This window comes from Desulfovibrio desulfuricans (assembly GCF_004801255.1).
Taxonomy (GTDB): domain Bacteria; phylum Desulfobacterota; class Desulfovibrionia; order Desulfovibrionales; family Desulfovibrionaceae; genus Desulfovibrio; species Desulfovibrio desulfuricans_C.
Genome location: NZ_CP036295.1, coordinates 343,394 through 458,244 on the forward strand (window position 1 = coordinate 343,394; position 114,851 = coordinate 458,244).

At 61.2% G+C, this 114,851-nt stretch carries 94 protein-coding genes and 1 tRNA gene (2 of these 95 running past the window's edge); 43 read left to right on the top strand and 52 right to left on the bottom strand.

Annotated features, from left to right (window positions below):
- Together alaS and recA are read right to left on the bottom strand one after the other, a co-directional pair.
- Window positions 1-828: the 5' end (the start) of an alanine--tRNA ligase gene (gene alaS, locus DDIC_RS01340; RefSeq protein WP_136398783.1), read on the bottom strand. It extends 1,848 nt beyond the left edge of the window; the window shows 828 of its 2,676 coding nt (coding positions 1-828); its start codon is at window positions 826-828; its stop codon lies beyond the left edge, outside the window.
- Window positions 829-906: 78 nt separating this feature from the next.
- Window positions 907-1,989 (bottom strand): recombinase RecA, encoded by a 1,083-nt coding sequence (gene recA, locus DDIC_RS01345; protein WP_136398784.1) that lies wholly within the window; start codon window positions 1,987-1,989, stop codon window positions 907-909.
- A 212-nt stretch (window positions 1,990-2,201) separates the two neighbouring features.
- On the opposite strand from recA, the gene DDIC_RS01350 reads away from it, so the two are divergent.
- The 4 genes from DDIC_RS01350 (at window position 2,202) to DDIC_RS01365 (ending at window position 6,864) form a co-directional block, all read left to right on the top strand.
- Window positions 2,202-3,356, top strand: coding sequence for a DUF814 domain-containing protein (locus DDIC_RS01350; RefSeq protein ID WP_136398785.1), 1,155 nt, complete (start codon window positions 2,202-2,204; stop codon window positions 3,354-3,356).
- Window positions 3,357-3,675: 319 nt separating this feature from the next.
- The gene (dksA, locus tag DDIC_RS01355; protein ID WP_136398786.1) at window positions 3,676-4,038 is read left to right on the top strand and encodes an RNA polymerase-binding protein DksA; all 363 of its coding nucleotides are present in this window, start codon (window positions 3,676-3,678) and stop codon (window positions 4,036-4,038) included.
- Window positions 4,039-4,449: 411 nt separating this feature from the next.
- Complete coding sequence (locus DDIC_RS01360; protein WP_136398787.1) at window positions 4,450-6,111, top strand: NFACT RNA binding domain-containing protein; 1,662 nt, start codon at window positions 4,450-4,452, stop codon at window positions 6,109-6,111.
- A gap of 39 nt (window positions 6,112-6,150) precedes the next feature.
- Entirely contained in the window at window positions 6,151-6,864 is a 714-nt protein-coding gene (locus tag DDIC_RS01365; RefSeq protein WP_136398788.1) for a hypothetical protein, read from the top strand.
- An 85-nt stretch (window positions 6,865-6,949) separates the two neighbouring features.
- Here DDIC_RS01365 and DDIC_RS01370 read toward each other — a convergent pair whose 3' ends face one another.
- From DDIC_RS01370 to DDIC_RS01415, 10 genes are all read right to left on the bottom strand, one after another.
- Window positions 6,950-8,161 (bottom strand): acetate kinase, encoded by a 1,212-nt coding sequence (locus DDIC_RS01370; protein WP_136398789.1) that lies wholly within the window; start codon window positions 8,159-8,161, stop codon window positions 6,950-6,952.
- A gap of 165 nt (window positions 8,162-8,326) precedes the next feature.
- On the bottom strand, window positions 8,327-10,441 hold the full coding sequence (gene pta / locus DDIC_RS01375; RefSeq protein WP_136398790.1) for a phosphate acetyltransferase: 2,115 nt from the start codon (window positions 10,439-10,441) through the stop codon (window positions 8,327-8,329).
- A 192-nt stretch (window positions 10,442-10,633) separates the two neighbouring features.
- Window positions 10,634-14,167 carry a pyruvate:ferredoxin (flavodoxin) oxidoreductase gene (gene nifJ, locus DDIC_RS01380; protein ID WP_136398791.1) on the bottom strand — a complete coding sequence of 1,178 codons (3,534 nt, stop codon included), beginning with the start codon at window positions 14,165-14,167 and terminating at the stop codon, window positions 10,634-10,636.
- 685 nt (window positions 14,168-14,852) lie between these two features.
- A complete protein-coding gene (locus tag DDIC_RS01385) occupies window positions 14,853-16,562 on the bottom strand; it encodes an FAD-dependent oxidoreductase (RefSeq protein WP_136398792.1) in 1,710 nt (569 codons plus the stop codon).
- A gap of 99 nt (window positions 16,563-16,661) precedes the next feature.
- Entirely contained in the window at window positions 16,662-18,635 is a 1,974-nt protein-coding gene (gene selB, locus DDIC_RS01390) for a selenocysteine-specific translation elongation factor (RefSeq protein ID WP_136398793.1), read from the bottom strand.
- A 131-nt stretch (window positions 18,636-18,766) separates the two neighbouring features.
- Window positions 18,767-19,771: a chemotaxis protein gene (locus tag DDIC_RS01395; RefSeq protein WP_136398794.1), complete on the bottom strand. Its 1,005-nt coding sequence runs from the start codon at window positions 19,769-19,771 to the stop codon at window positions 18,767-18,769.
- A gap of 39 nt (window positions 19,772-19,810) precedes the next feature.
- Window positions 19,811-20,668 carry a 4-hydroxy-3-methylbut-2-enyl diphosphate reductase gene (gene ispH / locus DDIC_RS01400; protein WP_136398795.1) on the bottom strand — a complete coding sequence of 286 codons (858 nt, stop codon included), beginning with the start codon at window positions 20,666-20,668 and terminating at the stop codon, window positions 19,811-19,813.
- Window positions 20,669-20,774: 106 nt separating this feature from the next.
- Window positions 20,775-21,788: a tRNA dihydrouridine synthase gene (locus tag DDIC_RS01405; RefSeq protein WP_136398796.1), complete on the bottom strand. Its 1,014-nt coding sequence runs from the start codon at window positions 21,786-21,788 to the stop codon at window positions 20,775-20,777.
- A complete protein-coding gene (locus tag DDIC_RS01410; RefSeq protein WP_136398797.1) occupies window positions 21,785-23,731 on the bottom strand; it encodes a SulP family inorganic anion transporter in 1,947 nt (648 codons plus the stop codon). Before DDIC_RS01410 ends, DDIC_RS01405 begins: the two co-directional genes overlap by 4 nt.
- 2 nt (window positions 23,732-23,733) lie before the next feature.
- On the bottom strand, window positions 23,734-24,867 hold the full coding sequence (locus DDIC_RS01415) for a hypothetical protein (RefSeq protein WP_247647511.1): 1,134 nt from the start codon (window positions 24,865-24,867) through the stop codon (window positions 23,734-23,736).
- A 446-nt stretch (window positions 24,868-25,313) separates the two neighbouring features.
- Here DDIC_RS01415 and DDIC_RS01420 point away from each other — a divergent pair, with 446 nt between their 5' ends.
- From DDIC_RS01420 to DDIC_RS01430, 3 genes are all read left to right on the top strand, one after another.
- Entirely contained in the window at window positions 25,314-26,492 is a 1,179-nt protein-coding gene (locus DDIC_RS01420) for a transglycosylase SLT domain-containing protein (protein ID WP_136398798.1), read from the top strand.
- Between the two features lie 156 nt (window positions 26,493-26,648).
- Complete coding sequence (locus tag DDIC_RS01425) at window positions 26,649-27,218, top strand: OmpH family outer membrane protein (protein WP_136398799.1); 570 nt, start codon at window positions 26,649-26,651, stop codon at window positions 27,216-27,218.
- A 301-nt stretch (window positions 27,219-27,519) separates the two neighbouring features.
- A complete protein-coding gene (locus DDIC_RS01430) occupies window positions 27,520-28,503 on the top strand; it encodes an AEC family transporter (RefSeq protein ID WP_136398800.1) in 984 nt (327 codons plus the stop codon).
- Window positions 28,504-28,593: 90 nt separating this feature from the next.
- On the opposite strand, the gene lipA is transcribed toward DDIC_RS01430, so the two are convergent.
- From lipA to DDIC_RS01445, 3 genes are all read right to left on the bottom strand, one after another.
- A complete protein-coding gene (lipA, locus tag DDIC_RS01435; RefSeq protein WP_136398801.1) occupies window positions 28,594-29,475 on the bottom strand; it encodes a lipoyl synthase in 882 nt (293 codons plus the stop codon).
- Window positions 29,476-29,509: 34 nt separating this feature from the next.
- The gene (gene lipB, locus DDIC_RS01440; protein ID WP_136398802.1) at window positions 29,510-30,223 is read right to left on the bottom strand and encodes a lipoyl(octanoyl) transferase LipB; all 714 of its coding nucleotides are present in this window, start codon (window positions 30,221-30,223) and stop codon (window positions 29,510-29,512) included.
- A gap of 114 nt (window positions 30,224-30,337) precedes the next feature.
- Complete coding sequence (locus DDIC_RS01445) at window positions 30,338-31,723, bottom strand: BPL-N domain-containing protein (protein WP_348769733.1); 1,386 nt, start codon at window positions 31,721-31,723, stop codon at window positions 30,338-30,340.
- Window positions 31,724-31,818: 95 nt separating this feature from the next.
- On the opposite strand from DDIC_RS01445, the gene DDIC_RS01450 reads away from it, so the two are divergent.
- From DDIC_RS01450 to argJ, 6 genes are all read left to right on the top strand, one after another.
- Window positions 31,819-34,482, top strand: coding sequence for a valine--tRNA ligase (locus tag DDIC_RS01450; protein ID WP_136398804.1), 2,664 nt, complete (start codon window positions 31,819-31,821; stop codon window positions 34,480-34,482).
- A 118-nt stretch (window positions 34,483-34,600) separates the two neighbouring features.
- Window positions 34,601-34,945 (top strand): SMR family transporter, encoded by a 345-nt coding sequence (locus DDIC_RS01455; protein ID WP_136398805.1) that lies wholly within the window; start codon window positions 34,601-34,603, stop codon window positions 34,943-34,945.
- A 186-nt stretch (window positions 34,946-35,131) separates the two neighbouring features.
- On the top strand, window positions 35,132-35,503 hold the full coding sequence (gene rpsL, locus DDIC_RS01460) for a 30S ribosomal protein S12 (protein ID WP_008683436.1): 372 nt from the start codon (window positions 35,132-35,134) through the stop codon (window positions 35,501-35,503).
- A 110-nt stretch (window positions 35,504-35,613) separates the two neighbouring features.
- On the top strand, window positions 35,614-36,084 hold the full coding sequence (gene rpsG, locus DDIC_RS01465) for a 30S ribosomal protein S7 (protein ID WP_136398806.1): 471 nt from the start codon (window positions 35,614-35,616) through the stop codon (window positions 36,082-36,084).
- Between the two features lie 102 nt (window positions 36,085-36,186).
- A complete protein-coding gene (fusA, locus tag DDIC_RS01470; RefSeq protein ID WP_136398807.1) occupies window positions 36,187-38,265 on the top strand; it encodes an elongation factor G in 2,079 nt (692 codons plus the stop codon).
- 221 nt (window positions 38,266-38,486) lie between these two features.
- On the top strand, window positions 38,487-39,674 hold the full coding sequence (argJ, locus tag DDIC_RS01475; protein WP_136398808.1) for a bifunctional glutamate N-acetyltransferase/amino-acid acetyltransferase ArgJ: 1,188 nt from the start codon (window positions 38,487-38,489) through the stop codon (window positions 39,672-39,674).
- 153 nt (window positions 39,675-39,827) lie between these two features.
- Here argJ and DDIC_RS01480 read toward each other — a convergent pair whose 3' ends face one another.
- Both DDIC_RS01480 and DDIC_RS13910 read right to left on the bottom strand, forming a co-directional pair.
- The gene (locus tag DDIC_RS01480) at window positions 39,828-40,631 is read right to left on the bottom strand and encodes a zinc-binding alcohol dehydrogenase family protein (RefSeq protein WP_247647512.1); all 804 of its coding nucleotides are present in this window, start codon (window positions 40,629-40,631) and stop codon (window positions 39,828-39,830) included.
- Window positions 40,604-40,822: a hypothetical protein gene (locus DDIC_RS13910; RefSeq protein WP_247647513.1), complete on the bottom strand. Its 219-nt coding sequence runs from the start codon at window positions 40,820-40,822 to the stop codon at window positions 40,604-40,606. Before DDIC_RS13910 ends, DDIC_RS01480 begins: the two co-directional genes overlap by 28 nt.
- A gap of 307 nt (window positions 40,823-41,129) precedes the next feature.
- Between DDIC_RS13910 and DDIC_RS01485 the strand changes: the two genes are divergently transcribed.
- Window positions 41,130-42,056 carry a LysR substrate-binding domain-containing protein gene (locus DDIC_RS01485; protein ID WP_136398809.1) on the top strand — a complete coding sequence of 309 codons (927 nt, stop codon included), beginning with the start codon at window positions 41,130-41,132 and terminating at the stop codon, window positions 42,054-42,056.
- An 81-nt stretch (window positions 42,057-42,137) separates the two neighbouring features.
- A complete protein-coding gene (locus DDIC_RS01490; RefSeq protein WP_136398810.1) occupies window positions 42,138-43,016 on the top strand; it encodes a class I SAM-dependent methyltransferase in 879 nt (292 codons plus the stop codon).
- A 55-nt stretch (window positions 43,017-43,071) separates the two neighbouring features.
- Here DDIC_RS01490 and DDIC_RS01495 read toward each other — a convergent pair whose 3' ends face one another.
- From DDIC_RS01495 to DDIC_RS01525, 7 genes are all read right to left on the bottom strand, one after another.
- Window positions 43,072-43,464: a DVU_2496 family lipoprotein gene (locus tag DDIC_RS01495; RefSeq protein WP_136398811.1), complete on the bottom strand. Its 393-nt coding sequence runs from the start codon at window positions 43,462-43,464 to the stop codon at window positions 43,072-43,074.
- A gap of 22 nt (window positions 43,465-43,486) precedes the next feature.
- Window positions 43,487-44,347: a zinc metalloprotease HtpX gene (locus tag DDIC_RS01500; protein WP_136398812.1), complete on the bottom strand. Its 861-nt coding sequence runs from the start codon at window positions 44,345-44,347 to the stop codon at window positions 43,487-43,489.
- Between the two features lie 91 nt (window positions 44,348-44,438).
- Complete coding sequence (gene asnB, locus DDIC_RS01505) at window positions 44,439-46,355, bottom strand: asparagine synthase (glutamine-hydrolyzing) (RefSeq protein WP_136398813.1); 1,917 nt, start codon at window positions 46,353-46,355, stop codon at window positions 44,439-44,441.
- Entirely contained in the window at window positions 46,343-47,689 is a 1,347-nt protein-coding gene (locus tag DDIC_RS01510) for a glycosyltransferase family 4 protein (protein WP_136398814.1), read from the bottom strand. Before DDIC_RS01510 ends, asnB begins: the two co-directional genes overlap by 13 nt.
- 117 nt (window positions 47,690-47,806) lie before the next feature.
- Window positions 47,807-48,826, bottom strand: a complete 1,020-nt coding sequence (locus DDIC_RS01515) for a glycosyl transferase family 1 (RefSeq protein WP_136398815.1) — start codon at window positions 48,824-48,826, stop codon at window positions 47,807-47,809.
- Complete coding sequence (locus DDIC_RS01520; protein ID WP_136398816.1) at window positions 48,823-50,196, bottom strand: glycosyltransferase; 1,374 nt, start codon at window positions 50,194-50,196, stop codon at window positions 48,823-48,825. Before DDIC_RS01520 ends, DDIC_RS01515 begins: the two co-directional genes overlap by 4 nt.
- Before the next feature lie 173 nt (window positions 50,197-50,369).
- Window positions 50,370-51,689, bottom strand: a complete 1,320-nt coding sequence (locus tag DDIC_RS01525; protein WP_136398817.1) for an aminotransferase class I/II-fold pyridoxal phosphate-dependent enzyme — start codon at window positions 51,687-51,689, stop codon at window positions 50,370-50,372.
- 325 nt (window positions 51,690-52,014) lie between these two features.
- On the opposite strand from DDIC_RS01525, the gene DDIC_RS01530 reads away from it, so the two are divergent.
- From DDIC_RS01530 to DDIC_RS01555, 6 genes are all read left to right on the top strand, one after another.
- Window positions 52,015-55,503: an acyltransferase domain-containing protein gene (locus DDIC_RS01530; RefSeq protein ID WP_136398818.1), complete on the top strand. Its 3,489-nt coding sequence runs from the start codon at window positions 52,015-52,017 to the stop codon at window positions 55,501-55,503.
- Window positions 55,504-55,554: 51 nt separating this feature from the next.
- Window positions 55,555-57,015 (top strand): TolC family protein, encoded by a 1,461-nt coding sequence (locus tag DDIC_RS01535; RefSeq protein WP_136398819.1) that lies wholly within the window; start codon window positions 55,555-55,557, stop codon window positions 57,013-57,015.
- Entirely contained in the window at window positions 57,015-57,977 is a 963-nt protein-coding gene (locus DDIC_RS01540) for an HlyD family secretion protein (protein WP_136398820.1), read from the top strand. The genes DDIC_RS01535 and DDIC_RS01540 overlap by 1 nt, the downstream gene beginning before the upstream one ends.
- 9 nt (window positions 57,978-57,986) lie before the next feature.
- Entirely contained in the window at window positions 57,987-59,396 is a 1,410-nt protein-coding gene (locus DDIC_RS01545) for an oligosaccharide flippase family protein (RefSeq protein ID WP_136398821.1), read from the top strand.
- A gap of 145 nt (window positions 59,397-59,541) precedes the next feature.
- Window positions 59,542-60,531, top strand: coding sequence for a 4Fe-4S dicluster domain-containing protein (locus tag DDIC_RS01550; protein WP_136398822.1), 990 nt, complete (start codon window positions 59,542-59,544; stop codon window positions 60,529-60,531).
- Window positions 60,528-61,040, top strand: a complete 513-nt coding sequence (locus tag DDIC_RS01555) for a FeS-binding protein (protein ID WP_136398823.1) — start codon at window positions 60,528-60,530, stop codon at window positions 61,038-61,040. Before DDIC_RS01550 ends, DDIC_RS01555 begins: the two co-directional genes overlap by 4 nt.
- Before the next feature lie 87 nt (window positions 61,041-61,127).
- On the opposite strand, the gene rlmN is transcribed toward DDIC_RS01555, so the two are convergent.
- The 15 genes from rlmN to DDIC_RS01630 form a co-directional block, all read right to left on the bottom strand.
- Window positions 61,128-62,180, bottom strand: coding sequence for a 23S rRNA (adenine(2503)-C(2))-methyltransferase RlmN (gene rlmN / locus DDIC_RS01560; RefSeq protein ID WP_136398824.1), 1,053 nt, complete (start codon window positions 62,178-62,180; stop codon window positions 61,128-61,130).
- A 178-nt stretch (window positions 62,181-62,358) separates the two neighbouring features.
- Window positions 62,359-63,690 carry an HD domain-containing protein gene (locus DDIC_RS01565; RefSeq protein ID WP_136398825.1) on the bottom strand — a complete coding sequence of 444 codons (1,332 nt, stop codon included), beginning with the start codon at window positions 63,688-63,690 and terminating at the stop codon, window positions 62,359-62,361.
- A gap of 211 nt (window positions 63,691-63,901) precedes the next feature.
- Window positions 63,902-65,071, bottom strand: coding sequence for a sulfate reduction electron transfer complex DsrMKJOP subunit DsrP (gene dsrP, locus DDIC_RS01570; protein WP_136398826.1), 1,170 nt, complete (start codon window positions 65,069-65,071; stop codon window positions 63,902-63,904).
- A gap of 12 nt (window positions 65,072-65,083) precedes the next feature.
- Window positions 65,084-65,875: a sulfate reduction electron transfer complex DsrMKJOP subunit DsrO gene (gene dsrO / locus DDIC_RS01575; RefSeq protein WP_136398827.1), complete on the bottom strand. Its 792-nt coding sequence runs from the start codon at window positions 65,873-65,875 to the stop codon at window positions 65,084-65,086.
- Window positions 65,875-66,255 carry a sulfate reduction electron transfer complex DsrMKJOP subunit DsrJ gene (gene dsrJ, locus DDIC_RS01580; protein WP_136398828.1) on the bottom strand — a complete coding sequence of 127 codons (381 nt, stop codon included), beginning with the start codon at window positions 66,253-66,255 and terminating at the stop codon, window positions 65,875-65,877. The genes dsrO and dsrJ overlap by 1 nt, the downstream gene beginning before the upstream one ends.
- Window positions 66,256-67,899, bottom strand: coding sequence for a sulfate reduction electron transfer complex DsrMKJOP subunit DsrK (dsrK, locus tag DDIC_RS01585; RefSeq protein WP_136398829.1), 1,644 nt, complete (start codon window positions 67,897-67,899; stop codon window positions 66,256-66,258). It abuts the gene before it with no gap.
- Between the two features lie 12 nt (window positions 67,900-67,911).
- Window positions 67,912-68,931 carry a sulfate reduction electron transfer complex DsrMKJOP subunit DsrM gene (dsrM, locus tag DDIC_RS01590; protein WP_136398830.1) on the bottom strand — a complete coding sequence of 340 codons (1,020 nt, stop codon included), beginning with the start codon at window positions 68,929-68,931 and terminating at the stop codon, window positions 67,912-67,914.
- 118 nt (window positions 68,932-69,049) lie between these two features.
- On the bottom strand, window positions 69,050-69,583 hold the full coding sequence (locus DDIC_RS01595; protein WP_136398831.1) for an RsbRD N-terminal domain-containing protein: 534 nt from the start codon (window positions 69,581-69,583) through the stop codon (window positions 69,050-69,052).
- Window positions 69,584-69,712: 129 nt separating this feature from the next.
- Window positions 69,713-70,690 (bottom strand): hypothetical protein, encoded by a 978-nt coding sequence (locus tag DDIC_RS01600; RefSeq protein ID WP_136398832.1) that lies wholly within the window; start codon window positions 70,688-70,690, stop codon window positions 69,713-69,715.
- A 432-nt stretch (window positions 70,691-71,122) separates the two neighbouring features.
- On the bottom strand, window positions 71,123-72,394 hold the full coding sequence (sat, locus tag DDIC_RS01605; RefSeq protein WP_136398833.1) for a sulfate adenylyltransferase: 1,272 nt from the start codon (window positions 72,392-72,394) through the stop codon (window positions 71,123-71,125).
- A gap of 488 nt (window positions 72,395-72,882) precedes the next feature.
- Window positions 72,883-73,443 (bottom strand): single-stranded DNA-binding protein, encoded by a 561-nt coding sequence (locus DDIC_RS01610; protein WP_136398834.1) that lies wholly within the window; start codon window positions 73,441-73,443, stop codon window positions 72,883-72,885.
- 34 nt (window positions 73,444-73,477) lie between these two features.
- Window positions 73,478-73,816: a hypothetical protein gene (locus DDIC_RS01615; RefSeq protein WP_136398835.1), complete on the bottom strand. Its 339-nt coding sequence runs from the start codon at window positions 73,814-73,816 to the stop codon at window positions 73,478-73,480.
- A 97-nt stretch (window positions 73,817-73,913) separates the two neighbouring features.
- A complete protein-coding gene (locus tag DDIC_RS01620; RefSeq protein WP_136398836.1) occupies window positions 73,914-74,564 on the bottom strand; it encodes a biotin attachment protein in 651 nt (216 codons plus the stop codon).
- A 146-nt stretch (window positions 74,565-74,710) separates the two neighbouring features.
- Complete coding sequence (locus DDIC_RS01625; RefSeq protein ID WP_136398837.1) at window positions 74,711-76,966, bottom strand: acetyl-CoA carboxylase carboxyl transferase subunit alpha/beta; 2,256 nt, start codon at window positions 76,964-76,966, stop codon at window positions 74,711-74,713.
- 204 nt (window positions 76,967-77,170) lie between these two features.
- Window positions 77,171-78,610 carry a biotin carboxylase N-terminal domain-containing protein gene (locus tag DDIC_RS01630; RefSeq protein ID WP_432612323.1) on the bottom strand — a complete coding sequence of 480 codons (1,440 nt, stop codon included), beginning with the start codon at window positions 78,608-78,610 and terminating at the stop codon, window positions 77,171-77,173.
- A 325-nt stretch (window positions 78,611-78,935) separates the two neighbouring features.
- Between DDIC_RS01630 and DDIC_RS01635 the strand changes: the two genes are divergently transcribed.
- From DDIC_RS01635 to DDIC_RS01645, 3 genes are all read left to right on the top strand, one after another.
- Complete coding sequence (locus tag DDIC_RS01635; protein ID WP_136398838.1) at window positions 78,936-79,847, top strand: purine-nucleoside phosphorylase; 912 nt, start codon at window positions 78,936-78,938, stop codon at window positions 79,845-79,847.
- Window positions 79,848-80,028: 181 nt separating this feature from the next.
- Complete coding sequence (gene typA / locus DDIC_RS01640) at window positions 80,029-81,858, top strand: translational GTPase TypA (protein WP_136398839.1); 1,830 nt, start codon at window positions 80,029-80,031, stop codon at window positions 81,856-81,858.
- Between the two features lie 519 nt (window positions 81,859-82,377).
- Entirely contained in the window at window positions 82,378-84,435 is a 2,058-nt protein-coding gene (locus DDIC_RS01645; protein ID WP_136398840.1) for a cache domain-containing protein, read from the top strand.
- 116 nt (window positions 84,436-84,551) lie between these two features.
- Here DDIC_RS01645 and thiM read toward each other — a convergent pair whose 3' ends face one another.
- Both thiM and DDIC_RS01655 read right to left on the bottom strand, forming a co-directional pair.
- The gene (gene thiM, locus DDIC_RS01650; protein ID WP_136398841.1) at window positions 84,552-85,385 is read right to left on the bottom strand and encodes a hydroxyethylthiazole kinase; all 834 of its coding nucleotides are present in this window, start codon (window positions 85,383-85,385) and stop codon (window positions 84,552-84,554) included.
- Window positions 85,386-85,469: 84 nt separating this feature from the next.
- A complete protein-coding gene (locus DDIC_RS01655) occupies window positions 85,470-85,817 on the bottom strand; it encodes a DsrE family protein (RefSeq protein WP_136398842.1) in 348 nt (115 codons plus the stop codon).
- Window positions 85,818-85,950: 133 nt separating this feature from the next.
- Here DDIC_RS01655 and DDIC_RS01660 point away from each other — a divergent pair, with 133 nt between their 5' ends.
- The 5 genes from DDIC_RS01660 to DDIC_RS13845 all read left to right on the top strand — a co-directional run bounded on the left by DDIC_RS01660 (window position 85,951) and on the right by DDIC_RS13845 (window position 93,729).
- A complete protein-coding gene (locus DDIC_RS01660) occupies window positions 85,951-87,936 on the top strand; it encodes an autotransporter assembly complex protein TamA (protein WP_136398843.1) in 1,986 nt (661 codons plus the stop codon).
- Window positions 87,936-92,204 (top strand): translocation/assembly module TamB domain-containing protein, encoded by a 4,269-nt coding sequence (locus DDIC_RS01665; protein ID WP_136398844.1) that lies wholly within the window; start codon window positions 87,936-87,938, stop codon window positions 92,202-92,204. Before DDIC_RS01660 ends, DDIC_RS01665 begins: the two co-directional genes overlap by 1 nt.
- A 257-nt stretch (window positions 92,205-92,461) precedes the next feature.
- A complete protein-coding gene (locus tag DDIC_RS01670; RefSeq protein ID WP_136398845.1) occupies window positions 92,462-92,908 on the top strand; it encodes an MOSC domain-containing protein in 447 nt (148 codons plus the stop codon).
- Between the two features lies 1 nt (window position 92,909).
- Window positions 92,910-93,206 (top strand): hypothetical protein, encoded by a 297-nt coding sequence (locus DDIC_RS01675; RefSeq protein ID WP_136398846.1) that lies wholly within the window; start codon window positions 92,910-92,912, stop codon window positions 93,204-93,206.
- Window positions 93,207-93,369: 163 nt separating this feature from the next.
- Window positions 93,370-93,729, top strand: coding sequence for a GNAT family N-acetyltransferase (locus DDIC_RS13845; RefSeq protein ID WP_247647514.1), 360 nt, complete (start codon window positions 93,370-93,372; stop codon window positions 93,727-93,729).
- A 59-nt stretch (window positions 93,730-93,788) separates the two neighbouring features.
- Here the strand turns inward: DDIC_RS13845 and uvsE are convergent, their stop codons facing one another.
- Window positions 93,789-95,042 (bottom strand): UV DNA damage repair endonuclease UvsE, encoded by a 1,254-nt coding sequence (gene uvsE, locus DDIC_RS01685; RefSeq protein ID WP_136398847.1) that lies wholly within the window; start codon window positions 95,040-95,042, stop codon window positions 93,789-93,791.
- A 269-nt stretch (window positions 95,043-95,311) separates the two neighbouring features.
- On the opposite strand from uvsE, the gene DDIC_RS01690 reads away from it, so the two are divergent.
- The gene (locus DDIC_RS01690) at window positions 95,312-95,614 is read left to right on the top strand and encodes a hypothetical protein (protein ID WP_136398848.1); all 303 of its coding nucleotides are present in this window, start codon (window positions 95,312-95,314) and stop codon (window positions 95,612-95,614) included.
- Between the two features lie 229 nt (window positions 95,615-95,843).
- On the opposite strand, the gene DDIC_RS14015 is transcribed toward DDIC_RS01690, so the two are convergent.
- A complete protein-coding gene (locus DDIC_RS14015) occupies window positions 95,844-95,972 on the bottom strand; it encodes a hypothetical protein (protein ID WP_282097271.1) in 129 nt (42 codons plus the stop codon).
- Between DDIC_RS14015 and DDIC_RS01695 the strand changes: the two genes are divergently transcribed.
- The 6 genes from DDIC_RS01695 to DDIC_RS01720 all read left to right on the top strand — a co-directional run bounded on the left by DDIC_RS01695 (window position 95,971) and on the right by DDIC_RS01720 (window position 101,137).
- Complete coding sequence (locus tag DDIC_RS01695) at window positions 95,971-96,543, top strand: cytochrome c3 family protein (protein WP_136398849.1); 573 nt, start codon at window positions 95,971-95,973, stop codon at window positions 96,541-96,543. The two genes, DDIC_RS14015 and DDIC_RS01695, sit on opposite strands and share 2 nt — an antisense overlap.
- Window positions 96,540-96,986, top strand: a complete 447-nt coding sequence (locus DDIC_RS01700; RefSeq protein ID WP_136398850.1) for a hypothetical protein — start codon at window positions 96,540-96,542, stop codon at window positions 96,984-96,986. The genes DDIC_RS01695 and DDIC_RS01700 overlap by 4 nt, the downstream gene beginning before the upstream one ends.
- A 114-nt stretch (window positions 96,987-97,100) precedes the next feature.
- The gene (locus DDIC_RS01705) at window positions 97,101-99,371 is read left to right on the top strand and encodes a nitrate reductase (protein ID WP_136398851.1); all 2,271 of its coding nucleotides are present in this window, start codon (window positions 97,101-97,103) and stop codon (window positions 99,369-99,371) included.
- A gap of 97 nt (window positions 99,372-99,468) precedes the next feature.
- A complete protein-coding gene (locus DDIC_RS01710) occupies window positions 99,469-99,804 on the top strand; it encodes a hypothetical protein (protein WP_136398852.1) in 336 nt (111 codons plus the stop codon).
- A complete protein-coding gene (locus DDIC_RS01715; protein WP_136398853.1) occupies window positions 99,801-100,325 on the top strand; it encodes a 4Fe-4S dicluster domain-containing protein in 525 nt (174 codons plus the stop codon). Before DDIC_RS01710 ends, DDIC_RS01715 begins: the two co-directional genes overlap by 4 nt.
- On the top strand, window positions 100,322-101,137 hold the full coding sequence (locus DDIC_RS01720; RefSeq protein ID WP_136398854.1) for a 4Fe-4S binding protein: 816 nt from the start codon (window positions 100,322-100,324) through the stop codon (window positions 101,135-101,137). Before DDIC_RS01715 ends, DDIC_RS01720 begins: the two co-directional genes overlap by 4 nt.
- A gap of 21 nt (window positions 101,138-101,158) precedes the next feature.
- Here the strand turns inward: DDIC_RS01720 and DDIC_RS01725 are convergent, their stop codons facing one another.
- The 3 genes from DDIC_RS01725 to DDIC_RS01735 form a co-directional block, all read right to left on the bottom strand.
- Window positions 101,159-102,295, bottom strand: a complete 1,137-nt coding sequence (locus DDIC_RS01725) for a Fic family protein (protein WP_136398855.1) — start codon at window positions 102,293-102,295, stop codon at window positions 101,159-101,161.
- A gap of 179 nt (window positions 102,296-102,474) precedes the next feature.
- Window positions 102,475-102,560 (bottom strand) — tRNA-Leu (locus DDIC_RS01730).
- Window positions 102,561-102,721: 161 nt separating this feature from the next.
- On the bottom strand, window positions 102,722-103,165 hold the full coding sequence (locus tag DDIC_RS01735; protein WP_136398856.1) for a hypothetical protein: 444 nt from the start codon (window positions 103,163-103,165) through the stop codon (window positions 102,722-102,724).
- Between the two features lie 122 nt (window positions 103,166-103,287).
- Here DDIC_RS01735 and DDIC_RS01740 point away from each other — a divergent pair, with 122 nt between their 5' ends.
- Window positions 103,288-103,758, top strand: coding sequence for a phosphatidylglycerophosphatase A family protein (locus DDIC_RS01740; protein WP_136398857.1), 471 nt, complete (start codon window positions 103,288-103,290; stop codon window positions 103,756-103,758).
- Window positions 103,759-103,860: 102 nt separating this feature from the next.
- Here DDIC_RS01740 and infA read toward each other — a convergent pair whose 3' ends face one another.
- The 5 genes from infA to DDIC_RS01765 form a co-directional block, all read right to left on the bottom strand.
- Window positions 103,861-104,079: a translation initiation factor IF-1 gene (gene infA / locus DDIC_RS01745; RefSeq protein WP_006008898.1), complete on the bottom strand. Its 219-nt coding sequence runs from the start codon at window positions 104,077-104,079 to the stop codon at window positions 103,861-103,863.
- 136 nt (window positions 104,080-104,215) lie between these two features.
- Window positions 104,216-105,061 carry a prolipoprotein diacylglyceryl transferase gene (gene lgt / locus DDIC_RS01750; protein ID WP_136398858.1) on the bottom strand — a complete coding sequence of 282 codons (846 nt, stop codon included), beginning with the start codon at window positions 105,059-105,061 and terminating at the stop codon, window positions 104,216-104,218.
- Window positions 105,058-105,549 carry a cyclic pyranopterin monophosphate synthase MoaC gene (gene moaC / locus DDIC_RS01755; RefSeq protein WP_136398859.1) on the bottom strand — a complete coding sequence of 164 codons (492 nt, stop codon included), beginning with the start codon at window positions 105,547-105,549 and terminating at the stop codon, window positions 105,058-105,060. Before moaC ends, lgt begins: the two co-directional genes overlap by 4 nt.
- Before the next feature lie 173 nt (window positions 105,550-105,722).
- Entirely contained in the window at window positions 105,723-106,925 is a 1,203-nt protein-coding gene (locus DDIC_RS01760; protein ID WP_136398860.1) for a metal-dependent hydrolase, read from the bottom strand.
- A gap of 4 nt (window positions 106,926-106,929) precedes the next feature.
- Window positions 106,930-107,268: a chemotaxis protein gene (locus tag DDIC_RS01765; protein ID WP_136398861.1), complete on the bottom strand. Its 339-nt coding sequence runs from the start codon at window positions 107,266-107,268 to the stop codon at window positions 106,930-106,932.
- A 258-nt stretch (window positions 107,269-107,526) separates the two neighbouring features.
- On the opposite strand from DDIC_RS01765, the gene DDIC_RS01770 reads away from it, so the two are divergent.
- The 6 genes from DDIC_RS01770 (at window position 107,527) to leuB (ending at window position 113,937) form a co-directional block, all read left to right on the top strand.
- Window positions 107,527-108,168 carry a phosphatidylserine decarboxylase family protein gene (locus DDIC_RS01770; RefSeq protein WP_136398862.1) on the top strand — a complete coding sequence of 214 codons (642 nt, stop codon included), beginning with the start codon at window positions 107,527-107,529 and terminating at the stop codon, window positions 108,166-108,168.
- Window positions 108,169-108,219: 51 nt separating this feature from the next.
- Complete coding sequence (gene pssA / locus DDIC_RS01775; RefSeq protein WP_136398863.1) at window positions 108,220-108,981, top strand: CDP-diacylglycerol--serine O-phosphatidyltransferase; 762 nt, start codon at window positions 108,220-108,222, stop codon at window positions 108,979-108,981.
- A gap of 116 nt (window positions 108,982-109,097) precedes the next feature.
- The gene (locus DDIC_RS01780) at window positions 109,098-110,645 is read left to right on the top strand and encodes a 2-isopropylmalate synthase (protein ID WP_136398864.1); all 1,548 of its coding nucleotides are present in this window, start codon (window positions 109,098-109,100) and stop codon (window positions 110,643-110,645) included.
- Between the two features lie 209 nt (window positions 110,646-110,854).
- Entirely contained in the window at window positions 110,855-112,117 is a 1,263-nt protein-coding gene (gene leuC / locus DDIC_RS01785) for a 3-isopropylmalate dehydratase large subunit (RefSeq protein ID WP_136398865.1), read from the top strand.
- 63 nt (window positions 112,118-112,180) lie between these two features.
- The gene (locus DDIC_RS01790) at window positions 112,181-112,672 is read left to right on the top strand and encodes a 3-isopropylmalate dehydratase small subunit (protein WP_136398866.1); all 492 of its coding nucleotides are present in this window, start codon (window positions 112,181-112,183) and stop codon (window positions 112,670-112,672) included.
- A gap of 191 nt (window positions 112,673-112,863) precedes the next feature.
- Complete coding sequence (gene leuB / locus DDIC_RS01795; protein WP_136398867.1) at window positions 112,864-113,937, top strand: 3-isopropylmalate dehydrogenase; 1,074 nt, start codon at window positions 112,864-112,866, stop codon at window positions 113,935-113,937.
- Between the two features lie 352 nt (window positions 113,938-114,289).
- On the opposite strand, the gene DDIC_RS01800 is transcribed toward leuB, so the two are convergent.
- Window positions 114,290-114,851: the 3' portion of a DMT family transporter gene (locus DDIC_RS01800; RefSeq protein ID WP_136398868.1), read on the bottom strand. It continues 344 nt past the right edge of the window; 562 of the gene's 906 nt are visible here — the last part of the coding sequence; its start codon lies off the right edge, out of view; its stop codon occupies window positions 114,290-114,292.

The following is a 114,851-nucleotide window of genomic DNA, read 5'->3' on the forward strand; positions in this document are numbered from 1 at the left end:
CACGTCGTTGGCGTCGGGCGCGCTGAAGCTGTAGCTGACGCCCGCCAGAGAGGCCGCGTACTGAATGATTTCCTGAAACAGGTCGCAGTCGAAGTTTGAACGTTTGCCCTGGGCGACGGCGGCCATGCGCTCAAGCCCCATGCCCGTATCAATGTTGGGGTTGGCCAGCGCCACGCGCGTGCCGTCGGCGGACTGGTCAAACTGGGTGAACACGAGGTTCCAGATTTCAAGGAAACGGTCGCAGTCGCAGTTGCCGATGCCGCAGTCGGGTCCGCAGGACATGTCTTCGCCCTGGTCGACGTAGATTTCGGAACAGGGGCCGCAGGGGCCGGTATCGCCCATGGTCCAGAAGTTGTCCTTTTCGCCCATGCGCACGATGCGCTCGGCGGGCAGACCGGCAACCTCGGCCCAGATGTCGGCGGCCTCGTCGTCCTCGCGAAACACCGTAACCCAGAGCTTTTCCTTGGGCAGTTCAAGCTCTTTGGTCACAAATTCCCAGGCCCAGGTGATGGCCTCGCGCTTGAAATAGTCGCCAAACGAAAAGTTGCCCAGCATTTCAAAAAACGTGTGGTGGCGCGCGGTGCGGCCCACGTTTTCGAGGTCGTTGTGCTTGCCCGAAACTCGCAGGCATTTCTGACAGGTGGTGGCCCGGCTGTAGGCGCGTTTTTCTTCACCCAGAAACAGCTTTTTAAACTGCACCATGCCCGCGTTGGTAAACAGCAGGGTGGGGTCGTTGGGTGGGATGATGGGGCCTGATTCGACGATGGCATGCTGATGGCGATGGAAAAATTCGAGATAGCGGCGACGTATTTCTTTGGCAGTGAGCATTTACTGGCTCCGTAATGGGGTCTGCGCGGGCAAAGACCGCGCACCATCGGGGCGCGCGGTCACATGCAAAACTTGGCCTTATTCGTAATTGGGTGCGGGGGCTTCGCCCTCGTCTGCGTCTTCAACGGTGGGCGTAAATTCCTTGGGGTGCAGGCCCAGGAATTCCACAACCTTGGCTTCGATCTGGTTGCGCAGATCAAGGTTTTCGTCCAGCAGGGCACGTACTTTTTCGCGTCCCTGGCCGAGCTTTTCCGCGCCAAAGGCAAACCACGAGCCGCTCTGGTCGATGATTTTGGCTTCAATGCCAAGGTCGAGCAGCTCGCCGGAGCGCGAGATGCCCTGACCATACAGAATATCAAAGATGGCGCTGCGGAAGGGCGGTGCGACTTTGTTTTTGACTACCTTTACCCGGGTGCGCGAGCCAAAGGATTCTTCCTTGTCCTTGAGGGTCTGGATGCGCCGGATGTCCAGGCGCACGGAAGAATAAAACTTGAGCGCGTTGCCGCCGGTGGTGGTCTCGGGGCTGCCGTAGCCCGTCACGCCTATCTTCATGCGGATCTGGTTGATGAAGATGACCGACGTGCGCGATTTGTGGATCGTGCCCGTGAGGCGGCGCATGGCGTGCGACATGAGGCGTGCGTGACCGCCCACCTGCAACTCGCCCATGTCGCCCTCAAGCTCGGCCTGAGGAATAAGGGCGGCCACAGAGTCGACCACCACAAGGTCGATAGCGCCGGAGCGCACAAGCATGTCGGCAATGTCGAGGGCCTGTTCGCCGTAGTCGGGCTGCGAGATGAGCAGCTCGTCGGTATTTACGCCGAGATGCTTGGCGTACGAAACGTCAAGGGCGTGCTCCGCGTCCACAAAGGCGCAGGTGCCGCCCTGTTTTTGGCACTCGGCGATAATGTGCAGGGTGAGCGTGGTCTTGCCCGAAGATTCCGGGCCAAAAATTTCGCTGATGCGCCCGCGTGGTATGCCGCCCACCCCAAGGGCCAGGTCAAGGCCAATGGAACCAGTCGGGATAACAGGGATATTAACATGGGCTTCGTCGGAAAGCTTCATCACCGCGCCCTTGCCGTACTTGCGTTCAATGGTGGCAAGTGCGGTGCCCAAGGCCTCGGCGCGCGCGTTTTCCTGACTCATGGCCGGTTTTTTCGCCATAGCTCACTGCTCCGGGTAAAAATATCTTCAAGCGCATTAATGTAGCAGACCAAGGCAAGCAAGGCAAATGCTGGATGCCCATCTGACCTGCCGTATTCGCTGCCTGTTTAATAATTATAATTCTCAATAGCTCACAAATCAAGTAGGAGAATGGCACGGCCACCCGCCGCTACTCCCTTGCGTACGGGCCCGTGCTGTCGTACAAGCGCGGCATGAGCGATTCTCCACAAATCATAGTGTTGTTTTCTGGCGGGCTCGACAGTCTGCTGACGGCCAAGCTGCTGGAGCGGCAGGGCCTCAGGGTGCGCTGCCTGCATTTTTATTCGCCCTTTTTTGGCGGCGAGGCCCTGGCGGCGCACTGGAGCAAGGTTCACGGGCTGGATGTCGTCAGCCGGGACGTTGGGCCGCAGTTTGCGGCCATGCTGCGCCAAAGGCCGGAACACGGCTTTGGCAAGGTGCTGAACCCTTGCGTGGACTGCAAAATTCTGCTGTTGCGCGAGGCCCGCGCATATATGGAAAGCGTGGGTGCGCAGGCCCTTGCCACGGGCGAGGTGCTGGGACAGCGCCCCATGTCGCAGCGGCGCGACACGCTGAATGTTATTCTGCGCGATGCGGGCGTGAGCAATTTTTTGCTGCGGCCCTTGTGCGCGCACCATCTGCAGCCCACCCCCGTCGAAGAAAGCGGGCTTGTGGACCGCTCGCGTCTTTTGGGCATCTGGGGCCGGGGGCGCACCGAGCAGCTGGCCCTGGCCAAGGAATACGGCATTACGGAAATCCCCACTCCGGGCGGCGGCTGCCGCCTGACAGAGCGCGAAAACGCCCGTCGGTACTGGTTGGTGCTCACCCGCCTGCCGCAGCCCACAGCGGGCGACTTTACGCTTGCCAACCTTGGTCGTCAGTTTTGGCACAGCGAGGGACAAAGCCACTACTGGCTGTGCGTGGGGCGCAACAGCGCCGACAATGACCTGCTGGCCGCCGCTGCTGGGCCGGACGACCTTGTCCTGCGCATGCGCGACATGCCGGGGCCGCTGGCGCTGGCGCGCAACGGAGCCTTGTGGCCCGAGGATGTGTTGGGCACGGCCTGTCAGATGGCGGCCTCTTACGCGCCCAAGGCTGTAGCCACCGGGGGGCCGGTATTTGTACGCGCCCGCAGGGGAGAGGAATTCAAGGATATTCTGGTGCCGACCCAGCGCTGCGAAGCACTGTGGAACGAGCCAGCCTGGGACGAGATCAAGGGCGTCATCCGCGCGGAGGCCAGAGAACGGCAGGCTGTTCAGGACGCCGCCAGAGCGGCGGCGCGCGAAGCCCGCTATGAGGCGGAGCGGCTCGAAGCCGGACTGCACGCCGACGACGGCCCGCAAGCCTGATTGTAACGCAAATGTAATCAGCTTCAGCCCGTTGCCCGCATGGCCCCGGTTACTCCAGGGCGAGCTGTTTGCGGGCGGATCTCACAACAGCACGCTTTACAGATTCTTGAGTGCGCTGCTTTACAAAGGTTGCACATGCAGCTATAGGAATCCATTGCATCAAAAGAGCATTTTCACTGCGAGGTGCTCTGAGCGGGCCATGCCGCAGCATGGCTGGCCAACGCGGGGCAAGCGGCGCAAATTGCTTGCGTCACGCCCGTACCGGCTAACTCAGTAGACCGTTCATGCGCCCCCCAGCGGCGTCCGCCGGAGGATTTAAATGGATCACAAGGATTTGGAATATTTTCGCAAGCTTCTTTCTGGCATGCTTGAAGAAGCTAAGCAAAAGGGCGACAGCACCCTTGAAGAACTGACGGATAGCAACGAAGTGTTCGCCGACCCGGCTGACCGCGCCACTGCAGAATCCGACAGGGCTTTTACCCTGCGTATCCGTGACCGTGAGCGCCGCCTGATCCGCAAGATTCAGGCAGCCCTCACCCGCATAGATGATGGAACCTACGGGATTTGCGAAGAGTGCGGCGACGACATCAGCGTCCCCCGCCTCAAGGCCCGGCCTGTTACGCGGTTGTGCATCAACTGCAAGGCCAAGCAGGAAGAAGACGAACACCTTCGCGGCGATTAGCGTCAGCTTTTGTTGCTATAGCGGTACTGTTTCTTTGCTGATTGGTCAGGCGGCTTGCTGGGCAACGCACCGCCCGCTTGAGTTTGCTTGCGTGCGAAAAGCGCGGCAGGGCAGAGGCATGCCGTCAGGGCCCCGCGCAGTCTGTAAGGGGCTAGCCCCTTGCGGTCTTGTTGCGGCCTAACAGCATGCGGGCGGGCAGGCTTGAGCCCTTGCCTTACTCCGCAGCCCGTGCGTCTGCGCCGTCAGCATGAATCGTCATGGTTGACGGGCAACGGCTGAAGTATCGCACCTGTTTTCAGTATGGCGGTCATGGTCGTCAGGACCGGGCCGCTGTAATGGTTTTTTGCGGCTTTGTTTTGGACGGGCCGTCGCTCCAGATTCCCCACCCCTTCCCGCAAGCCGGGTTTTTCTATGGATGCCCATCTTTTTCGCCGTTTTTGTGAAGACCTGGCCCCTCTGCTCGTGGGCGCGCGGGTCGAAAAAATTCAGGAACCCGCCGAGGGCCTTCTGGCACTTATGATTTACAGCCGAGGGCGCAAACGGCAACTTTGCCTGCGCTTTGGCCGCAAGGATTCTTTCTGCTTTGTCACCACGCAGCGCATCAGCGTGGGGCGGGCGCCCTCAGCCCCTGTCATGCGCCTGCGCAAGTATGCGGCCGGGCGGCGCATTGCGGCCTGCGTGCCGCAGTGGAGCGAGCGCCGTCTGTGGCTGCTGCTTGGCGGCGGTGCGGATGCGGCGTCACCTCAGGCCGACGGCGAGACATCCGCGCGGCAACCTTGCCTGACTTGGCTGCTGCTTGACCTGCGCGAAGGCCCCTCGCTGCGTTTTATTGGCGAGGGCGAAACGCCGGAGGAGGATCAGCCCCCGTGGCCGAGGCCTGACCAGTTGGGCACGGCCTTGCCAAACTGGCGCGAGTGGGCTGTGCTTACGCCCGCGCTGCGTCGCACCCTTGCCTGCCTGGACGAGCCGGAACAGTGGGCACTGCTCGAAGACCTGCGCCTTGGCGGCGGCGACCTGTTTTGTTACGGGCAACGCGGCGAGGCTACGGATGCCGTGCCCGGCCTGCCCCCGCGCCCCGTGCTGGCCGTCAGCGCCTGGCCCTTGCCAGAGGCCCAGCGGCAGACCCTGCGGGGCAAGGATGCCGACGCTCCCGCCATTGAGGAATTTTGCGGCGCGGATGCTCTGGCGCTGACCGAGCTGGCGGGGCAGGATATGGTGCTCTCGCGTCTTGCCGTGGAGCAGGCGCGTGAAGCTGCTCAACCTTTGGATCGGCGCGTGCGCAAACTTATGCGGCTGCTGGACAAACTGCGCGAGGAGGAATCGCGCCTCGGCGGCATGATGGCTTGCCAGGCCGACGCTTTGGCGCTTCAGGCGGAGTTGTGGCGCTGGCCTGCCGAGTTTCGCGCCGCATCCGTCAGTGTGGGGGAAGGGCCGCACGGCCCCGCCCGTGAAATAGCGCTGGATTTGCGCCGCGCTGTGCGCGAAGAAATGGCCCGCCTGTTCCATACGGCCCGGCGCGGTCAGCGCGGCATGGAGCATCTGGCCGATCGCCGCGCCGCTCTGGAGGCGGAGCTGGCCGCCCTGAGGCAGGCTCGCCACGACAGCCTGCTTGGCGTAACCGCTGGCGGCGGCGAGGAAGGCGCGCCCGAGGGCCGTGCAGCGGGCATGGGGCTGGCGACTGCCCTGCCCAAGAATGTGCAGATGTTTATAAGCTCCGACGGTTTTGTGCTGCTGCGCGGGCGCGACGCCAAGGGCAACCTGGCCGCCCGCAAACTGGCTGCCCCGCATGATATCTGGCTGCATGCGGAAAACGGCCCCGGCTCGCACGTGATCATACGCCGCGCCCACGGCGGGCAGGAGGTGCCGCCCCGCACCCTGGATCAGGCCGGGGCGCTGGCCGCCTGCAAAAGCTGGCAAAGGGAAGCCGCACGGGCGCGCATTCAATATGCGGAGGTGCGGCACGTCAAACCCATGCGCAACGCTCCTGCGGGCACGGTGCGCATAGACAAGTCGCTGCCCTCTCGCGAGGTTGCCGTGGATATGTCCCTTGAAGAAACACTGCTGCCCCGATAGGACGGCTGCGGTTGACAGACCCTGTATGGGGGAGGTTGCATGGATTTTACGGTTGAAGGCAAGATTTTTCGGGCCATGAGCCTGCAGGCTGAGGTGCTGTCTACGGCAGCCGGTGCGCCCGCGCAGGAAACCGTTGTTTCGCTGGGCGACCCGGCGGGCACGGAACTGCGCCTGCCGCGCGGCAAAAAGGACTGGCAGGCCGTTGCGCTGCGGCTCGCGCTGGGCGTGGAAGTGCTGCTGCCCCTGCCGCAATCATTTGCGCTGGCCCCGGGCGACGTTGTGACCCTGGGCTGTCTTGGCCCGGCGGATGGGACAGAGCAGGGCTTTGGCGACCAAGGCGCGGTGCTTGATGTCTATGCGGTGGGCAATGCCGCCACGGGCACGACGCACGAATTTGCGGACGCGGTCACGCTGATGAAGCGCTGCGGCCTGACCCGCGCCACAGAATATGAAGTGGAAAAATACCCGCTGAAAAAAGTCTGCAAGGTCAGCGCCATTGTCTTTCTCGTGGGGCTGGTGTGCTTTGGCTTTTTAATGCACCTGTTCACGGAAAGTACGGACGAACTGATGCAGCGGCTGTCCGACGTCCTGCTCATGACCGCCAAATTCGGCGGCGTGTCTGCCCTTGTGGTGGCTGCTGGCGGCGGCCTGTTTGTAAAAAGCTCCAACGACTACAACAGCAGAAAGAAATTTGAGACCTACGTGCGGCAGTTTGAGCAGGCCATGGCAGCGACCCTTGGCATTGCCAAATAGCTGACGCCCGCGCCATATAACCGCTAAAAGGCCGCCTTCACGAAGAAGACGGCCTTTTGCTTTGACATGACTCCCGCAGGCGGGCTTATTTTTTCAGCACTTCCACCGTGGCCAGAGCGATCTGCAGCTCTTCGTTGGTGGGGATGATGATCACGGGAATTTTGCTGTCCGGCGTAGAGATGATGCGCGCGCCGGGCTTGCGGGTGCTGTTTTCTTGCTTGTTGAGCTTGATGCCAAAGGCTTCCAGGCCTTCGCACACCATGGCGCGCACGATGTCGTCGTTTTCGCCGATGCCGGCGGTAAAGACCATGGCGTCCACATTGCCCTCAAGCAGGAAGAAGTAGGAACCAAGGGTCTTTTTGATGCTGCGCACGAGCAGGTTGAGGGCCAGCTCGGCGCGGTCGTTGCCCTTATCCACCTGGGCATGCACGTCGCGCATGTCGGTGTAGCCGCAGATGCCCAGCAGACCGGACTTTTTATTCATCAGCGTGTCGGCTTCGGCGGGGCTCAATCCCTTCTTTTCCATAACAAAAGGCACGATGGCCGGGTCGATGGTGCCGCAGCGGGTACCCATCACAAGGCCTTCCAGCGGGGTGAGGCCCATGCTGGTGTCGAAGCACTTGCCGTTTTTGACGCAGCTCATGGAAGAACCGTTGCCGAGGTGCATGGTGATGGAGCGCAGCTCGGAAAGGGGCTTGCCGAGGAACTGGGCCGTGGCGTTGGCGATGTACTTGTGCGAGGTGCCGTGGAAGCCGTAGCGGCGGATGCGCAGTTCTTCATACAGCTCGTAGGGCAGAGCGTACATGAAGGCTTCCTTGGGCATGCCCATGCCGAACTCGGTGTCGAACACGGCCACGTTGGGAACGCCGGGGAAGAGTTTTTCCGCCACTTCAATGCCCATGAGGTTGGCGGGGTTGTGCAAGGGGCCAAGCACGGCGCATTCTTCTACAATCTGCTTCACGCGTTCGTTCACCAGTACCGGGTCGCTCACGGCTTCGCCGCCGTGCAGCACGCGGTGGCCGATGGCGTAGATTTCGCTCTTGTCCTTGATGACGCCCTTTTCGGGGTCGGTCAAAAGGGCGATCACCAGCTCCATGGCTTCCACATGGGTGGGGAAGAAGGACTCGCGGACCAGTTTTTCTTCCTTGTCGGTATCAGGGGCGATTTTGTGGGTCAGGCGTCCGCCTTCCTGCCCGATGCGTTCGGCAAGGCCGGAGCAGAGTACGCTGCGCGTGTCCATTTCCAGCAGCTGATACTTGCAGGATGAAGAACCCGCGTTGATCACCAGAATTTTCATAACTATCCCTTTCCTTGAGCGTGTTAATGTCTGATCGCGGGCCGCAGTGTGTGGCGCATGCCTTGCGTCAGCGTTTATTTTTTTGGCGGCGGGTTTACGGCTTGCTGCGGCGGTTTGCCTTGAGGGCAAACCGCCGCAAGCGCGTAAGTGTCGGGCCTGCCCGGTTTATTGCTGCTTGGCTGCGGCCTTTTCGGCTGCGGCCTGAACGGCGGTGATGGCTACGGTATTGACGATGTCGGGCACGGTGCAGCCGCGCGACAGGTCGTTGACAGGCTTGTTAAGGCCCTGCAGCACCGGGCCGATGGCAATGGCCCCGGCAGCGCGTTGCACGGCCTTGTAGGTATTGTTGCCGGTGTTGAGGTCGGGGAAGATAAACACCGTGGCCCTGCCGGCGACCTTGCTGTCGGGCATCTTGGTTTTTGCCACCGAGGGGTCGATGGCGGCGTCGTACTGCAAGGGGCCTTCGAGAGCAAGATCGGGAGCCATTTCCTGTGCGATCTTGGTGGCTTCGACCACCACATCGACGTCGGCGCCCTTGCCGGACGTGCCGGTGGAGTAAGACAGCATGGCCACGCGGGGTTCAATGCCAAAAACCTTGGCCGTATGGGCCGAGGCAATGGCTATTTCGGCCAGCTGCTGCGCGGTGGGGTTGGGGTTGACCGCGCAGTCGCCAAAGGCCAGCACGCGGTCCTTGAGGCACATGAGAAAGACCGACGAAACCACGGAAAAGCCGGGTTTGGTCTTAACAAACTCAAAGGCCGGGCGGATGGTGTGGGCGGTGGTGTTGACCGAGCCGGAGACCATGCCGTCGGCGTCGTCCTTCTTGACCATCATGGTGGCAAAGTAGGTAGAGTCGGTCATGGTGTCGCGGGCCTGCTCGGGGGTGATGCCCTTCTTTTTGCGCAGCTCGTAGTAGGTATTGGCGTAGTCGTCAAACAGCTCGGATTTGACCGGGTCGATGAGCCGCGCCTTGGCGATGTCCAGGCCAAAGGCGCTGGCCTTGGAGCGGATTTCTTCCACATTGCCAAGCAGGATGATTTCGGCCACATCGCGGCGCAGCAGAATATCGGTTGCGCGCAGGATGCGCTCTTCGGTGCCTTCGGCCAGCACGATGCGCATCTTGTTGGCCTTGGCGCGCTGGATGAGTTCGAATTCAAACATCATGGGCGTGATGCGGCTGCTGCGCTCGCTGCCGATGCGGTTTTCGATTTCCTTGCCGTTGACGTGCTGCTCAAAGAGGCCAAGCACGCTGTTGATCTTGCGCAGGTCGGTGGGTTCGATGGGCGCAATGATGCTCTGCAGGGCCATAAAAGCCTTGTAGGTATGGTGCGGCGTCAGCAGTATGGGCAGGGGCGAGCCTGTCCAGCCTTCGATAAATTTGCACACCTGATCAGAGGGGCGAATGCCGCCGGTAAGCAGCACGCCAGCGATGTCGGGCGTCGAGGAGGACAGCCGCGAGGCGATGGCGGCCAGCAGCACGTCGGCGCGGTCGCCGGGGGTGACGATAAGCTGGTCCTTGGCAATGTAGCCGAGCACGTGGTCCACGTGCATGGCGGCGATGAGATAGTCGCCCACGAGCGCATCGAGGCGGTTTTCACCAAAGAGGATTTCCGCGTCCAGGCCTTTTTTTACGTCAGCCATGGTAGGCTGGCCGATGGTGGGGTCGTTGGGCACGGAGAAAATAAGGGCGCGGCGATCCTGCGTGCTGAAATGCGCGCGCAGCTCGTCCAGCTCTGTCTGCGTAAGGTTGCGGCGGTTCACAATGGTGGCAACCACATCCAGCGCGTAGGGCTCGAGGCTGTCCATGGTGATCTGGAGCGAATCACGAATGTCTTCGGCGCTCACATTGTAGCCGCTGGTGACCAGAATGACCGGGCAGCCCAGGTTGGCAGCTATTTCGGCATTGAGTTCAAACTCAAAAACCGGGTCTTTGGCGAGAAAATCAGTGCCGACGCACAGGACGAAATCGTAGGTCTCCAGCAGTTTTTTGTACTTCTGGATGATGTTTTCGATCAGCAGATTGCGCGACCCCTGATTGATGATCTGACGGGCCTCGCGCTGGGTGTAGGCAAAGGTGTCAGCGTAGTCCATGTTGAGCTTGAAGTATTCAAGCATCAGATGGATGTAGGGGTCGCGGTCGTCCCACAGCGGTTCGTTGATGATGGGACGAAAAAAAGCCACTTTGCGCATGCTGCGGCTGAGCAGCTGCATGGCCCCAAGGGCGATGGCGCTCTTGCCCGTCATGGGCCCTGTGGCGGTGATGTATAGACCGTTGTGCATAGTGCCTCCCCTGCTGTGCCGGCAGGCTGGCGGTGTTAACCCGAAAAAAAGGGCGCGAGGGCTTTCCTCGCGCCCAGGCCTTTAACCTCTGATCCTAAGCGTGCTGCGTAGCCCGCGCCCGCAGCAACGTGCCGCCCCCCGGAGGGGAAGCGTGTGCTGTCGGGCGCGGGTCGTCATAACGTCAGACCTCTGCTATTCGGCGCTGGCGTCGGGGTAAGGCAGATTAGCCATCTGCTTGAGCATGGCGTAGCGCTCGGCGTAGGCATCGGCCAGTTCCGCGCGCAGTTTTTTGGAGGCTTCGGGGTTCATCTTTTCCAGAGAGGCGAAGCGGGTTTCGCCGCCCAGGAATTCCTGGATGTTGGCCGAAGGAGCCTTGCTGTCGAGCTGGAAGGGATTTTTCTTTTCCTTGGCCAGTTCGGGATTGTAGCGGTACAGGGGCCAGTAACCGGAAAGCACGGCCATCTTGGCTTCTTCCTGGCTCTTGCCCATGCCCTTGCGCAGACCCTGGTTGATGCAGGGCGCGTAAGCGATGATGAGCGAGGGTCCCTTGTAGGCTTCAGCTTCGCGGAAGGCCTTGAGCACCTGCTGCTTGTCCGCGCCCATGGACACGGAGGCAACGTACACGTAGCCGTAGGTCATGGCCATGCGGCCAAGATCCTTTTTGCCGGTGCGCTTGCCAGCGGCGGCAAACTGGGCCACTGCGCCAAGCGGGGTGGCCTTGGAGGACTGACCGCCGGTGTTGGAGTACACTTCGGTATCCATCAGCAGCACGTTGATGTCGTCGCCGCTGGCGAGGACGTGGTCAAGGCCGCCGTAACCGATGTCGTAGCCCCAGCCGTCGCCGCCGAAGATCCACACGCTCTTCTTGGTGAAGAGGTCGTCCATGTGCCACAGTTCATGGGCCAGGGGGCTGTCAAAGCCTTCCAGGTTGTCCATGATCATTTCGCCGTACTTGCGGGAGCCGTCGGCGTCTTCCTTGTTGTCCAGCCAGCCCTTGAGGGCTTCTTTCAGCTCGGGAGAAGCGGCTTCGTCCTTCAAGGCTTCTTCAACCTTCATGGACAGAAGCGCGCGGCGCTGCTGATAGGCAATGCCCATGCCGCAGCCGTATTCGGCGGCGTCTTCAAACAGCGAGTTGCCCCATGCCGGGCCAAAGCCGTCCTTGTTGGTGCAATAAGGCGTGGTGGGCGAGGAAGCGCCCCAGATGGACGAGCAGCCGGTGGCGTTGGCAACCAGCATGCGTTCGCCGAACATCTGGGTGAGCACCTTGACGTAAGGCGTTTCGCCGCAACCGGCGCAGGCGCCGGAGAACTCGTGCAGGGGCTGCTGCAGCTGCGAACCCTTGACGGTGTCGCGCGACATGAGCTGGTCCTTGAGAGTGATGTTGGCTTCGGCAAACTCGAGGTTTTCCTTCTGGGCAGCCAGCTGGGTTTCCAGGGGCTTCATGACCAGAGCCTTGACCTTGGCGGGGCACACGTCGGCGCACGAGCCGCAGCCCAGGCAGTCTTCAGCGTACACCTGGATGCGGAACTTCATGCCCTTGAGTTCCTTGCCGATGGCGTCCTTGGTGGCAAAGGAGGCGGGAGCGCCAGCCAGTTCTTCTTCAGTGGCAAGCACCGGGCGAATGGCGGCGTGGGGGCACACAAACGAGCACTGGCAGCACTGGATGCAGTTTTCGACCTGCCATTCGGGCACGTCGATGGCGCAGCCGCGCTTTTCGCAGGCGGCGGTGCCAAGGGGCATGAAGCCAGCCGGATCCATGGCGGACACGGGCAGCTTGTCGCCCTGCTGGGCCAGAATGGGACGCACAACGGCGCTGATGTATTCATCCTCGTCGCAGTGGCAGGCGGCGGCGCCTTCGGTGGCTTTGGCCCAGGAAGCGGGGTATTTCACTTCTTCCAGAGCGTCCATGCCCTTGTCCACGGCGGCGATGTTCATGTTGACGATCTTGTCGCCCTTGCTGCCGTAGGTTTTTTTGATGGATTCCTTAAGCAGGTTCACGGCCTTTTCGAAGTCAAGCACGTTGGCCAGCTTGAAGAAGGCGGTCTGCATGATCATGTTGATGCGGCCGCCGAGGCCCACTTCCTGGGCGACCTTGACGGCGTCCACGTTGTAGAACTTCAGCTTTTTGCGGGCGATCACGCGCTTCATGGAGGCGGGCAGGTGCTTTTCCATGTCGGCCAGCGACCAGTTGGAGTTCAGCACAAAAGTGCCGCCGTCCTTGATGCCTTCAAGGATGTCGTACTGGGTCACGTAGGCGGCCTTGTGGCAGGCGACGTAGTCGGCCTTGGTGATCAGGTAGGAAGAAGTGATGGGCTCCTTGCCGAAACGCAGGTGCGAAACGGTGAAACCGCCGGACTTCTTGGAGTCGTAAGCAAAGTAGGCCTGGGCGTAGAGATCGGTGTTGTCGCCGATGATCTTGATGGCCTGCTTGTTGGCGCCCACGGTGCCGTCGGCGCCGAGGCCGAAGAACTTGCACTGCACGGTGCCGGCGGGCACGGTGTCGATTTCCTCTTCCACATCAAGGGAGAGGTAGGTGATGTCGTCGTTGATGCCCACGGTGAAGTGGTTTTTGGGCTGCAGGGCCATCATGTTGTCGAACACGGCCTTGGCCATGCCGGGCGTGAAGTCCTTGGAACCCAGGCCGTAACGGCCGCCCACCAGGGTGGGAGCTTCGCCCTTTTCGAGGAAGGCGGTGCACACGTCCTGATACAGGGGTTCGCCAAGAGCGCCACTTTCCTTGGTGCGGTCAAGCACGGTGATGGTGGTCACGCTGGCGGGCAGGGCGCGCAGCATGTGCTCGGTGGAGAAAGGACGGAACAGGTGAACCTTCACGAGGCCCACGCGCTGGCCCAGGGCGTTGAGGTACTTGACCGTTTCTTCGATGACTTCACAGGAGGAACCCATGGACACGATAACGCGGTCGGCTTCGGGGTGACCCACGTAGTCGAACAGGCGGTACTTGCGGCCGGTGATGGATTCGACCTTCTTCATGTTGTCAAGCACGATGCCGGGAACGGCGTCGTAATAAAGGTTGGAAGCTTCACGGTTCTGGAAGTAGATGTCGGGGTTCTGGGCGGTGCCGCGAATGTGCGGGTGCTCGGGGTTCATGGCGGTGGCGCGGAATTCGGCCACCTTTTCCCAGTTCACCAGGGGACGGATGTCTTCGTAATCAATGGTTTCGATCTTCTGCACTTCGTGCGAGGTGCGGAATCCGTCGAAAAAGTGGCAGAAGGGCAGGCTGGCGTCGATGGCCGAAAGATGCGCCACCAGGGCCAGGTCCATGCATTCCTGCACGGAGGAGGAAGCAAGAAAGCAGAAACCGGTCTGGCGGGCAGCCATCACGTCCTGATGGTCGCCAAAGATGGACAGTGCATGGGAGGCCAGGGCGCGAGCCGAAACATGAAAAACGCCGGGAAGAAGTTCGCCGGCGATTTTGTACATGTTGGGGATCATGAGCAGCAGACCCTGCGATGCCGTGTAGGTGGAGGTAAGCGTACCGGCGGAAAGCATGCCGTGCACTGCGCCAGCGGCGCCTGCTTCGGACTGCATTTCACGCACGTTAACGGTCTGGCCGAGCAGGTTTTTGGTGCCCTTGGTGGCCAGCTGGTCCATGACTTCGCCCATCACGGACGAGGGAGTAATGGGGTAAATGGCTGCCGTTTCCGACAGAGCGTAGGCAATGTGCGCAGTGGCGTTGTTGCCGTCCATAGTTTTCATATGAGCCATCTGTTCCTCCTTGGCGCCCATTGGCGCGCAATGTTTTTACAAAATCGGCTGGGCCGGCTGGGCCCCAAAGATAGTTCCCGCCTGCGGCGGGGACGGGCAACGGCCAATGCCGTGAGGTGAACACAAAATGGAGGCTTGAAGTGGAATCTGTGGTAGGGAAACAGTACCCAATCCGCCCCGGCGCGTCCACCAAAAAAGCTTGGTATCACTGGTTTTGAGGCCTAATGACGCGTTCCGGATTGCCCCGCGGAAGCACGCGTTTTTGCGCTTAACATATAATTGTTTGTTTGAACAGTTTAATAGAGGCTGGAACAAAAAAAAATATGACAATCGCAAGGCACGGAAAATAGTGACAATTTATAAACCAATGCAGGGCGGACAGCGGAGTGTTGATAGGAATGCTGTGTGATTATGAGTGATTATCAAATATGACAGGGGTCAAAAAAATGTTGCAATTTTGTGACCGGACGTTTGTCCGGCGCTGGCGCACATGTATACGCGCGGTATCCGGGCGCGTGCCTGCCGGGCATATCTTGCGCGTCCAAACCGCTGTTGGCGGCAGGGCGCTGCCCTGGCTCCAGGCATGGCGCATGCTGCGTGAGCCAGCCTTGTTGCAGGCGCGCATTGCAGGCAGAAAACGCGGGGGCGGCCAAGGCCGCCCCCGCGCCAGACTGTTGCCTGGGCGCTAAACGGAAAGCCCCATTTTGATGGCCGCCTGCATGCCGCCTGTGGAGTTTACCACATCTGTTATGCCGTTGCGGGCAAGAACCAGCAGGCCGTCATACGCCCGCAGACCCGTGTTGCAGATAATGGCCACGGGGCGGTCCCTGGGAACCTCGCCCACCCTGGCGGCTATTTCTTCAAGCGGCATGGCGTGCCAGTCGGGGTGCTTTTCCTGCACCGACTTGCCTGCCGCCGCCGGGCGGGCATCTATAAAGAACACGTGGTTTTCTTTACGATGCTGCCATAGCTGCATGAACTTGTCGGCGGTAACAGGGGTAAAGCGCCCGGCCAGGGCGTTGTCGGCCACGTTGGCGACCACGTTGACCACGTCCATGGCCGAGGCAAAGGGCGGGGCGTAGGCGACCTCAAGGTTGGAGATGTCCTCCACAGTGGGCTTGGAGTATTGCAGGGCTGCGGCCACAGCATCAATGCGGGCCTTGAGCGAATCGGGATCCACGCAGGCCCCCTGGATGCCAAGCACGCGCCTGGTGGCCTTGTCCACAACCAGCTCGAGGCTCATCATGGATTTTTCGGGGAAAAAGTGGGCGTGGTCCAGCTGCTCCACGCTGACGCTCATGGCGTCAAAGCCTTCCTTGCGGGCGCGGTCAATGGTAAGGCCCACGCCGCAGAAGGCGAGGTCGAAGAGTTTGACCGCCCACGATCCCACAAAGCCGGGGAAGCTGGCATTGCCGCCAGCCAGGTTGGTGCCGATGACGCGCCCCTGGCGGTTGGCCATGCTGCCCAGAGGCAGATAGCCCATCTTGCCGGTGATGATGTTTTTGATGGCAACGCAGTCGCCGCCCGCATAGATGGCGGGGTCGGTGGTGCGCATGTGCTCGTCCACCACTACAGCGCCAAAGGGCGCAACTTCGAGTCCGGCGTCCTTGGCGATCTGTCCGTTGGGGATAAAGCCCGCAGCAAAAATCACCAGCTGGGCGGGTATTTCGCGCTTGTCCGTGACCACCTTGGCAACCGTGCCGTTTGCGCCCTCAAGACGCAGCACTTTTTCAGAGGTGAAAACGTCGACCTTGTGGGCCTTGCAGTCGTTGGCCGCCATGAATGACAGGGGCTGCGACAGTACGCCGGGCAGAATCTGGTCCATCATTTCCACCACGCTGACCTTGACGCCCCACATGTCGGCCAGCGCCACCGCAGCTTCCAGCCCGATAAAGCCGCCGCCCACAATGACAGCCTCGCTCACCTTGCCCTCCTGGCAGGCGGCGCGTATGGCCCCGGCCGCTTCCAGCCGGGTGAGGGACAGCACGTTTTTAAGCTCCTTGCCCTCAATGGGAGGCACGCGGGGGCTTGCGCCGGTGGCGAGCACCAGCTTGTCGTACGGCAGCTTTTCTTCCTTGCCGGAGACGACATCTTTGACCAGCAGGGTTTTGGCCGCCCGGTCAATGGCCATGGCGCGGGTTTGGGTGCGAACGGTAATGCCCTTCATGTCGCGGAAAAAATCCGGGTCGCGCACGGTGTGGTATGGCGTGGAGCGCAGATCGTCGAGGTTCTGTATTTCACCGGATACATAGTAGGGGATGCCGCAGCCGCCGTAGGAAATGAAGACGTTTTCGTCCACGAGCGTCACTTCCGCATCGGGCATGAGGCGCTTGCAGCGGCACGCCGCCTTGGGCCCCAGGGCAACACCGCCTACTACCAGAATTTTTTCAGACATATCCGGACTCCTTAGTGAAGAGTTATGAGCAAATGAGCATTACAGATATATTTGAGCATTATTATCAAGATGGCAAGAAAAATTGTACCCCCGGCCCCCTCAGCGGCCGCGATACCGGCGCTGGTCGCCGACGCGCACCGTTATACGCTCGTTGTCCATGTATTCAAGCAGTGCGATGAGGAACTTGCGCGAAAGGCCCAGCAATTCCTTGAGGCCCGCCACATCCAGATTGTCGTGGCTGGCAAACCAGCCGCGCACGCGGTCGAGAATATCGGTCAGGACCGGGCCGTGATAGTACAGGCCGTCCTTGATCTTGACGAGATCGCCCGATTCGCAGAGCAGGTGCAGTACCGGGGCGGCCTCCTTGGGCGTGACCCCCAGCGCCTCGAGCACATCTTTGGCGTTGGGCGGCGTAAGGCCCGCCGAGGCGTGCGCGTCCAGCAGCTTTTGCCGCAGCCCGGCCTGGTCGGCCGCAAGGCTTACAATGTGGGACTGCAGGCGCAGGCCTTCGCCCTCAGTAACCAGCAGCCCCTGCTTCATGGCCTGGTCCAGAACCTTTTGCACCAGCTTGGGCGGCAGGTTGCGGCTCCAGCCCGTGCACAGCGCGCCACGGGTAAAGCCAGGCTTGAGCGGTTCGCGGCGGTGCAGTTCCGCCCCCCTTTCGAGGCAGGCCGCCAGCAGTTTTTCAAAGGGAATTTTGGCAATCCAGCAGCGGCTTTCCTTGTCCCAGCACAGGGCCTCGCCACGGGTGGAGAGCATCTGCAGGGCAGCCTCCACAGCCGGTCGGGCAAGGCCTGTCAGGGCGCGCAGGCGCGCCTCGTCGGCGCCGCCTGCCCCGCACAGGGTCAGCGCGCCGCCAAGCATCTGGGCGCGGGCCTCGTCGCGCGCCTTGGCCTCGGCCTTGCCGCCGCCCATGGCCTCTGCCGCGTTGTGCAGCTCGGGCAGGGCCTGCAGCTGGCGCAGCTTGTCGGCCAGTTCAGGATCTTTTGCCCGCAGCTCGGGCGGCAGCGGGCTGACCAGCAGGCCGCCCGCCACAGTGCGCAGTGGCGAGTAGGCGCGCAGCACGCAGTGGTCGCCAAACACGCCCACCATGGGCTCCTTGAAGCGCAGCTCCGCCAGAGCTGTTTCGCCGGGGGCCAGCTTGTCCCTGTCGCGAAAGACCACCCGCGCCGCGCATTCGCGCGTGCCGTGGTGAAAATGTATCTCAACCCTCTGGCGCAGGGCCCTGGGGGCAGATGAAAGGCAGGTAAGACGCACCAGCCATCGGCTGGAGGGAAACAGCTCGCCTGGCCGCGCCAGCACAAAGCCCCGGTCGATGTCGTCCACGTCAAGGCCCTGTACGTTGACGGCGCAGCGCTGCCCCGGCTGTACCGAGTCCGCAGGCTTGCCGTGGCGTTGCAGCCCACGGGCGCGTGTGGGCAGGTCGGCTGGCATAAAGCGCAGCTCGTCGCCCAGATTGCACACGCCGGAGATGACCGTGCCGGTCACCACCGTGCCATGGCCCTTCATGCTGAAAACACGGTCCACCGGCAGGCGAAAAATATCGCTGCGGCGCTGGGCTGGCAGGTCGGCCGCCGTGCGTACAAGGTAGTCGCGCAGGGCGTCTATGCCCTCGCCGGTGGTAGCAGAAACGGGAAAAATCGGTGCGCCGTCAAGAAATGTGCCCGCCAGAAAGCCGCGCACTTCTTCCTGCACCATTTCAAGCCAGTCGGCATCCACCATGTCGGTCTTGGTAAGGGCCACAAGGCCGGTGCGGATGCCAAGCAGGGAGCATATTTCAAGGTGCTCGCGGGTTTGCGGCATGATGCCCTCGTCGGCGGCAATGACCAGCATGACCATGTCAACGCCCGCCGCCCCGGCCACCATGTTTTTGACAAAGCGCTCGTGGCCCGGCACGTCCACAATGCCCATCCGTTCGCCGCCAGGCAGATCCACCCAGGCAAAGCCCAGCTCAATAGTGATGCCCCGGCGTTTCTCCTCCTGCAGGCGGTCGCAGTCGATGCCCGTAAGCGCCCTTACAAGCGATGTCTTGCCGTGGTCGATGTGCCCCGCCGTGCCTAGCACTACTGCCATAAAAGCTCCTTGGTGGTCTTGGGCCAAGTTTACACTCTGGCAGGGGCCTTTGCAAACTGCAACAAACTCAAAAAGAAAGGGAGGCCCCTGCAAAGGAACCTCCCCCAAAATACCTGCGCGCCCAATGTTTTTTAGGCCTGCTCCTGCGCTCTGGCCTTGATGAGGGCCATGGCCCTGTGGGCCAACTGGGTAACCTCGGGCTTGGAAATCTGGTCGTCCGCGCCCACGCTGACGCCCTTGTGACGCAGCTTGTCAGTAATGAGCGAAGAAAAGAGCAGCACCGGCAGTTTTTTGAGCAGGGAATCTTCCTTGATGCGCAGGGTAAGATTAAGCCCGTCCATGACCGGCATTTCGATGTCTGAAACAACCACATGCACATAATCGGTGATGGGGCGGTTGCTTTCTTCTGCGCTTTTCTTGAAGTCCAGCAGCCGTTCCCAGGCCGCGCGGCCATTGGAAACCACCTCAACGGTAAAGCCCGCCTTTTCAAGCAGGTCGCGCTGCATTTCGCGTATCAGGGCCGAGTCGTCGGCCACCAGGGCGCGGTAGCCTTCGTTGGTCCAGTCTTCGCCAAGGTCGTCGAGCCTGAGCCCCAGTTTGGGGTTGAGGTTGGCAACTACCTTTTCGAGGTCGAGCAGAAAGATAATGCGGTCTTCAAGCTTGACCACGCCGATGACCGTATTGTTGGAAACAGCGGCCACGTATTTGTTCGGCGGCTCCACCTGTTCCCAGCTGATGCGGTGGATGCGGTTGACGCCTGAAACCATAAAGGCCGTGGTGACGTTGTTGAACTCCGTCACAATGGTCTTGGGCTGTTCTTCGTTTTCCGGGTGGGTTTTGCCCAGCCACATGGCCAGGTCCACCAGTGGAATGATGCGCGAGCGCAGGTTAAACGCACCCAGCACGCTGGGGTGCTGCACTTCGGGCAGCGACGTAACCTTGGGCATGCGAATGATTTCAAGCACTTTGGCTACGTTTACACCATAGTAGCCACGATAGGGTCTGGTCGGAACGGGTTCGCCGTTTTCGTCCAGCTGGGGCGCGTCTTCAGAGGGAGGGGTGAATTCTTCAAGATAGAATTCAACCACTTCCAGCTCATTGGTGCCGGCTTCCAGCAGAATATTGGTCTGGGCCATGCTGCCTCCAGAAAAGTACCGCTTCAGGGGCAAACGGGATTAAAGCGACTGCAACCACAGATGGGCGGCGTCAATAAGACTTTTCGGCGTAGATGCGCCAGCCGTTAGACCTGCACGATTTTTTTGCAAAAAATTTTCTGCGGCAAGTTCTTCAACACGTTCCACAAGAAAGGTGTCAATGCCGTTCAGGGCCGCCACATCGGCCAGCCTGCGGGTATTGCCGCTTTGTCTTCCGCCTATGATTACCATGACATCCACAGAAGAAGCAATGTTGCGCGCCTCCTCCTGCCGCTCGCGGGTAGCGTCGCAAATGGTGGAAAGCACCACAAGATCAGCAAAGCGCCTACGCAGATCCGCTACGATCTCTTCAAAGATCTTGCGGTCCTGCGTGGTTTGCGAGGCCAGCACGTAGGGCTGGTTTTCTGCAAGGTGCAGCGAGGCCAGCTCGGCGGCGCTGCCAAAAACGTGCGCCGGGCCGCATGCGTAAGAAACAAGGCCCCGCACCTCCGGATGATCGGCCTCGCCAAAGAGCAGCAGGGTTGCGCCGGACGCTGTGGCCCTGCCAATGGAAAGCTGGGCTTTTTTGACCTTGGGGCAGGTGGCGTCCACAATGTCCGCGCCGCTGTTCTTCACCTGCTCCTCAACCTGGCGCGTAATGCCGTGCGCGCGGATAACGGCCACATCTTTCTGCGCCAGCAGGGTGGCGTCGTTGACGCAGACGACCCCGCGCGATTCGTATTCGGCCAGCACCTGCGGGTTATGGATGATGGGGCCAAGGGTGCAGATGCGATTCGCCTCGGCATTTGTTCCCTTGCGCTCAAGGGCCGTATTCAGTTTTTGCAGCGCCAGGCTTACACCCATGCAAAAGCCCGCTGTTTTGGCGCGGTAGACGTCCATCAATGCGCTCCTTGCGCGGGCGGCGGCAACAGTACGGGCAGTGCGCCCGGCCCCGTCCCCCGGCATGCTGTAAATATGCGCGGTGCGCCGCAGTGGGCGCAGGCGTTTATGCGTTTTGTTGCGTCTGGCCGCCCAAAAAAATATCCAGCAGCCTGTCAAGCTCTTCCCAATCACTACAGCGGCAAAGCTCCTGACGCAAGGCCCGCGCGCCAGGCAGGGTGCGCACGTAGCGCGGAACCACCGAGCGCATCTTCCACAGGGCGGCCTTGCCGGGGCAATGGGCGCGGGCAAGCTGCAAATGTCGCGAGATCATGGCCCTGAGCTGCGGGGCGTCGGCCGGCACCGGGGCGCTGCAAGCCAGCAAGGCCGCGTGGTCGGCAAATATGGCGGGGTTGTGCATGGCGCCGCGCGCGTACATGACGCCCGTGGCGCCGGTGCTTTTAAGGCAGGCCACACCATCGGCGGCGCAAAAAAGATCGCCGCTGGCCAGCAGGGGAATGCTGAGCCGCCGGGCAAGGCCGGCAATGGCATCCCACTGCGCGGTGCCGCCAAAACCCTGACGGGCGGTGCGCGGGTGCAGAGTCAGCCAGCCCGCGCCCGCGTCTTCAAGGCGCAGGGCAAGGTCGGGCAGCACCGGGCGGGCGTCGTCGATCCCCAGACGCAGTTTAAAGCCCACGCGTCCAGGGCCTGCGGCAGCCAGCATGGCGCGGGCCACGGCGAGCACGTTGTCGGTGTCGCCCAGCATGGCCGCGCCCGCGCTTTGACGCAGCACCTTTGAAACAGAGCAGCCCATGTTGAGGTCAAACCAGCCAAAACCAGACTGCCGCAGCAGTTCCACCGCGCGTCCCAAGAACGCAGCCTCGGCGCCAAACAGCTGCACCACAAGCGGTTGGTCTTCGGGCAGGGTCATGAGCAGTTCATTGGTGCCGGGGCTTTCGTACACAAGGCCCTTGGCGCTGACCATCTCGGTAACGCATACGGCTGCCCCGTATTCGCGGCAGAGCAGCCGGAAGGGCAGGTCGCTGTATCCGGCAAGGGGGGCCAGCCAGGGATGCTCCGGCCCGAAGGGCAGTGAAGCGGGGTTTGAGGGACAGGTCGGAAGCTGAAAAACCTTGGTCACGGGCGCTCCTTGGTTGCGCACGGCTTTTTTGCAGAATCTCCGCCCGTTGCGGGCGCGTCCGGCGTCTGCTCCGCCGTGGGCACGACATTGCCGTGGGCATCCAGCGCCACGCGAGCAGACTGGGTCATGTATTCCGGGGCTGCATGCACAGCAGCTCCCGCAGCCACGGCACTGGCATCATCGCCAGTGTCGGCGGCGTTGGCCGCGTCGGGCGTGGATGCGGCGTCCGTAGACGGCACGGCGCACTGTCCTTCGCGGCAGACAACGCGGTTGAGCAGGGCTGCCGCCAGCCGCAGCCCTTCGCCGGTGGTTTCGGCCACAAAGCCGTTGCTGAGATACTCCAGCAGGCCGGTTCGCCGCAAGATGTCGCGCACGCTGGGGCAGCCCACCACAAGAATGACCGGCAGGCTGCGGGCATAGCAGCGCTCGATGAATTGCGAAAGGGCGTGCGCCCCCGAGGCGTCTATCCAGAAGACGCGCGACAGGTGCAGCACCACAAGGCGTGTGGGTTCGCTGTCTTCGGCATACAGCAGACGTTCGAGTTCGTGTATGGCCCCAAAAAACAGCGTGCCTTCAATCATGTACACGGTAATGCCCGGCGGCAGCTCGGCAGGGCCCTCGCGCAGCAGCGGGTCGCCCTGATGCAGTCTGTTTACGCGCGGGTGGGCGGTTTTGTAGATAAACAGGGTGAGCGACAACAGCACGCCGATAAAAATGGCTTTTTCGAGGTCAAAAAGCAGGGTGGAAAGAAATGTGATGGAGAGCACCGCCCTGTCCACGCGGGTGGCCACGACGCACAGCCGTATGGCTTCCACGTCGATCATCTTGAACGAAATGAGCAGCAGTATGCCGCTCAGCGCGGGCAGCGGCAGCCAGCTGATCAGCGGGGCCAGCGCAAACAGCAGGGGCAGGGCCAGAATGCCCGAAAACACCGTGCCCATTCGGGTTCTGCCGCCAGAGGTAACCACAAGGGCGCTGCGGGTAAACGACCCGCAGCCGGGTATGCCCGAGGTGAGGCCGGCCGCGATGTTGCCGAGCCCCTGACCGATGAGCTCCTGGCTGCCGTCAAAGGCGTCGCGCTTGATGCTGGCCAGCTGCTTGCCGATGGCCAGCGATTCCACTGTTCCCAGCAGGGCTATGGCCAGAGCGGGCATAAACAGATCGCGCACAGCGTCGAGATCAAACGACGGGGGCAGCGAAAAAGGCGGCACAACGCTAGGTATGACGCCCACCACCGGCACGCCCCGCTGGCCTACGTCAAAAATGGCGGCAAACAGCGTTACGACGCCAAGAGCGGCCAGCGAAGCGGGAAAGCGCGGTGAAACGCGTTTGAAGGCGAGGGTGATGGCAATAGTGCCCACGGCAATGCCGAAGCTCCAGTAATTGACAAAGGGCAGCCCGTGCAACGCGCCGAATATCTGGCTGAAAAAGCCCGAGGGCTTTGGGCCGGTAAGGCCCATGGCCGTATGCAGCTGGCCTGCGGCGATGAGCAGCGCCGCCCCTGCGGTAAAGGCCACCATGACCGAATGCGAGATAAAATTGACAAGGTCGCCCAGCCGGGCAAGCCCCATGCCCACCTGAATGAGCCCGCACAACAGCGCCATGCCAAAAATATAGGCCATGCGCGATTCTTCGGGCATGTTGATGATCAGCTCGCCCCCCACGCTGACGGTGGCCAGGGTGGAAAAGATGATCATGGAGATGGCGTTGGTGGGGCCTGCGGCCATAAAGCGCGACGAACCCCACAGGGCGGCCAGCACCACGGGCAGCATGCAGGCGTAGATGCCGTACTGGGGGTGCACCCCCGCAATAATGGCATAGGCCATGGCCTGCGGCACGGCCATGGGGGTGACGGTGAGGGCGGCCGTAAGGTCCGCCTTCAGGTCCTGGGCGGTATAGCGCCTGATGGTTTCCAAAAAGGGAAAAAGCCCTGCGGCTCGCATGACTAATCCTCGCGGGTTGCGTCGTCCTCAAGGCGTATAACATCGTGCCCAAGCGCATAGTGCATCAGTCGGGGGCGGTCTGCGGATTTTTTGAGCGAATTGATGATGCGCGTCATACGGCGAGTGCCTTCAAGCACGCCGCCAAGGTGCCCGGCCATCTCGGTAAGGTCGTTGCGGGCCAGGGCTTTTTCGAGCTCAACGGCGAGCATGCGCCCGCGTGAATTTTCTGGAAACTCGGCCAGCAGTTCGCGCGCAAGACGCAGGCTGCGGGCCTGGTTGGCGTCCAGGTCTTCCACCAGTTCGCCGCAGTATTCCGCCTGGTTGCGCATGACGTTGAGGGCATTGTTGCCGTAATGGGCCATTGCTCCGGCGGCCTTTTCCAGCGTATCACGAGCTACTGCCACACGGCGTCCCACAGTGAGCGAAACAATGCTGGCGCACTTGGAAAGAAAGCGCTCGTCAAAGCTTTCAAAGCCGTATTCGCGCTTGGTGTACAGCATGACCAGGCCGAAAGGCGGCCTGTTGCTGCGTTCGCGCAGCACAAAGGCCAGCCGCGAGCGGTAGCCTTCCTTGTAGATGATGCAGTCAAACGATTCGCCGCCCATGGCCAGGGCCTGCAGGTTGTTGGAAACCACGTAGCGGGTGTGTCCCTCAAGGATGGCGCGCATGACAGGGTGCTCGCGCAGCCCTTCCTCAAGCATGGGGGCCACGATGGGTATGCTGTTGCCGTCTATCTGATTGGCGGACCGGGCCACCCATTCGCCGTTGGCGTTGCGCAGGCGGCACACGTACATGTCGGCGTACAGGGCGTGGACGAGAATTTCGGCGCTCTGGCGCAGCACTTCGCCAGGGGGGGCCATGCGGTCGGCAATGGCCAGCAGGTCGTTGGAAACGCGCAGCAGCATTTCCGTGTCGTTTTGCATGGCGGCTATGGAGGTAAGCAGCATGAGCAGGCAACGCCAGCTGCGCATGGGCACGCCCCGCAGGGAGGGGTGATAGCCGGTGTTGAGAGTGCGTTTGGCGGCGGGCAACAGGGCAATGGCGGCCGCGCGCATCTCCGGCGGCGCATATTTAAGAAGACGTTTGATTTCTTCGCGGATATATTCGGGCGAATGCTGGGCCACTGTGTGCTCCATGTTCCCTCCGGCCAACGCGGCCAGCGCTGGCTGGCCATTGCAGGGAAACCGGCGCGGCTGCGCGCTTGTAAGAAGTTGTCGCCCTGGCTAACCCATCTTGTTCATTGGTGAAAACCGCAATGGGGTTCGTTGGAACCCCTGCGCGGCGTCCATCTCCATGGCGCGCAAACCTTTTTTCACAGAAAAAAGTATAGGTGGGAAAAAAGGTCTGGTCAACGGTAGCTCATAAAAGGGGCCGTCCTTTCTGAATTAAAGTACACAGTTTGTAAAGTGGTTTGTCAGGAACAAATGGAGATTTGGCAAAGGAATTGCAAGGAGGCTTGTGGAAGATTCTCGACTGTCGAAATTCCGACACGGCGTCCGTCTGCGGGCGGAGGCACCGAGGTCAGCCATACAACCGTAACGGCGGCTGGACGCAGGTCTTGCCGTTGCCCACGGGGATGCCCATGAAGCGACGTAACACTCTTTTGCTCATATCTCTTGGTCTGGCGGCCGCACTGCTGGTGCTGGGCCTGCTGGCCGGTTTTGTGCCGCAGAGCGAAGGGCCGGAGCTGCGCCGCCGTGCAAGCGGCATGGTGGCGCGTCTGCGCCCCGAAGACATGCCCGTGCCCATTCTGGCTCAGGGCGACGGCGCCAGGCTGTGGGCGGTGCGGGGGCCGGTGGCCTCTGACGTTGGCCCGCAAACCGGCGGGTCCAAGGCGCTGCGCGCGGCTGCGCGCACCGAACAGAAACCCGGCAAAGCAACCGTTGCGGATAATGCGGCCGCGCGGCGTATAGTTTCGTTTGGCGCAGGTGGCGTAAGTCTTGATACGGGCGAACCCGCCATAGTCTTTTCGGGCGACGCCCAGGGCGATTTTGCGCCGCTGCTGACGCTTGACGGCGCTTCCGCGCCCCTGCTGGTCAGCAATCAGCCGCGCGACTACGGCGACCCCCTTGACGCCTCTGGCCGCCCCCTGCGCTGGGTGACGCCCAAGTCCATGATGGCGGGCTATTCCCCCAGGGTTGTGCGCAGGGCCGTCATTGAAGTGCTGCGCCACGGGGCCGCGTTTGGCGACTTTGGCGGGGATATTGACGACAACGACATGGAAAAGCTGCAGGCCAGGGCGCGCCGCTACCAGAGCCTGGTTGAAAGTTTTTCGCGCCGCTACAACCTGAACACCGATCTGATCTACGCCATCATTCACAGCGAAAGCGATTTTTCACCCACGCTTGTAAGCAACAAGTCGGCCATGGGCCTCATGCAGGTGGTGCCTGACACGGCAAACGACGAGGTGCACCGCTACCTGTACGGACATATGGGCGACGTGGGTTTTGAAGACCTGCGCGTGCCCGAGACCAACATACGTTACGGCACAACCTATCTGCACATACTGTTTACGCGTTATTTCGCCGGGGTGCGCGACCCCCGCGCCAGGGAGTTCTGCACGGTGGCGGCGTACAACATGGGGCCCAACCGCTTTTTGCGCCTGTACGGCAAAACCATGGAAGAAGCCGTGGATTATATCAATTCCATGAGCGTCGAGGCTTTTTATCAGGATCTTGCCACGCGTCTGCCCGCCCGCGAAACGCGCTACTACGTCGCCAGGGTGCAAAGGATGAAGGCGCAATACGCCTCGTTGCGCTAAACCAGCCGCGCACCGGGGGCAGCCGTCAAATCGGCCTTTGGTGAGGAAATTTGCGCGAAAAATGGTTGTAGTGCCTATAAAAACAAAGTACATGTTCATCAACGCCGAGCCCCCGACACGTTGCCCGGCCATATTTTGAGAGGAGTGGTTACAACCATGCGAATTCGTTTTATTATGCCGCTGGCATTGTTGCTGAGCATGATGCTTTTTGCCTGCCAACAGGCCGACAATACTGCACAGCCCAAGGTGGCGGTAGTGGATATGGCCCGAGTTATGCGCGACAGCGAACCCGGCAAGAGCGGAGTGAAGTTCCTTGAAAGCCTGCAGGGCGACATGCAGACCAAGCTCAACGACATCCAGCATCGTCTGGAAGCCAACCCCAAGGACGCCGACGCGCAGAAAGAACTGCAGGCAGTCTATATGTCGGCCCAGCAGCGCATGCAGGTGGAACAGCAGAACGTGGTCAACATGCTGTATGACACCATTCAGCGCGTCATCAATACCTACCGCGCCGAAAAGGGCTACACCGTCATCATCAGCACCGAAGCCGCCGCCGCCTTTGATTCCAAGAGCGACGTGACCAACGAAGTGCTGGAGCTTGTGAACAAGCAGAAGGTCGAGTTCAAGCCCGTGGCCCCCGAAGCCGGAAAGGCCCCTGAGGCCGCGCCCGCCCCCAAGGCCGAAACGCCCAAGGACGACGCCAAGGCTCCCAAGGCCAAGAAGTAGTCCGGATTAGCCCGGCTGCTTTTTAGCGGATTGTTTGCACAGGCCCTCCGTCAAAATGACGGAGGGCTTTTTTTATGGTGCGCAGAGGGGTGTGTCGTCCCTTTGCAGCGCATGCTCAAGCGCGGCACAAGTGGACGAACTGATGACAACTGGTATATATGACAGGTGAAATTGTTGTCCAGCAAAAACTGTTTGAATAACCAAACAGTTTTTGCTGGACAACCACAACCGCCCGCGCCATAGTTCCTTTGCCCGGCGGCCCTGCCGACGGACGAAACTACCGAGGATAAAAAGGTGCCCCATGTTTCAAGCGCTGTTTGCCGTTTTGCCGGTTTTTTTGATCATTGGCGCGGGCGTATTGCTGCGCAGCCGCGACGTGCTGCCTGAAAACGCCGGGCCGGTGCTGGGTATCTATGTGCTCAAACTGGCGCTGCCGCTGCTGATTCTGCATCTGCTGGCGGGCGCAAACGTGAAAGATCTGGCGCACTGGGCCTTTTGGGGCGGTATTTTGGGTTCACAGCTTGTCATGTATTGCGTAGGCAACCTTGGCGACAAAATTTTTTGCAGGCGCGGCGTGGGCCCCAGCGTGGTTGCGGGGTTGTCGTGCTCTGCCTGCAACGCGGCCTTTGTGGGTCTGCCCATCGTTTCCAACCTGTTTCCCGGCAATGCCTCGGCCATGCTCATCGCGGGCCTTTGCACCCTTACGCCCAACGTGGTGATGATCATTGGACAGTCGCGGCTGGACGCTCTGGCAGGCTCTCTGGCCTGGGACGGCGGCAATCCGCTTAAATTTTTTGGCAAGCTTGTGCGGGTTTTTATCCTCGGCAATCCCATCCTGCTTTCCACGCTGGCCGGTATTGCGCTTTCCGCCTCCGGTCTTGGTCTGTGGGAGCCCATCGACCGCGCTGTAAGTCTTGTGGGCTATACGGCGGCTCCCTGCATGCTGCTGTCGCTGGGGCTTGATCTGCGGCAAAAGCTGGTGGTGGCCACACGTCAGGCGCATGGTCACGCGGTTGTGCGCCAGTGCTGGTTCATCCTCTGCAAGCTGGTGCTGCATCCGCTGCTGTGCTGGGGCATGCTGGCGGCCCTTGGCGTGTCCGGCCTCTGGCTTGTCATCAGCGTGATCATCAGCGCCACGGCCACGGCCCTGGTGGTGACCGTCATCGCCGAGGTGTACAGTACGGTGCCGGAAGAAGCGGCTTTGACGGCGGTGGTTGCAAACGGGCTGAGTATTTTTACCCTGACAGGTTTTGTTTGGGGGTTCCACGCCCTGGGCATGATCTGACCGGGGCTGCAAGGCAGACTGAAAACGGGTGCTGGTTACCGCTTGGTAACCGACACCCGTTTTTTGCATGCGGCGGCACGCCCGTCCGCATCAGGCAAAGTTGGCGGCGTGGTAGCTGCTGCGTACCAGCGGGCCGGAAAAAACGTGGCGCAGGCCCAGCGACCTGCCGTAGGCGGCATATTCATCAAACTGTTCGGGCGTCACATAGCGGTCAAGTCTGTGGTGCTGGCTCGTGGGCGGCAGGTATTGGCCGATGGTTACAATGGAACAGCCAGCGGCGTGCAGGTCGGCCATGACTTGCCGCACCTGCTCGTCGGTTTCGCTCAGCCCGACCATAAGGCCGCTCTTGGCCGTCATGCCGCCGTCGCTGACGCGGCGCAGCAGCTCGAGGCTCTGGACGTAGTCCGCCTGAGGGCGCACCTGGGTATAGAGGTCGGGGTGGGTCTCCACATTGTGGTTGATGATGTCGGGCTTGGCGTCCATGACCGTGCGCAGGGCGGAGGCGTCGCCCTGAAAGTCGGGAATGAGCACCTCGACGCTGCTCTGCGGCAGGGCCTGCCTGAGTTCCCGTATCACTGCGGCAAACTGCGCCGAACCGCCGTCGTCCAGATCGTCGCGCGTCACGGAAGTGACAACCACATGCTTGAGGCCCAGCGTTACGGCGGCCTGTGCCACACGCTGCGGTTCGGTGGGGTCCGGGGCGCTGGTCTGGCCGGGGTGGATGTTGCAAAACCGGCAGTTGCGCGTGCAGGTTTCGCCCAGAATCAAAAACGTGGCCGTGCCGGACGAAAAGCATTCCTGCCGGTTGGGGCAGTTGGCCTCTTTGCAGACGGTGGACAGCCCCTGCTCGTTGAGCAGGGCGGAGGTGGTAAAAAAGCGCCGGTCGGAGGCCAGGGGGCGGCGCAGCCATGCGGGCTTGCGCAGGGGGGCGTTGGCCTCGCCCTGCGGGACGGTGGAATCGGGTTGGGTCATGTAGGGTATCCTGCCGGCAGAGGGCTGCCGTAGATTATCGTGGTCTGATGGAGTTGGGATCTGCCTGGTCATGTCCCGCAAGCAGGGCCGCGCAGGCCTCGGCCTGTTGCAGCGGCGGCTGCGGCTGCGCAAAAACTTCGCAAAAGGCTTCAAGAAAGCGGCTTTTCACCGTGGGCATGGTCGCCAGAGGCCCGGTCTGCTCGCGCTGCACCGATGTGGCGGTTACGCCCTCAAGACCGCATGGCGTGATGATGTTGAACAACGAGAGATCCCTGTCCACATTCATGGCCAGACCGTGCAGGGTAACATGCCGGTGCACGGCAATGCCCAGCGAGGCTATTTTGCTGCCGCCCACCCATACGCCGGGAAAGCCCTGCCTGCGTCCCGCCTCAATGCCGAAGCGCCGTACAGCGCGGATGGCGGTTTCTTCCACATCCTGCACATAGGCCCTGATGCCGCCCGTGCGTTTTTTCAGGTTGACGATGGGGTAGGCCACCAGCTGGCCGGGAAAGTGGCAGGTAATATTGCCGCCGCGCGTGCTGTGCACCACGTCCACCGACGCCCCCCACAGGGTCGCGAGGTTTTGGGGCAGGTTTTCCTGCCCGGAATTTTTGCCCATGGTCACGGTCGGGGGGTGCTCAAGCAGCAGCAATATGTCGTCGCCGCCCTGCAGCACAAAGGCCTGAGCCTGTTGCTGTATTTCAAAGGCCCGTTGGTAGGCTGTGCAGCCAAGATCAAATGCGTACATGTGAACCGGGGGAGTTGGGGTTGATGGGGCAAAACCCCTCATACCGGCATGAGCCGTCGCCGTCCAGCGTTCTGCAGCCCCGGCGGTGGTTCAAGCGTCAGCTCCGGGGCTGGCTCAGGCCAGGTCGCAGGGCATGGACGTCTGGGAAAGATAGATGAGCTCTTCAACCATGCCCAGCAGTTCGGCAAGAATGCCCCCGCCAGTCATGGGATGACCAAAAAGTTCTTCCCTCTGCTGGTCCAGGCCGCGTTTGTCCACGGCGTCGGGCATGGTGGGCGAGAGCGTCTCCGCCAGGCGGCAGGCCAGAAAATAATCCTCCGCCCCGGCGGCAAACAGGCTTTCAAGCTTGGCAAAGCGCGGCGCGGTCTGCTGCCAGTAGGCCAGGGCCGCCGCTGACGGCTCAAGGCTGGCCGCCGTGCACAGGGCGGCGTGCAGGTTGTTGCACGATGCGCCGGGCAGGCCCGTGCGCCAGCCCCACAGCCAGTGGGTGCGGGCAAAAAAGAGGTGGTGGGCCACGGCCAGATCAAGCAGCTCGCGCATGTGGCGCAGGGCGTCCAGCAGGGGGCCGCCCGTGCCTTCGGGCCATGCGGCGCAGGGGTGACGCAACTGCCACAGGGGCACGTCTACGCGGCTGGGCTCAAGGCCGGTCATACTGCGCAGCAGCTGGGCCAGCCATGCGTTGGCGTCGTGGCTGTGCGGCGTTTCAAGATGCGAATAGCTGAGCACATACCGGCCCTGACCATACTGGCCGGTCACGGCCATGGGCTGGCCCTCCAGAAAATCCGCCGAAAGATTGACCCCGTACAGGTCGCGCCACTGCAAAAAGACCCTGGACGGAATGCTCTGCAGGGTAAGATCCGCCAGCCAGAAATCCTTGTCAGGAAATCCATAGGACGCCAGCACCGTGACGCGGTCGTCCTGCGCGGGGGCAAAGCGGCCTGGCCACCATACCGGCAGGGACGGCAAAAAGGCGCACTCCCGGGCTTCGTTCTGCGGCTGGCGGATGGCGGCACGGCGAGCGCCGATGCAGCCTGACGTGATGCCGGCAGTGAGGTGGTCGGACCTGGGCGGGCCGTCTGGCTGATCCAGCCTTTGCGGTGATAATTCATGCCCCTGGGTAACGTGCGTCCGCACGTGGCCCGAAATAAGGTGGTACAGGCGCTCAGGATAGGCCGCCCGCGTCCACGGGCAAAGGTTGAGCCCGTGATCTGGGTTGGGGTGGGTGAGGGCAAGCCCCGCACCGCCGCAAAAACCCAGATAGTTGCCGCCTCGTTCCACCCACTGGCGTATGGCCTCGCGCCCCGCAGGGGCGAGGGCGGCTGCCTTGAGCCGCGCGTTGCCGCCGGGAACCAGCAGCAGCGATACGCCTGATTCCCCCTGGCATTGGCCGTTGCCGGGGCCTTTGCCGCCCGGCTTGCCTAAATACGCGCCTTCGGCTATTTCTTGTCCCTTAACCAGGCGGCAGGGCAGTCCCAGTGCGCGAACAGCGCGCCAGGCCATGAGGCCCCAGATGTGGGACGCATCCCATAATATGCAGATTGGCTGTGCGGCAAACATAATACCGCAGTATCGCCGCCTTTTACGGAGAAAGCAAGATGGCGGATACGCTACCCAAGGGCTATGAGCCCCATGACGTTGAAGCCCGGTGGCGCAAGCACTGGGAGGATGACAAAACCTTTACGCCCGACCCGGACGCTCCCGGCGAGCCGTACTCCATTGTCATTCCGCCGCCCAACGTCACGGGCGCGCTGCATATAGGGCACGCGCTCAACCATACCCTTATCGACGTGCTTTGCCGTCATGCCCGCCAGAAGGGCAAAAATGTTCTGTGGGTTCCCGGTACCGACCATGCGGGCATTGCCACCCAGAACGTGGTGGAGCGCGCCCTCGCGAAGGAAGGCAAAAGCCGCAAGGATCTTGGACGCGAGGCCTTTATCGACCGGGTGTGGGAATGGCGCGACGAATACGGCCACCGCATCCTCGATCAGGCGCGCGCCCTGGGCGATTCCGTAGACTGGACGCGCCTGCGCTTTACCATGGACGAAGGCCTTTCCGCCGCCGTGCGCAAGGTTTTTGTGCAGCTGTACAACGAGGGCCTGATCTACAAGGGCGACTACATCATCAACTGGTGCTCGCGTTGCCACACGGCCCTGGCCGACGACGAAGTCGAACACGAGCAGAGCCGGGGCAAACTGTGGAAGGTGCGCTATTTGCTGGCCGACGGCAGCGGGCACATCACCATTGCCACCACGCGGCCCGAGACCATCCCCGGTGATACGGCCATCTGCGTGCATCCCGAAGACGAGCGCTACGCGGGCCTCATCGGCAAAACCGCCGTGGTGCCCGTGCTGGGGCGCGAGATCCCCATTATCGCCGACGCCTATGTTGACCGCGAGTTCGGCACGGGGGCGCTCAAGGTTACCCCCTGCCACGACCACAACGACTGGATGCTGGGCAAAAAGCACAACCTCGTGTTTCTCAAGGCCATTGACGAAAACGGCGTCATGACCGCCGAGGCCGGGGTCTATCAGGGCCTTGCCAAGGACGAATGCCGCACCCGCATCGTGGCCGACATCGAAGCCGCCGGGCAGCTTGAGGGCATTGAAGAAATCGATCATGCCGTGGGCCATTGCTACCGTTGCCATACGGTGGTCGAGCCGCACGTCTCCACGCAGTGGTTTGTGGCCGCCACCAAGATGGCCCCCGCCGCGCGCGACGCCGTGCCCGGCATGACCAAAATTTTTCCCGAAACGTGGCTCAAGACATACTATCACTGGCTCGACAACATCCGTGACTGGTGCATCAGCCGCCAGATATGGTGGGGCCACCGCATCCCTGCCTGGAATTGCGAATCGTGCGGCGAAATGGTGGTGGCCGAAGAAGCCCCCGCCGTCTGCCCCAAGTGCGGCGGCGCGCTCAAGCAGGAAGAAGACGTGCTCGACACATGGTTTTCGTCCGCTCTGTGGCCTTTTTCCACCATGGGCTGGCCCGAAGACACCAAGGACCTGCGCCGCTGGTACCCCACCTCGGTACTGGTGACGGGTTTTGACATCCTGTTTTTCTGGGTGGCCCGCATGATGATGATGGGCATCCACTTTATGGGCGAGGTGCCCTTTAAGGACGTGTACCTGCACGCGCTGGTGCGCGACGCCTCGGGCCGCAAGATGTCCAAATCCACGGGCAACGTCATTGACCCGCTGGCGATGATCGACAAATACGGCTGCGACGCCCTGCGCTTTACCCTGACGGCCTTTGCCGCCATGGGGCGCGACATCCGCCTGTCTGAAGAGCGCATTGAGGGCTACCGCCACTTTGTCAACAAGCTGTGGAACGCGGCCCGCTTCGCCCTTATGAACCTGCCGGAAGAAGCCCCTGCCCCGGTGGCCCCGGAATCCGTGCCCGGTCTGCACCACCAGTGGCTGCTGCACCGGCTTGAAGTGGTCAAGCAGGACATGGACAAGGCCCTGGCCGATTACCGCTTCAACGATGCGGCCCAGCTGGGCTACAAGTTTTTGTGGAACGAATTCTGCGACTGGTATCTCGAGCTCATCAAGCCCGATATGCAGTCAGAGGACCCCAAACGCAAGGCCGAGGCCCAGTATGTGCTGTGGCTCGCCCTGCGCGAGCTGCTGGTGTTGCTGCACCCCATCGTGCCCTTTGTGACCGCCGAAATATGGGCGGCCCTGCCCGTTGCGGCCGGGGCAAAGGCCACCGACATCGCCCGCGAGCTTTACCCTGCGGCGCGGCCCGCCTGCGTGCGGCCTGAAGAGGCCGGCCGCATGGAGCTGATTCAGGGCATCATTGTGGCGGTGCGCACCATCAAGGCCGAGCTTGGCATCAGCCCCAGCCACAAGGTCAGCCTTATGCTGCACCCTGTGAACGCGGCGCAGGCCGCGCTGCTTGAGGCCAACAGCCACTGCATGGCCACGCTGGCGCGGCTTGAAAACCTCACCATCGGCGCTGACGTGCATGCGCCCAAGGCGTCGGCCTCCGCCGTGGTTGAGGGCTGCCAGGTCATCGTGCCGCTCAAGGGCGCTGTGGATCTTAACGGCGAGCTGGCCCGCCTGGACAAGGAAATAGCCAAGCTCGAAAAAGACGTGGTGGGCGTAAACATGAAGCTGAGCAACGAAAGCTTTGTGAGCCGCGCCCCTGCGGATGTGGTGGCCCGCGAGCGCGAACGCGCCGAAAAGCTGCTGGACGCCAAGGAAAAAATGCAGGCCCTGCGCGCACGCTTTGCCGAGGCTCTTACTGAAGAATAACGCCAGTAACCCTTCAGGGGTACTGGTTTGCTGCGCGACGCGGACGACAGGCTGATGTCTGTCGTCCGCGTCGCGGTTCATGTGGCGGGCTATCCCCGCGCAACGTAGTGAGGTTCGTATGAGTGCTGCCGCTGTAGCCTATCTGCAACTGGGCGCCGCCATTCTGGTAGAGGTGGGCGCCACGGCCTTTCTCAAACAGTCGGATGGCATGAGCCGGCTGTTTCCGACCATAGCATCCCTGCTCGGATACGGCGTTTCGTTTTATCTGCTGTCACAGGTGCTCAAGATCGTGCCCATGGGCATATCGTACGGCATCTGGAGCGGCATCGGCATCGTGCTGGTGTCGCTGCTGGGGCTGCTGTTTTTTGGGCAAAAGCTCGACCTTGCCGCCTGCCTTGGCCTTGGTCTCATTGTGCTGGGCGTACTTGTCATACATTTTTTTTCGGGCTCCATGCCGCGTTAAAACGGGGTTAGTCCCTGCTGTTGCGTGCTAACAGGCTGTTATTACGCAATGGTTTTGTGCCATAGGTATATTTTTGCCTGTGTATTCCACAGGGGGATGCCTATTGACAGCCTTTGACAGACACGCTATGTCCTGTTGTTCGAAAAAGCTCTTTTTTGAGCGCAATATCCCACATGGAGGGAAATAATGCCCACGATTAACCAGCTTATCCGCATCGAGCGGAAGGCCGTGGTGAAGCGCAAGAAGACCCCCGCCCTGCAGGCTTGCCCGCAGCGCCGCGGCGTTTGCACCCGCGTTTACACCACCACCCCGAAAAAGCCTAACTCGGCTCTGCGTAAGGTCGCCCGTGTGCGCCTGACCAACGGCATCGAAGTTACGGCTTACATCCCCGGCGAAGGTCACAACCTGCAGGAACACTCCGTGGTGATCATCCGCGGCGGTCGTGTAAAAGACTTGCCCGGTGTCCGTTACCACATCGTGCGCGGTACCCTTGATACGTCCGGCGTGGCCGATCGTCGCAAGAGCCGTTCCAAGTACGGCGCCAAGCGTCCCAAGTAGTTTTTTTTCTTTCGGCGCGCGCCATGCGGCCCGCCTGGCTGCTTCCACCGTGAAGCGCCGGTCGCCGCGGGGTTTGGTGCCGCCGCCAACATGCATGAAGGAGAAACCCCATGCCCCGTAAAGGTCCTATTCCCAAGAGGGAAGTGCTGCCCGATCCGTTGTACGCCAGCCGCCTTGTCACCAAGTTTGTGAACAGGCTCATGTTCGACGGCAAAAAGGGTGCAGCCGAAAAGATTTTCTACAGCTCCCTTGAGACCCTGGCTGAAAAGACGGGCGAAGAACCCATGCGCGCCTTTGAAAAGGCCCTGGACAACGTGAAGCCCCACATGGAAGTCAAGGCCCGCCGCGTAGGCGGCGCCACCTACCAGGTTCCCATGGAAGTGCGCCCGGAACGCCAGGTTTCCCTGTCCATCCGTTGGCTTATCAACTACGCCCGTTCGCGCGGTGAAAAAGGCATGACTGCCAAGCTTTCCGCCGAACTGCTGGATGCTTTCAACGGACGCGGCGGCGCGGTGAAAAAGCGTGAAGACACGCACCGCATGGCCGACGCGAACAAGGCTTTCGCTCATTACCGCTGGTAAGAGGGCCTTCCGCTTTATATCTGAATTCAGCCCGACGCCGCGTCCGCAAGGAAGCGGCGTCGGCTTTGCACCACACCGCATCCGCAGTATGGAGGAAACACCGTGTCCCGCACCGTTGCTGTAAACAAACAGCGCAATATCGGCATTATGGCCCATATTGACGCAGGCAAGACTACCACCACCGAGCGTATTCTTTTTTATACCGGCGTAAACCACAAGATCGGCGAAACGCACGACGGCGCCTCCACCATGGACTGGATGGAGCAGGAACAGGAGCGCGGCATCACCATTACCTCCGCCGCGACCACCTGCTTCTGGAAAGACTGCCGTATCAACATCATCGACACCCCCGGCCACGTTGACTTCACCATCGAAGTCGAACGTTCGCTGCGTGTGCTCGACGGTGCCGTGTGCGTGTTTGACGCCGTTGCCGGTGTCGAGCCCCAGTCTGAAACCGTGTGGCGTCAGGCTGACCGTTACCATGTTCCGCGCATCTGCTTTGTGAACAAGATGGACCGTATCGGCGCCAACTTCTTCCGCTGCGTGAGCATGATTCACGAACGCCTTGGCGCCAAGGCCGTTCCGTTGCAGCTGCCCATCGGCAACGAAGACAAATTTGAAGGCGTGGTGGATCTGGTGCGCGGGCACGCCATCCGTTTTGACAAGAGCTCCAAGGGCGCGGAATTCTCCATCGAAGACGTGCCTGCCGACATGAAGGCTCTCTTCGACGAAAAGCATCACGAAATGCTTGAAGCCGTAGCCGAGGAAGACGAAGCCCTGCTCGAAAAGTACCTGGGCGGCGAGACCCTCACCGAAGAAGAAATCATCACCTGCATCCGCAAGGCCACCATCTCCCGCAACATCGTGCCGGTGCTGCTGGGCTCGGCCTTCCGCAACATGGGCGTGCAGCCCCTGTTGGACGCCGTGGTGGACTACCTGCCTTCTCCGGTGGACATCCCGGCCATGCCCGGCCATCTCGCTGGCAAGCCAGAAGAAATCATCGAATGCCATTGCGACGACAAGGAACCCCTTGCCGGTCTGGTGTTCAAGCTCTTCTCCGACCCCTTCATTGGTCACCTGTCGTTTTTCCGCATTTATTCCGGCTTCCTCGAATCCGGCATGACCGTGTACAATTCCAAAACCGGCAAGCGCGAGCGCATCGGCCGCATCCTCAAGATGCACGCCAACAAGCGTGAAGACGTGAAATGGGCTGGCGCTGGCGACATCGTTGCCCTCGTGGGCCTCAAGAACGCCTCCACCGGCGATACCCTGTGCGACGAAAAGCGCGAAGTCATCCTGGAATCGCTGAACATCCCGGATCCGGTTATCGAAGTGGCCATCGAGCCCAAGACCAAGGCCGACCGCGACGCTCTTTCCGCCGCTCTTAACAAGCTGGCCAAGGAAGACCCGTCCTTCCGCGTGAAGGGCGACGACGAAACCAACCAGACCCTGATCGCCGGTATGGGCGAACTGCATCTGGAAATCATCGTTGACCGCCTCACCCGTGAATTCAACGTGAACGCCAACGTGGGTAAACCCCAGGTTGCCTACCGCGAAACCATCTCCAAGCCTGCCAAGTCGGACCTCAAGTACGCCAAGCAGTCCGGTGGCCGCGGTCAGTACGGTCACGTCGTGATCGAGGTCGAACCCAACCCCGGCAAGGGCTATGAGTTCGTCAACTCCATCACCGGCGGCGTTATCCCCAAGGAATACATCCCCGCAGTCGACAAGGGCATCAACGACGCCCTCAAGGCTGGCGTGCTGGCTGGTTTCCCTGTGGTGGACGTGAAGGTCAACCTGGTTTTCGGTTCGTACCACGAAGTGGACTCCTCCGAACAGGCTTTCTACGTGGCTGGCTCCATGGCGATCAAGGACGGCATGCGCAAGGCCACCCCTGTGCTGCTCGAACCCATCATGGACGTGGAAGTGGTCACCCCTGAAGAATACCTCGGCGACGTCATGGGCGACATGAACGGCCGTCGCGGTCGCGTGCAGAGCATGGAAGCCCGCGCTGGCGGCGCACAGAGCGTGCGCGCTCAGGTGCCGCTTTCCGCCATGTTCGGCTACGCCACCGACCTGCGTTCGCGCACTCAGGGCCGTGCGACCTTCACCATGCAGTTCGACCACTACGAACGCGTGCCCCAGGCCATTGCCGAAGAAATCCAGAAGAGCCGCACATAATTTGTGCTGTGCGGCATAGCCGCTCAAGTGCTTGATACGGCGGGGGAGGAAGCGGCGGTTTCCTCCCTCGCTTTGTTTTACCGCAGGCGCAAAATAGCTGTTGTTGACCGGGCGGGAAAAGTGCATCCTGCCAAAACGGACATGTATTGGGTTTATTGCGCTATGCTTCGGCAATTGCCGATGTTTTTGCGGGCACAGTCAACGATGTTACGGAGAGGGCGATGCAGGACGATCTGCCAAAAGGGTTCAGGGCCGGTGCGGCGGCGGCCAGTTTTAAAAAGCCTGGCCGCGATGACCTTGGCATTATAGTTTCAGACACTACCGCAGTGCTGGCGGGCATGTTTACCCAGAACCTTTTCAAGGCCGCCCCCGTACTGGTGTGCCAGGAGATTCTGGCGACGCGCGGCACTGCCCGCGCTGTGCTTGCCAACTCGGGTCAGGCCAATGCCTGCACCGGCGACGAGGGGCTGGCCAACTGTCGCGCCACTCAGGCCATGGTTTCCGGCCTGACAGGGCTTGAGGCCAACGAAATTTTGCCCCTATCCACAGGCGTTGTGGGCGCGCACCTCAAGATGGATCTGTGGCTTGAGGCTGTGCCCAAACTGGCCAAAAACATCGGTACCCGCGATGCGGAGGGCTTTACCCGCGCCTTTATGACTACCGATGCCTTTCCCAAGTTTTCCATGCGCGAGGTGACGCTTTCGGGCGGCGTGGTGCGCCTGACGGTCATGGCCAAGGGCGCGGGCATGATCTGCCCCAACATGGCCACCATGCTCTGCGTGGCCCTCACCGACGCCAAGGTGGCCCGCGAACCGTGGCAGGCCATGTTTGGCCACGCGGTGGAAAAGACCTTTAACCGCGTGAGCGTTGACGGCGACACCTCCACCAACGACACCATCCTCGGGCTGGCCAACGGCGCTTCTGGCGTGCCCGCCGAAAGCGCGGCCGATCTGGCCCTGCTGGGGGAAGCCCTTACGGGGATTCTCGGTACGGTATCGCATATGCTGGTCATGGACGGCGAGGGAGCCAGCAAGGTCATCCACATCACCGTCACCGGCGCAGCCAGCGACGACGACGCCCGCACCGTGGCCCGCAGCGTGGGGCATTCGCAGCTGGTAAAAACCGCCATCTACGGAGGCGACGCCAACTGGGGCCGCATTGTGACGGCGGTTGGCTACAGCGGCGCAAAGTTTGACCCCGCCAAGGTCAGCATGAAGCTGTGCGGCATAGAGCGCTTCCGCCTGGGCTGCCCTGTCAACGAGGACAAGGAAGACGCCCTTGCAGAGCTGCTCAAGGCCAAGGACGTACAGGTTGAGATTGACCTGGGCGGCGGCACGGGTTTTTACAACTTCCAGGCTTCTGACCTGGGGCACGAATACGTGAGCCTCAATTCCGACTACCGCTCTTAAGCGGCGCGGGCCGCCAAGGCTCGTGACTGCCAAAGGCCCGCAACGCGCAGCAGGTTTGTATGCCTGCCGTAGCGTTGCGGGCCTTTGGCGTATATTTTCTGCGTCGCGTCGCTGACCTCCAGAGCAGGCTTGCCGCAGGCCGGCAAGCACCGCCTAAAAGATAATGACCTGCTTGCCCACCATTGCCTCCGAGGCTTGCCTCAGGTGCGCCTGGCGAACAGTATCAGCGGAGAGACCGTGCAGAGTGTCTGCCAGGGTCGTGCGCAGGGTTCCGGCTTCCACCATGCGGGCCACTGCGTCAAGTATTTCGCCCTGCCGCCCCATGTCCGCAGTCTGAAACAGCGAACGGGCGAACATGAATTCCCAGCAGATGCGGGCGCACTTGGGCTTGAACACTGTGATGTCCAGGGGAACCGCCGGGTCGTCGATAAGGCAAACGCCGCCCTGCGGCGCAATTACTTCGGCCATGGCGGCCCAATGGTCGGCGGCGTGGGTGGTGCAGAATATGGCGTCCACCTGCGGCATGCCGGCCTCCTTGAGTCTGGCGGGGATGTTGTCCCTGCCCACCACGACGGAAGCGCCCAGATCCCTGCACCACTGGGCCGAGCTGGGTCTGCCCGCCGTGGCCGCCACCGTTATGCCTGCCCAGACGGCAAGCTGAATGATCATGGACCCCACGCCGCCCGCGCCGCCAATCAGCAGCAGGCTGCGGCCCCGGTTGGGCCCGGCCTCGGCAATAAAGCCAAGTCGGTCAAATATACCCTCCCATGCCGTAATGCTGGTCAGCGGCATGACCGCCGCCTCGGCATCGCTGAGGTTGGCTGGCGCATTGGCCGCAAGGCGGGCATCCACAAGCTGATACTCGGCATTGCTGCCGTCGCGGGTAAGGTCGCCAGCATAAAAGACGCGTTGCCCCGGGGCAAACTGGTTCACCTGATCGCCAATGGCCGCGACCATACCCACCCCAGCACGCGCCGGTCGCCCGCATCAAGGCGGGAAAAAACCTTGGTGTCCACCGGGTTCATGCCTGCTGCGGCGACTTTTACCAAAATGTCATGGTCCTGTACCTCTGGAATGGGCCGATCCTGATTGCTGAATGCCTGCGGCGCCTCTGGCCCAAAGCCGCCGGTGGCAATAATTGCGTTCATGGGATATCCTCGGGGTATGTGGCTGTTTTGAGTGAAGCCGGGCAGGCAGGGCCTGACAATCCCGCCTGCCGCGGCTCTACCCAGAGAGAGCGACGGATAAGGCCGTTGAGGGTTTGCCGTCGCCGGTAATGAAGTCTGGGTGCCTGTAGGAACTACCGACAGGGCCGACTTCATATCTGCAGGTGCGCCTGGAGCGGTAAAGCGCATGGAATTTTTATGCCCGGCCTAAGTAAAAATATTGATAGCTACCAAAGAAGTAAAATTAATAGTTCTTGTGGTATTGAGTAGCGTTTGTTATCGATTTGACATGAAGCAACAAGATCTGGCCATTGACCTGCTGCGCGCCTTCACCACAGTGGCGGAGACAGGCAGCTTTACCACCGCAGGGGATATCCTGGGCCGTACGCAGTCAGCCATAAGCCAGCAGATTCGCAAGCTTGAAGACATTGTGGGCAAAAATCTTTTTAACCGCACAAGCCGCGCCGTAGTGCTCAGCACCGACGGCGAGCTGCTGCTGGCCCACGCCTACGCCATCATAGCCCGCAATGACGAAGCCCTGCGCCGTCTGACCGCGCCCCCTATCGAAGGCCGCCTGCGGCTGGGCGTAACGGAAGATTTTATTCCACGGCAGCTGCCAGTGTTGCTCTCGCGTTTTGGCAAGACACACCCGCAGGTGCAGCTTGAGCTCATGACGGGGCTTTCAACCATGCTGGTCGAAAAACTCAACGCCGGAGACCTCGACCTTGTCATCGCCAAACGCGACGCCCAGCCCCAGGCGGGGCGGGTGATCTGGCGCGAAAAACTGGTCTGGATAGCCTCGCCGGAGTACAAACCGGACAGCAACGGCACGCTGCCGCTGGTGGCCCTGCCTCCCCCCTGCTCATACCGGCGCGTCATGCTCGACGTGCTGAGGGCGGCGCAGCGCTCATGGCGCATCACATGCACGGCGCACAGCATCATGGGGCTGCAGGCGGCCGTTGTCGGCAATCTGGGCCTGTCGGTGCTCGGGCGTTCGTTTTTAGGACCTGACCTTGTCGAAGCGCCAGCTTCGCTGGGGCTGCCGGACATGCCGGATACCGAAATAGCGGTTTTTGGCGAAGAATCGGCCAGAGTCGAACTGGCCGACTGCCTGGTGACTTTTGTGACAGACGCGCTGGAAGGGCTGACCGTCAACGGGCGACACCTGCCCATGGAAATTGTGGGTCAGATATGCGCGTGCAAGACCTTGCTGTGAGCAACGCTGCGACTGCAAAGCCGCAAAATGGTTCGCCAGACAGCGGGACGTGAAATTTAGGGTTTGGCAGCGGAGGACGCCATGGAAAAAGACTTTTTTGCCCAGCGGTACCTGGAGGACGTTGTTTCGTGCCCTGTCTGCGGAGGGCGGCACAGTCAGGTTGCCTACGAAGCGGGCAAAGGGATACTGGCGCAAAAGTGCGACTGCGGCGCATACTATTGCGACCACCGGCTCAACCCGGATGGGCTGGCCGCCTACTGGACAGACTACCAGAACCGCGAACACAGCGCAGTTGCCGAAGAATGCGCCCTGCGTCAGCGCATGTACGCGGTCGATTACGCCTTTATTGCCCAGTTTTTGCGCCCGGCGTCGCGGGTGCTTGACGTGGGCTGTGCCGACGGGTTGTTTCTGGATATGTTTGCCGCTGCGGGGCATCAGTGCGCCGGAGTGGAGTTCGGCCATGAGGCGGCGCTAAAGGCGGCAAAAAAGTATGACGTCTGGGAGGGGTATTTTCCCGAGCTGGCCATAGACCCCGGCTATGATCTGATCATTTTTCGCGGCGTGCTGCAGTACGTGCAGTCGCCGCGTCGTTTTTTTGGCAAGGCGGCCGAGTTGCTGCGCCCCGGCGGGCATGTCTTTGTAACGGCCCAGCCCAATATGGAGGCCTTTTGCCATCAGGTGTACCGCCGCAAATTTCGTTTTAGTCTCACGCCCTGCGATTGCGTGGGCTACACGCCGCAATCGCTGGTGGCGGAGTTTGCGGCACGCGGCTGTACCACCGTGGGGCAGACGTTTTTTTATGAAGAAACCCCGTACGCTGACCCGGCAAACGACATACAGGCCGTAAGCCGCGCTGTGGAAGCCCAAAAAAGGGGCGAGGAACCTGTGGAGCTTTCTCCGCCGTTTTGGGGCAATATGATGACCATGGTCTTTCGCAAGGGCGAGGCCCGCTGCCAGTAGCAAAAAAAATCCCGGCGTGATGCCGGGATTTTTGCTTGCGAGCGTCAAATTGATTTTAGAGGTTCTCGGCCACCCAGTCCACAATCTGGGTCATGCGCGAAAGCGTATGCTGGTTGGCCCGCTGGCGCTGGCCGATTTCTTCCATGGAGCCGTCAAGGCGGTAAATGCGCCAGTCGCCTTGGGGCAGTACGCCCAGATGCACCGCTTCGTTGACTGCGGCTCTGGCCTCGCCGGGTGAGCAGAACAGGTCAAATTCCTGCACGCCGGGATCGAGGATTACCTCTGAACCGCTGGCAATATCAACAATGTAGTTGCCAGGGGCGTAGGTATACACAAAGGGGCAGGGTTCCACGTGAGCAGCTGGCGCAGGTTCCTGCGCGGGCTGCGTCCGGGTACAGGCCACAAGCGCCAGGCCCAGCAGGGCGGTGCAAATAAGGCGAGCGTCCATTATCAACCTCATGTGCTATGGTTCAGCGCCCGGAAACGGCCATTTCGCGCAGACGGCGGATGCGTTCTTCCAGAGGCGGATGGGTGCTGAAAAGGTTTGCCATGCTGCCGTGGGCGAACATGGGGGCAACAATAAACATCTGTTCCGTGCTGGGGTTGCCCTCCTGCATGGGTATCTGCCCGCTGGCTATGCCCAGCTTGTTCAGCGCGCCAGCAAGGGCCAGCGGCTGGCCGCACAGGGCCGCGCCGGTGTCGTCAGCCAGATACTCGCGCGAGCGCGATATGGCCATCTGGATAAGCCCGGCAGCCATGGGGGCCAGCAGGGCCATGGCGATGGCTGCGATGGGGTTTACGCCGCCTTCTTCGTCCCTGTTGCCCCCGCCAAAAAAGGCCGTGAACTGAAAAATATTGGCCAGCGTCACAATGGCTGAGGCCATGACGCCCGCAATGGTCTGGATGAGAATGTCGCGATTGACGATGTGCCCCACCTCGTGCGCCAGAACGCCGCGCAGCTCTTCGGGCGAGAGCAGACGCATGATGCCTTCGGTAACGGCAACAACGGCGTTTTCGGGGTTGCGCCCCGTGGCAAAGGCGTTGGGCGCTTCTTCGGGTATCACGCAGATGCGCGGCTTGGGTATGCCCGCATTGTGCGCCAGTTCTTCAACAATCTTGTGCAGGTATGGGGCTTCTTCGGGCGCTAGTTCACGGGCCCGGTACATGGAGAGCACTATTTTGTCAGAGTACCAATAGCTGCCCACATTCATGAGCAGGGCGAGCCCAAAGGCGAAGATAACGCCTGTGCGTCCGCCCATCAGGCCACCGAGCATGATTATGATGGCGGAAAGCAGGGCGAGCAGAAGAACAGTCTTGATCTGGCTGGTCATGCATTTTCCTCTCAGGCAAATTTTTGCGGCGGTTCTGTCGCACGCTGCTTGTAATATAAGCACTCTGGCGCTGGTGGCAAGAAGTCCCGCATCAGGGATGGCGTGCCCGCCACCACAGCTGGAACACCAGCAGCGTCCACAGGGGCTTGCGCAGATCGGCCCGGCCGGAGACGTGCTCGTCCATGAGGGCGCGCACCGCCTGATAGTTAAAGATTCCCTGCGCCTTGAGCGTTGATTCGCTCAGCAGGTCTTCCATGAGGGGGCGCATGCGTCCACGCAGCCATTGCGCCACAGGGATCTGAAAACCGCGTTTGTTGCGGTGCAGGATCTCGTCGGGCAGAAGCTCGGAAAAAGCTTTTTTAAGCAACCACTTGCGTTTGAAACCATGCAGCTTTTTGCTTATGGGCAGGCGCGCGGCAAATTCGGCGGCGTCCTTGTCCAGGAAGGGCGCGCGAACCTCCAGACTGTGCAGCATGGAGCAACGGTCAACCTTGACCAGAATGTCGTCGAGCATGAACTGGCGGGCATACACATGAAAAGCCCGAGCCAGCGGCGAGGCTGCGCTTTGCGGCTGCCAGTGCTCGTAATGCTCGCGCGTGGGGGCAAAGAGCTCGTCCGGCGACAAAAAGCCGGGCTGACGGTCCTTGAAGCCCGCATCAAGGACTGATTCCTGCATTTCCGGGGTAAAAGCCGTCAGCATGGTCTGCACGCGCTGCCACGCAGGCGCGTGGGCCGCCCGCAAAAAGGTGGCCACGGCCAGACGCGGATTGATATACCCGGCGGACGACGGCAGCATGCGGGCCAGCGGTTCGATAACGCCCTTGCGCAGGGCGGCCGGGGCGGCGTTGTACCACTGGGCGACCTTAAAGCCGATGTAGTGCTCATAGCCAGCCCACAGCTCGTCCGCGCCGTCGCCGCCCAGGGCCACGGTGACCTTCTCGCGCGTAACGCCCGAAAGCAGCCATGTGGGCGCTACAGAGGCGTCGGCCATGGGCACGTCCATGCGGCTGATGATGCCGGGCAGGGTGTCGGCGCATTCCTCCGCCGACAGCACGCGCTCGTGGTGGTCAGTGCCAAAGGCCCTGGCCACAATGCGGGCGTAGCGAGACTCATCGTAGCTGGCCTCGCTAAAACCGATGGAAAAGGTCTTGATGGGCGTGGAAGACTGCCGGGCCATGAGCCCCGCCACGATGGAAGAATCGATGCCGCCCGAAAGAAAAACGCCCAGCGGCACATCACTGACCATGCGGCGTCGCACGGCGCGGGCCAGCAAAAAGCGCAGCTCCTCGCACAGGTCGTTGTCGCTGCGGCTGTCGGATTCGTCGGGCGTGGGCATGTCCCAGTATCTGGCAATGCGCAGGTTGCCCTCATGGAGCAGCAGCATGTGCGCGGGGGGCAGGCTTTGCACCTCGGCGTAGACGCTGTGCGGCGTGGGAACATATTCGTACGCCAGGTAGCGCATGACCGCCCGGGGATCCAGGCTCAGGCTCAGATGCTTGAGCTGCTCAAGGCCCGTAAGCTCGGAGGCGAAATACAGCCTGCCGTGCTGCACGGTGTAAAAGAAGGGCTTTTTGCCAAAACGGTCGCGGGCGCAGAACAGGCGGCGCTGCTGGTTGTCCCACAGGGCAAAGGCAAACATGCCGTCAAACCGAGCAAGGCAGTCCGGCCCCCAGATGCGATAGCCCTCAAGGATGACCTCGGTGTCAGAGCTGGTCTGAAAATGTCCCCCAAGGGCGGTCAGCTGTTCCTTAAGCTCGGCATAATTGTATATTTCGCCGTTAAAGGTGACGGTCAGCTGCCCGTCGGCGCTGTGCATGGGCTGCCCGCCGCCGGAAAGGTCAATGATGGAAAGCCGCCTGTGTCCAAGACACACCGGGCCGTAGCTCCATTGCCCCTCGCCGTCGGGGCCGCGATGGGCCATGCGGTCTGTCATGGCCTTGACCCATTGCCCGGCCTCAGGCGTGAGAGGTGTGGCATCTATCTGACAAATGCCTGCTATACCGCACATTTTTGCTTCCAGATCGTATAGTGTTTGATAAAAATATCCGCCAGCCGCTGGTTGTTGCGGGTGGGGTCAAACATGTCGGCGGCCAGTTGTTTGCCGTTGTGCGCAAGTCTGTGGGCCAGTGGGGCGTCGTCCGCAAGGCGCTGCAGGGCGTCGGCCAGGGCTGCGGGGTCGTTGGGCGGAACGGCAAGGCCGGTTTTGCCGTCAAGCACCACCTCGGGCAGGGCGTTGACCGTGGTGCTGACAACAGGCAGACCATACGCCAGCGCTTCAATGACAGTGTTGGGGATGCCGTCGCGGCGGCCCGACTCGTGCACCACGCAGGGCGCGGCAAAAATGTCGTGCTCGGCCAGGATGCGCGGCAACTCGTTGTGCGAAATAATGCCCGGCAGCAGCACGCGGTCTTCAAGTTGCAGGCTTTCGCGCAGGCGCAGGATTTCCGCTTCCATGCGCCCCAGGCCCATGACAGCGCCGCCGCCGCCCGCCAGCGTGAGCCTGAAATCAAGCCCCCGGTCGCGCAAAAGTCCGCAGGCCTTGATGAGCACGTCAAAACCCTTGGTAACGTCAAAGCGGCCAAGAGCAAGCAGTCGCACGGGGCGTTCCATGGGGCCCTGCTCTCCGTCATTTGCCGGGGCGGCCGGGGCGGCATCGTCGCCTGGCGGCAGGGGCGGCAGGGTGAGGCTGTTGTAGATAAGCTCCACCTTGCCCAGGGTCTGTCCACCGGCAAACGATTCGATACGTTTTTTGTCGGCCTCGTTATTGGCTCGGACAAAAAAGGCTGCGGTCAGTTTATCGCCAAGATCGGGGTCGGCCGGTTCCAGATTATCGCCCCGGGCGGCAGTGGCATAGGGCAGACCGGCAATCCTGGCGGCTACCCAGGCGGCCGTTGCCGTACCACGGGGCCATGGCGCGTAGATCATGTCTATGCCTGCCTCTTTGAACAGGCGGCCCAGATATACGCCCGCGCAAAAGGCCCACAGGTTTTCCCCCAGGGTTTCCCAGCTGCGCCAGCGGCGAAAAAGCGCCTTGCGAAACAGCCGGCCAGTGCGCAGCGGGTGCAACAGCACCTGCCGAAAGCACTCGCCCAGCACGCGGCCCAGGGCACGAATGCCGTAGGTGTGCGTTTCACCGGCTACGGCGCGCATCTCGTTGGAGCAGTGGCGCAGGTTCGGGCCGTACAGGCTGTAGACGGAAAGCGGCAGCAAGCCCTTGAGGCCTTCTACTTCCCTGAAAATAAAGGGCTGTGTGAACAGTGGATACCACAGCAGAACATAGGCCACATGCGGCAAGCCCGTCTTGAAAGCGGGGCGGGAGGCCTGGGTGCTGGTTTCCGTCATGGTTTTCTCCAAATACGGCGGGCATTCTCAGCAGGTTGCTGGGTATTGCTCCTGTAGCCGTCTCGCTGTGCGAATATAATCAATGTCGCCATGTTGGTTATTGCAAAAAACAGATAGTTACGGGATTGACGGAGTGCATGTCCAGTCGCCCTTGCCCTGCACTATCGGCGAGGTGGGGCCGAGCTCGCGGCGCAGTTCATCCATGGTCACGCAGTGCACGCTATAGAGCCTGTGCAGCCAGTTGAGCCATGCGTCGAGCTTGCCTTTAAAGCGTTCTACCGCCCGGCCGTCGGGCATGTGGGGAGCGCCGCCGGGCATCATCTCTGAGGAATGCCAGGTCAACGACAGCACCTGACCGCCCCGCGCCGCATACAGCCGTGTGATGGCGCACATGGCCCAAAGGGGGTGGTAGACGGGCAGCAGGGCCAGCGCGCCCCAGGTTTTGAGGCTTGCGCGGGCCTTTGCCCCCAGGGGGGCGGGCAGACCGCGCAACAGCCGGGGCAGCGGGGGAACAAGCGGGGTAACTGTAAGCGGAATTTCAAAAATCTTGCTGTGCCCCGCATTGACCCAGTATGGGTTGGCCGGTGCGTCAAAATGGTCCGGGCCCTCTAGGGCCGTTGCGGCGCAGTGCAGAGGGCGCACCGAGGCGTCGCAAAGGATGCCCGCCGCTGCGAGCAGCGGCCAGTGGTTGCGGTGCAGGTCCCACCTGCCCATGCGGAACGAGGTTATGGGCAGGGTTTGAAAAGCCCGGCCAGCCTCCATCAGGGTCGCCAGTTTGGCGGCAAAAAGTTCGTCTGTGAGGGCTGCTGCGGGCACGCTGTCGGCCTTGTCGGGCAGGGCGCTGTCCGCCCCGTCCAGCGTCAGGGGCGGGGTGTTCCAGTGGTGCAGGTGCGCCCCGATTTCCGCGTTGTGCTCGTCGCGCAGCCATGCCAGCGTTGCATGCGAACCTTTGTCGGCCAAAACGCTGTGGGCGCAAAACAGAGTGGGGCGGACGCCCAGGGCGCAAAAGGGGGCAAGGCTCCTGAGGCTTGCGGTGTTGCGCGTGGAAAACCCGCGACGGGCGTAGTGCCCGCCGAAGAGGCCCTCCTCTTCAACATCCAGGCTTACGACCAGATAAAGCGGCTGCCGTGCGCTCATGCGTGACCTTCTGCTCCAGAGCCCAGGGGCGCGTGCGCAGGTGCGTCGGCGACAGCCTCGCTGCCGCCGCGTCCGCCGGTATTGCGCCAGTACCGCAGGCTTTCGTCCACATAAAGGCGCAGCAGGGCGGAGATGTTGTTTTCGTGATCAAACATTTTTTCCACACGGGCGCGTCCGGCCTCGGCCATGCGGCTTGCGTGCTCCCTGTCTTCAACCATGTGGCGCACGGCGTTGGCCAGGGCGCGGGGGTTGCGCTGGGGGGTGAGCAGGCCGGTCTCGCCGTTGATGATAACCTCTGAAATGCCGCAGACATCGGTGGCGATGACAGGCATGCGGTGCGACAGCGCTTCCATGATCACGTTGGGGATGCCGTCGCGGTCTCCGTTGGAGTGCACAACGCTAGGCATGATGAGCATGTCGTGGTCGAGCATGTAGCCGCATATCTGGTCGTGGGGGATAAAGCCGGGCATGTGCACAATATTCTGCAGGCCCATCCTGTCGCGCATGCCCTTGAGCTTGAGCCGCCAGCGACCGTCGCCCACCAGGGTGAGGTTGACGGGGATGTTCTCGCGCTGCAGACGTGCCATGGCCGTGAGCAGATCAGGAAAGCCCTTGGTGCGGGCAAAGCGCCCCACGGCAAGCAGGCGGTAGGGCGGGCGCATGCTGACAGCGCACTGCCCCTTGGGCGTAAAGGTCAGGCTGTTGTAAATGGCGTGTACCTTGTCCTCCTGTCCCGAAGGGCAAAAACTGCGCAGCCAGTTTACGTTGGCGTGGTTGTTGGTGCGGATAAAGAGGGCGTCGGCGGATTTTTCGCGCAGCAGGCCGTCCTGGGGGTAGATGTCGCCCGCGCGGCCGGTAAAGGCAAAGGGAATGCCGGTCAGGCGCGACGCCACCCACGCCGCCGTGGCCGGGCCGTTTGCCCATGGCGAATGGATAAGCTTGATGCCGTCGCGCTCGCACAGCTCGGCCAGCAAAAAGCCGGCCATAAAGCACCAGAGGTTTTCACCCAGGGATTCCATATTGCGCATGCGGTGAAAAAACCCCTTGCGCATGAGGGTCAGGACCTTGAGCGGGGTGCGCCCAAGCGCCCGCAAAAATGCCTGCAGGATGCGCAGCGTGCCCCCCACGCCCATGCGTTCCACCGGGCCGGGAAAGTTGCGCATCTCTTCGCTGCAGCCGCTCAGGCTTTTGCCGTACATGGTGTAGGCGCGGATGGGCAGGCCCCGCGCCATGAGCTGCACGACTTCGCGAAAGATGAATGTTTCGGAGGAAAGGGGAAACCAAAGCAGAACATAGGCAATGGTCGGCAGGTTTTCTGAAACCGGCTGGGATGCGCCTTTGTCTGCATCTGCGCCTGTACAATGCGTCATGGTTTTCTCCGGTGCAAACAAGAGCCGGGCCAAACGGCCCGGCACGGCAGACGAACAGACGCCTACCCTGAAAAAAATGAACAGGCAGGATTTCGCCGCATGGCAGGGCGACAAAGCGGGAGTGTCAACGCCCGCCCTGGCAACAGTTCGACCGCGATTTGGGTCATAAGAATTTACGCGTCTTCGCCCTCGTTGGCGTGCTGGCGCTTGTAGTCGTCCACGATGGCCCAGGCCTTGGGAATTTCTTCTTTCACCGCGTCCAGCGCCTTGCGGATGTGGTCTTCGTTGTGCGCGGCAGAAAGGAAGAAACGCAGGCGGTCCGTGCCTTCCTTGACTGCGGGAAAGGTGATGGGCATCACGTAAATACCGCGCTTGAACAGGGCGTTGGACAAAAAGCCCGCAACCATGGGGTCGCCCACCATGACGGGCACCACGGCATAACCCTGGGCCGCGCCGGTATCAAGACCGATGCTGGCGGCGTATTCAATAAAGAACTGCGAAATCTTTTGCAGCTTATGCACCCGTTCGGGCTCGCGCAGCATTATTTCAAGGGCCTTGTGGCAGGCCACTGCGATGATGGGGGGCATGCCTACGCTGAAAACAAAGCCCGGAGAGCCGTACTTGAGAAACTCGATCAGTTCATGACGTCCGGCGATAAAGCCGCCGCAGCCGCACATGGACTTGGAGAGCGTGCTCATCCACATGTCCACGTCTGTGGGGTCGATGTTGAAGTATTCGTGCGCGCCACGGCCAGTAGCGCCCAGCACGCCCAGCGAGTGGGCTTCGTCCACCAGCAGCATGCAGTCGTAGCGTTTTTTCAGCTCGATGATGCGCGGCAGATCCGGGATGTTGCCGTCCATGCTGAACAGCCCTTCGGTAACGATGACGGCGCGTTTGTGCTCAGCGCGCTTGGCCTTGAGGAGTTCTTCAAGTGCGTCGCAGTCGTTGTGGGCGTACGAGTAGCGCGAAGCGCTCGAAAGGCGCGCGCCCTGCACCAGCGAATTGTGGGCCAGACCGTCGTGAAAAATGGCGTCGCGGTGGCCAAACAAAAAGCCAAGGGTGGATACGTTTGTCGCGTGACCGCTGACATAAACGATGCAGTCTTCCACGCCGTACAGGTCGGCAAGGGCGCGCTCAAGCTCCCTGTGCGGGGGGCGTTCGCCGCCGACCAGACGGCTGGCGCCGGCCGATGTGCCGTAAATGCCGGCCGCCTCGGTGACCGCAGCGGTGATTTCGGGGTGACCGTTGATGTCGAGATAATCGTAGGTGGAAAAGTTGAGATATTCCTTGCCGGAGATGAGCGTGGTGGCCTTGGCCGCACGTTCATGGCAAAGAAACAGAGGATTTTCCATCCCCATCTTGGCTCCCATTTCCACAAGCCGATCAAAGGCGAGCTTGGAACGCGTGCGGTTGAATCCGGAAGCGCTGCTTTCGGCGGCGGCGGGAGTTTGCACCGCCTCTTGACCAGCCTGACAGGAATGGTTGTTCTTCATGCCTCATCCTCGTAAATTTGTCCAAAATAGCCATGCCGGTGGGCCAAGTGGGGGCTGCAATCGGCAGGCGCAACATTGTAAGAAATCAATATAGCCAAAGCAAGAAACTATGGCAAGCAACGATTGCAGCGGCAACAACAGCCAGTTTGCGGGCAGACAGGGTCTCCTTTGTCCTTGTGGCGGCCAGCGTGAACGGCATTGCCGGCTGGACAAGCTGGTAGATATCTACTAACATGATCCGTTACCCATTTGGCTGCAACGCCCCTTTTGCCCTGCCTCGATCCTGTCGGGTTGCAGGGCCTTGGCCCTTTACAGGCATGAAGATATGCGTCAGGACTCCGAAAATCCAGCCCAAGACACCCCACAGGGCGAAATAGCTCTTGATGGCGTGCGTTATGCCAATCTGCACCAGGCAGGCCAGCAGTGGCGCGTTGGTGCGGTCAACCCCGCATGGCGGCAGGAGCTGCTTGCCCTGCCCGCTAATCCTGACGGCAACGACCTTGCCCGGCTGGAAGATCGCGGCCTGTGGATAGCGCCCGTGCGCGCCGGGGGCACGCCGCCGCTGGCGGTTTTGTGCTGCGGCCTTGGGTCTGTATGGCCTGGCATGGGGCGTGAGCTGTACGACAACTTTCCCGCTGCCCGCGCGGCCATGGACCGCCTTGCCTCGGTGGCCGACTGGGACGTGCTGGGCCTCATGGACGAAACGGACGTGGAAAAGGTCAGCCTTACCCGCTGGCAGTCGCCCTACGTCTTCATGCTTGAATACGCCCAGTGGAGCGTGTTGTCTTCGCTGGGGCTCAGCCCTTCGCTGTTTTGCGGCCACAGTCTGGGCGAAATCATCGGCCTCTGTATCTCCGGTATTCTCGCGCCGGAGGAGGCCTGGTATATCATGGACACGCGCGCCGTGCACATGGCCGAAATGGAGGCAAGGGCCACCCGCGAGACGGGCATGATGGCCGTGCATGCCGATGCCGAAGCCATCAGCGAAACATGCGCCGCCTTTCCTGCGCTCTATGTCTCCAACTACAATACGCCGCACCAGTTTATTTTGAGCGGCCCGCGCGAAGTGCTGCAGGAGGCCCGCAAAAGCCTGCGCACACGTCGTATCCCCGCCATTGTGCTTAACGTGAGTCTGGCTTTTCACCATCCCAGCATGCGCGTCCTGCGCGATATTTCGCTACGCCGTCTGAGCGCGCTCGAAACGCACGCGCCCGCAACGCCAATGCTGAGCTGCATTGACGCGCAGTTTTATCCGGGCGACGCCGCATCCACCTGCATGCATATTGCCGATCTGGACGAAAATTCCGTGCGTTGGACGGAATGTGTGCAGACCATGTGGAACCGCGAGGGCATCAGGTATTTTTTCGAGCTTGGGCCGCAGGATACCCTGTGCAGCCTGGTGACCGACAACGAGCCGCAGGCCGTCTGTTTTGCGGCGGGACGCAAAGGGCGCGAGGTCGAAGGCATGCGTCAGGCCTGCGCCCGTCTGTACTCGCTGGGCTATCTGCCGCACGCAGCGGTGAAGAGCCGCGCCGACGCGGCGGCCGACGGCGGCGAATCGCGTCTGCTGGCGTGCATGCCCGCCCCTCATTGCGGGTTGCGCCCCGTTGCGCCGACCAACCTGGCCCAGGCTGACGGCGCGGGAGCACCCGCAGAACCGGCTCTTTCTGCCGCGGCTGAAAGCGTTCCTGCCGAAACCGGGGGCGACACGGCGGCAGCCGCGACTGTCGCGACGGCCTCCTACGCCGAAAGCCTTTCGGTTGTGCTGGAAATTCTGGCTCAGGCCTGCGCCAGACCTGTTGCGGACCTGCGCCCCGAGATGGATTTGCGCTATGATCTGGCGCTGCGTTCCAGCCGCTTTCCCCTGATTGTTCAGGATGTGGAAAAAACGCTGGGCATCAGCGTTAATTTTGAAGATCTGCTGCAGGTCTCGACGGTGGGCGACCTTGCACGGGTGCTCTCCGGCGGGAGTTTTCGCGCGGGGCCCCGCGTGGAAACTGCCGACAAGCCCGACGCGACGGCCAAAAACTGCGCGGAGCCCCTGCGCAGGTACGCGCCCCTTGCGGAGCTGCCCCCTGCGAATGCCGCAGCAGAGGTATGCCTTGAACCTTTGCCGCTTGACCCGTGCGCCAGGGGCGTAAGCCTCAAAAACGGCGATGTGCTGGCGCTCCTCGTGTTTGATAAAAATATTCTGCCCCGTCTGCTGAGCGGGATAGCGCCGCTTGGCTGCGTGCTGGGCGTGCCGCGCGACCTGATTGAGCAGTGCGCTCCCCTGGGCACTGCTGGGGCAAGCCTTGCGCCGCTTGATATTAGCCTGGAGGATTGCGCCGACGCGTCGCTGGCGGTCAGTCAGGTGCGGGCGGCCATTGCCGGTTTGGCGCAAGACTATGGCCGGGTTGACGGGGTGCTTTTTGTGCCGCCTGTACCCGCTGGCATAATGGTTGCCGCACCCGAGAATGCAGGCTGCGCCCCAGCGGCGGACGGCATGGGCGACCTGCTGCAAGCTGCGCTTGAGGCTGCCCAGCCCCATGGGCTGCGGTTTGTCGGCACCTGCTCTGTGCTTGCGCCGCATGCGGAAAACTGCATTTTTGACGCCCCGCTTGACAAAATACTGGCTGCCGCCAGCGCCAGGGGCCTTGCTGTGCGCGGCATACGCATGCTGCATGGCCCGGAACGCGCCAGTCTTGATGAATGGGGCGACATGCTGGCACGCGAGCTTTTATGCGGCACAGCCTCCCATGTGCTCTGGGTGCGCCCCGGCTCCCTGACGGGTCCGGTCGCCTGTAATGAGCCTACAGGGGCAGCGCTTGTGCGCGTATGCCCGGAGCAGTTTCCTCTGGTTTTTCCCGATCCTGTGCCGCCGTACAGGCCCATGGCCACCCTGTTTCAGGGGGGCTGCCATTTTTCGCGCTTTGCCGACAGGGCACTGTCCGTCCACGGCGGGCAGCAGGGCAACAGCCTGGGAGATACGGTACCTACCTTGCCGGTGTGCCGCAGCCTGAAGGCCCTGCTGGAGGGCGCGCGGCAGTGTCTGCCCTGGCTGAAGGTTTCCGGTTTTTGCGACCTGCGCTTTTTTGACGCGCCAAGGCTTGCCCCCGGCGTCACGCGTGAATGCCTGGTTACCACCGAGGCCGAGCCCTGGCTGATGCAGGAAAAAGTTATGACGCGCATGTGCCGCAGCACCCTGGCGGTGCGCGGGTTGACGCCCAACGGGCGGCATACGGCCCTGTACGCGCCGGTAAGCGAAGGCATGGTGTGGCTTGCGGCCCACGCCAGCGATGTGCGCCCCCTGTGGAACGAGGTGCCCCCGGCCGCGGCTGCGAACCATGACGGCGCGGATGTGTCCGGCTATTACCGCAGCATCGGCCTTGGGGCGGACTGGCATCTTGTGGAAAACTTTGCCGTTTTGCCCGAAAATTTATATGCAGCGGCTCTGCGTCTGCCGCAGGCACGCATTGCCCCCGGTCTTGATTCTGAGTATAGTGACGTCATGCTTGTGGTAGAGGGCGTGATGCAGGCCGCACGGCTGGCCATAACCGCTGAATACTCCAAGGATTTTGACGATTCTGCCGCCATGGCTGAGGCCGTTGGCGCATGGCGTCTGCATGCTGTGGGTTTTATCCGTATGGGTGAGGCCCCGGCAAACGGCCCCTTGCATGTGCTCATGCAGCGCTCCTGGTCTGCCAAGCGTCTGCGCCGGTTTGACGCGCAGGTTGTTGACAGTAAGGGTACTGTTTTTTTGACTATTCACCATCTTGAATTTGACCGATGCGTCCAGGCGGGGCTCGCGCCAGCCCAGGTACCGTCGGTATAAACACACAATCTGCTCAGCGTTGCGCCAACGCAAAAACGCAAAGGGTGCCAGATGCTCACTGCGCAAGCAAACCTTACCACACGTTTTTTTCTGCTGCTGATGCTTACGGCGGCCTTGCTGGCCGGGGCCTGCTCCAAAAAGGCCGGGCTCAAGTCGCCTGAACTTCCCGCCAAACACTGGCTTGAAGAAGCTCCCGGCGTGCCGGTGGAAAACAAGAGCAAGCTCGAATCCGCGGTGCCGAACCTGTACGACCCCAAGAAGGTATTTTCCTTTGAGGACTGCGTGTTCCTGACCATCCAGCAGTCGCCGGCCCTGGTCAACAGCGCTGTGGACATCGAGATCAAGCGTCTTGCCCAGACCGATGCCGTATGGAAGTATCTGCCCGAGCCGCATATGCAGTTTACCGTGTCCAACAACCTGACGCGGTACAACATGGACAACAAGGACACCCCCAGCGATTACGGACAGACGCGTTTTCGCGTGGGCTTCTTTGCGGCCTTCCCCAACCCCATGGCGACCTATTTTGAGCATCAGGTGCAGACGGCCATGGTCAATTTGGCCATTTCCACGCACCGCAAGGCCGTTGGCAAGGCTATCAGCAAGATCGGCGAAGCCTACCTGCAGCTGCAGGCCCAGCAAAAAATTGTCGAAGCGCAAAAAGAACTGCTGCCGCTCGGCAAGGAGCTTGTGGATTACTGGCAGAAGGTGGAATCGGTCGATGGCCGCCAGGGCGTGTCTCTCAACCTGGCTATCCAGCACCAGCGCGAACTTGAGCTGCGGCTTGAACAGACCAGGATGAAAGAGATCATGCAGCGCACCAAGCTCAAGATCCTTGCGGGTGTTGAGCCCCAGCAGCGCCTTGAGGTGGACACCAAGAGCGCCGACACGGTTCTGGCCGGTTTTGACGGCCACAGGCTTACCTGGGAGGAGCGCTGGCCCGCTACCGAAGACGAGCTGCTGCTGCGCGGTCAGGTAAAACTGGGCGACTACAATATTATGGTCGCCTGGGCGCAGTACGTGCCCACCATGAGCATCGCCCTCAACAACAACCCGCCGTCTGGTCAGTATCAGCCGACCAGCGGCACTGAAGACACGTTCCTTCATCTGACGTTTGACTTCCCGCTCATCGACTGGGGGCGCAGGTATCGCGGCGTGCAGACCGCCCGCATGAACAAGGCCCAGGCCTTCCATGAGCTGGCCCGCAAGCGCACCGATTATTCCAACCAGTGGCTGCAGAGCGAGCAACGCGTGGCACTGGCCGAAACCGAACTCAAGCTTGCCAAAACCCGGCTGGATACGGCCAGCATGCAGTTCAAGGAAGCGCAGATTTCCTTCCACGAAGGTATCGTGCAGCTGCCCGACATGGCCAACAAACAGGAAGACATGGTGCAGGCGCGCATTGCCTATATCAATGCCGATCTTGATTACAAGCTGGCGCAGCTTGAGTGGATGTCGCTTTCCAACTCGCTGGCGCAGCGGTTCCTTGGGCTTCCGGCCAAGGAGGTTCTGTAATGCCTTTTATGCAAAAAATACTTCCGGCAGGGCTGCGGTGCGGCCTGGCCTTCGCCGTTATCGCCTCTGCGGCTCTGGGCGCCTCCTTTGCAGTGGGCAGCCCGGTGCTGGCGGCTGAAAGTTCCATAGGTGCTGGTGCCACCATTTTGACAGGCAAGGTCGTTACCACGGTAACCCGCGCCGTGCCCGTGCCCTTTAACGCCGTTGTGGACGAAGTGCTGGTCAAACCAGGTGAAGCCATAGACAAGGGCGCGCCCTTGATGCGCTATCACCTGCAGGAAGAAGCCGAGCGGGTGCTGCAGCGCGAGGTGACCACCGGCGCGGCAACGGAAGACCTGAAGGGGCAGGTGCTTGATCTGGAGCGCCGCCTTGCGGAGACCTCTGCCCAGCGCAATAAGGCCCGGCAGCTGGCCGCGTCCGGTCTGGGCTCCGCCCAGGCATCGACCAGGCTTGAAGACGACGTACACTCGCTGCAGCGTCGCATCGACCTTTTGCGGGTGACCATCCAGAAGTCGGAAAAAAACTTCACCGCGCGGCTCGAGGAGCTGAGCGGGTACTTTGGCACCTCCATCAAGGAAGGCGAACGCCTGCCCTCCTCGTTGACGCTGACCTCGCCCATCGACGGGTATGTGCTTTCGCTGGACGCCACGCTCAATCCTGGTTCGCTGCTTGCCGCCGGGACCACGCCTGTCCGTGTGGGTCGGCTTGACCCCGTGCTGATTCAGGTTCCCGTGTACGAGGCGGAAATCAGCGGTATCAAGGCTGGCGACTCTGTCGAAGTGGAAATACCTTCACTCAACGGCAGGAAATTCAGTGGTACGGTAAATGAAATTTCTTGGGTTTCCAACGACATGAGCGTTTCAAACCCCTCGTACTACACTGTTGAGCTCACTGTTCCCAATCCCAATCTTGAACTCAAGCCGGGGTTCAAGGCCGTGGTGCGTTTCAAGGGGAGCAGGTAAGCCCGCTTCATGAAGCTGAAAAGCATCCCCCGCAGACTGGGGTACATTCTGGGTGCGCAGTGGACGCGCGACCTGGCATGGACCGCTTTTACCATCCTTTTGGCCCGTCGCAGCCCGGATATCCTGGGACAGGTGGTCTTGGCGCTCACGTTTGGCTATCTGGTAAAAACCGTTGCCGACGTGGGTCTCAACGATTTTTTGCTCTCCACCTTTGCCCGTCGCGAGGGACGGCCAGTGGCCCTGCTGGGTGAGGTTACCTGGCTCAAGATGATTGTTCTCCTGCTGGCGCTGGGCGTGACCTGGCTCGTGACCGGCTGGCAAAACTACGCGCCGGAGTTGCGGGTGGTTGTCATGTGCATTGCGGCCGGGTTGGGGCTGGACGGGGTAAGTGATTCGTTTTTTGCCTTGTGTCAGGCACGTGGCCGGCAGGATGTGGAGATGCGCATTCGCGTGCCCTCGGCCCTGCTGGGCATTGGCTACGGCATAGCCTGCGTTCTGGCGGGAGCGCCGCCCATTGCCATCGCGCTTTACAAGCCAGTGGAGTCGTTGTTTTGCATCGTCTTTGCCCTGGTGGCCCTCAAGCGAAATCCCCTGGCAGGCGTGGGCGTGGAGGGGATGAAAGATCTGGCCCGGCACATGAAGCACGGCCTGGTCTTTACCTGCATGGCCGGTTGCGCCATGTTCTACAACAAAATTAACGTCATATTTCTCAAGCAGTACGGCGGTAATGCCGACGTGGGCGGCTACGGCGTCGCCTGGGAAACTGTGGAAGGCCTGTCGGTTCTTGTCTCGAGCGCACTGCTGGGCAAGGTTATTTTTCCCCTGCTGGCCAAGCTCTGGCAGCAGGACAAGGGCGCATTCCGCCAGCTGGCGGGGCAGACCGCGCGTTCGCTGTGGGCGGCCTCGCTACCCATCATTTTTCTTATATGTGTAGAAAGCGACCGCTTTCTGCCCTTGGTGTACGGTCCCAACTACCAAAGCGCCGTGACGGCGCAGCGGCTGCTGACCCCCTGCCTGGCTACGGCCTTTCTGCACAATCTGGCTGCCTACGCCATGATCGGCATGCGTCGTCACAAACTGTTGCTGGGATTTTATCTCACGGGCCTCATCTGCAATCTCATCTGCTGTTTTACGCTTATTCCGGCCATGCCGCTTGAGGGCGCGGCCCTGTCCCTGACCATCACCAAGGTCTGGGTTGCCCTGCTCACCGTGGGATATTTTCAGTGGGCAGCACGGCCGATGAATTTCGGTCAGTGGGGGCTCATGCTTGCAACCTGCGCCGTCAGCGTGGGGCTGTGGTGGGGCATTGGGCATGCTGCACCCCGCGAGGTGGCGGAGCTGGCCGGTATTGTTCCGCTGCTGGCGCTGTTTTGGCGCTGGCGGCCACCGCCGCCGTTTGAAAATGCCGCAACCGCCTGACGGTAATTCCACGCCATTGTCGATGAGGCTGCGTCCTTTTGGGCGTAGGCGGCGGGCATCCGCTGCATTTGCCCGAGGCGGCTTGACGGTGTGGTGTCGCAGGCCTATAGGGATACGGTAAAGGCCGGGTAGGCAAAGGTATTCCATGGGCAACAAACATCTGTTACAGCGCAGAACGTTTTTGAAGGTCGTTGCAGGCACTGCCGGGCTGGCTCTGGCGGGGGCAACCCCCGCTGCGGTGGGCAAGGCTGACGTATGGGGCGATGGCGACGACCGCGCCACCATCATTGATGTTGATCTCTGCAACGGCTGCGGGGCGTGCGTTGAGGCATGCCGCGCGCGCAATCTCGCGGGTGTTCCGCAGCCTGTACATCCCTACCCTCGCCCGTATCCCGCCTGGGTGCGCAGCAGCGACTGGTCTGACCGCACAGACGAAGTCTCGCGGCTGACGCCCTACAACTGGCTATTTATCCAGTCGTGCACAATAACGGTCAAGGGCGTGGAGCGGCGCGTATTCTTGCCCCGGCGCTGCCTGCATTGCCTTAACCCGCAGTGCGTCACCCTGTGCTCTACCGGTTCGCTGCGGCAGAGCCACGAGGGCGCGGTGTACATCAACAGCTCCACCTGCCTGGGAGATGGCCCCTGCGACCGCGCCTGCCCCTGGGGCATTCCCCAACGACAGTCGGGCGTGGGGCCGTATCTGAATTTTGCCCCCAACTATGTGGGCAACGGGCAAACCTTCAAGTGCGACTATTGTCGTAGTCTGCTGGCCTCGGGCGAAAACCCCGCCTGCGTGGCGGCGTGCCCGCAGGGAGCCATGCGCACTGGCCCCCGCAACGACATGGTCAAGCTGGCCAAGGATCTTGCGGAACAGCGGGGCGGCGATATTTTTGGGCTTAAGGAAAACGGCGGCACCAACACCATCTATGTATCATCGGTGCTGTTCCGCGACATAGAGGCCAACATGCTCCGACAGGGGCAAGTGGGGGTGGGCATGCCGAGCCTGCGCCCGGCTGGCGCAAGTATGGACAAGGAAAACAGCCTGTTGCGCGCTGTGCTGCTGGCGCCTGCCGCAGGAGCGGCGCTGGCCGGACTGCGCATGTGGCGGGAAAAACAGATGAGGCGCAAACCGTGAAAAAACAGCGAGCGCTTTTTTCGTCATTTTTCAGTATGCTGTGGCTTGCCAGCATGCTCAGCGCCGTGTGGAGCGGTCTGTCGCACCTGCCCCAGCTGGCGCGCTACGGGCTGGTGCAGAGCCTCAGCTCGTCGCCCTCTGTGGCGCACTATTATTCGTCGGCTGCGCTGCTGTTCTTGGGCACCTACGCGCTGACCATCTGGTGGCTGCAGGGGCGTAACGCCTTTTGCCTTACCCGTTGCGGAAGGGTGCGTGTTGTTTTGCTGGTAGGGCTGGCCGTCACTGGCCTGGCGCTCATTGTGCACAACATGCCGGATTATTCCATTTACGACGGCTTGTACCGGACCGTTAAGATGCTGCATCTCGCCTGCGCGCTGGCCTTGTTGCCGCTGTTGATCTATCGGCTGTGCCGACGCTGGACAGGCGGCTATGGCTGGCTGCGGCCACGTGACGCTGCTGACCGCTGCGCGCCGCATCACGCAGGAACGCGCGGTCAGGCCGCCAGATAGGCGCAGTTTTGCAAAATGGGTACGCCAAACCTGTCTGGCCTGCGTACCCTCGCATTTTGCCGGGCCTGTACTCTGTCAGCCTTCCTGCTACTGTCGTGCGGCCTTGAGCTGCCCGCAGGCGGCCTTGATATCCTGCCCTTTGCTTTTGCGCAGGATGGCCGTGATTTTTCGCTTCCAGAGGTACTGCTCGAAGGCCAGCACGTTTTCTTCGGTCGGGGCAGCGTAGGGCGCGCCTTCCGCCGGGTTGTAAACAATAAGGTTCAGCTTGCCGCGCACGTCGTTGACCAGCCGCGCCAGTTCCTTGGCCTGCTCCAGACCGTCGTTGACCCCGCCCAGCAGCAGATATTCAAAGGTAATGTGCTCCCGCGTCTTGAGGGGATATGATTTGAGCGCTGCAAACATCTCGTCCAGGGGCCAGCGCGCCGCCTTGGGCATGATCTGCGAACGCAGCTCCTGCGTCGGCGCGTGCAGCGAAACCGCCAGATAGGCCAGGCCGCTCTCGCCCAGCTCGCGCAGACCCTTTTCTATGCCGCAGGTGGAGACAGTGATGCGCCGGGGTGAGAAATTCAGCCCTTTGGCGTTGTTCAGGCTTTCGAGAGAGCGCATGAGTTCGCGCATGTTCAGCAGCGGTTCGCCCATGCCCATAAAAACAAGATTGCGCAGCATGGGCCATTCGGGCCTGTCGTCGCCCAGGTACTCGCGCGCCACCAGTATCTGGCCGAGAATTTCGGCCATGGTCATGTTGCGTTCAAAGCCCATCTGCCCTGTGGAGCAAAACGTGCAGCTCATGGCGCAGCCCACCTGGGACGACAGGCACTGCGTCCAGCGGCGCACGCCCTCGCGGGAGTCCGAGGGGATGAGGACGCTCTCAACCAGCGCGCCGTCTTCAAGCCGCAGCAAAAACTTTGTTGTGTCGTCCTGGCTTTTTTCAACCGTCACCACTTCGGGCCAGGTGATAACAGCTTTTGCCGTGAGCTTTTCGCGGCAGTCTTTTGAAATGTTGGTCATGGAATCGAAATCGCGAACCATGCGTTGCCACAACCACTGCCATATCTGCATGGCGCGGAATTTGCGTTCGCCCAGTTCGTCCTGGAGCCAGGATTCCAGCTCGGGAAGCGTCAGGTTGAGGAGATTGGTCATATGTGCTGCCGGGTTGGTTAAGTTGTCGAGGGCTGGCTGTCGCGGTCTGGCTGTTGCACTACGATGTTTGTCGCAAGTGGGCAAGAAAATTCCGTACAGGCGGCATCGCGCTGCCAGGGTTGAAAAAGGGCGTTCCTTGCGGGAACGCCCTTGCAGTTTCAGGCAGGCAGACCCCGTTTTAGCCCACGGATTTTCGGGCATAATTGCGCACAAAGGTCACCGCTGATTCCACATCGGTAACTTCGCCCGCAATCTGCGCCTGCAGCAGGGCATCTCGAATGACGCCCACCAGCGGGCCGGGGGACAGCTTGGTCTCGCTCATGATCTCGTTGCCGTTCAACAGCGGCTCAAGCATCTGCTCGGGCGTTTCCGCACGGTCAAGGTACTTCATATTGTGGTTGAACGAGGTCAGAATGCCGTCGCGCGCCTTGAGGTCGGCGCGGGCCATGGCGATAAGGCGGGGGTAGTCGTCCAGGGCCTTGAAGCGGCGGATGCCCCTGTCGGTCATCATAAAGTGGAAGCGCATGTGGTGGCGCACCAGATGGCAGAGCAGGTCTATGTCCTCCTGCGCAAAGTGCAGGCGGCGCAGGATCTTGCGGGTTACCTTGGCGCCAACGCGGTGGTGCTGGTAGTAGGTCCAGATGCCGTCGAAGTATTCACCTGTGTAGAGCTTGCCCACATCGTGAAACAGCATGGCCATGGTGCCAAGCCAGTCGTAGTGGAAGTCTTCTTCGGGGTAGTGCTTCATGCACTCGAGCGTGTGTTCAAACACGTTTTCCGTGTCGCCCTCCTTGTTGCGCATCTGGGTGAGGCACGAGAGGGAGGCCACCTCGGGGATAAGACCCTGAAGAATGTGCGAATCAAAAAGCAGCCGCACAAAGCGGTACATGGATTCGGCTGCAACCTTGCGCCATTCGTCCATGATGTCCGTCGCGGGCACGTAATCAAGCACGCGGCTGGAGGCCCGCACGATGGCAAGCCAGGTGTTCGGCTCGATGGGCAGGTCAAAGTTGGCCGCAAAGCGCAAGGCGCGCACCGCCAGCAGGTAGTTGTGGCGCAGGGTTTCGTCCGGCAGACCCGTAAGCTGTATAGCGCCGGTCATGACGTCTTCAAAACCGTCATAGGCGTCGTTGGACGACTCTGGGCTGCCAAAACCGGTAATGCGCAGCTTGAGCTGTTCTTCGTGCTCCATCCTGTCCATCATGGTCGGCGTAATGCGCAGGAGCGAAAGCTCGGGATGGCCGGCTGCGGCGACTTCCAGGGGATAAAAACAAAAAATAAAGCCGTTTTCTTCCAGTGTGGCCAGCGCCCGCACGCCCTGCAGAGGCACGGCCTTGGGAAACAGCTTGATAAGAGTATCCAGATCCGGCTCGCAGGCGATGTCCACGGTGGGCTGCTTGGCGTTTTCCAGCAGGTGCTCCTGCAAGGGGGCGTTGATAACATGCGCGTCATAGCCATTGCGCAACAGGGTCTTGCTTATGGTTATGGCGTCTTTGAGCGCTTGATGCATCCATGGCTCCTTGCGAAAAATATAACGGGGAATGGCTGATACTATGCCCGCGAGCATGGCTTCGAGTCAAGCTTGAGTGTGAAGAAAAGCCGTTGCGGTCGGGCTGGCCATGCGCGCGGCGTGCCGTGCAAACAGACCGGTGGCGCGCACAAACAAGAAAAACGCCCCCGCGTCGGTGACGCAGGGGCGTTTGATGGTATCCGTCTGACGTTTAGTCGGAGAAGTTGTTCACTTCTTTTTTGACGCCAAGGGCTATGCGCCAGAGCAGAGAGACAACCAGAGCGCCAACGGCGTATACGCCGAGGGCCACGGTAATTTCCTTGCCGGTGGGCATATAGGGGGTGATGGTTTCATACATGTTGGGGGTAAAGCCGCCAACAAGCAGGCCAAGCCCCTTGTCGATCCACGAGGCCGCCACAAGCATGACCAGGGCGACGGGCATGAGCACGGGATGCGTGCGGAGCTGCGGCGGAATGAGAATGGCCAGACAGGCAAAGGCCATGATGACCGCAGCCCACATCCAGTAGCTCACCCACAGCAGATGACCTTCGTGGCCGAAGAACAGCACGTGGATGGGTTCCATGTGGCCGGGGATGTTGCTGTAGAACGCCGTGAACAGCTCCAGCAGGAAGAAGAAGACGTTCACGCACATGGCGTAGACAATGATGGTCGCCAAGGTTTTTACGGCTTCCTTGCCCACGTCAAAGCCGGTGAGGCGGCGCAGCAGCAGCATGAGCAGCATCAGGATGGCGGGACCGGAGCAGAAAGCCGAAGCCAGGAAGCGGCCGGCCATGATGGCGGTCAGCCAGTAATGGCGGCCGGGAATGCCCGCGTACAGGAAGGCGGTAACCGTGTGGATGGAAAAGGCCCACAAAATCGAAAGATAGATGAGGGGCTTGATCCACTTGGGGGGATGCACTTCGTGCCGCTCTGCCTCAAGGGTTACCCAGCCGATGACGATATTCAGGCCAAGGTAGCCGATGAGCACCATCATGTCGTAAAACATGACGGAATTGGGCGTGGGGTGAATCATGACGTTGAGCATGCGCTGGGGCTGCCCAAGGTCGACCACGATGAACAGGGCGCACATGACCACGGCCGCGACGGCCATGAATTCACCAAAGATGATCATGCGCTTGAATTTTTTGTAGTGGTGGAAGTACGTGGGCAGCACCAGCATAACGGCCGAGGCGGCAACGCCGACGAAGTAGGTAAACTGCGAAATGTACAGCCCCCACGAAACATCGCGGTTCATGCCGGTAACAGAAAGACCGTTCTGCAGCTGATCCAGGTACACAATGCCGCAGCCTGCGATCAGGCAGAGCAGAAAGAGCAGCCACAAGTAGTAGGTCTTGGGACCTTCGAGCAATTTTTCAACCATGGCCTGTCCTCCCTATATGAGGTAGTAAACGCCGGGCTGCGTGCCCAGGTTGGGCTTGCGGCGAATACTGTAGTTGGCGGACAAAGCCTGCCGCACCGTTGAATTGGGATCTTCCAGGTCGCCGAAGAGAATCTTGCCGCCAGAGGCTTCAACGCAGGCGGGCAGCTGGCCTACGGCCAGGCGCTCGGCGCAGAAGGTGCATTTTTCGACAACACCGATCATGCGCGTGGGAAACGCCGGATTGGGCACCGGGTTGGCTAGGAACTTGCGCGGATCCTTGAAGTTGAACGAACGCGCGCCAAAGGGACAGCCCGCCATGCAAAAGCGGCAGCCAATGCAGCGGTGGTAGTCCATGGCGACAATGCCGTCTTCCATCTTGTAGGTGGCCTGCGTGGGGCACACGCGCACGCAGGGCGGGTTGGTGCAGTGGTTGCACAGCAGCGGGTAGCTGGCTTCAGCCCGGCGCTTGTCGAGGAAGGCGTTCATTTCATCAGGGAAGGTGTGCTCGAACGAGTCGAGCCAAAACCACTTGATGTTCTGGTCGCCGGGAATGTGCGGCACGTTATGAACCTTGTGGCAGGCTTCGATCAGGGGTTCGTAGTCTTTGGGACCGCTGAACTGACGTGTATCGATAACCATGGCCCAGCGCTTGGCGTGCAGGGCGTTGACGCCTTTTTCATAGCGACCGGGGGCAACCTGGGCCTGAGCAACGCCGGACAGGGCGCCAAGGCCGGCCAATCCGCTGCTCAGGGCACAGGCAGAAAGCCCCGCCACTTTCAGAAAGCTTCTTCTGCTCTTGTTCATTACTTGCTCCCCTGGGGAATAATGTGGCAGGTCCAGCAATAGGGATCGACGCTGTTGGCCACATGGCACTTTTCACAGAAACCTTTGTAGTCGTTATGGCACTTCAAGCAGGTGTTCTGCAGGCTGATGGTCCACTTTTTGCCGTTGGAAGCCACATAGGTGCGGTTTTCATTGCGCAGGGCCTCGTCGCGCCACTCGTTGAGCAGCTGCATGTGCTTGTCGCGCATGAAAGTCACACTCTCCACACACTCCTTTTCATCCTTGGGCAAAACAATGCCGGTGCTGGAATAGTGCTTGCCCAGCATGCTTGCCCAGAACGGGGAGGTGAACAGGATCACAAAGATGATGATCCCAAGAATTACAGCTTTGGCGTTATACATCTATTGGCCCTCCCCCTGCGCCTCGGGCGCGTCATCATCCTCTGCCACGTTGGGCAGGTCTTCCTGGCGCAGGTCCATAGTGCGCTTGCTTTCGCCCTTCATGACAAGGGCATTGCCCACCAGTTCATGCAGGCCGCTCACGGTGACGCCGGGCGCCCAGTAGTTGGCGAGCGGGGGCAGGGTGGCGCGGTCGATGGCGCACACGCAGGCCATGTGGTTGACGCCGTATTTTTCCTGCACATAACGCAGGGCATTGCCGCGCGGCATGCCGGACCGCATGCGCAGTTCCATGATTTCTTCGGTGTTCAGGCCCGAACCAGCACCGCAGCAGAAGGTCTGCTCGCGGATGGTGTTTTCGGGCATTTCAACAAAGTTGTTGCACACGGCGTTGAGCACGTAGCGGGGTTCGTCAAGCAGGCCCATGCCGCGTGCGGGGTTGCACGAGTCGTGGAACGTGGTGATGATATGGTCGTTACGGCTGGGGTCGAGGTTCAGCTTGTTGTGGTTGATCAGGTCAGCGGTGAATTCGGCTATGTGCACCATCTTGGTGGAGGCCGCATTCTGGAACACCGTGCCCGTGTAGGGCGAAACAGGCGTCGTCATGTGCGAGGGCGACGGGCCGTTGTACGTGTCCATGTACTGGTTGATCACGCGCCACATGTGGCCGCATTCGCCGCCCAGAATCCACTTGGAGCCCAGGCGCTCGGCTTCGGCGTACATTTTGGCGTTGAGCTTCTTTGCCATGTTGAAGGTGGTAAAGGAGCCAAAGTTGCCGCCTTCGGACGCGTAGGTCGAAAACGTGTAGTCGAGATCCAGCTCGTGGAAGAGCATCAGATAGCCCATGAAGGTGTAGATGCCGGGGTCGGCAAATACGTCGCCGGAGGGCGTGATGAACAGGATTTCGTGGCCCTTTTCGTTAAAGGGCGTCTTGGGACGGATGCCGGTGATGGTTTCGCAGTCGTCGGCCAGCATTTCCACAATTTCCACAAAGGAGTGGGGCTTGATGCCAAGGTGGTTGCCGGTAAAGCTGCAGTTTTTGACCGGATCCATGATCCAGTGGATGCCAAGACCAACCTCGTGCAGCAGCTCGCGCACGATGGCGGTGATTTCGGCCGTGTCGATGCCGTAGGGGCAAAAGAGCGAGCAGCGGCGGCATTCGGTGCACTGGTAAGCGTAGTAGAAAAGTTCTTTGACTACCTGCTTGTCCCAGCCGCGTGCGCCCACTTTTTTGCCGAGTATCTTGCCCAGCATGGTGTGGTCGCGGCGGTAGAGCGAGCGGAGCAGCTCGGCGCGCAGCACCGGCATGTTCTTGGGGTCGTTGGTGCCCAGGAAAAAGTGGCACTTGTCGGCGCAGGCGCCGCAACGCACGCAGATGTCCATGAACAGCTTGAGCGAGCGGTGCTTTTCAAGGCGCTCTTCAAAGGCGTCGCACAGAATCTGTTCCCAGTTTTCGGGCAGGTTCCAGTCTTCCGCCGCCGGATCCCACTCGTGGGGATTGGGCATGTGCAGAAGTTCCATGGTCTCTTTTTTGGCCGGGTAGCAGAAGCTGCCTGGTGTAAATTCGGGCTTGGTGTCAAGCCAGTCCTGGGCGGGAAAGGCCGGGCGGCTGGACACAAGCATTTGCGGCGTAGGTAATTTTGCCATCGTGGAAACTCCTTACTCGGCGGCCTTTTCGGGTTGCTTTTCCAGCGGCAGCCCGGCTTCGGCCATGGCGTCGCGGTAGGTGTCCTCGTACTCGGCGTAGGTGAAGTACTGCTTGGGCGGATTCCAGGGGTTGATGTGGCGTACACGGCGGGAATTGTTCGCCATGTTGCGCGTGGGGCTAAAGAACACGCCCGGCATGTGCATGAGCTTGGAGAAGGGGAAGTAAATCAGCAGTACGCAGACCAGAGTAAGGTGCGTGAAGAACAGGGCGTTGATGCCAGCGGTTGACACGGGTGCAAAGTGGGTAAGACCCATGATGAAAATCTTGACCTGGGCGATTTCGGTCTTATCGAAATAACGCAGGCAGATGCCGGTACCCACAATGCTGATGAGCAGCCACAGGGGAAAGTAGTCGTTGGCAAGCGAGAGATAGCGCAGACGCTGGTTGAAAACGCGACGAGCCAGCAAGAACAGCAGGGCGGTCAGCACAAGACCGCCGGTCCAGAAGAACCGGGGCGAGCCAAACTGCATGATGCCGTCAATAGTCTCCAAAAAGCGGATACAGGAGGGCACGGGTTCCATAAAAAAGCGGAAGTGCCGGATAAACACCAGCAGGAAGCAGTAGTGGAACAGCAGGGCAAAGACCCACAGCCACTTGGAGGAATAATAAATGGTGCGCGGCCCGTTGCTGACTGGGTCAAATTCCTGCACATCTGCAACCGTGTTACGGAACAGCGACCGGAAGCAGAAAACTTCCAGGAACATGCGCTGCACAACACCCCAAGTTGTGCTGGGACAGTCGAATTTTGCCTGCTTGATGAAGTCAAGCGACTGCTCCTGCCCGCCAGTAGTGGGGATGCAGAAGGGCACGGGCGATTTGGCCCAGTACACCATGCGCCAGACAACACCGGCGATGAACACGACTACTGCCACATAAGGCAACGCCACGCCGAACAGGCCCGCGAGCCCTACGGCCGCTCCCGCCCAGGCGATGGCTCCTATGAGCAGCACCAGCAGTAATGAATTGAACATTCCCTACCTCACTTCCACTAAAGTTGCCTCAAAAGCCCACCACGGGATATTGAGAGATCTCCGGCCCGCATGCTGCAAAGCCCACGGTCAGGCCTTACGGCCTAATGAACGCTGGATGTCAGCGGTCGTCCCCAGAGGGCACGGCCCCGCTTTCCAGTTGTTGCGCCCAGCGCGCCAGTTGGGCGTGCTGGTTGCGTATTTCCGTAATGCGCGACTCAGCCAGAACTTCCCGGTCTTCCATATACATGTCAAAGGCCAGCAAGGTCAGGCTGTCGATGCGCGATTCGGTCTCTAAATAGGCCGCCAGATCGTTCTGGGCCATGAGTTCCGGCAGGACGTGCTCCCGCATGATGGGCTTCATGAGGCTGAACACGGCAAGGCTCTGACTGGGGGAGAATTTTTGCACCGCCCGCAGTTTGACAAAACGGTCCAGAGCCTTGCGGGTCTGGGCCACTTCGACGTTTTCGCCGGTCATCGCATCGTACAAGCCCCCTGCGGCTTCCTTGGTCATGTTGGCCACAGGGTTGCCGAAGGGGTCTTCCTGGGTGCGTAAAAAACCAGTTGTTTCAAATGGATAGGTGTCAAACACGGCACCTGTCCATAGCCGCACCAGTTCGCTTTTGTGTTTGCGAAAAATGTCGATTGCTTTCATTCCATCCCCATGCCTTTTTACTAAGGCTCTCTCATATAAATAGTAAGCGCAAAGGGCGTCAAGCCCCTTTGCGCTTTTTGCGCGCAAGGTTTGTCATTTTTTGCACAAGGCCGCTATGGGCAGCACGGGCTACGGGCAGGGGGTCGTGCCTGAGCACTGACCCGCAACTTGCGGGTCGAGGGGCAAATCCGTACTGCCTGTTGCGGAGGGGGGAGTTTGCGCGGCGGGCAACATTGCCTGCCCTGCCGGTTGTTTTGCGGATTTTTTCAGCATGGAGGGCAGGCCGTGGTATTCAAAAAACGGCACCGTCTGCGAGCCTGCCATAAATACATGGGCCTTGTTGCGCAGCATGCGCAGGCGCAGCAGCAACATGTCGGGGGCGGTGGCCGCCATGGGGGAGGGCGCGGTCACGTCCTGGGCTTTGGCCAGTGCGTCGGCAAGGCTTGAGCCATTGTCCATCAGCCGCTGCATGCGGGCAACCTTGTAAATGTCGCCCTCGCTCTCAGCCAGCGGGTAAAAAGCCACGTCCACATGGCCGGAAAGCAGGGCGATGCCCTCCTGACAGCTGGGGCACGAAGGCGAAAAAAACATGCGTACGGAGGCTTCGTTGCCATTGTCGGTGATGGCCCACACATCTGCCTGTGTGCGCAGGGCCGTGCCTGAGTTGATGATAAACAGCACCCCCCAGAGTATCACCAGCAGCGAGCGGCCTGGCTTGTCGCCGGGCAGGCTTGAGCGGCTGCGGTGGGCGGCCTGCCGAAAGCCCGTGTAGATCATGGCAAAAAAACAGGCCACGATGAGGCAGCTGACGCAGGGGGCGGTAACGGCCATGAGCAGCAAAAGGCAGATATCGCCAAGCAGGGCCAGACCCGCCAGCACAACACCCACCTGGGCCGCGCCCATCAGGGCCGCCGCAGCCAGAGCGGTAAACGTAACGCCGCCAGCCCACCACAGCGAAATGCCCGCAACAGAGGTATCCTGAAAAAGCGCGCAGCCCGATGTTACGCAGAGGTTAACCTCGTTGCCAAAGGCGCTCCAAATGCAAAAAGCCGCTGCCAGAACAGCAATGCTCAAAATACCGGGAAGTAACTGGTGGTCTCGCTTCATGAATTACCTGGGGATGTAAAAAAATCATTGTTTGGCTCAGGTTCGGCCTAGCATCACACAGACGCCATAAATGCCGGGCCATGGCCGTTATTGCATGTAACTCGTTTCAGGTTATAGGCTGTTTTTGCTTTTTCGTAAAGCTTGGTGCGACAAACCAGCGGCCTTGTCCGCACATTGTCTGCGGCGGCCAGACAGGCTCAGGGCGCTTGCCCCGCCCACGCCTGCGCCGCCGGACCTGAAGTTGGCGGCCAATGCCCGCGGTTGCGCGCTCAATATCTCAGACTACGCCTTAAAGAAGGACTAGCGGCGCAAGGTGCGGCAACGCAGGGCGCGGTGTTTTTAGCGCCCCGCCGCGCATACGCGCGGCAGGCGAGGGTAAAACAAAGGGACGCCCTTGCGGGCGTCCCTTTATGTTGTGTCTATGCGGTCAAGCTACATGGTGGAGCCGGAGGCCGCACGCTGCATCTTGATTTCGACCTTTTCGGTCAGGCTGGAATAGTATTCGCGCAGGATGACGAGCACTTCTTCACGGCCGAAGTGATCCGGCACTTCCGCGCCTTCGGACAGCATCTTGCGCAGCTTGGTGCCGGACAGGATGACGCGGTCTTCCTTGCCGTGGGGGCACGTACGCATGCTGGCCATGCCGTCGCACTTTTTGCAGTAGAAGGTCCAGTCGATGTTCAGGGGGTCGCAGAGCAGGCGCTTGCCCTGTTCGGCGGGCACAGGAATCTTGCGGAAGATTTCCTGGGCTTCAAACATGCCGTAGAAGTCGCCCACGCCAGCGTGGTCGCGGCCAACCAGCAGGTGGTTGATGCCGTAGTTCTGGCGGAAGGTGGCGTGCAGCAGGGCTTCGCGGGGACCGGCATAACGCATGTCCAGGGGATAGCCAGCCTGAATGACGAAGTCTTTCACAAAGTACTTTTCAACCAGGGTGTCGATGCACTTTACGCGCACTTCGGCCGGGATGTCGCCGGGCTTCAGGGAGCCCACGAGGGAGTGGATGACCACGCCGTCGCACACTTCAACGCCGATCTTGGCGAGGTATTCGTGCGAGCGGTGCATGGGGTTACGCAGCTGCAGGGCGGCAACCTTCTGCCAGCCGCGTTCGTCCATCTTGGTGCGCAGCTGGGCGGGGGTCATGTACACGCCGGGGAACTTTTCGGGGTACTCGCCCTGCGAAAGAACTTTCACGGGACCAGCGATGTTGAATTCGTTCTGCGCGAGAACCATCTTCACGCCGGGGTGGTCGTTGGGGGCCACTTCCCAGAACTTTTCAGAGTCGGGGCCGGAACCCTTGAAGACCAGTTCGCATTCCCACTTCTTGTCGGCTTCGGTCATTTCATAGACTTCTTCGACCTTCATGGTAGCCATGATTTCGCCTTTGCGAACCAGGGCCACTTCTTCGCCAGCCTTGATGGTCTTGGCGGCGGCAGCGGGAACATCAAGGGTAACCGGAACGGGCCAGAAGGTGCCGTCGGAAAGGGTCATCTTTTCGCAGACGCTCTTCCAGTCAGCCTTTTTCATGAAGCCGTTCAGAGGCGAGAAACCGCCAATGCCCATCATGATCAGGTCGCCCTTGGCGCGGGAAGAAATCTCGATCTGCTTCAGGCCTGCGGCTTTTTTCTTCTCGTCATCCAAGGCCTTACCTTCCAGAAGGCAACAGACCAGACCCTTACCGCCATGAGGAGCTACCAGTTTGGACATTGCGAAATCCTCCGTTTTTTAGTTATGTGGGCATCCTTCCGTGGCCAGCGTCGCCAGTCGGAAGGGCAGCGTTCAATTCGCATCTTGTGAATAATCTAACAAAAAGTCAACCACCTCTTAAAAATTTTCCTGACTGCTTGCCAAAAAAACCAGAGCTACAGCCAGTATTGCGGAAAATTCACACAAAGCTATACGCTGAATCGCGCAAAAAGAGAAGGGGGGCTGACAAGAAAAGTGCGCCTGAATTCAAAAATTCATGTGAAAGTGCGCTTTTTTTCGCAAAGCCTTTTACTAGGCAAGGGGGCGCACATGCGCGGCAGATGCTGCCCAGATGGTTTCGGCGCTTGTGCCGCCATAAAGCAGGAAAAATTTTGCGGCAGGGGAAATTTTTCTCAACCCGGTTGTCCGGGCAATAAAAAAGGGCATGGATGCGGCATCCACGCCCTGAGGTTTATCTGTGCGGTTGCGCGGCAAAGACCGCAAGTGGGCTAAAAGGGAACGTCGTCCATATTGGACGCTTCGGATGGAAAGGCCGGGCCGAGGTCTTCGTCCATGGGCTGGGGCTTGCGGTTGCCCTGGGGGGCGTAGCTGCCCTGTTCACGCCCGCTTTGCGCACCCTGCCCGCCGCGCGGCGCGTTGCCTCGCGGAGCCGCGGCCGCCGCAGGCGCGCCAGGATCGTCCTCGTAGCTGCGGCCGCCGCCGCCAGCATCGCGCGGGGCGTCGCCCTTGCGGTCAAGAAACTGCACGCGCTGGGCCTTGATCTCGGTGGTGTACCTGTCCTGTCCCTGCTGGTCCTGCCATTTGCGGGTCTGCAGGCTGCCCTCCACGTAGATAAGGCTGCCCTTGGCGAGAAAGTTGGCGCAGTTTTCCGCCTGGCGCTGAAACACCGAAACTCTGTGCCATTCAGTGCGGTCAACCTTGTTGCCGTCGCGGTCGGTGTAGGATTCGTCAGTGGCGACGTTCAGGGTGGCAACAGGCGAGCCACTCTGCGTGTACCGCAGTTCGGGGTCGCGGCCCAGACGGCCTATAATCATTACTTTGTTCAGCATGGTGATGCTCCAGGGTCGTATGCGTGTTTCGGGCTCAGGCTACAAATGCCTGTTCGAGCTGATCCAGCACGTCTTCAAGTGTATCGCTCAGTTTGTTGGCTTCGCGCGGTTGCCAGTCGGCCAGGGCTGTCTCGATGTCGGCCTTGATGCGGGCCGCTTCAAGGATGCCGGGCCCGATGGCCGTGCGGCGGGCCTGAGACCAGGGCAAAAACTGCAGACCTTCGTCCAGGGCCCGCACCATTTCAAGCACGCCGTGTTTTTCGTGTTTGATGGGCACACTGAAGGCGAGCTCGGTAAGTTTGGGCCAGAGTTTTTCCAGCAGGTCTTCATTCCAGGTCACGGCGCTCACGCGAATTTGCAGTGCTTTGCCCATAGGTGCTCCGTTTTGGCGGGGGTCGATTTTGTGCGTATGCGCCCAAACCCTGCCCCCGTTTGACAGGCCGGGTCTGAGGCGATGCCTGACGCTGCGCCTAGTCTTTTTCCGTCCATTCGGTCTGCACGCGCATGATCACTTCCTGGATGGCAGGCAGCTGATCCTGCGGGCAGACGCCGATCAGGGGAGCGCTAGCGTCGATGTTTTCATTATACTTGAAGTAGACTGCGTAGATGACGCCCGCCGGGCCGACGTACTGCAGCGGAACCTCGCGCTTCATGCGCGACATGATGAGCAGTTCCATGCCTTCGCGTACGGCCACAGACTGCGAATCGGCAGCGCGTATCTTTTTGTCCACCTCAGGTGTGAAGTAGTACTTGGCCCGTTCAGGCGCAACAAAAAGATGCAGGGCTTTTTGCAGCAGGATGCGTTCAACCTCGGCGCGGGTCAGCATGTGGCGAACCACGGCCAGGGGCGTGCCTGCCTCGACAAACGCGCCCTCAAGCTCGGTGTGCAGCTGGCTGATCTCGCCTTTTTCGTTGGCGCAGATGGCCTTGGGGTTGCGCTCGCGCTCAAGCGTGGCGATGAGCGTGCCCGGTTTTTCCTTCCACTGGCCCTGCGGCCCAACGACCTTGTCGCCCTGTTTTATGCCCGCAAAAGTCACCTTGCCCGTGTGGGGCGTGCTGATGACGATCTCGCGGTAGGGAGAAGCCTTTATCTCGTCCAGCAGTGAAGATATGTTTATCATGCTTGGGTCCGTTAAGCGTTATATATTGGCGACGCTCCGGCGGGCAGGGGGGCTGCCCCTGAGCCTCCGGCGCGGATGGCGACCGGAGTGTTTCCGGCCGCCGCGTCACTCGGAATGTTGTTTCGCAGTCCGCGCGCAGCCTGCCGTTACCTGTAATACAGGTTTCTGCCGCCAATGGTCAGCAGGGCCTGCTTGAGGTTTGCGCGTACTTCCCGCCTGTCCCAGATGCCCTGAATATGCCCGCGCGAAAGGGCGCGGTACGAGCGGTGGTACTTGGGCGGGATGTCCATGCCCGTGGTTTCCTTGATGACGCCCGGTCCGGCAAAACCGATGTTGGACGAGCGCACGGCAAACTGGTAGGGCGAGCAGCCCAAAAAGCTGGCCACGGGACCGGCAAAGGAGTTGGTGTCGTACAGCACCATGTACAGGCCGCCGGATTCAATATAGCGGCGCACGGCCACCGTGCAGCGGGGCATCTGGATAACGCCGTGCGTGCCCTCCTGAATGCGGATGCCCGCCGTGCCGTGCACGTAAGCCAGGAAGGGATAGCGCTTCTTGGCCGCCCGTTGGGCCGCCTCCACAAACTTGTAGCCTTCGGCCGCGCCCACGGAGCCGCCGCGGAAGGTGCCCATAAGCATGGCGACAACCATCTTGGTATTGTCGATGCGGGCTTCAAAGGTCATGCAGCCGCTCTTGGCCCCGGTCTTCTTTTGCGCGTCGAGGATCCGGTCGCTGAAGTTGGGGAAATCAAGGGGGTTGCCCGCTTCGATCTCGCTGTTGAATTCAAAGACGGAGCCGAGGTCAAAGACGTTTTTTACATACCATTCCGGCTCCATGGGAAAATGGTAGCCGCAGTGGCTGCACACGCCCGCAAATTCGGCAAACAGGTCGGGCCCCCACAAATCCAGGCAGCCATATGCGGCGCTGTTGGGGCAGGTAATGGCCCGGTCAACCTTGTAGCGCGGCGAAATGTAGTTCCACCGGCTGCGGCGGCCATCGTCCGACCATGTGGAAAGAGCTGTGAGTTCTTTGGCCTTGCTGTTTTCCGCCTTGGCGCTGGGCAGCTTGCGGGTGAGCTTGTGCCAGGGGGCCAGCAGGCGACCCTTGAACACTTCCCACTCGTTGTCGATTTCTTCCATAAAGGTGCGGATGCGCCTCTGGTGCTTGCGGTAAAAATCGTACTTGAAGCTGACCCACGGCTTGCTGATCCAGTCCCATGTGGCGACGGCCATCTTGGTAAACAGGGGCCGCTTGTCCCGGGCCGCCTGACGCGAGAGCCGCAAAAACTTTTGCTGGCGGCGTTCGCGCAGCCTGTCCTTGGCGGCGGAGCTGAGGCCCCAACGGGTGTACATTTCATCAAGGTTGGCGTCGGGCTTGCGCACGCGGGCCAGCGCCAGCCCCTTGAGGCCGGGCATGGTGCGGGTGGAGATGACCACCTCGTCGGTGGCGCGCAGCACTTCCTGCCGCAGGTTGCGGAAAAAGTCGAAGTGCCAGGGGCGCGCGCCCAGAGGCGGCTCCTGCACCACGCGGTCGATATAGCCAAACTTGAGGTTGTCCTGCGCCGTCATCTTGAGGTTGGTGGCGCAGCTCTCGATAAGCTCGGGCGTGGCGCGCTGACCGCCCTTGATGCGGCCCTCGATGGCTGCGGCGCCCTCGGGCGAAATAACCGAGTAGTAGCCGTGCGACAGCATCAGGCGCTTGTCGGCAAGACCGATGGCCTCGGCGCCGCCCGATCCGCCCTCGGAAATAACGGCGATAACGGGCACGCGCAGGCCTGCCATGCAATAGATGTTGCGGGCGATCTGCTGGGCCGCGCCGGGGTAGTCCTCAATGGGAAACGAGCCGGGCGTAAAAATATAGGTGTGTACTGGTATGCCTTCGGTCTCGGCCACGCGCATGTACTGCTGCGCCTTGGCGTTGCCCCAGGGCTTGACCGAGCCGCCGTTGCGGAATTCCGCCCCGTGGCCCTTTTCCTGCCCGATGACCATCACCGACTGCGTGTAGGTTTTTTTGCCCCGGCGGCGGGTGATGACCGCGCGGGCAATAAGCATGCTGGGGTCGAGGCTGTGCTCGTCCTGTCCGCCCACTTCGGTAAAGTTGTCGTAGACGTTTTCGAGAATATCGCGCAGGCAGATGCGCTGCGAGTGGCGCACAATGCGCACCTTGTCCATGGGCGTGATGCTGCCCTCAAGCCGCCGTTCCACGTAGTTGAAGAGGTCTTCAACCGTGGCCAGCTCGGCATAGGGGTCCTCCACCGTGCCCGAACGTACGCGGGCGGTGAAGGCGGCAAGCTTTTCTTCAAGCAGGTCGGCGTTGTCCTTGTGCTTGCCAGCGAATATGTCCACCAGATAGGTCAGCCTGTCGCGCAGGCTCTGGATGCGTTTTTCGATGTTGTTGTCCATAGTATATTGGGGCCAGCTAGACTGGTTTTTTTAGGTAGGCGAAATCCCCGAAGTTCAGGGCGGCCAATGGGTTGTCTGCCGGCAACCGTCCCCTGCGCGGGCGCGGACGCGCCGCCCTCGTCGCAACGCGTCGGTCTGCGACGGGTGCGCTCGCCTGCGGCGGCAAGTGGGTGGACGATGCCTTGTTCATGGGCTGGTTCCCTGTCAGAAACGCAGGATGCGTTCTGTGTTGGCCGCAAGGAAGTTGACGTTGGACTTCAGTTCCTCGCCGGAGGCGTTGTGCCCTTCGAGCCGCAGATCACGCAAAAATTCAAGGCCGCGCGCCTTGGCCTCCTCAAGGTCTTTGCCCCAGATGATGGCAAGCGCCAGGTTGGGGTCAAATTCCGTAGGGATTTCATACGGCTCGGTGGTGGGAACATGGGTGAGCATGGTCAGCCATGGCTGTTCTTTCCAGCCAAAACGCTCGATGCGCCCCACCCAGGGGGTGAAGTTGTTGTCGGGGTCTTCGGCGATGAGGCGGTATTCTATGCCCAGCCCCTCAAAGGTAATGTCCGCCTGCCCGTAGCCCAGCGGCTCGCCAAGGCCGATGCGTATCTGCTCGGCGATCAGGTCCACGTCGCCTTGGCCGCCCACCCGCGAGATGCGCGCCGAAACGCCGTTCTCGACCTGGATGCGCGTGTTCACCTCCATAAGGAAGGGTTCGCCCTTGCGGGTGACAATCCACTCCCATGTGCCCACGTTGTCATAGCCCACCTTGCGGGCCATGGTCAGGGAGTAGTCCACAATGTCGCGCAGCACCTTGCCCGCGTCAAAGGTGTACTTGAGTTCGTCGGGCGCAAAACCGGGCGCGATCTCGATGCGTTTTTGACGGCCGGTGGACTGTATGGAGCAGTTGCGCGTGCCAAAGTGCACGGGGTTCTGCCCTGAACGGTCGGAAACCACCTGTACTTCAAGGTGGTTAAAGTCGATGATGCGCTGCTCGATGAGCACGCCTTCGTCCTTGAACTGGCGCAGGGCGTAGCTGCGTATGCGGCGGTAGACCGAGCGGAACTGGTCCGGGTCGTACACTTCCTCAATGCCCATGCCGCCGCCGCCCGCCGATGCCTTGACCAGCACCAGGGGGCGCTTGATGCCCTGCTGGTCCTGAAATTCAAACACGCTCTTGGCGATGCGCTCGGCTTCCATCTCATCATAGATGGGGCGGTCCGAGCCGGGCACGGTGGGCACGCCCAGGCTGCGGGCCAGACGCTTGGTGTTGATTTTGTCGCCCAGCTCGCGGATGATTTTCCACGAGGGGCCGATAAAGATGAGTTTCCGGTCGCGTTTGGTCACGCGGCGTGCAAAACGAAAATCCTCGGCAAAAAAGCCGTAGCCGGGATGCACGGCGGTGCAGCCCGCCTCATCGGCCACAGCCATGAGTTCGTTGGCGTCGTGGTACGACGAAACGCGAAAAAGGCTTTTTTCTCCGCCTTGTTCGCGCGCCAGACGCACATGGCCCGAGGCCGCGTCTTCAGCTGTAAAAATGGCGGCAAAGGCCACTCCCAGCTTGCGGCAGGCGCGCATGATGCGCATGGCGATTTCGCCACGGTTGGCCACCAGAATTTTGTGCTTTTGCAGGGGAATGCTTTCCTGAGCTTTGTCCAAGCCTGTCTCCCTATTAACTTGCTCTTTTTTGTGTTGGTTTATGTCCGGCCCGGCCCCGGGTGCCTGTGGGGGCGGGCGGCGTATCCGAAGTTTGGATTTGCATCGCGGGATGTTACGGTTATGGGTCGCAGCCCGTTACCCCCTTGTGGGGGGACGATTGGCGGGCTATACAGACATTGCATCCGCACCTCATACCCGCTTTTGGCGCGAAAATCCACTCGCGCAGAGGCGGCCCCGCACAAAAAGCCGCGCAGCGGCAAAGGAACGCGCGGCGCGGATTGCGGCCTGTCTGCAGACCACTGAGCTGATTTCAGGAGACGATTTTATGCAAAATTTTCAGGATGTCCAGCGTGCCGCCGCAGCCCTGCGCGAGGCCATTCAGGCTTCCCATGGCGCATCTTCATTGCCTTTGGGAGCACGCAGACTCGACAACAACGCCTCTCCTGAAGCCGACGCGCCCATCGGCATCGTGCTGGGCACGGGGCTTTCATGCATGGTCGAGCGGCTGCAGGACCGCCTGGTCGTGCCGTATGCCGACCTGCCGGGCTTTCCCGCTTCAAGCGTCGAGGGGCACGCCGGAGCCTTTGTGTGGGGGCGGTTTCCCGGGGCCTGCGACGAGGATGACTGCGTGGGCCGCTACGCGCTTATCCAGCAGGGCCGGTGCCACCTGTACGAGGGGCGCACGCCCGCCGAGGTGTGCATGGGCGTGCGGGTCATGGCGCTTCTGGGCGTTAAAACCCTCGTCATCACCAACGCCGCAGGCGGGCTCAACCCCCAGTTTGACGCGGGTGGCATCATGTGCATGAGCGACATTATCAACCATACCGGGCATTCGCCGCTGACGGGCGTGAATGTTGACGACTGGGGGCCGCGCTTCCCCGACATGTGTGCCCCGCTGGACGCGGACCTGCGCGCTCTGGCGCTTGAGACCGCCGCCAAGATGGGCCTGCGCCTTGAGCGCGGCGTGTACATAGGCGTGCACGGGCCGGAGATGGAAACCCCGGCGGAGACCCGCATGTACCGACAGTGGGGGGCCGATGCCGTGGGCATGAGCACCGTGCTCGAAATCATCGCCGCGCGTCATATGGGCATGCGGGTGCTGGGCCTTTCGTGTTTGACCAATAAAAATTTGCCTGACTGCATGACCCCGGCTCCCTTGGAAGAAATTTTGGCAATGGCCGCAGTAACAGGCAAAAATCTGGGGCGGCTCATCAGGGCCATGGTGACAAAACTCTGAAAAATGCGTAAAAGCGCGGCCCGGACATCATTAAAAAAAAGCAATACCGACTGCCGGTTTGTCCCCCTGCCTGCGTCGGCCTCATCCCGACGCTGATCTGCCGCAGCTTTGCTGCCAGTCGGAATCTCCCCTGGCGGGGAACAAAACCGCACTACCCAGTGTTTTTTAAGGGCAAAAAGCCATGCAACACAATGAATCCCTCCGCAACGTAGCCATCATCGCCCACGTCGACCACGGCAAGACCACCCTTGTTGATGGCTTGTTCAAGCAGGGCGGCGTGTTTCGCGCCGACCAGCAGGTTGACGACCGCGTCATGGACAAGATGGATCTGGAACGCGAGCGCGGCATCACCATTGCGGCCAAAAACTGCGCCGTCAACTGGAACGGAGTGAAGATCAATATCATCGACACCCCCGGCCACGCCGACTTTGGCGGTGAAGTGGAGCGCTCGCTCTCCATGGCTACCGGCGCCATTCTGCTGGTGGACGCCTCCGAAGGCCCGTTGCCGCAGACGCGTTTTGTTCTGCGCAAAACCCTTGAGGCAGGCCTGCCCGTGGTTGTGGTCATCAACAAGATTGACCGCAAGGACGCGCGCCCCCAGGAAGTGCTCAACGAAATTTACGACCTGTTCATCGACCTCGACGCCAACGAGCACCAGCTTGAGTTCCCCGTGCTCTACGCCATTGGCCGCGCCGGTGTGGCCATGAACAACCTGGATGACGAACAGAAGGACCTTTCGCCCCTTTTTGACGCCATTGTTAAGTATATTCCCGGCCCCAGCTACGACCCGGACGAACCCTTCCAGATGCTGGTGGCAGACCTTGACTACTCCGATTATCTGGGCCGCCTGGCCGTGGGCCGCATCATGCACGGCACCGTTTACTCCAAGGAGGCCCTGGCCTGCATCGGCGAGGACGGTCAGCCCAAGCCCCTGCGCGCCACCAAGCTTCAGGTGTATGATGGATTGCAGGTGGTGGAAGTGGAAAAGGCCGTGCCCGGCGACATCGTGGTTCTGGCCGGTATTGAAGACGTCACCATCGGCGACACCATCTGCACCCGCGACAACCCGCGCGCCATGCCGCGCATCCGCGTGGACGAACCCACCGTGTCCATGCGCTTTGGCATCAACACCTCGCCCCTTGCCGGGCGCGAGGGCAAGATTGTGCAGAGCCGAGCCATCTATGATCGCCTGGTCAAGGAAACCCTGCGCAACGTGGCCGTGCGCGTAGAAAACACCAACGACCGCGACGCCTTTCTCGTCAAGGGCCGTGGTGAATTTCAGATGGCCATTCTTATTGAAACCATGCGCCGTGAAGGCTTTGAGCTTTCTGTGGGCCGCCCCGAAGTCATCCTCAGGAAGGACGAAAACGGCAAGGTCATCGAACCCATCGAGCGCCTGTACGTGGACTGCGACGAAGTGTTCATGGGCGTGGTGACCGACAAGCTGGCCCAGCGCAAGGGCCGCATGCTCAACTGCGTCAACAACGGCACGGGCCGCGTGCGCCTTGAATTCAGCGTGCCTTCGCGCGGCCTGATCGGCTACCGCGACGAGTTTCTCACCGATACCAAGGGTACCGGCATCATGAACTCCTACGTCGAAGGCTACGAGGAATGGCGCGGCGACTTCCCCACCCGCTATACCGGCTCCATCGTGGCCGACCGAGCCGGCGCCGGCGTGGCGTATGCCCTGTTCAACCTTGAGCCGCGCGGCGTGCTCTTTGTGGAGCCCGGCGACCCGGTGTACGAAGGCATGATCGTGGGCGAGCACAACCGCGACAACGACATCGACGTCAACGCCACCAAGGAAAAGAAGCTCACCAACCTGCGCGCTTCGGGCAAGGATGAAAACGTCACCCTTACTCCGGTTAAAAAGATGACCCTTGAGCACGCCCTGCACTTTGTGCGCGAGGACGAACTGGTGGAAGTGACCCCGCTTTCCATCCGTCTGCGCAAGGTCGAGCTCTCGGCCATGAAGCGCTACCAGATCGCGGGCAAGCGCAAGACCAGCTAGATTGCACGGCAGACCGTACGCACTGCGCGTCTGCACCCCATATTGGTTTGACAAAGCCGCCGGACATTGCCCGGCGGCTTTGTTGTTGTATGCCGCACAGTGGGCCGCGCGTGCAGCCAACAAACCGTATTTTTTTTATTTTATCTATGTTGACTGACAGGTTGCAACCTGCGCTGCATGCGCCCAGCTCATATATAATGGGTGTTCTCTACTATTTTTGTAACTATGCAATATTATATTGTTTGAGTATTCAAATTCGCATGCTTGCAAAATATAAATTTACTATCATGTATCGGTTCGCTGAAAAAAGTTGCACTTATTTGCGTATTATTTTTAATAAGACATCTCCGGTATAGCTCTTAAAAACACATATAATAAAAAAATAAAGTATTATTGACTTTTTATTATTTTTTTTACAGGCTCGTCATCCCCCCAGACTTGGTAGTTGGTACACTAGTGTAATCTGTAATTGATTATCAACAGCTCTTTTCTGAGCAGCGTTGCGGCGCCAAGATATGCTTGAGAGAGGTGATTGTGCGCGACCACGATGCGTCCGGAAGAGAAGCCGCCGGGCAGCTGATTCCTTTTATGCCCGACATCAGGCGCTGCCACACGGTTTTTGCGCAGCTGGAGCGGCAGTGGACATGGATAGCCCTGACGGGAAAAATCAACTGCAATGCCATTGCCGCCACCCTGTTTGATTTCATCTTTAAAACCCGCGACACCTTTGGCCTGCTGCGTCAGGACATGACAACCATGCTGGCGGAAAAGCTGCTTGAAAAAGCCGTGCGCGAAATGTCGCCCGTGGCTCAGGTGGTCATGGACATCATCAAGCGCAATCTGTACGAGCGCACGGCTGATGTAAGCTTTTTGGCCACAGACGGCGAAATTGCGGGCTTTCTGCAGGGCAGGTCCTGCGATGTGGCCGGGCTGCGTAACCGGCTGGCCGCCTATCGCGCCAAGTACAGCGTTTACCGGGATATCCTGGTGCTGGACACGCAGGGCACGGTACGCGTGCAGCTTGACGCCGGCAGGCCAGTGCGCGCGTCTGTCGATCCGCTTGTCAGGCAAACGCTGTGCGCGCAGGGCTTTGTGGAAACCTTCCGTCCCACCGACCTGTCGCCAGATGGCCGGGCGGCGCTGGTGTATTCGCACGTTATCCGTGCGGAGGGCGCGGCCGAACCGCTGGGCCTGCTGTGCCTTGTCTTTGATATGGACGGCGAGGTGGCCGACCTGTTTGCGGGCATGGCCCGCTTTGCGCGGGATATGGTCATTCTGCTGCTGGACGACAGGGGCGAGGCCTTTGCCAGCAGCGATGCCCGGCAGGCCCCGGCGGGGCGCTCGTATGCCCCCACCCCTGCGGACAGCTTTGCCGTCAGCTCAACGGGCCGCAACACCACGCTGGCGGTATCGCGCCCGTCCGACGGCTATCAGGGCTACGAGGGGCAGGCCTGGCAAAGCCATGTGCTGCGCCCCGCGCAACGGGCTTTTGCCAGCAGGATCACTGAAGGGCTGGACGTTGCCCTGGTGCGGCGCGAGGCCGGGTTTTCGGCCCATCTGACCAATATTGAGGAGCAGGCCAGCGATGTCATGGGCGACCTGACGCTGGCCGCGCTCAACGGGCAGATCATGGCCGCCCGTCAAAGCGGCAATGCGCGCGATGACGAGCGCAAGGCTGCCCAGGCCCTGCCGCCCATTCTGGATGCGGTACGAAAAATGGGCATCGAGATGGAGCGTGAGTTCCACTACTTTACCGATGGTCTGCTAAAAACCGTCACGGCCTCACGTCTCAACGACGCCTCGTTTCTGGCCTCCATTACGGTGGAAATAATGGACCGCAATCTGTACGAGCGGGCCAACGACTGCCGCTGGTGGGCGCTCACGCCCGACTTCCGGCGCATCTTGTCCCAGACTCAGGTTGACAAAACCGGTCTGGCCCGGCTTGAGAACATACTGGAATACATCAACAGCTACTACACGGTGTATTCCAATCTTTTTCTCTACGACGCCCACGGCGTGGTAGTGGCCTGCTCGCAGGCTGCGGAACGGGGCCTCTACGGCCAGCAGGTAAATGAGGAATACGTGCGGCGCACGCTGGCGCTCAAGGATTCGGACGACTTTGCCGTGTCGCCCTTTCGCGCTACCGATCTGTACCGTCCCAGGGGCGGGGCGCAGGCAACCTATGTGTACAGCGCGCCCGTGTTTGCGCCAGAAGGCGGGCAGGCCGTGGGCGGCATAGGCATTGTTTTTGATTCGTTGCCGCAGTTTGCCGACATGCTGGGCGACACCCTGCCCAGGGACAGCAATGGCAATGTGGTTGCCGGGGCGGCGGGCTTTTTTGCCGAAGCGGGGGGAACCCTGGTGGCAGCTAGCGAGGATCACCTGCACCCAGGCGAAACGTGCCCGCTGCAGCCGCAATGGCAGGCTCTCGGGCAAGGCGAATGCCACTCGCAGCTCGAATCGGTCGACGGCGTGCTGTACGCCGTGGGCTGCGCCCGTTCGAGGGGCTATCGCGAGTACAAGCGCGATGGCCGTTACTGCAACGATGTGCTGTGCGTAATGCGTCTGCCCATTTAAATAAAGTACGTTTTTTGATCAGGGCTGCGACAAGGCCCGTTTTTGCTCCGGCGCGTCCACAGGACTGCGTGCCAGGGTAAAAACGGGCCTGCTTTGTACGTAGCAAAGGCTGACAGCTAGACCACGTGCCTCAGGTTGGCCCTGCAGGTGATGGTGGGGCCGTCCATGGAGCTCATGGCATCCAGCAGCAGGGCGCGGTATGTTCCTGTGCCGCCGCCCACAGCGCCCATGTTTTCGGCAGCCACCTCGCCCGCGACGCCCATGGCGCATACCGCGCACAGGCTGGCCTGGGGCAGCTCTGTCGGGGCCGCGCCCACGCAACAGCCCACAATGGCGGCGGTCATGCAGCCAGTGCCTGTAACGCGCGTCATGAGGGGGTCGCCGTTGCTGACGGCCCACGCTCCCTTGGTGTGCGCCACTATGTCGATGCGCCCGCTCACAACGACAACAGCTCCCGTTGCCGCGCTCAGGGACGAAGCCATGCGTGCCGCTTCAGAAATATTTCCTTCGGACACCATAACGCCTTCATCCGAATCCACGCCGCGAGCAGTGGCCTTTTCTCCAGCCAGAAAGCGGATCTCCGAGCTGTTGCCCTTGATGACGGCAAAGCGCACATCCTGCAGCAGTCTGCGCAGGGTGTCGTTGCGCAAGTCGGACGCTCCAGCGCCCACGGGGTCGAGCACGACGGGGATGTTCAGGGCATTGGCCCGCTTGCCGGCCGCCAGCATGGAGGCGACGGTGCGCTCGTTGAGCGTGCCGATGTTGATGACCAGGGCCGAGCTCAGGGCCACGATCTGCTCAACTTCCGCCGCGTCGTCCGCCATGATGGGCGAGCCGCCCGCTGCCAGAATAATGTTGGCGCAGTCATTGACCGTTACATAGTTTGTAATGCTGTGCACCACAGGGCCCTTGCGGCGCACCATGTCCAGAATTTCGCCAAAACATTCCATGCCCAGCCTCCCCCGGCACTGCCGGAAGCAAGATGTATGTGCTGCGTTGGGGTAATTACCCTTTGCGTGTGTGTCCCGCCCCGCCTACGGTTTGATGTAGGCAAAGCCCTCGCGCTGCAGACGGACAATTTCCACCAGACCGGCGGGCACAACATCGCATCCGGGCCAGAGATCGGCGTGGCCGATGTGGTTGTCGGCAAGCGCGTTGGCGCAAAGCAGTATGCGCAGCCCCTGATCCTGCAGCGGGGCGGCAATGGCGCGGAACTCCTCGTTGCTTTTGACAAACTGGGTCACGGCCGGGCCATTGGCCACTACCACCAGCTGAAAGCGTTCTTCGGGCAAGGCCTTGATATAGTTGGCCGCATTACGAAGAACAAGGCGCAGGGTGGCGGGGTCCTTGCTGTCCATGTGCAGGCAGAGATCGTAATTCATATTATTTCCCTGTGGTTATTCGTTGTACAGGCTATTACGTCTGTTGTCTCAATCCTAGCGGAGCGGCATTTTTTTGCAAGCGGCAGTTGCGAATGGTTCTTGATTCATGCAGCCAGCCAACGTATGGTGAACCATGATGTCTATCCACAGCGCAACCACGGCGTTAAGGCCCTTTTGCCTTGCGGTGCTGCAGCTGCTTGCGGCTCTGGCCCTGCTTGCGTGCGCTGGCGGCTGCGGCCTGCTGGCCCGCGCTCCGGCGGAAGAACCCGCGCAGGCCTCAGCCGGTCTTGAGGGCGAGTGGCAGGGCAAACCGGTGCCCTACAAGGTGCGCATACGGGTGCATGACGGCCCGGAGGCGCTGGCCGGGCAGATGAAGGCCGCAAGCCAGCTGGTGCAGCTGACCAGGGAACCGCCCGACAGCCTGCTGGCGCTCGAAAGGCGTGCCCGCGCCGATACGGCCAGTGCCGCAAGCCTGCTGCATTCGCAGGGGTATTACGACGGCACGGCTTCGTTTGAAATGGACAGGGATGCCGAGCCCGTGGCTGTCGTGCTTACGCTCTCGCCAGGCAGGCGCTATAATCTGGGCCGGGCTGACGTGTACTACGACCCCGCGCCCGTTGTCCCGCAATTTTTTCGCAACCGTCAGCGCGAGGTAGGTTTTTGGGGGCTGGAGACAGAACCCGTGCCGCCGCCGTCGTTTCCATCTGTGCTGCCGGGCGCAGCCATCGGCAAGCCCGCAGTGGCCGATGATCTGCTGGCGGCGGTAAACGCCCTGCCCGAGGCCTTGCGGCGGCAGGGGTACCCTCTGGCCGCAGTGGCCGATACAAACTACACGCTTGACCGCGAGGGCGGCAGGCTTAATGCCGATATTCTGGTACGCCCCGGCCCGCCGGCGCTCATGGGGCGCATTGAGGTACGCGGGGCCAGTGAGGTAAGCGCCGAATACGTGCGGCGTCTGGCCCCCTGGAATACGGGCGAGGAACCCTGGAACGCCGACATGGTGGAGGATTACGCCAACACGCTGCGCTCCCTTGGCCTGTTCCGCACGGTGGCGGCCAAACCTCTTGAAGACCAGCTGGCCGCAGGCGCGGGCCGGGACGGCGCGGCGGTGCTGCCGCTGGAAGTGACCGTGGCCGAAGCCCCCTTTCGCTCCGTGGGGGCCAGCGCCCGTTACGACACCGATACTGGCCTTGGCGTGGAAGGCATGTGGGAACACCGCAATCTTTTTGGCAACGGCGAAAAGCTCACGCTCACCGCGCCTGTGGCCACGGAAACCCAGGGTCTCAAGGCGGCCTTTGAAAAACCGGCCTTTTTGGCCCGTGAACAAAAGCTGCTCGCGAGCGGCTCTACCCTGCACGAGCATACCAGCGCCTACGAAAAAATGGCGGGCAGCGGCAGCGGCGACGTGGAGCGGCGGCTTTCGCGCCAGTGGTGGGGCAGCGCCGGGCTTGGGGGAGAAAGCGGCTCCATCAAGGACAACGAGCAGGATTCCAAGGGTTATGGTTTTTTTGGCCCCAGAGTGGGCCTGCGGCGCGACACGCGCAACAACGTGCTCAATCCCGCCGACGGTTCGGAGCTGGCGGTAAAACTCAAACCCTATACCGGATTTTACGGCGAGGCCTTCAACGTCATGACCGGCGTGGTTTCGGCCAGCGGCTATTACGCGCCCTTTCGCAAGGACGGCCTGCCCGACGACAAGCTTGTGCTGGCGGGCAGGGTAGAGGCCGGGGGGCTTGCGGGCGCGGGGCTGCGCACCATCCCCGCCAGCTTGCGCTACTATACCGGCGGGGCCGGGTCGGTGCGGGGCTATGCCTATCAGTCGCTAGGCCCCCGCGACCACAAGGACGAACCGCTGGGCGGGCGCTCCTATCAGGTGGTCAACCTCGAGGCCCGCTACAAGATTACCGACGACTTCGGCATTGTGCCCTTTCTGGACGGCGGCATGGTCTACAGGGACGAGCTGCCGCGCGTCATCGGCGATATGAGCTGGGGCACGGGCCTGGGCTTTCGGTACTTTACGCCCATCGGGCCGCTGCGGCTTGACGTGGGCTTTCCCCTGCAGCCCATTGACGGCGATCCTCCGGTGCAGATTTACGTCAGCATAGGGCAGTCGTTTTGATGGATCAGGAACGCAAGGCGGCAGTGCCGCCATCTTCCGCGCGGGCAACCGCAGGCGCTGACGGCGCTGCCCCCCCGCGAGCCGGTCAGCCCGCCCCGCCAAACCGTGGTAAAAAACGCGGCAAAGGCTGGCTGCGTCTTGCGGGCCGGGTGCTGGGGCTGTGCGTGCTGCTGTGCGCGCTGGCGCTTGCCGGGGCGCTGGCGGCGCTGCGCAGCGAGGCCGTGCAGGCGTGGCTGGTGGATAAAATCAACGCGGTCATGCAGGCCGCGCCCGGGGCGGGGGCTCCCCCGCAAGGCATACAGGCGCGCATCACGCATCTTTCTGGCCCGCTGCCCTTTGGCTTTGCGCTGGGCGTGGAGCTGTACGACGCCCAAGGCCTGTGGCTGCGTCTGCCCGCCTGCAGCGCCCATTGGGACTGGCAGGCCTTGCCCTCTACGTTGCGGCTGTCCTTTGTGCGCATAGACAACGCGCAGCTGCTGCGTTTGCCCCTGTTGCCGGATGCGCCGCCCACCGAGGACGCGCCGCCTCTGACCGAAGCCTCATTGCGCGCCCAGCTGGGCGCGGCCCTGCGCGGCCTTGCTTCGCTGCCGGATTGGCTGCCGCAATTGCGGCTGGAAGAATTTGCTCTGACCAATGCCCGGTTGCCGCAGGCCCTGCTAGGTCAAAAAGACCAGCCAGACCAGCCAGAGCAGCATGACCAGCCAGACCAGCCAGAGCATCCAGAGCAGCAAGACCAGACGCGGGCAGGTGGCGATGCCGCAGGCCAGAGCAAAAAGGCTGAACCCGCCGCTGATGTCGTGCTTAGCCCTGCTGTTGCCCGCCTTGACGCTGGCCTGAAGGCTGCCGCCGGAACTGCCGGGGCCGAGGCCGATCTGAATATCTCCTTAAAAGGAACGGACACTACGCCCTTGCTGCTGGCCGGGCAGGCAGGCTCGGCTGTTGAGGCCAGCGTGCGGGTCTCTGCGGTTCCGTCGCGTCAGGGAGGCGAGCTGGCCCTGGACATGGCGGCGGAGCTCGCCTGTGAACTGCGCACGGCTCCTTCCGCACCCGCGCCCGAGGGTTCCGAAGCCGCCGCAGCCCTGCCGGCGGGCGATTCCAAAACCGTGGAGGCCCCATTGCTGGCGACCTTGCTGGGGCAGGGAGCGCAGGCCGAGATTCGCCTGACGGCCCGAGTAACAGCTCCGCCCGCCAAGGGGCAGGCGCTCAGCGCCCGTGCGGCGGTGGAAAGCATTTCTTTGCAGGCGGGTTTGCTGCGCCTTGCCGGGCACGCGGGCTGGACGGGCGGCGCTGCCGATTCATGGTTTGCCGGGCCGCTGGATGTGGATATTCTGGCCAGCCTTGGGCAGGGAGCCGCAGACCATAGCGCCGCAGCGCCCGAAGGCTCTGCGGCTCCCGCAGGTGCGGGCCGCATGCCTGAAAATGTGCAGCTGCCAGCAAAAGCGCAGTTGCGTGTGACGCTCAAAGGCCCGCTGCAAGCGCCGGACGCGCAGATATCCTTTGATTGCCCGGCCTGGAGCGTGGGCGGGCACAGTCTTGCCGATGCCTCGCTCAGGCTGCAAAGCGCGCCGTTCAACTGGCGGCAGGTGCTCTCTGGCGGGGCTGCGCAACCGCTGCAGCCGTTAAACACGCCTGCGGAGCTTGCCGTCAGCGTGCAGGCCGCCGCCACGGTGGACAAATTTTCGCAGAGCCTTGGCGCTACGCTTTTTGCCCGGCAGGTTCAGGACAATGGCCGTAGCGCGGTGCAGGCTGGCCTGCGCGATCTGCAGTGCGCTGTGCTGGGGATTGCTGCAGGCGGGCAGCTAACGGCAACCCTGCCCCTGCCGCTTGCCCTGACGGCGACGCCGCGCGTGGATGGCAAGGTGGATGTGCGCGTGGCGGACTGGAAGGCCCTTGCCGCCATGCTGCCCGGCGCGCGGCTGGATGGCGATGCGGCCCTGTCCCTTGAACTGCGGTCGCAACCCGCGCAGCAGGAACCCGCGCTGCAAAAGGCAACCTCCCCGTCCTCGCCGCCGGCCTATACGCAGCAGGCGGCCTTGCGCTGGCGCATTCCACGCATGCTGTACAGGGAGGACGGTTCCCCTGCGTTGGAGGTTCACGGGCTGGAGGGCGAGGCGGTTTTGACCGACGTATTTGGAGCGGGGGGGCTGGCCGGGCGTCTGGATCTTGCCGGGTTGCGCAGCGGCGACAAAAAACTGGGAGCCAAGGTGCGCGCGCAGGGGTCCATATGGGGGCCGCTGGAGGCAAACTTTGAGACCAGCGGGTTTGCGGCGGCCCGTTGCACGGTGCGCTGGCAACCGGGCACGCTTGAGCTGCGGCGGCTTGAGCTTGACCTGCCTGCGCAAAAACTGGGCCTGCGCGCCGCAACGGCGGCCACTGTGCGCTATGGAGCAGGCGAGCTGGGCCTCAGCGGCCTGGATGTCGTTGTAAAGCCCTCCGGCAGGTTGCGGGCGCAGGCCGTCATCACCCCGGACAAGCTGGACGCGCGTCTTGCGCTGGAGCAACTTTCGCTCGCGCCGTGGCGGGTGCTGGTTCCCTCACTGCCAGCTGGCGCGGTGGAGGCCTCGGCACGGCTTACGGGCAGCCCCTTCCGGCCTCAGGGCGACCTGCGGCTCGAGGTGCGCAACCTGGCCCTGTCGGGGACAGCCCTCAAGCCCATGAACGTGACAGTGACCGGCAAGCTTGAGCACGACGCTGCGGGCGGCGGTGCGCTGGCCCTGCGTCTTGTGCCCGATCCGGCCACGGTGGCGGCGCTGGGCGGTACGGAGTGCCGGGTTGAGGCTCGCGTGCCTTTGCTTTTTGACGCCAGCGGTTTGCCGCGTCCACATATGCAGGGGGCGCTGCGGGCGGTTGTGCGCTGGAACGGAGCGATTGCCCCCTTGTGGAGCCTGCTGCCTGTGGCCGACCAACGTCTGGCCGGGCGTCTGGCGCTGTCCCTCGATGTGGGCGGAACCCTCGAATCGCCAGCGCTCAAGGGATTTGCGCGCCTGGACGAGGGCCGCTACGAAAACCTGCTTCTGGGCGTACTGCTCACGGGCATCAATCTGCGCCTCGACCTTGATGGAGGCCGCAACGGCGCTCCTGGTCTTGCCCGCCTCAACCTTGCCGCCGCCGACGGGCAGGGCGGAACGGCGCGGATAACAGGGCAGGCGCGCATTGACGGCAGTCACCTTGATTTCGTGGCCGACGTAAATCATCTGCGGCCCCTGCGCCGCCGTGACGTGCGCGTGGAGCTGTCCGCCCATGCCTCTGTAGGCGGCAGTGCGGCAGCGCCGGAGGTGCGCGGAACCCTCACCGTCAATCAGGGGCTGGTACTGCTTAATAATCTTGATGTCGCCAGCAGCATCACAACTCTGCCCATCAGCGAGGCTCCGCCCGCCTGGGCCAGGGGGGCAGCTGCCGTCCCGCCCGTCCCGTCCGCCTCAGCGTCCACAGCTCCGGGCGGGGCAAAAAAGCCTGCTGCGGTCGTGGCTCAGGCGGATCAGCCCGCGCAGGAGGCTTCGGCAACGGGCGGCAAGCCCGGCCTGCTTGACGTGCGCGTTGTCATGCCGGGCCGCTTTGTGGTCGAGGGTTTTGGGCTGAAAAGCGAATGGCGCGCCGATATGCACGTGGGCGGCACGCCCGCCGAGCCGCTCGTTTCGGGCCAGCTCAGCGCGGTCAAGGGCAGCCTTGACATTCTGGGCAAAAATTTCAAGCTGGCGCGCGGCGCTGTGACCTTTGGCGGCGGGGCCGTCTCCAACCCCCTGCTGGACATCATGCTCACAAGCCAGACCCCGGCGCTCACGGCCAACATCAGCATTGTGGGAACCGTGCGCAAGATGCAGCTTATCCTGAGCAGCGACCCGGAAATGCCGCGCGACGAAATTCTGGCCCAGATTCTTTTTGGCAAAAGCGCCAGCGAACTGGGGCGGCTGGAAAACCTGCGTCTGGCGGCCGCAGTGGCGCAGCTGGCCGGGTTTGGCACAGGCAACGGCGGCGGGGGCGTGCTCGACTCGGCGCGTCAGGCCCTTGGGGTTGACGTGCTGCGTCTCAATTCCACCGCGTCGGGCGCGGGGCAGCAGGGGCAGGGCGGCGAAAACATGGCCGCAGGCAGCGCAGTTGAGATGGGCAAGTACCTGACGGAAGATATTTATGTGGGCGTGCAGCAGGGCACCAGGCAGGGCAGCACCGCTTTTGTCATTCAGCTTGAGCTGACCCCCAGGGCCAACCTTGAGGTGCGCACCGAGCAGCAGAGCACCAAGGGCGGCCTGACCTGGAAGTATAGCTACTGACGGAAACCTTGGAAGCGGCGTTTTTTGGGTATAACATACTTAAAAAGTATTATTATCCCGCGCAAATTGCCGACGCAGGCCAGGCGTCCGGGGCAAAACAGTTTGCGGTGAGTGCCATGCCTCTGAAAGGGCGCTCGCAAGCCGGGGCCGGTACGAGCGGGCAGGCCCGCGCACTGGACGCAGCCCCATGTCTGGGGCAAACTGCAGTCTGCCGCCACGCGCGGCACTGAACAGCATGACAGCAAAGGAACAGCATCATGGGCAAGATTATGGCCATCTGCACCAGCCAGAAAAAAGGCACGGCCAAAAAGGCCGTGGACCAAGCCAATTTTATTGAAAATCACGGTATCGAGGGCGACGCGCACGCGGGCAAGTGGCATCGTCAGGTGAGCCTGCTTTCGTGGCAGGCCATTGAGGCTTTCAAGGCCAGAGGCGCGCTGGTCGCCAACGGCTGTTTTGGTGAAAACCTGGTGGTGGACGGCATTGATTTTGCCGCCCTGCCGGTGGGCACGCGCATTGCGTGCAACGATGTGCTGCTGGAAGTATCGCAGATCGGCAAGGAATGTCACAGCCATTGCCAGATATTCCATACCATGGGCGAATGCATCATGCCCACGCAAGGGGTGTTTGCCAAAGTGCTGCACGGCGGCGCTGTGCGCACAGGCGACATGATGCGGGTGTTGCCCGCCGCCGAGGACAACTAAAATGCTGCTGCGCACGGCGCTGTTTCTTGGCTCGGTCACTCTGGTCTTTGTGGCTTACACGGTGGTGGCCCTGGTTGAAAGACATTTTTCGCCCCGGCATGCACAGGGGCCTGAACAGTCGCCACCGGCGACGGCTGCCTCTGCGCCGCAGCCCCGTTCGCACGTTCGTGCCCTGCTCGACAGCGTCCAGCTGGTCAAGGAGCAGTTCAGCCTTGAGCTGCAAAGCCATGTGCCGCCTTTTCGCGTAGACCGCACGGCTGGCCTGCTGGCCGGTGCTGCCGCTCAAAGCGGTCGATGAACCCGCGCGATACCGCTGACCGGCGTCAAAACGTTGCGGACGGGTTGTGCATACGCAGGGCCTCAGCGGACGACCATCAGGAGCTTGCGCTGTTGTGGCGGCGTAGCGTGCAGGCCACGCACCATTTTTGCCGTCCGGCGAGGTTGAGCGGCTTTTTCATGACGTGAGCGCTTTGTACCTGCCCGGCGTGGAGGTTTTGTGGCTGGCGGAGGTCACGCCCTGCCAGCGGAGCGATGCTCCGGCGGGCTCAGGGCTTGCCCGGCCTGCGGGATTTATGGGCTGCAACGGCCCGCAGGTGGAAATGCTCTTTGTTGATCCGCTGTATTTTCGCCACGGCATCGGCAGGGCATTGCTGGCGCGTGCCTGTGCGGCGCATGAGCGGCTGACCCTTGACGTCAACGAGCAAAACCCGCAGGCGCTGGCCTTTTATGAGCGATTGGGGTTCAGGGTCGTGGGGCGTTCACCCCTGGACGGTCAGGGCAATCCATATCCGCTGTTGCACATGGCGTGGCGGCGGGCCTGACGTGACCCGGACGGCTGACAGCTTTCGGCGCAAGGGTATGCCTTTGGCCGATTTTTTTGCTATACATAAAAATAGATGCTGTGCAGCAGATATTGCACATTATGCCGTTCTGCCAGGCCGAGCAGCAGACGTTTGACGCGCGGCAGGGCGGCGACGCCATTTTGCAGCTCGGCCATGCCCGCCAGGGCGCGCTTCTTTTCTGCGGGCGAGGCCAGTTTGTCCACATAGCCCCACACATGCTCGGCGGCGTTGCGGGCCTGCGGGCCGTTAAGTTCCTTTTGCAGCGCCTGCTCCACCAGCGTGTAAAAAGCCTGCGCATCGGGCGCGTCAGCCTTGAGCAGGGCGCGTATGGCAGTGTATGCGCCCTGATCGCGCTCCAGCACCAGATACTTGTATCTGGCCCACTGCGTGGTGATATCCTGCCGCGTCAGCCGCGGGTTGGTGAGCTGGAGGCATTTTTCTGCAGAAAGGTTTTTGTCCTTCACCTCCAGCATCACGTCCACCTCGCGCTGCCCCAGCGACTGATGAAATTCCATAAATTCACGCAGGGCGATAAAGCGCGAGTGCATGCCCGGTTTGCCGCCTGCCAGCTGCTGGCTGTAGTGCAGCTTGGGTCGGCCCTGCTGCGGGGTCCAGCTTTCCATGGCGCGGTCAAGCCAGTATGCCTGCGTGCCGTGCGCCGGAGCGTTGAGCGAATGGTGAAAAACGTCAAAAATGGCGGGCAGGCCGCAGCGGTCGCAGACACGCAGCGCATCTTCAATGGTAAAGACGCGCTCGTCGTTTTCGAGCGAGATGCGGGCCAGCACATGCGGGGGCAGGGCCAGCAGGTTTTCGGTCAGCCGCGTGACGGCAGAGGCCCGGTCATTGTAGCCGCCGCCAAGGTGCAGAATGATGCGGGCGCTCCTGTCGGCGCCCAGGGCGTCAAGAAAACCGGCGTGAAAAACCAGATCGTCCACCGCCCGGTCAACCACATCCTGACGGGGAGAATTGAGCACGGTGTACTGGCCGGGATGCATGGAAACGCGAATGCCCGTCTGGGCCAGTGCTGCCCGCGCCGCCGTCAGCTCCTCCCGCAACTCTTGCCGCCAGTCAAAGCTGTTTTGGGGGTGCGAGGCCAGCGGGATAATGTCCGAGCTGATGCGCATGAGCGGTATGCGCGCGGCGGCGCAGTAGCGCAACATGGTTTCAAGCGCGCGCAGGTTATGGCGGCACACGGCCCGCATGTTGTCGGGCGTGGCCCTGGCAAGGGTAAGACCGCTGAGGTCGGCGTGGGGAACCCCGATGGTCTTGCAGGCAAATCCGTAGCGTATCATGGAGCTACTGTAGCTGATTTGCGGCTGGCGGCAAGAGGGTGCGGCGGGCCTTAACGCAATGTTTACGCCGATATGGTATCAAGGCGAAAAAACGCTGTGCGCATTGACCATGCCGGGCATGGCCGCTGTGCGCAAATCCCTGATGGCAGTGGTATCCGCCAGATGCAACAGAAGGCGCAATGATCGGCAGCAGCTCGGATATATCGGTGGCTTTGGTGAAAAATGCGGTGTGAAACCCGTGGCGCGCGGCCCTCTGTCTTGTGTGCTGCATGGTGGCTGGCCTTATGTGCGGCACGGTCTATAATGCCGATCTTGGGCGCATGGCCATTCCGGTGCTGATTTTTCACAACGAGCAGGACGCCTGCAAGGTCAGCCCCTATTCCGGCGTGCGAGGCCTGCAGAGCGCCCTGAAAAATGCGCCGCGCAAGGATATTGTAAGCATTTCGCACGGCGACGGCATTGGCGACGCCTGTCAGGGCATGTCGGCCCACGGGTATTTGGGGGTGGAAGGTCAGGCGGTTGCCGCCATTGCCAAGTGGATATTTACCAATGTGCCCCAGTCGGCAAAATAACTCCCGTCCATAGCCCGCCCGCCACGGCTTGCCGACGTGCAGGCGCACGGGCGGCGGCCTCGCGGCGATACTACCACAAGCCCCGCATGCGTAAGCGCGCATGCGGGGCTTGCGTCATCTTATGCGTTTGCATTGTCAGATAGTTATGACTGTTGTCATTTTTTTATGACAATTCGCCGGGCCATTGCGGGTAAAGAACCCGTAAACTCCCATTAATCACACAAATTTTTTAAATGGTGTATTTGGCATTGGTTTTGCTTTTTGTGGCTAAATTCACAATATGCGCCAGCAAGAGCATTTTTCGGACAAAGATGCTCTTGGCTCTGGCGGAACCATCAGCCATGGAGACCAAAACCATGCCGTATCCTTCTAAGCGCGTCTGGATTGTGGGCTGTATTGCCCTGGCCGCGTGCGTAGGCCTGGCGGCAGCGGGGGTGTCGTATTCGTCACAGACGGCGTTTTGTCTGTCCTGTCACGAAATGCGCGTGTATCAGGACGAACTGATGCTGTCACCGCACGCCAAGGACGCACAGGGCAAAGCCATCGGATGCTCGCAATGCCATATCCCGTCGGGCAATCTGGCCCGCATGCTCGGGGCCAAGGCATGGATGGGAATCAAGGACTTGTGGGTGCACAACGTGGACGGCGGCACAGACCTCAACCGGGCCGCCATGCAGCCCATTGCCCGCCGCTTCACCGACGACGCCAACTGCCGGGCCTGCCACAAGGATTTGACCCGCAACGCCAAGGCTGACGGGCCGGTTTCTGTCGAGGGCCGCCTGGCCCACGAAAACTACGAGGGCAAAAACGGTCAGGCCCGCAGCGGCTGCGTGGGGTGCCACCGCAACCTCGCCCATTTGCCCGTTTTTGACGAGCGCATACCCGCCAATACCAAGTTTGCACAGAAAATTAAGGAGATACGGCCATGACCCGCAACAAGAAACTGCTCATCGTTCTGCTTGCCCTGGCGGTGCTGGCGGGCGGCTATTTTCTGTACATGGCCTGGGCCTTTCCTGCAGAGCGGTGCGAGGCGGCAAAACACCTGGATGCGCCGCAGATGGCGGGCGACTGCTACGCCTGCCACATGAAAAGCACCCCGCGCGTTGCGCAGGAATGGTACGAAAGCAAGCACGGCATCACGCTTGTGCGCTGCCAGACCTGTCACGGCATGCCTGACGGCAAGGGGGCCATTCCTTTTACCCGCAAGCCGGGGGTCGAGGTGTGCGCCCGTTGCCATTCGCTTTCCATCCAGCGCATGGAGGCCAAGTTTGGCAAGCGCGATGACTGCTCGTCCTGCCATCCCAACCACCAAAGCCCCATGCACGGCAAGGCGTATGAATATCGCATGCCCAGCGGCAAAACGGATTTGTAGCCCGCGCCAGCCGCATATAGGCGCAGGCCGCCCACGCGGCCCAAACTGGCCCTGCCCGCAGCGGGCGGCCATGCTCACAAAACAATCATGCCAAGCTAACAGCGAGGTGCGGATATGAATTCATCGCGTCGTGATTTTTTACGGTTTTTTGCCATGTCTGCCGCCATGGCGGCGGCTACGGGCGCAGGGCTGCCCACCCTTGCCCTTGCGGCGGACGACAACAAGCCCGACAAATGGGTCAAGGGCGTGTGCCGCTACTGCGGCACGGGCTGCGGCGTGCTGGTGGGCGTTAAAAACGGCAAGGCCGTTGCCATTCAGGGCGACCCCAACAACCACAATGCTGGCCTTTTGTGCCTCAAGGGTTCGCTGCTCATCCCCGTGCTCAACTCAAAGGAGCGCGTCACCCAGCCCATGCTGCGCCGCACCAAGGGCGGCCCGCTTGAGCCCATAAGCTGGGACGAGGCCCTTGACCTTATGGCTTCCAAGTTCCGGCACAGCATCGACACGTTTGGCCCCAATTCCGTAGCCTGGTACGGCTCGGGCCAGTGTCTGACCGAAGAGAGCTACCTTGCCAACAAAATTTTCAAGGGCGGCTTTGGCACCAACAACGTGGACGGCAACCCCCGCCTGTGCATGGCCTCGGCCGTGGGCGGCTACACCACCACGTTCGGCAAGGACGAACCCATGGGAACGTATGCCGACATCGACCAGGCCACCTGCTTTTTCATCATCGGTTCCAACACGTCAGAGGCGCATCCCGTGCTGTTTCGCCGCATTGCCCGCCGCAAACAGGTGGAGCCGGGCATAACGATCATTGTGGCCGACCCTCGCCGTACCAATACCTCGCGCATTGCCGACATGCACGTGGCCTTTCGCCCCGGCACAGACCTGGCCTTTATGCACAGCATGGCCTGGGTGATCATCAATGAAGAGCTGGACAACCCGCGCTTCTGGCAGCGCTATGTGAGCTTTGTGGATGCCGAGGGCAAGCCCTCTGATTTTGAGGGCTACAAGGCCTTTTTGGAAAACTATCGGCCCGAAAAAGTGGCCGGGATATGCCGCATCCCTGTGGAGCAGATATACAAGGCGGCCCGCGCCTTTGCCGAATCGTCCGCGACCATGAGCCTGTGGTGCATGGGCATCAACCAGCGGGTGCAGGGCGTTTTTGCCAACAATCTCATCCACAACCTGCATCTGCTGACCGGGCAGATATGCCGCCCGGGCGCAACGCCGTTTTCGCTCACCGGGCAGCCCAATGCCTGCGGCGGCGTGCGCGACACCGGCGCTCTGGCGCATCTGCTGCCTGCCGGGCGCGCTATTACCAACCCCAAGCACCGGGCAGAGATGGAAAAGCTGTGGAACCTGCCGGAAGGGCGCATTTCGCCCAATCCCGGTCACCACACCGTGGCGCTGTTTGAGGCCTTGGGGCGGGGCGAGGTGAAGTGCATGGTCATTTGCGAGACAAACCCCGCGCACACCCTGCCCAACCTGAACAAGGTTCACAAGGCCATGTCGAACCCGGAATCGTTCCTGGTGTGCATCGAGGCCTTCCCCGATGCCGTAACCCTGCAATACGCCGACCTTGTGCTTGCGCCTTCTTTCTGGTGCGAGCGCGACGGCGTGTACGGCTGCGGCGAGCGGCGCTATTCGCTGACCGAAAAGGCCGTAGATTCGCCCGGTCAGTGCCGCCCCACGGTCAACACCCTGGTGGAATTCGCCAAGCGGGCGGGGGTTGACCCCAAGCTGGTGAATTTTAAAAACGCCGAGGATGTCTGGAACGAATGGCGCATGGTGGCCAAGGGCACCACGTACGATTTTTACGGTATGACCCGCGAGCGCCTGCGCAAGGAGTCGGGCATCCTCTGGCCCTGCCCCTCGGAGGACCACCCCGGCACCAACCTGCGCTTTGTACGCGGGCATGACCCGCTGGTGCCTGCCGACCACCCGGACAAGTTCTTTTTTTACGGCAAGCCGGACGGCAAGGCCACCATATTCATGCGCCCGGCCAAGGGCGCGGCGGAGGAGCCCGATGCGGAATACCCCCTGTACCTTACCTCCATGCGGGTTATCGACCACTGGCACACCTCGACCATGACCGGCAAGGTGCCCGAGCTGCTCAAGGCCAACCCTGCGGCATTTGTGGAGATAAACGAGCAGGACGCTGCCGCGCTTGGCATCAGGCACGGCGAAACCGTGGTGCTCGAAACCCGGCGCGACAAAATGGAGCTGCCCGCGCGCGTGAGCGACGTGTGCAGACCGGGGCTTGTGGCCGTGCCGTTTTTTGACCCCAAAAAGCTGGTCAACAAGCTCTTTCTGGACGCCACCGACCCCGGTTCGCGCGAGCCGGAGTACAAGATATGCGCGGCGCGGGTACGCAAGGCTTAGGGCCTGCCAGGTGCGCGCCGGACAAAACGTTGCAGAACAGTGATGTATGCGTCCGCCCGTGTGCAGGGCATGCGGGCGGGGCAATGCAGGAGGACATATGGCCATTGCGGGAATAATTCTCAGTGCGTCAGCCGGGGCACGTGCCGGGCTGGAGGCGGTTTTGAGCGGTCGCGCCGGAATTCTGGATGTGCGGCGTACGCCGGAAGGCGCGGAAAACGGCGGCCTGGTTGCGGTGGTGGAACAGCCGTCCGCTGCCCTGCAGACGGAGTTTAAAGCCCTGCGCGATCTGCCGGGGGTGGATGATCTGCATCTGGTCTTTGCCGATTACGGGGACGACATGGACAATCAGGGGCACATGGCCTGCCCGGCCCACGAACCCCGCCGCTGCGCGTCGGACGGTGATGCCGCCCCCAAAAACGGAGAACGGGCATGAATCTGTTTGCGCCGCCGTTGCGCCCGCCGGGGGCTGCTGATGAGGAATCTTTTTTGCGCAAGTGCGTGCGCTGCGGCAAGTGCGTCACAGCCTGTCCGTATGAAAGCATAGAGCTGGCGGGCGGTTTTGGCCGCACCCGCCGCACGCCGCAGGTGCGCCCACGCAAAAAGCCCTGCTATCTGTGCATGAAGTGTCCGCCTGTCTGCCCCACGGGGGCGCTGGATAATTCAGTTGTGGAAATGCACCGGGCGGGCATGGGGCAAGCGTATATTCTCAAAACCCGCTGCCACAATTATACGGATGGCACCATCTGCATGACCTGCTATGACCGCTGCCCCCTGCGCGGCTCGGCGGTTGTGCTCTCGGGTGGGCTGGTGCCTGTGATGACAACTGCTTGCGTGGGCTGCGGCATCTGCGACTATGTATGCCCGGTGCAGGCCGTGGAAATTGTACCGGCGTCGTCGAGGCTCAAGCCGCCGCTGGCGGCGCCTACGGAAAAAGCGCCTGGAGGCAAGGCATGAAGCGGATAAAATGGATCCGGCGCGTGTTGCAACTGCTGGTAATTGCGGGCTTGTGCCTGTTGCCGTGGCTCAATGCGGCGGGCTGGCGCGGGGTGAGCGGCAGTTTTTTTGCGCTGGATTTTGGCGGGTTGCCCTTTGCCGACCCGGTAGCTGCGGCGCAGGTGGCGGCCATGGGAGTGTTGCCTGCGGCGCGGCTGATGGGCGGTGCTGTGCTGTCGCTGGGACTTGCCCTGTTGCTGGGGCGTGTTTTTTGCTCGTGGATTTGCCCTTACGGCTTTTTTTCGGAGCTTGCGTACCGTCTGCGCTGGCGGCGCGGCGGCGAGCGTCTGCAGGTGCGTCAGGCCTTTTGGGGCAAAACGCTCTTGCTGGCCATGGGGCTTGTGGCGGCGCTTGGGGCGGGCTTTCCCGCTTTGGGCATAGTGTCCCTGCCTGGTGAAATTTCTCTGCTGCCCGTGCTGGTGTGGCAGGGTGACGACGTGTGGCTGCTGATCGGGGCCGCTGCAGTGCCGCTGGCGGCGCTGGTGCTGGAGTTTGCCACGGGCAAGCGGCTGTGGTGCCGCTTTGTCTGCCCACAGTCGGTACTGCTTGGGGCTGCGGCCAGATGTCTGCCCGCTAAAGCGCCGGGCCTGCGTATTGGCTGGCAGGTTGATAAATGCAGCTGCAAAGGCAAGCCGCCCTGCCAGCAGGCCTGTTCGCTGGACCTGACCCCGCGCCGTATTGGCGGCCCAGACCGCCGAGACTGCACGCACTGCGGCGACTGCGTTGCGACCTGCGCTGGCTACGGCAAGGCGCTGGAGTGGCGGGGGGAGTAAATCAGGAATTTCGTCCCGCTACTATTTTTCCACACGGCATTGTTCCCACGCCACCTCATACGCTGTGCTGCGCCCCCCGCCGGGTAGGGCTTGCAGCATCTTTTTATGAAGCAGGTCTTCAATCTCGCGCCATGCAGTCGCGCGCGATGTTTTTGTCATGCTCATGTATTTGCGGGTAGAAAGGCCACCTTCAAAGCCGCCGGGGCCAGCATCAAGCAGCCGATTGAGCACTTTGCGCTGCCGCTCGGTAAGGGCAAATTCGCTGTGGGTTTTCCAAAAGCGTGCTTTTAGCAGAATGGAATCCAGAGTTTTTTCTGCCGCAAGTATGGCGCGTTCAAGACAGCCAATAAACCAGAGCAACCAATCTGTTGTATCGCCAGAGCCTTTTTGCGTGCGCTCCAAAACTTCATAATACGACTCGCGGTCGGCCATGATCTGCGCAGACAGGCTGTAAAATCGCATGGTTGTTTTTTCGTCCTGCGCCAGGGCCATATCTGCTATGCTGCGGGCCAGCCTGCCGTTGCCGTCATCAAATGGATGGATTGTTACAAAATAAAAATGCGCCAGAGCCGCCCGGATGATCCCGTCCATCTGGATGAGGCTTGCAGCCCACCATTCAAAAAATGCCGTCATTTCTGCATCAAGGGTTTTTGAGTTTGGGGCCTCGTAGTGGATTTTTTGCCTGCCCACTGGTCCGGAAATTACCTGCATGGGCTTGGTGCGCCACGCACCCACGGTAATTTTATTGAATCCTGAATGCCCGGTCGGGAACAGCGCCGCATGCCAGCCTTTAAGTCGGTCACTGGTCAATGGGGCGGCGTAGTTGCGCGTCGCGTCGAGGATTACCGACACCAACCCATCTGTAGCTCTGCCCGCTGGGCGCATGCCCGCATGCGGAAGCCCAAGGTGCATGGCGATGGATGAGCGCACGCCCTCCCTGTCAAGCGATTCGCCCTCAATGGCAGCGGTTTGCACGGCGTCTTCTTCCAGTGATAGGGCGCATGCCCGCAGGCTGTCATCGATGCCCAGCCCTGCGACGGTGCCCAGTAGACGCCCTTGTATCTTTCTAACCGCAGCTAATGGCAGCAGAATTTTTTCAGAACTGAACTCAAAATTTTGCCAGTGCCTGTGCTGCCACACGTAATGAGGCGTTTCCATAAATAATCGCTCCAAATTATGAAGCGATTATGAGGGATAATCATTTCATTTGCAAGCTTGGGGGCGGGGATTGGGAAAAACGCGTGGAGGAAAGATTGGCATAATTTTTGTGATGGACCAAAAAGTCAAAATCCCGGATCCGTCATTTTGACGAATCCGGGAATCTCCTTGATATTCAATGGTACCCGGAGCGGGACTTGAACCCGCACAGCCTTGCGGCCGAGGGATTTTAAGTCCCTTGTGTCTACCATTCCACCATCCGGGCATGTTATCGCGCGGCATACGGCGTGCGCCGCTGCTGCTCTGGTCTTTTTGGGGGCAGCTGGGTTTTCATTCAGCTCGCAGCCGACCATTCTCGCCAGCTTGGAGCTGCCTTCTGCGCCAGCTATCCGCCAAATCTGCAAAACCGTCAGACAAAATTTTTAGTCAGCTCTCTGTCCCGTCCCCAAGCTCATCCGAGGCCCGTGGCTGCGGGGCTGCGCCAGCGATGCGCCAGACCTTGAGGCTTTGCGGCGGGTCAAGGGGAACGGGGCGTTCTTCTTCCTGCCATTCACCATGTCGCAGCCAGAAAATGTGCATTGATTCAAAATTTTTGTCCAGGCACAGCAGCCTGCCGCGCACGCCTTGCGGCAGTAGCGCGGCAATTTCAAGAGCGATTTTGCGGTATACATAGAGCCGGTGCGCTTCAAAAACGCACTGGAACATAAGCGCATCGCCCAGGGGGGTAAAGTCCAGGTGGGCAGCGCCAGCCCGCTGAAGCAGCAGCTCCACGTCGCGGGTCAGGTCTTCTTCCACTTCAATCAGGGCCTCGTAGGTGAGGCTGTCGTCATAACTGAAGTGCGCAAAAAGTTCGCTGCGATTCTTGTCCATGGGCTTGCATATACGGCAAATATGCCCTTTAGGCAATAATTGCGCGTGGATGTCTTCAGTGCTGGTCTTGCGCGGGCTTTGCGCGTAAGCTGCACAAAAAACACGCACAAAGCGGAGGCCGCATGAGTTTTTTTGACAAGCTGATTCTGTCGTTCTGCCGTCTGGGCGTAGCCGGGCTTGACCCCAAGGCCCCCGGAACCTGGGGCACGGCCATAGCCTGCCTGCTGGCTCCGTATATTTTTCTGCCGCTGTCGCTGCCGTGGCGGGCGGTGCTGCTGGTGGTCATTTTTGTGCTGGGGGGGCTTGCCTCCACCCGTGCAGAGCAGCTGCTTGACCGCAAAGACCCCGGCGAGGTGGTTATTGACGAGCTTGTAGGGGTGTGGCTTGTGCTGCTGCCCTTTCAAAACCCCGGCTTTGGGCTGGTGCTGGCGGCGTTTGCCTTTTTTCGGCTGTTCGACATCTGCAAGCCGTGGCCCGTACGGGCTTCGGAAAACTGGCTGCCCGCCGGGTTTGGCATAATGATCGACGATGTTTTGGCTGGCGTGTGGGCCTTGCTGTGCGTGGCCCTGCTGCACGCGACGGGCCTTGTGTAAGGCCTTGAAGTGCAAGGGCCACAGAATTGGGCAGAGCTAAGGGGGCGCGGCCTTGGGCGCAAAAGGCCACTCATGTGGCGGGAAAAGCCGCCGCGCCCGCAGCTACTTCATGCGGTAGGTAATGCGCCCGCGGGTGAGGTCGTAAGGAGAAAGCTCTACCTTAACGCGGTCGCCGGGCAGAATGCGGATATAAAACTTGCGCATTTTGCCAGAAATGTGGGCCAGAACTTCGTGGCCGTTCTCCAGTTCCACTCGGAACATGGCGTTGGGCAGGGCTTCCTGCACCACGCCGTCTACTTCGATTGATCCTTCCTTGGCCATGTGTACTCCAAAATATGATGTGGATAAACGCCGGTCAGCTTCACAAAAAAGCGTGACGCTGTCAACACGCCCTTGCCCCCCGCCGGAGGCTGAGCGGCGTGCAGACAGCGCCCGCTATGGATGCACGTAAAAAAAGTTATTTCTTGCGGCCCTTGGGGGCTTTGCCCTCGGGGCGGATTTTGCGCTCGGCCGGGGGCATGTGCGGGGCCAGCACCGGGGCCTTGCGGCACAGCAGCCACAAACCCGCCAGCATCAGCGGCACGCACAGCAGCTGCCCCATGGTCAGCCAGCCAAAGGCCAGATACCCCAGCTGCACATCGGGCACGCGTACAAATTCTACCGCAAAGCGAAAAACGGCGTAGCCCAGGGCAAACAGCCCCGAGACCGCACCTGTTTTGCGCGGCTTTAAAGAAAACACCCATACCATGACAAAAAGCGCCAGCCCTTCCAGCGCCGCTTCGTACAGCTGCGAGGGATGGCGGGGCAGTGCCCCCGCACCGGGAAATACGATGGCCCACGGCACATCGCTGACCTTGCCCCACAGCTCGCCGTTGATAAAGTTGCCGAGCCTGCCAAAAAAGAGGCCCTGCGGAATCAGCGGCGCAATAAAATCGGACACTTCAAGAAACGACCTGCCCCGCGTGCGGGCAAAATACCAGAAGGCCCCAAGCACGCCCAGCAACCCGCCGTGAAACGACATCCCGCCGTTCCAGATGCGCATGATTTCCATGGGGTCGTTGATGTACACGGGCAGATCATAAAACAGCACATAGCCGATCCTGCCGCCCAGAATGATGCCAATCATCACGCAGGTCAGCAGGTCGTCCACATCGGGGGCTGTCCAGCCAGAGCCGGGGCGCGACGCGCGCCAGCGGCCAAGCGCCCAGCCAAGGCCAAACCCGGCCAGATACATGAGCCCGTACCAGCGCAGCTGCAGGCTGCCGATGGAAAGGGCAACGGGGTCTATTTGAGCAAGATTCATGCGTTATAATCCTGAGCGTTGAATTCGCCGCTTTTGCCGCCGCGTTTGTGCAGCAGACGCACGTTGCTGATAACGATGTCGCGCTGCACGGCCTTGCACATGTCGTAGATGGTGGCCGCCGCCGTTTGAGCCGCGACGATGGCTTCCATCTCGACGCCGGTGGGGCCGACAGTGCGGGTCTCCGCCTCAATGCGCACCGTGGGGGGCATTTCTGTAACCGTAAACCGCACGTCGGCATAGGTCAGGTTGAGCGGATGGCACATGGGTATAAGTTCGCCGGTGCGCTTGGCGGCCATGATGCCGCCAATCTTGGCGCAGGTGAGCACATCGCCCTTGGGCAGGGCGTTTTTGCGCAGCAGTTCCATGGTGGCCGGGGCCAGTTCAACGATGGCTTCGGCTATGGCAACGCGCTCGGTGGGCTTTTTTGCGCCCACATCCACCATGGTTACGTTGCCCTGGCTGTCGAGATGCGTAAAGTTGTCGCTCATGGATACCTCTGGTATTTGCCGCCGGCAAAGGCGCGCCGGGCGGAATTTTACGCGCTTTTGCCGCAGCTGGGCGCGGCAGGAGGGCGCGAAAGGTATTGATACTCTAAAAAACTGCGGGAGTCATTGTGCCTGTGCGCGGGCCGCCAGCCGGGCAGAGTCCGGGTCGGGCCCGCTCAGCGCAGGCCAACCAGCCAGTGCAGCAGGCTTGGCTTTGTGGGCGGGCGCGGCGTTTGCCACAGAGAGTCGCGGCGGCTGTCGGAAAAACGCATACGTTCGCGCAGCAGGCACGGCTCAATTGCTGCCCCTGATGCAGAGGCCGGGGCGGATGCGCTGGCACGCTGAGGCGTGTCTTTTGCGGCAGAGGGGTCTGGGGGGGCAGGCGAGGGCACAGGGGCCAGCTCTGCCATGTATTTAAAGGGAATATCCGCACTCGGGCGCAGGCTCATGACCTTGCGCACAATGGCAAGGCTGCTGCCAAAGCGCAGGTCATGCACCATGATGTAGCTGGGGGCGGGGGAGTCGGGCCGCGCAGGGGCGGCGTTGTCGGGCAGCATGTCGGCTGGCAGGGGAGCAACCACCGGCAGCAGGGTAAACTGCAAAAAAGCGTCCGCTACCACAGATTGCCGCGCAAGATCACGGGCCAGGCTTTCGGGCAGGGCCGTGTCGGCGGTTTCAGGTCCTTGGGGCGCGCCCAGGGCATTCATGCCCTGCGCGTACACCATCAGGCCGTCGGGCGTGCCCACCGTGTACAGGGCGCGCCAAAAAAAGGGCGCAAACGCATCCGGCAGCACTACAAGACTCTGGGGGGGGCGGCCTTGCGCCGTGAGGCGCGCGCGGGTCTGGGCCGTATGCCAGGCGTTCAGCCCCATGGAAAGGCCGGGGTAGACAAACAGCCACGCCGCTGCCAGCAGCATGAGGCCGCGCCGAGCACGCCAGCGCCATATGGCCCACAGCAGGGGCAGGGTGAGCAGCAGGTCAATGATGAAGACCGCATTCAGCCGTACGCGCATGCTTGAAAACGGCTGAAAAATCATGGTGCCGTAGGTGGTTATGCAGTCAAGCCAGATGTGCAGCAGCACCATGGCCGTCATAAACAGCCATGTCTTGGCAAATCGCCAGTGGCCTTCGGTGCTTGGCCGCCACAGGGCGTAGCCCGCCAGCGCCAGCGCCAGCCCCAGCAGGGGGGCGAAGGCCAGCGAATGGGTTATGCCCCTGTGCAGCACTAAAAATTGCAGGGGGGTATTTGCCAGCGTTACGTCAACATCGGGCGAAGCGGCGGCCAGAGCGGCAAGGGGAACAGCCCAGCGGCTTGCGGGACGCCGGGGCATGGCTAGCATGGCCACAGCGCCGCTGGCGGCATGTGTGATTGGATCCATGTAATTACTGCCTGAAAGGGCTGCGCTGTTTGGGAACAGCCCTGTACTGGGGGTCTTCGGGGTCAGTGACCGGCTCAAGGCCGTTGGTGCGCCTGAACTGCATCATGCGCCACTGCTGCACGTTGTCCATCACGTCGGGGCGGTTTTGCAGATAGAGCATGCGCTGGGTATTGCTGGAGCCGTACACGGGGTAGCGCAGCTGATCTTCCACGCTGACGCCCTGCGGCTGCGAATCGCTGCGGGAGGATGTTCCCTCGCCGATGTCCTTGGGGCCGCAACCGCCAAGGCCGCCGGTGGCGGACAGCAACAGGGCCAAAAGGCATGCAGCGATCCTTCTGTTCATAATGGCAGTATAGCTGCGTCGCAGGCACTGTGCAATAGGAGCGCACTGTGCCCTCGCTGCGGCGGTAGGGGGGCTGCGGCCAGCCTGGAAGCGTCCCTGTGATTTGCTTGTGCTGCATGGACCCGCAGGCGCTGCCAGCGCGGGCATGCTTGCCTTGAAGGCAAACGCGGGGTATAGTTATCTTTCGGCATATGGCCGATCAGGATTTGCGGGCGCGGCGCGTTGCGCGTGCCTGCCACAACCCCCACAGGAGTCGCCATGCGTACACCCAATTGCGGCATCACCCCCGAAGGCTGGCCGTGCATCGGCCTTACCGGCCTTAGTTCCCTGGTATTTGCCTGCATGGGATGGTGGTTTCCTGCTGTGGTTTTTCTGGCCCTGTGCTGGTTCAGCATGCATTTTTTCCGCGATCCCGAGCGTGTGGTTCCCCAGGGCGAGGGTCTTGCCGTCAGCCCTGCGGACGGCAAGGTCGTCCGCATCGAAGAGCGGCCCGACCCCTTTACCGACGAACCCCGGCTGTGCGTGAGCATCTTTATGAATGTGTTCAGCGTGCATGTGAACCGCGCCCCTGTGACGGGCACGGTCGAGGACATCAGGTATTTTCCCGGCGCGTTTGTAAACGCAGCCTTTGACAAGGCCTCCACGCACAACGAGCGCTGCGCCTACAGCCTGCGCGATGTCGAGGGCAACCCCTGGACCATGGTGCAGATTGCTGGCCTTGTGGCCCGCCGCATCGTGTGCCGGGTGGAAGAGGGCGAGGCGCTGGCCCGTGGGCAACGCTACGGCATGATCCGTTTTGGCTCGCGAGTTGACCTTTATCTCCCCCAAGGATATGTTGCGGCCACGCGCATCGGCGAACAGGTCTTCGCCGGGCAGAGCGTGGTGGCCAGGGCAAAGTAGCCCCTGCCCGCAAAGCCGCAGCAGGGCGGCAGTTATAAAAGATGGTGAACAATGGCCCCCGAAGTTAAAAAGCCGCGCAAAGGAGTATACCTCCTGCCGAACATGATCACGACGCTGAGCATGTTTCTTGGCTTTTTGTCCATGGTGTGGGCTGTGCAGGGGCGTTTTGAGTCGGCCTGTTTTGCCATTCTGCTCTCGGCTGTCATGGACGGTCTGGACGGCAAGGTGGCGCGGCTTACCAATACCGCCAGCGAATTTGGCGTCCAGTACGATTCCCTCTCAGACCTCGTGGCCTTTGGCATTGCCCCCGCCATGCTCATGTGGCAGTGGCAGCTCTCGGCCCTTGGGCGCGTGGGCATCGCCGCTGCCTTTATTTACGCGGCATGCGGCGCGTTGCGCCTTGCGCGCTTTAACGTGAGCACGGCTGCTGTGGGCAAACGCTTTTTTATTGGTCTGCCCATCCCCGCGGGCGGCTGCACCGTTGTTACCTTTGTGTTTTGCGCTGCGCATTTTCCTGACTTCATGCAGGGCGCATTGCCCTACATGACCCTTGTGCTCGCCATTGGCGTAGGGGTGTTGATGGTCAGCAAGGTGCGTTATTTTTCCTTTAAGGAATACGATTTTCTGCGCGCCCATCCCATCCGCACCATGCTCTGCTTTTTGCTTGTGCTCGGAACGGTCATTTCCTTTCCGCGCGTTATGGGCTTTGTGCTTTGCGCCGTCTACATCGTTGGCGGCGTTCTTTACACCTTCGTTATTCTTCCCCGCCGCAATCGTCAGCTACTACGCGCCCTATCGCCCCAGAGCGATTGAGGTTGCGTAACGGTTCGCCGCCCCCTAAGGGCGGAAGACGCTCCCTGGACAGCCGCCCTTTACGGTGGCCGTTATGCAAGATATAGCCATCTTTGTCAGAACCAGAGGAGTCAGTCATGAACAACCGCGTCTATTTTTTCGACACCACCTTGCGCGATGGCGAGCAGTCGCCGGGCGCCACCATGAATTTGCAGGAAAAACTGCGTGTCGCGCACCAGCTTGAAGTGCTGGGCGTGGACATTATGGAAGCGGGTTTTCCTGCCTCCAGCCCCGGCGATTTTGAATCTGTGCAGCGCATAGCCGCTCAGGCCGGGGATATCCAGGTGGCGGGGCTTGCCCGTTGCGTGGCCAACGATATCGACCGATGCTGGGAGGCCGTGAAAGTGGCCAAAAATCCCCGCATCCATGTCTTTTTGTCCACCTCGCCCCTGCACATGAAGCACAAGCTGCGCAAAGATCCCGAAGACGTCCTTAAAATGATCGTCGAGGGCGTCAAACGCTGCGCCGCATATACCAGCAACGTGGAATTTTCCCTTGAGGATTTTTCGCGCACCGAGGGCGATTTTGCCTGCCGCGTGGTCGAGGCCGCCATCAAGGCCGGAGCCACCACCATCAACCTGCCTGATACCGTGGGCTACGCCGTGCCCGAAGAATACGCAGCCCTCCTCGACCATGTGATCAAAAACACGCCCAACAGCGACAAGGCCATCTTCAGCGTGCACTGCCACAACGACCTTGGGCTTGCCGTGGCCAATACGCTGGCCGCCTTCCGCGTGGGCGTGCGTCAGGCCGAGGTGACGCTGTGCGGTATCGGCGAGCGCGCGGGCAACGCCGCGCTTGAAGAAGTAGTCATGAACCTGCGCGTGCGCCACGATTACTTCAAGCTTGAGCACAACATCGTGACCGAGCAGCTCTACCCCTCGTCCCGCCTGCTCTCCATGACCATTGGTCAGCCCATTGCCAACAACAAGGCCATCGTGGGCGCCAACGCCTTTGCGCACGAGTCGGGCATCCACCAGGACGGCATGCTCAAAAATCGCGAAACTTACGAAATCATGACCCCGCAGTCAGTGGGCCGTACCGAGAGCAACCTTGTCATCGGCAAGCACTCGGGCCGCAACGCCGTGCGCAACAAGTTTGAAAGCATGGGCTACAAGCTGGACGAAGACCAGCTCAACCTCGTATTTGAAGCAGTCAAGCAGCTGGCCGACCGCAAAAAGACCCTGCACGACGACGACCTTATGGCCCTTGTGCAGGAGGAAGTGTACCGCCTGCCCGATCTCTTCCGCCTGCGGCATGTGAGCGTGCAGAGCTCCGATACGGGCGGCGTGCCGCCCACGGCTGCCGTCATCATGGACATCAAGGGCATAGAGAGCAGCGGCGCGGGCTTTGGCGTTGGCCCGGTGGACGCGCTGTTCAACGTGATAGCCGACATGGTGGGCCGCCAGCCCGAGCTTGAGCAGTACGCCATCAACGCCATCACCGGCGGCACCGACGCACAGGGCGAAGTAACCGTACGCCTGCGCGAGGGCGAGGTCAGCGCCGTGGGGCGTGGTACGCACCCCGATATTTTTGTGGCCAGCGCCCGCGCCTACGTCAACGCCCTCAACCACCTGTTTAAAAAAGAGCAGGAAGGCCCCCGCCTGCACTGCCAGCACGATTAGCCGCCGCTCCTCTGGTCTGGCGGGCGGGCTCCTTCAGGATCCCCGGCCCGCTCCAGAGAAACGGCCCGGCCCCGTGCGGCCAGCGGGCGCACTGCCAGCCCGCAGCATAGTTTTTTTTAACTACTAGCGCGATGGCGACACCGCGCATCACAGAACCACCGCACTCGCCGCGCCCCCCTCGGTGAAGCTCAGGATGAAAGGAGTAGACCATGCCACAGACGCTTGCGCAAAAAATTTTGCAAGCCCACACAGACGAAGTCGTGGAACAGGACGGCCAGATTGTTCAGTGCCGCGTGTCGTTGGTGCTTGCCAACGACATCACCGGACCGCTTGCCATCAAATCCTTTAATGGGATGGGCGCGAAAAAGGTTTTTGACAAAGACAAGATTGCTCTGGTCATGGACCACTTTACGCCGCAAAAAGATATTGATTCCGCCAATCAGGTGATGGTGACGCGCAAGTTTGCCCAAGAGCAGAACATCACCCACTATTACGAGGGCGGCGACTGCGGCGTGGAGCACACCCTGCTGCCCGAGCAGGGCCTTGTGGGCCCCGGCGACGTGGTTATTGGCGCAGACAGCCACACCTGCACCTACGGCGGCATCGGCGCTTTTGCCACCGGCATGGGCTCAACCGACATCGCCGCAGCCATGGCCCTGGGCGAAACCTGGTTCAAGGTTCCTTCCACCATCCGCGTGAATATTGACGGCCAGATGCCCAAGTGGCTGTGCGGCAAAGACCTTATACTGATGCTCATCGGCGCCATTGGCGTGGACGGCGCGTTGTACAAGGCGCTGGAATTCGGCGGCTCCGTTGTTGAAGACCTTTCGATCGAAGGCCGCCTGAGCATGGCCAACATGGCTATCGAGGCGGGCGGCAAGGTGGGGCTGTTTGCGGTGGACGCCAAAACCCGCGCCTACTGCGCCGAGCACAACCGCCCCGGCCTGACCCAGGATCTGGCCGCCGACCCCGGCGCTGCGTACGAGCGCGTGGTCAATATCGACGTCACCGGCAAGGAGCCTGTGGTGGCCTGCCCGCACCTGCCGTCAAACGTCAAGCCCGTTTCTGCTGTGCGCGACACGCCCATCCAGCAGGTGGTCATCGGCTCCTGCACCAACGGCCGCATCAGCGACATGCGCGCCGCCGCCGAAGTGCTGCGGGGCCGCAAGGTGGCCAAGCACCTGCGCTGCATTGTGCTGCCCTCCACGCCCACCGTTTGGAAGCAGTGCCTCAAGGAAGGCCTGATTGAAACCTTCATGGAATCCGGCTGCGTGGTCGGCCCATGCACCTGCGGCCCCTGCCTTGGCGGCCACATGGGCATTCTGGGCGACGGCGAGCGCGCCGTGGCCACCACCAACCGCAATTTCAAGGGTCGCATGGGCAGCCTGAGCTCTGAGGTATATCTGGCAAGCCCCGTGGTGGCTGCCGCTTCGGCCATTGCGGGTTGCGTGGCCGGGCCGGACCAGCTGTAGCAGCACAAAAACAGCATTTGCCTGCGGCCATTGGCCCCGGCGCAGATAAAGAAGGACAACCCAATGAATTACAAGGGTAAGGCCCATAAGGTGGGCGAACATATCGATACGGATGCCATTATCCCCGCGCGTTTTCTGGTCACCACCGACGCCAAAAAACTGGGTGAAAACTGTATGTCCGGCCTTGAGCCCGACTGGGTCAAGCGCGTAACCCCCGGCGACATCATGGTCGCGGGCCGCAACTTTGGCTGCGGCTCGTCACGCGAGCACGCGCCCATAGCCATCCTTGGCGCGGGCATGCAGGTGGTTATCGGCCACAGTTTTGCGCGCATCTTTTACCGCAATTCGTTCAACATGGGCCTGCTGCTCATGGAAGTGGGCGACGATGTGGACAAGATCAACGACGGCGACGAGCTGGAAATCGACGCCGTCACCGGCGTCATCCGCGACCTGACCAACGGCGTGCAGATCACCTGTCCCCCGCTGCCCAAATCCATGGCGGCCATTCTCGACAAGGGGGGGCTGGTCGGCTACGTCAAGGAACGCTTGGCCTAAATTGGCCTTTTGCCCCCTGGCTGCGTTAGATAATCCTTTTTACCCCGGTCGAGCACTTAAGAGCACATTCCCTGCGTAAAAATGGATTATCTTCCTTGCCAGAGAACAAAAATCCAGTTTAACCAAGTAGCTGGTCAGCGGATAATTACGAACAAAGCATTCACAGAAAGAATTGAGTTCAAGGATCTACCATGAAAAAGACCATCTGCCTTTTGCCGGGCGACGGCATCGGCCCGGAAATTCTGGCCGAGGGTGTTAAGGTTCTCAAGGCCGCCGCTGAAAAGTTCAGCCACGACTTTGTTTTTGACACGGCGCATATCGGCGGCGCGGCCATCGACGCCACCGGCGATCCCCTGCCCGAAGAAACCGTGCGCATGTGCCGCAAGGCCGACGCGGTGTTTCTGGCGGCTGTGGGCGGGCCCAAGTGGGATTCTCTCGCGCCCGAAAAAAGGCCGGAAAAAGGCCTGCTGCGCATCCGCAAGGAGCTTGCGCTGTTTGCCAACCTGCGCCCGGCCATGCTGCTGCCCGAGCTTGCAGGCGCATGCCTGCTGCGGGCCGACATCGCCGCCAGGGGCCTCGACCTTGTGGTTGTGCGCGAGCTGACCGGCGACATCTATTTTGGCGAGCCGCGCGGTCAGGAAATGCGCGAAGGCCTGCGCACCGGCTACAACACCATGGTCTACAACGAGGAAGAAATCCGGCGCATCGCCACAGTGGCCTTTGAAACGGCGCGTAAACGCCGGGGCAAGGTGTGCTCTGTGGAAAAAAGCAACGTGCTTGAAACCTCGCGCCTGTGGAAAGAAGTGGTGCTCGAGACGCACCGGCAGTACGCCGATGTGGAGCTGACCCACATGTACGTGGACAATGCCGCCATGCAGCTTGTGCGCGACCCTTCGCAGTTTGACGTTATCCTTACGGGCAATATTTTTGGCGACATCCTGTCCGACGAGGCTTCGGTCATCACCGGCTCGCTGGGCATGCTGCCTTCGGCCTCCATGGGCGCGTCCGGCCCCGGCCTGTTTGAGCCCATACATGGCTCCGCCCCCGACATCGCGGGGCAGAACAAGGCCAATCCCCTTGCCACTATCCTTTCCGGGGCCATGATGCTGCGCCTCGGTTTTGACATGGGCAAGGAGGCCGACGCCATAGAAGCCGCGGTGCGCAAGACTCTGGCTGACGGATTCCGCACCGGCGACATCATGGAACCGGGCAAATCCCTGCTGGGCTGCAAGGAAATGGGCGACAAGGTTGTGGAGCGGCTGTAACAATCCCTCCAGACTTCGATGATAAAGGCCGCCCATGGAGATGTGGGCGGCTTTTTATATTTTTATCTTACCAGTTCTAGGCATTCAGGAGCGAAATGAAAGCAACCATAGGCAGGCTGAGCGACTGGGTAGTAAAAAACGCTTGAGGCAGGTACTTTGACACGCAGCTTCAGGCTGTAGAAACCACAGGTCAGCACGGCGCGCCGCAGGTGCTGCGGGCCGCAGGGCAGGGCAAACTCAGGGTTATGAGCTATACCGGATTGCTGGCGTGCTTTGGGGGACGAACCTTCAGGGCAGTAGCATTACTCTGGACAAACAGCGGGACGCGGCAGGCCAGACTTGCCGCGTTTTTTTATGCGGGTTTGCGGCGCTGCAAAAAGGCCGTTATCTGTTTGCCCAGCATTACCAGCACAACCGAGGCGGCAATAAGGGCCACACCGGCCACCAGCGACAGGCTGAAAGGCTCGTGGAACACCAGAATGCCCACAGCCACGGCTGTGACTGGTTCCATGACGCCCATAATGGACGTAAGCGTGGAGCCGATGCGCTGAATGGCCAGAATGAGCGTGAGGTTGGAAACAACCGCCGTAACAACCGCCAGCAGGGTTGCGAGCAGCAGCTCCCACCACGAATGCAGCACCTGAAACGAACCGGAAAAAACGGCGTTGCCGCCCGATATGACCGTGCTGAAGGCCAGCACGTAAAAGGTCATCACCAGGCCGCTCATATTGGGAATGCGCGCGGCGTAGATGCCCGTAATGTATATGGCGTTGCACAGGGCGGAGAGCAGCAGCAAGGCCACGGCCAATAGGCCTGCGCCGCCCATATTGCTGCCCATGTCGCTGCCTGTGCCGCCGCAGAGCAGGTATACGCCCACAATGGCCAGCATGATGGAAGCAGCCGTTATCCACGAG

What these genes read in the sequence shown, in the direction of transcription:
- DDIC_RS01535 (WP_136398819.1), top strand. Translation starts at nt 55,555, where the DNA reads ATGCTCACTGCGCAAGCAAACCTTACCACACGTTTTTTTCTGCTGCTG.
- DDIC_RS01530 (WP_136398818.1), top strand. Translation starts at nt 52,015, where the DNA reads ATGCGTCAGGACTCCGAAAATCCAGCCCAAGACACCCCACAGGGCGAA.
- DDIC_RS01360 (WP_136398787.1), top strand. Translation starts at nt 4,450, where the DNA reads ATGGATGCCCATCTTTTTCGCCGTTTTTGTGAAGACCTGGCCCCTCTG.
- DDIC_RS01740 (WP_136398857.1), top strand. Translation starts at nt 103,288, where the DNA reads ATGAGTTTTTTTGACAAGCTGATTCTGTCGTTCTGCCGTCTGGGCGTA.
- DDIC_RS01410 (WP_136398797.1), bottom strand. Translation starts at nt 23,731, where the DNA reads ATGCGAGCCGCAGGGCTTTTTCCCTTTTTGGAAACCATCAGGCGCTAT.
- DDIC_RS01695 (WP_136398849.1), top strand. Translation starts at nt 95,971, where the DNA reads ATGCCGTATCCTTCTAAGCGCGTCTGGATTGTGGGCTGTATTGCCCTG.
- lipA (WP_136398801.1), bottom strand. Translation starts at nt 29,475, where the DNA reads ATGACCCAACCCGATTCCACCGTCCCGCAGGGCGAGGCCAACGCCCCC.
- DDIC_RS01660 (WP_136398843.1), top strand. Translation starts at nt 85,951, where the DNA reads ATGATGTCTATCCACAGCGCAACCACGGCGTTAAGGCCCTTTTGCCTT.
- DDIC_RS01365 (WP_136398788.1), top strand. Translation starts at nt 6,151, where the DNA reads ATGGATTTTACGGTTGAAGGCAAGATTTTTCGGGCCATGAGCCTGCAG.
- DDIC_RS01595 (WP_136398831.1), bottom strand. Translation starts at nt 69,583, where the DNA reads ATGAAAGCAATCGACATTTTTCGCAAACACAAAAGCGAACTGGTGCGG.
- DDIC_RS01705 (WP_136398851.1), top strand. Translation starts at nt 97,101, where the DNA reads ATGAATTCATCGCGTCGTGATTTTTTACGGTTTTTTGCCATGTCTGCC.
- DDIC_RS01720 (WP_136398854.1), top strand. Translation starts at nt 100,322, where the DNA reads ATGAAGCGGATAAAATGGATCCGGCGCGTGTTGCAACTGCTGGTAATT.
- DDIC_RS01550 (WP_136398822.1), top strand. Translation starts at nt 59,542, where the DNA reads ATGGGCAACAAACATCTGTTACAGCGCAGAACGTTTTTGAAGGTCGTT.
- pssA (WP_136398863.1), top strand. Translation starts at nt 108,220, where the DNA reads ATGGCCCCCGAAGTTAAAAAGCCGCGCAAAGGAGTATACCTCCTGCCG.
- DDIC_RS01760 (WP_136398860.1), bottom strand. Translation starts at nt 106,925, where the DNA reads ATGGATCCAATCACACATGCCGCCAGCGGCGCTGTGGCCATGCTAGCC.
- DDIC_RS01620 (WP_136398836.1), bottom strand. Translation starts at nt 74,564, where the DNA reads ATGATAAACATATCTTCACTGCTGGACGAGATAAAGGCTTCTCCCTAC.
- leuB (WP_136398867.1), top strand. Translation starts at nt 112,864, where the DNA reads ATGAAAAAGACCATCTGCCTTTTGCCGGGCGACGGCATCGGCCCGGAA.
- DDIC_RS01665 (WP_136398844.1), top strand. Translation starts at nt 87,936, where the DNA reads ATGGATCAGGAACGCAAGGCGGCAGTGCCGCCATCTTCCGCGCGGGCA.
- dsrK (WP_136398829.1), bottom strand. Translation starts at nt 67,899, where the DNA reads ATGGCAAAATTACCTACGCCGCAAATGCTTGTGTCCAGCCGCCCGGCC.
- DDIC_RS01635 (WP_136398838.1), top strand. Translation starts at nt 78,936, where the DNA reads ATGCAAAATTTTCAGGATGTCCAGCGTGCCGCCGCAGCCCTGCGCGAG.
- DDIC_RS01500 (WP_136398812.1), bottom strand. Translation starts at nt 44,347, where the DNA reads ATGACCAGCCAGATCAAGACTGTTCTTCTGCTCGCCCTGCTTTCCGCC.
- DDIC_RS01510 (WP_136398814.1), bottom strand. Translation starts at nt 47,689, where the DNA reads ATGACGGAAACCAGCACCCAGGCCTCCCGCCCCGCTTTCAAGACGGGC.
- sat (WP_136398833.1), bottom strand. Translation starts at nt 72,394, where the DNA reads ATGTCCAAACTGGTAGCTCCTCATGGCGGTAAGGGTCTGGTCTGTTGC.
- rpsG (WP_136398806.1), top strand. Translation starts at nt 35,614, where the DNA reads ATGCCCCGTAAAGGTCCTATTCCCAAGAGGGAAGTGCTGCCCGATCCG.
- lipB (WP_136398802.1), bottom strand. Translation starts at nt 30,223, where the DNA reads ATGTACGCATTTGATCTTGGCTGCACAGCCTACCAACGGGCCTTTGAA.
- DDIC_RS01565 (WP_136398825.1), bottom strand. Translation starts at nt 63,690, where the DNA reads ATGCATCAAGCGCTCAAAGACGCCATAACCATAAGCAAGACCCTGTTG.
- DDIC_RS01445 (WP_348769733.1), bottom strand. Translation starts at nt 31,723, where the DNA reads ATGGCCTGGCGCGCTGTTCGCGCACTGGGACTGCCCTGCCGCCTGGTT.
- DDIC_RS01610 (WP_136398834.1), bottom strand. Translation starts at nt 73,443, where the DNA reads ATGCTGAACAAAGTAATGATTATAGGCCGTCTGGGCCGCGACCCCGAA.
- DDIC_RS01350 (WP_136398785.1), top strand. Translation starts at nt 2,202, where the DNA reads ATGAGCGATTCTCCACAAATCATAGTGTTGTTTTCTGGCGGGCTCGAC.
- DDIC_RS01395 (WP_136398794.1), bottom strand. Translation starts at nt 19,771, where the DNA reads ATGGCCCAGACCAATATTCTGCTGGAAGCCGGCACCAATGAGCTGGAA.
- dksA (WP_136398786.1), top strand. Translation starts at nt 3,676, where the DNA reads ATGGATCACAAGGATTTGGAATATTTTCGCAAGCTTCTTTCTGGCATG.
- typA (WP_136398839.1), top strand. Translation starts at nt 80,029, where the DNA reads ATGCAACACAATGAATCCCTCCGCAACGTAGCCATCATCGCCCACGTC.
- selB (WP_136398793.1), bottom strand. Translation starts at nt 18,635, where the DNA reads ATGGCAGTAGTGCTAGGCACGGCGGGGCACATCGACCACGGCAAGACA.
- DDIC_RS01455 (WP_136398805.1), top strand. Translation starts at nt 34,601, where the DNA reads ATGAGTGCTGCCGCTGTAGCCTATCTGCAACTGGGCGCCGCCATTCTG.
- rlmN (WP_136398824.1), bottom strand. Translation starts at nt 62,180, where the DNA reads ATGACCAATCTCCTCAACCTGACGCTTCCCGAGCTGGAATCCTGGCTC.
- DDIC_RS01655 (WP_136398842.1), bottom strand. Translation starts at nt 85,817, where the DNA reads ATGAATTACGATCTCTGCCTGCACATGGACAGCAAGGACCCCGCCACC.
- dsrJ (WP_136398828.1), bottom strand. Translation starts at nt 66,255, where the DNA reads ATGTATAACGCCAAAGCTGTAATTCTTGGGATCATCATCTTTGTGATC.
- DDIC_RS01515 (WP_136398815.1), bottom strand. Translation starts at nt 48,826, where the DNA reads ATGAGCGCACGGCAGCCGCTTTATCTGGTCGTAAGCCTGGATGTTGAA.
- DDIC_RS01420 (WP_136398798.1), top strand. Translation starts at nt 25,314, where the DNA reads ATGAAGCGACGTAACACTCTTTTGCTCATATCTCTTGGTCTGGCGGCC.
- DDIC_RS01495 (WP_136398811.1), bottom strand. Translation starts at nt 43,464, where the DNA reads ATGGACGCTCGCCTTATTTGCACCGCCCTGCTGGGCCTGGCGCTTGTG.
- uvsE (WP_136398847.1), bottom strand. Translation starts at nt 95,042, where the DNA reads ATGATACGCTACGGATTTGCCTGCAAGACCATCGGGGTTCCCCACGCC.
- ispH (WP_136398795.1), bottom strand. Translation starts at nt 20,668, where the DNA reads ATGGACGTCTACCGCGCCAAAACAGCGGGCTTTTGCATGGGTGTAAGC.
- DDIC_RS01790 (WP_136398866.1), top strand. Translation starts at nt 112,181, where the DNA reads ATGAATTACAAGGGTAAGGCCCATAAGGTGGGCGAACATATCGATACG.
- thiM (WP_136398841.1), bottom strand. Translation starts at nt 85,385, where the DNA reads ATGGAATGTTTTGGCGAAATTCTGGACATGGTGCGCCGCAAGGGCCCT.
- DDIC_RS01480 (WP_247647512.1), bottom strand. Translation starts at nt 40,631, where the DNA reads ATGGTCGCGGCCATTGGCGATCAGGTGAACCAGTTTGCCCCGGGGCAA.
- DDIC_RS01450 (WP_136398804.1), top strand. Translation starts at nt 31,819, where the DNA reads ATGGCGGATACGCTACCCAAGGGCTATGAGCCCCATGACGTTGAAGCC.
- DDIC_RS01540 (WP_136398820.1), top strand. Translation starts at nt 57,015, where the DNA reads ATGCCTTTTATGCAAAAAATACTTCCGGCAGGGCTGCGGTGCGGCCTG.
- argJ (WP_136398808.1), top strand. Translation starts at nt 38,487, where the DNA reads ATGCAGGACGATCTGCCAAAAGGGTTCAGGGCCGGTGCGGCGGCGGCC.
- DDIC_RS01385 (WP_136398792.1), bottom strand. Translation starts at nt 16,562, where the DNA reads ATGTCTGAAAAAATTCTGGTAGTAGGCGGTGTTGCCCTGGGGCCCAAG.
- recA (WP_136398784.1), bottom strand. Translation starts at nt 1,989, where the DNA reads ATGGCGAAAAAACCGGCCATGAGTCAGGAAAACGCGCGCGCCGAGGCC.
- DDIC_RS01770 (WP_136398862.1), top strand. Translation starts at nt 107,527, where the DNA reads ATGCGTACACCCAATTGCGGCATCACCCCCGAAGGCTGGCCGTGCATC.
- DDIC_RS01525 (WP_136398817.1), bottom strand. Translation starts at nt 51,689, where the DNA reads ATGAAGAACAACCATTCCTGTCAGGCTGGTCAAGAGGCGGTGCAAACT.
- rpsL (WP_008683436.1), top strand. Translation starts at nt 35,132, where the DNA reads ATGCCCACGATTAACCAGCTTATCCGCATCGAGCGGAAGGCCGTGGTG.
- dsrO (WP_136398827.1), bottom strand. Translation starts at nt 65,875, where the DNA reads ATGAACAAGAGCAGAAGAAGCTTTCTGAAAGTGGCGGGGCTTTCTGCC.
- DDIC_RS01625 (WP_136398837.1), bottom strand. Translation starts at nt 76,966, where the DNA reads ATGGACAACAACATCGAAAAACGCATCCAGAGCCTGCGCGACAGGCTG.
- leuC (WP_136398865.1), top strand. Translation starts at nt 110,855, where the DNA reads ATGCCACAGACGCTTGCGCAAAAAATTTTGCAAGCCCACACAGACGAA.
- DDIC_RS01600 (WP_136398832.1), bottom strand. Translation starts at nt 70,690, where the DNA reads ATGAAGCGAGACCACCAGTTACTTCCCGGTATTTTGAGCATTGCTGTT.
- DDIC_RS01780 (WP_136398864.1), top strand. Translation starts at nt 109,098, where the DNA reads ATGAACAACCGCGTCTATTTTTTCGACACCACCTTGCGCGATGGCGAG.
- lgt (WP_136398858.1), bottom strand. Translation starts at nt 105,061, where the DNA reads ATGAATCTTGCTCAAATAGACCCCGTTGCCCTTTCCATCGGCAGCCTG.
- moaC (WP_136398859.1), bottom strand. Translation starts at nt 105,549, where the DNA reads ATGAGCGACAACTTTACGCATCTCGACAGCCAGGGCAACGTAACCATG.
- DDIC_RS01425 (WP_136398799.1), top strand. Translation starts at nt 26,649, where the DNA reads ATGCGAATTCGTTTTATTATGCCGCTGGCATTGTTGCTGAGCATGATG.
- DDIC_RS01490 (WP_136398810.1), top strand. Translation starts at nt 42,138, where the DNA reads ATGGAAAAAGACTTTTTTGCCCAGCGGTACCTGGAGGACGTTGTTTCG.
- DDIC_RS01485 (WP_136398809.1), top strand. Translation starts at nt 41,130, where the DNA reads ATGAAGCAACAAGATCTGGCCATTGACCTGCTGCGCGCCTTCACCACA.
- dsrM (WP_136398830.1), bottom strand. Translation starts at nt 68,931, where the DNA reads ATGTTCAATTCATTACTGCTGGTGCTGCTCATAGGAGCCATCGCCTGG.
- dsrP (WP_136398826.1), bottom strand. Translation starts at nt 65,071, where the DNA reads ATGGTTGAAAAATTGCTCGAAGGTCCCAAGACCTACTACTTGTGGCTG.
- nifJ (WP_136398791.1), bottom strand. Translation starts at nt 14,167, where the DNA reads ATGGCTCATATGAAAACTATGGACGGCAACAACGCCACTGCGCACATT.
- DDIC_RS01710 (WP_136398852.1), top strand. Translation starts at nt 99,469, where the DNA reads ATGGCCATTGCGGGAATAATTCTCAGTGCGTCAGCCGGGGCACGTGCC.
- DDIC_RS01430 (WP_136398800.1), top strand. Translation starts at nt 27,520, where the DNA reads ATGTTTCAAGCGCTGTTTGCCGTTTTGCCGGTTTTTTTGATCATTGGC.
- DDIC_RS01700 (WP_136398850.1), top strand. Translation starts at nt 96,540, where the DNA reads ATGACCCGCAACAAGAAACTGCTCATCGTTCTGCTTGCCCTGGCGGTG.
- DDIC_RS01520 (WP_136398816.1), bottom strand. Translation starts at nt 50,196, where the DNA reads ATGACGCATTGTACAGGCGCAGATGCAGACAAAGGCGCATCCCAGCCG.
- DDIC_RS01715 (WP_136398853.1), top strand. Translation starts at nt 99,801, where the DNA reads ATGAATCTGTTTGCGCCGCCGTTGCGCCCGCCGGGGGCTGCTGATGAG.
- DDIC_RS14015 (WP_282097271.1), bottom strand. Translation starts at nt 95,972, where the DNA reads ATGGTTTTGGTCTCCATGGCTGATGGTTCCGCCAGAGCCAAGAGCATC.
- DDIC_RS01690 (WP_136398848.1), top strand. Translation starts at nt 95,312, where the DNA reads ATGGTGGCTGGCCTTATGTGCGGCACGGTCTATAATGCCGATCTTGGG.
- DDIC_RS01615 (WP_136398835.1), bottom strand. Translation starts at nt 73,816, where the DNA reads ATGGGCAAAGCACTGCAAATTCGCGTGAGCGCCGTGACCTGGAATGAA.
- DDIC_RS01370 (WP_136398789.1), bottom strand. Translation starts at nt 8,161, where the DNA reads ATGAAAATTCTGGTGATCAACGCGGGTTCTTCATCCTGCAAGTATCAG.
- DDIC_RS01415 (WP_247647511.1), bottom strand. Translation starts at nt 24,867, where the DNA reads ATGGAGCACACAGTGGCCCAGCATTCGCCCGAATATATCCGCGAAGAA.
- DDIC_RS01670 (WP_136398845.1), top strand. Translation starts at nt 92,462, where the DNA reads ATGGGCAAGATTATGGCCATCTGCACCAGCCAGAAAAAAGGCACGGCC.
- DDIC_RS01735 (WP_136398856.1), bottom strand. Translation starts at nt 103,165, where the DNA reads ATGGACAAGAATCGCAGCGAACTTTTTGCGCACTTCAGTTATGACGAC.
- DDIC_RS01675 (WP_136398846.1), top strand. Translation starts at nt 92,910, where the DNA reads ATGCTGCTGCGCACGGCGCTGTTTCTTGGCTCGGTCACTCTGGTCTTT.
- pta (WP_136398790.1), bottom strand. Translation starts at nt 10,441, where the DNA reads ATGCACAACGGTCTATACATCACCGCCACAGGGCCCATGACGGGCAAG.
- DDIC_RS01545 (WP_136398821.1), top strand. Translation starts at nt 57,987, where the DNA reads ATGAAGCTGAAAAGCATCCCCCGCAGACTGGGGTACATTCTGGGTGCG.
- DDIC_RS01765 (WP_136398861.1), bottom strand. Translation starts at nt 107,268, where the DNA reads ATGAACAGAAGGATCGCTGCATGCCTTTTGGCCCTGTTGCTGTCCGCC.
- DDIC_RS13910 (WP_247647513.1), bottom strand. Translation starts at nt 40,822, where the DNA reads ATGAACGCAATTATTGCCACCGGCGGCTTTGGGCCAGAGGCGCCGCAG.
- asnB (WP_136398813.1), bottom strand. Translation starts at nt 46,355, where the DNA reads ATGTGCGGTATAGCAGGCATTTGTCAGATAGATGCCACACCTCTCACG.
- DDIC_RS01725 (WP_136398855.1), bottom strand. Translation starts at nt 102,295, where the DNA reads ATGGAAACGCCTCATTACGTGTGGCAGCACAGGCACTGGCAAAATTTT.
- infA (WP_006008898.1), bottom strand. Translation starts at nt 104,079, where the DNA reads ATGGCCAAGGAAGGATCAATCGAAGTAGACGGCGTGGTGCAGGAAGCC.